93 protein-coding genes, 4 tRNA genes and 1 other RNA gene (2 of these 98 cut by a window edge) are annotated in these 115,343 nt (G+C 33.7%); 36 read left to right on the top strand and 62 right to left on the bottom strand.

Features of this window, described 5'->3' with window-relative positions; all coding sequences use genetic code 11:
* From AAC069_RS06030 to AAC069_RS05960, 15 genes are all read right to left on the bottom strand, one after another.
* Positions 1-172 carry the start of a site-specific integrase gene (locus AAC069_RS06030; RefSeq protein WP_339919575.1) on the bottom strand. 1,073 nt of this gene lie to the left of the window's left edge, so 172 of the gene's 1,245 nt are visible here — the first part of the coding sequence; it begins with the start codon at positions 170-172; the stop codon falls past the left edge of the window.
* Between the two features lie 270 nt (positions 173-442).
* Positions 443-530, bottom strand: a tRNA-Ser gene (locus AAC069_RS06025).
* Between the two features lie 166 nt (positions 531-696).
* On the bottom strand, positions 697-1,830 hold the full coding sequence (gene ribB / locus AAC069_RS06020; protein ID WP_176980583.1) for a 3,4-dihydroxy-2-butanone-4-phosphate synthase: 1,134 nt from the start codon (positions 1,828-1,830) through the stop codon (positions 697-699).
* Between the two features lie 9 nt (positions 1,831-1,839).
* Positions 1,840-3,279, bottom strand: coding sequence for an LptF/LptG family permease (locus AAC069_RS06015; RefSeq protein ID WP_339919574.1), 1,440 nt, complete (start codon positions 3,277-3,279; stop codon positions 1,840-1,842).
* Positions 3,280-3,287: 8 nt separating this feature from the next.
* Complete coding sequence (locus tag AAC069_RS06010; protein ID WP_339919573.1) at positions 3,288-3,929, bottom strand: outer membrane lipoprotein carrier protein LolA; 642 nt, start codon at positions 3,927-3,929, stop codon at positions 3,288-3,290.
* A 4-nt stretch (positions 3,930-3,933) separates the two neighbouring features.
* On the bottom strand, positions 3,934-6,372 hold the full coding sequence (locus AAC069_RS06005) for a DNA translocase FtsK (protein WP_339919571.1): 2,439 nt from the start codon (positions 6,370-6,372) through the stop codon (positions 3,934-3,936).
* A gap of 22 nt (positions 6,373-6,394) precedes the next feature.
* Entirely contained in the window at positions 6,395-6,769 is a 375-nt protein-coding gene (locus AAC069_RS06000; protein ID WP_339919570.1) for a diacylglycerol kinase family protein, read from the bottom strand.
* 10 nt (positions 6,770-6,779) lie between these two features.
* Entirely contained in the window at positions 6,780-7,277 is a 498-nt protein-coding gene (gene tpx / locus AAC069_RS05995) for a thiol peroxidase (RefSeq protein ID WP_339919569.1), read from the bottom strand.
* Positions 7,278-7,464: 187 nt separating this feature from the next.
* On the bottom strand, positions 7,465-7,722 hold the full coding sequence (locus AAC069_RS05990) for a hypothetical protein (RefSeq protein WP_339919568.1): 258 nt from the start codon (positions 7,720-7,722) through the stop codon (positions 7,465-7,467).
* A gap of 128 nt (positions 7,723-7,850) precedes the next feature.
* The gene (locus tag AAC069_RS05985; protein WP_339919567.1) at positions 7,851-8,159 is read right to left on the bottom strand and encodes a thioredoxin family protein; all 309 of its coding nucleotides are present in this window, start codon (positions 8,157-8,159) and stop codon (positions 7,851-7,853) included.
* 87 nt (positions 8,160-8,246) lie between these two features.
* A complete protein-coding gene (locus AAC069_RS05980; RefSeq protein ID WP_339919566.1) occupies positions 8,247-8,885 on the bottom strand; it encodes a peroxiredoxin in 639 nt (212 codons plus the stop codon).
* A gap of 186 nt (positions 8,886-9,071) precedes the next feature.
* Entirely contained in the window at positions 9,072-10,529 is a 1,458-nt protein-coding gene (gene nhaC / locus AAC069_RS05975) for a Na+/H+ antiporter NhaC (protein WP_339919565.1), read from the bottom strand.
* 216 nt (positions 10,530-10,745) lie between these two features.
* Positions 10,746-12,344 (bottom strand): glycoside hydrolase family 3 N-terminal domain-containing protein, encoded by a 1,599-nt coding sequence (locus AAC069_RS05970; protein WP_339919564.1) that lies wholly within the window; start codon positions 12,342-12,344, stop codon positions 10,746-10,748.
* Positions 12,345-12,589: 245 nt separating this feature from the next.
* Positions 12,590-13,858: an MFS transporter gene (locus tag AAC069_RS05965; protein ID WP_339919837.1), complete on the bottom strand. Its 1,269-nt coding sequence runs from the start codon at positions 13,856-13,858 to the stop codon at positions 12,590-12,592.
* A complete protein-coding gene (locus AAC069_RS05960) occupies positions 13,845-15,419 on the bottom strand; it encodes a family 10 glycosylhydrolase (RefSeq protein ID WP_339919563.1) in 1,575 nt (524 codons plus the stop codon). Before AAC069_RS05960 ends, AAC069_RS05965 begins: the two co-directional genes overlap by 14 nt.
* Positions 15,420-15,666: 247 nt before the next feature.
* On the opposite strand from AAC069_RS05960, the gene AAC069_RS05955 reads away from it, so the two are divergent.
* On the top strand, positions 15,667-18,576 hold the full coding sequence (locus AAC069_RS05955; RefSeq protein WP_339919562.1) for an FAD-linked oxidase C-terminal domain-containing protein: 2,910 nt from the start codon (positions 15,667-15,669) through the stop codon (positions 18,574-18,576).
* Positions 18,577-18,876: 300 nt separating this feature from the next.
* Complete coding sequence (locus AAC069_RS05950; protein ID WP_339919561.1) at positions 18,877-20,808, top strand: amino acid permease; 1,932 nt, start codon at positions 18,877-18,879, stop codon at positions 20,806-20,808.
* Positions 20,809-21,086: 278 nt separating this feature from the next.
* Here the strand turns inward: AAC069_RS05950 and AAC069_RS05945 are convergent, their stop codons facing one another.
* The 5 genes from AAC069_RS05945 to AAC069_RS05925 all read right to left on the bottom strand — a co-directional run bounded on the left by AAC069_RS05945 (position 21,087) and on the right by AAC069_RS05925 (position 28,272).
* Complete coding sequence (locus tag AAC069_RS05945; protein ID WP_339919560.1) at positions 21,087-21,944, bottom strand: DMT family transporter; 858 nt, start codon at positions 21,942-21,944, stop codon at positions 21,087-21,089.
* A 130-nt stretch (positions 21,945-22,074) separates the two neighbouring features.
* Positions 22,075-22,788 carry a YebC/PmpR family DNA-binding transcriptional regulator gene (locus tag AAC069_RS05940; RefSeq protein ID WP_339919559.1) on the bottom strand — a complete coding sequence of 238 codons (714 nt, stop codon included), beginning with the start codon at positions 22,786-22,788 and terminating at the stop codon, positions 22,075-22,077.
* Positions 22,789-22,890: 102 nt separating this feature from the next.
* Entirely contained in the window at positions 22,891-24,927 is a 2,037-nt protein-coding gene (locus AAC069_RS05935) for a S41 family peptidase (protein WP_339919558.1), read from the bottom strand.
* 233 nt (positions 24,928-25,160) lie between these two features.
* Positions 25,161-26,243 (bottom strand): glycine cleavage system aminomethyltransferase GcvT, encoded by a 1,083-nt coding sequence (gene gcvT / locus AAC069_RS05930; RefSeq protein WP_339919557.1) that lies wholly within the window; start codon positions 26,241-26,243, stop codon positions 25,161-25,163.
* Positions 26,244-26,745: 502 nt separating this feature from the next.
* Positions 26,746-28,272 carry a carboxypeptidase gene (locus AAC069_RS05925; RefSeq protein WP_339919556.1) on the bottom strand — a complete coding sequence of 509 codons (1,527 nt, stop codon included), beginning with the start codon at positions 28,270-28,272 and terminating at the stop codon, positions 26,746-26,748.
* Between the two features lie 172 nt (positions 28,273-28,444).
* Between AAC069_RS05925 and AAC069_RS05920 the strand changes: the two genes are divergently transcribed.
* Complete coding sequence (locus AAC069_RS05920; RefSeq protein WP_339919555.1) at positions 28,445-29,290, top strand: NAD(P)H-hydrate dehydratase; 846 nt, start codon at positions 28,445-28,447, stop codon at positions 29,288-29,290.
* Between the two features lie 29 nt (positions 29,291-29,319).
* On the opposite strand, the gene AAC069_RS05915 is transcribed toward AAC069_RS05920, so the two are convergent.
* On the bottom strand, positions 29,320-30,666 hold the full coding sequence (locus AAC069_RS05915; protein ID WP_339919554.1) for a TlpA disulfide reductase family protein: 1,347 nt from the start codon (positions 30,664-30,666) through the stop codon (positions 29,320-29,322).
* A gap of 168 nt (positions 30,667-30,834) precedes the next feature.
* On the opposite strand from AAC069_RS05915, the gene AAC069_RS05910 reads away from it, so the two are divergent.
* The gene (locus AAC069_RS05910; RefSeq protein ID WP_339919553.1) at positions 30,835-31,629 is read left to right on the top strand and encodes a HipA family kinase; all 795 of its coding nucleotides are present in this window, start codon (positions 30,835-30,837) and stop codon (positions 31,627-31,629) included.
* A complete protein-coding gene (locus AAC069_RS05905) occupies positions 31,607-31,990 on the top strand; it encodes a DUF3037 domain-containing protein (protein ID WP_339919552.1) in 384 nt (127 codons plus the stop codon). Before AAC069_RS05910 ends, AAC069_RS05905 begins: the two co-directional genes overlap by 23 nt.
* 130 nt (positions 31,991-32,120) lie before the next feature.
* Here AAC069_RS05905 and AAC069_RS05900 read toward each other — a convergent pair whose 3' ends face one another.
* Positions 32,121-32,630 (bottom strand): GNAT family N-acetyltransferase, encoded by a 510-nt coding sequence (locus AAC069_RS05900; RefSeq protein WP_339919551.1) that lies wholly within the window; start codon positions 32,628-32,630, stop codon positions 32,121-32,123.
* A gap of 204 nt (positions 32,631-32,834) precedes the next feature.
* On the opposite strand from AAC069_RS05900, the gene AAC069_RS05895 reads away from it, so the two are divergent.
* The gene (locus AAC069_RS05895; RefSeq protein ID WP_339919550.1) at positions 32,835-34,292 is read left to right on the top strand and encodes a transporter substrate-binding domain-containing protein; all 1,458 of its coding nucleotides are present in this window, start codon (positions 32,835-32,837) and stop codon (positions 34,290-34,292) included.
* 342 nt (positions 34,293-34,634) lie between these two features.
* On the opposite strand, the gene AAC069_RS05890 is transcribed toward AAC069_RS05895, so the two are convergent.
* From AAC069_RS05890 to thrA, 5 genes are all read right to left on the bottom strand, one after another.
* Positions 34,635-35,273, bottom strand: coding sequence for a hypothetical protein (locus AAC069_RS05890; RefSeq protein WP_339919549.1), 639 nt, complete (start codon positions 35,271-35,273; stop codon positions 34,635-34,637).
* A 292-nt stretch (positions 35,274-35,565) separates the two neighbouring features.
* Positions 35,566-36,177 (bottom strand): redoxin domain-containing protein, encoded by a 612-nt coding sequence (locus AAC069_RS05885; protein WP_339919548.1) that lies wholly within the window; start codon positions 36,175-36,177, stop codon positions 35,566-35,568.
* Positions 36,178-36,803: 626 nt separating this feature from the next.
* Positions 36,804-38,093, bottom strand: a complete 1,290-nt coding sequence (gene thrC, locus AAC069_RS05880; RefSeq protein ID WP_339919547.1) for a threonine synthase — start codon at positions 38,091-38,093, stop codon at positions 36,804-36,806.
* 140 nt (positions 38,094-38,233) lie between these two features.
* Complete coding sequence (locus AAC069_RS05875) at positions 38,234-39,154, bottom strand: homoserine kinase (protein WP_339919546.1); 921 nt, start codon at positions 39,152-39,154, stop codon at positions 38,234-38,236.
* 88 nt (positions 39,155-39,242) lie between these two features.
* On the bottom strand, positions 39,243-41,690 hold the full coding sequence (thrA, locus tag AAC069_RS05870) for a bifunctional aspartate kinase/homoserine dehydrogenase I (RefSeq protein WP_339919545.1): 2,448 nt from the start codon (positions 41,688-41,690) through the stop codon (positions 39,243-39,245).
* Positions 41,691-42,373: 683 nt separating this feature from the next.
* Between thrA and hutH the strand changes: the two genes are divergently transcribed.
* From hutH to AAC069_RS05855, 3 genes are read left to right on the top strand one after another with little or no spacing between them, the layout of a single operon-like run.
* Entirely contained in the window at positions 42,374-43,882 is a 1,509-nt protein-coding gene (gene hutH, locus AAC069_RS05865; protein ID WP_339919544.1) for a histidine ammonia-lyase, read from the top strand.
* Between the two features lie 53 nt (positions 43,883-43,935).
* Positions 43,936-44,580, top strand: coding sequence for a DUF47 family protein (locus AAC069_RS05860; protein ID WP_091086532.1), 645 nt, complete (start codon positions 43,936-43,938; stop codon positions 44,578-44,580).
* Between the two features lie 30 nt (positions 44,581-44,610).
* Complete coding sequence (locus AAC069_RS05855) at positions 44,611-45,948, top strand: inorganic phosphate transporter (protein ID WP_339919543.1); 1,338 nt, start codon at positions 44,611-44,613, stop codon at positions 45,946-45,948.
* A gap of 104 nt (positions 45,949-46,052) precedes the next feature.
* On the opposite strand, the gene AAC069_RS05850 is transcribed toward AAC069_RS05855, so the two are convergent.
* The 3 genes from AAC069_RS05850 to AAC069_RS05840 all read right to left on the bottom strand — a co-directional run bounded on the left by AAC069_RS05850 (position 46,053) and on the right by AAC069_RS05840 (position 50,638).
* A complete protein-coding gene (locus tag AAC069_RS05850) occupies positions 46,053-46,562 on the bottom strand; it encodes a YetF domain-containing protein (protein ID WP_339919542.1) in 510 nt (169 codons plus the stop codon).
* 10 nt (positions 46,563-46,572) lie between these two features.
* Entirely contained in the window at positions 46,573-47,946 is a 1,374-nt protein-coding gene (gene rimK, locus AAC069_RS05845; RefSeq protein WP_339919541.1) for a 30S ribosomal protein S6--L-glutamate ligase, read from the bottom strand.
* 142 nt (positions 47,947-48,088) lie between these two features.
* Positions 48,089-50,638: an ATP-dependent Clp protease ATP-binding subunit gene (locus AAC069_RS05840; protein ID WP_091086518.1), complete on the bottom strand. Its 2,550-nt coding sequence runs from the start codon at positions 50,636-50,638 to the stop codon at positions 48,089-48,091.
* Positions 50,639-50,893: 255 nt separating this feature from the next.
* Here AAC069_RS05840 and gyrA point away from each other — a divergent pair, with 255 nt between their 5' ends.
* On the top strand, positions 50,894-53,542 hold the full coding sequence (gene gyrA / locus AAC069_RS05835; RefSeq protein ID WP_339919540.1) for a DNA gyrase subunit A: 2,649 nt from the start codon (positions 50,894-50,896) through the stop codon (positions 53,540-53,542).
* Between the two features lie 54 nt (positions 53,543-53,596).
* The gene (locus AAC069_RS05830) at positions 53,597-54,868 is read left to right on the top strand and encodes a tetratricopeptide repeat protein (RefSeq protein ID WP_339919539.1); all 1,272 of its coding nucleotides are present in this window, start codon (positions 53,597-53,599) and stop codon (positions 54,866-54,868) included.
* A 50-nt stretch (positions 54,869-54,918) separates the two neighbouring features.
* Here the strand turns inward: AAC069_RS05830 and AAC069_RS05825 are convergent, their stop codons facing one another.
* Together AAC069_RS05825 and AAC069_RS05820 are read right to left on the bottom strand one after the other, a co-directional pair.
* Positions 54,919-55,680, bottom strand: coding sequence for a C40 family peptidase (locus AAC069_RS05825; RefSeq protein ID WP_339919538.1), 762 nt, complete (start codon positions 55,678-55,680; stop codon positions 54,919-54,921).
* A 64-nt stretch (positions 55,681-55,744) separates the two neighbouring features.
* Positions 55,745-56,923: an acetyl-CoA C-acyltransferase gene (locus tag AAC069_RS05820; RefSeq protein ID WP_339919537.1), complete on the bottom strand. Its 1,179-nt coding sequence runs from the start codon at positions 56,921-56,923 to the stop codon at positions 55,745-55,747.
* Positions 56,924-57,163: 240 nt separating this feature from the next.
* Here AAC069_RS05820 and AAC069_RS05815 point away from each other — a divergent pair.
* The 3 genes from AAC069_RS05815 to AAC069_RS05805 all read left to right on the top strand — a co-directional run bounded on the left by AAC069_RS05815 (position 57,164) and on the right by AAC069_RS05805 (position 57,523).
* Positions 57,164-57,247 (top strand) — tRNA-Ser (locus AAC069_RS05815).
* 88 nt (positions 57,248-57,335) lie between these two features.
* A tRNA-Pro gene (locus AAC069_RS05810) sits at positions 57,336-57,410 on the top strand.
* 39 nt (positions 57,411-57,449) lie between these two features.
* A tRNA-Arg gene (locus AAC069_RS05805) sits at positions 57,450-57,523 on the top strand.
* A 93-nt stretch (positions 57,524-57,616) separates the two neighbouring features.
* On the opposite strand, the gene AAC069_RS05800 is transcribed toward AAC069_RS05805, so the two are convergent.
* From AAC069_RS05800 to AAC069_RS05780, 5 genes are all read right to left on the bottom strand, one after another.
* Positions 57,617-57,886: a hypothetical protein gene (locus AAC069_RS05800; protein ID WP_339919536.1), complete on the bottom strand. Its 270-nt coding sequence runs from the start codon at positions 57,884-57,886 to the stop codon at positions 57,617-57,619.
* A gap of 189 nt (positions 57,887-58,075) precedes the next feature.
* Complete coding sequence (locus AAC069_RS05795) at positions 58,076-58,300, bottom strand: Bro-N domain-containing protein (RefSeq protein WP_339919535.1); 225 nt, start codon at positions 58,298-58,300, stop codon at positions 58,076-58,078.
* A 7-nt stretch (positions 58,301-58,307) separates the two neighbouring features.
* Positions 58,308-58,535 (bottom strand): hypothetical protein, encoded by a 228-nt coding sequence (locus tag AAC069_RS05790; RefSeq protein WP_339919534.1) that lies wholly within the window; start codon positions 58,533-58,535, stop codon positions 58,308-58,310.
* A gap of 90 nt (positions 58,536-58,625) precedes the next feature.
* Positions 58,626-59,189: a terminase small subunit gene (locus AAC069_RS05785; protein ID WP_339919533.1), complete on the bottom strand. Its 564-nt coding sequence runs from the start codon at positions 59,187-59,189 to the stop codon at positions 58,626-58,628.
* A gap of 24 nt (positions 59,190-59,213) precedes the next feature.
* The gene (locus AAC069_RS05780) at positions 59,214-59,765 is read right to left on the bottom strand and encodes a hypothetical protein (protein WP_339919532.1); all 552 of its coding nucleotides are present in this window, start codon (positions 59,763-59,765) and stop codon (positions 59,214-59,216) included.
* Between the two features lie 175 nt (positions 59,766-59,940).
* Between AAC069_RS05780 and AAC069_RS05775 the strand changes: the two genes are divergently transcribed.
* Positions 59,941-60,210, top strand: coding sequence for a helix-turn-helix transcriptional regulator (locus AAC069_RS05775; protein ID WP_339919531.1), 270 nt, complete (start codon positions 59,941-59,943; stop codon positions 60,208-60,210).
* Positions 60,211-60,261: 51 nt separating this feature from the next.
* On the opposite strand, the gene AAC069_RS05770 is transcribed toward AAC069_RS05775, so the two are convergent.
* The 8 genes from AAC069_RS05770 to AAC069_RS05735 all read right to left on the bottom strand — a co-directional run bounded on the left by AAC069_RS05770 (position 60,262) and on the right by AAC069_RS05735 (position 68,712).
* Complete coding sequence (locus AAC069_RS05770) at positions 60,262-63,603, bottom strand: tape measure protein (RefSeq protein ID WP_339919530.1); 3,342 nt, start codon at positions 63,601-63,603, stop codon at positions 60,262-60,264.
* 15 nt (positions 63,604-63,618) lie between these two features.
* Entirely contained in the window at positions 63,619-63,888 is a 270-nt protein-coding gene (locus tag AAC069_RS05765) for a hypothetical protein (protein ID WP_339919529.1), read from the bottom strand.
* 92 nt (positions 63,889-63,980) lie between these two features.
* Entirely contained in the window at positions 63,981-64,652 is a 672-nt protein-coding gene (locus AAC069_RS05760; RefSeq protein WP_339919528.1) for a hypothetical protein, read from the bottom strand.
* 30 nt (positions 64,653-64,682) lie between these two features.
* Positions 64,683-65,615 (bottom strand): hypothetical protein, encoded by a 933-nt coding sequence (locus AAC069_RS05755; protein WP_339919527.1) that lies wholly within the window; start codon positions 65,613-65,615, stop codon positions 64,683-64,685.
* A gap of 10 nt (positions 65,616-65,625) precedes the next feature.
* The gene (locus AAC069_RS05750; protein ID WP_339919526.1) at positions 65,626-66,186 is read right to left on the bottom strand and encodes a hypothetical protein; all 561 of its coding nucleotides are present in this window, start codon (positions 66,184-66,186) and stop codon (positions 65,626-65,628) included.
* Between the two features lie 9 nt (positions 66,187-66,195).
* A complete protein-coding gene (locus tag AAC069_RS05745) occupies positions 66,196-66,465 on the bottom strand; it encodes a helix-turn-helix domain-containing protein (protein WP_339919525.1) in 270 nt (89 codons plus the stop codon).
* Positions 66,466-66,547: 82 nt separating this feature from the next.
* Positions 66,548-67,312 (bottom strand): hypothetical protein, encoded by a 765-nt coding sequence (locus AAC069_RS05740; protein WP_339919524.1) that lies wholly within the window; start codon positions 67,310-67,312, stop codon positions 66,548-66,550.
* Between the two features lie 116 nt (positions 67,313-67,428).
* On the bottom strand, positions 67,429-68,712 hold the full coding sequence (locus tag AAC069_RS05735) for a tyrosine-type recombinase/integrase (RefSeq protein ID WP_339919523.1): 1,284 nt from the start codon (positions 68,710-68,712) through the stop codon (positions 67,429-67,431).
* Between the two features lie 236 nt (positions 68,713-68,948).
* Between AAC069_RS05735 and AAC069_RS05730 the strand changes: the two genes are divergently transcribed.
* Positions 68,949-69,608 carry a M15 family metallopeptidase gene (locus tag AAC069_RS05730; protein WP_339919522.1) on the top strand — a complete coding sequence of 220 codons (660 nt, stop codon included), beginning with the start codon at positions 68,949-68,951 and terminating at the stop codon, positions 69,606-69,608.
* Between the two features lies 1 nt (position 69,609).
* Here the strand turns inward: AAC069_RS05730 and AAC069_RS05725 are convergent, their stop codons facing one another.
* The 8 genes from AAC069_RS05725 to tsaD all read right to left on the bottom strand — a co-directional run bounded on the left by AAC069_RS05725 (position 69,610) and on the right by tsaD (position 78,072).
* Positions 69,610-70,176, bottom strand: coding sequence for a hypothetical protein (locus tag AAC069_RS05725; RefSeq protein ID WP_339919521.1), 567 nt, complete (start codon positions 70,174-70,176; stop codon positions 69,610-69,612).
* Positions 70,177-70,178: 2 nt separating this feature from the next.
* Entirely contained in the window at positions 70,179-71,360 is a 1,182-nt protein-coding gene (locus AAC069_RS05720) for a class I SAM-dependent methyltransferase (protein ID WP_339919520.1), read from the bottom strand.
* A gap of 2 nt (positions 71,361-71,362) precedes the next feature.
* The gene (locus tag AAC069_RS05715) at positions 71,363-72,454 is read right to left on the bottom strand and encodes an AI-2E family transporter (protein WP_339919519.1); all 1,092 of its coding nucleotides are present in this window, start codon (positions 72,452-72,454) and stop codon (positions 71,363-71,365) included.
* 78 nt (positions 72,455-72,532) lie between these two features.
* Positions 72,533-73,483 carry a zinc metalloprotease gene (locus AAC069_RS05710; RefSeq protein ID WP_339919518.1) on the bottom strand — a complete coding sequence of 317 codons (951 nt, stop codon included), beginning with the start codon at positions 73,481-73,483 and terminating at the stop codon, positions 72,533-72,535.
* 723 nt (positions 73,484-74,206) lie between these two features.
* Positions 74,207-75,151 carry a zinc metalloprotease gene (locus AAC069_RS05705; protein WP_339919517.1) on the bottom strand — a complete coding sequence of 315 codons (945 nt, stop codon included), beginning with the start codon at positions 75,149-75,151 and terminating at the stop codon, positions 74,207-74,209.
* A gap of 439 nt (positions 75,152-75,590) precedes the next feature.
* Positions 75,591-76,229: a DUF4159 domain-containing protein gene (locus AAC069_RS05700; RefSeq protein ID WP_339919516.1), complete on the bottom strand. Its 639-nt coding sequence runs from the start codon at positions 76,227-76,229 to the stop codon at positions 75,591-75,593.
* Between the two features lie 109 nt (positions 76,230-76,338).
* Positions 76,339-77,046 carry a 16S rRNA (uracil(1498)-N(3))-methyltransferase gene (locus AAC069_RS05695; RefSeq protein ID WP_339919515.1) on the bottom strand — a complete coding sequence of 236 codons (708 nt, stop codon included), beginning with the start codon at positions 77,044-77,046 and terminating at the stop codon, positions 76,339-76,341.
* Positions 77,047-77,049: 3 nt separating this feature from the next.
* Positions 77,050-78,072 (bottom strand): tRNA (adenosine(37)-N6)-threonylcarbamoyltransferase complex transferase subunit TsaD, encoded by a 1,023-nt coding sequence (gene tsaD / locus AAC069_RS05690; RefSeq protein ID WP_339919514.1) that lies wholly within the window; start codon positions 78,070-78,072, stop codon positions 77,050-77,052.
* 204 nt (positions 78,073-78,276) lie between these two features.
* Between tsaD and AAC069_RS05685 the strand changes: the two genes are divergently transcribed.
* From AAC069_RS05685 to AAC069_RS05665, 5 genes are all read left to right on the top strand, one after another.
* Positions 78,277-82,710 (top strand): translocation/assembly module TamB domain-containing protein, encoded by a 4,434-nt coding sequence (locus tag AAC069_RS05685; protein ID WP_339919836.1) that lies wholly within the window; start codon positions 78,277-78,279, stop codon positions 82,708-82,710.
* A 467-nt stretch (positions 82,711-83,177) separates the two neighbouring features.
* On the top strand, positions 83,178-84,164 hold the full coding sequence (pfkA, locus tag AAC069_RS05680) for a 6-phosphofructokinase (RefSeq protein ID WP_091086467.1): 987 nt from the start codon (positions 83,178-83,180) through the stop codon (positions 84,162-84,164).
* 78 nt (positions 84,165-84,242) lie between these two features.
* Complete coding sequence (gap, locus tag AAC069_RS05675) at positions 84,243-85,247, top strand: type I glyceraldehyde-3-phosphate dehydrogenase (protein ID WP_339919513.1); 1,005 nt, start codon at positions 84,243-84,245, stop codon at positions 85,245-85,247.
* Between the two features lie 129 nt (positions 85,248-85,376).
* A complete protein-coding gene (locus AAC069_RS05670; RefSeq protein ID WP_339919512.1) occupies positions 85,377-86,228 on the top strand; it encodes an N-acetylglucosamine kinase in 852 nt (283 codons plus the stop codon).
* Positions 86,229-86,233: 5 nt separating this feature from the next.
* Positions 86,234-86,608, top strand: coding sequence for a methylglyoxal synthase (locus AAC069_RS05665; RefSeq protein WP_091086457.1), 375 nt, complete (start codon positions 86,234-86,236; stop codon positions 86,606-86,608).
* Here the strand turns inward: AAC069_RS05665 and AAC069_RS05660 are convergent.
* Both AAC069_RS05660 and AAC069_RS05655 read right to left on the bottom strand, forming a co-directional pair.
* A complete protein-coding gene (locus AAC069_RS05660; RefSeq protein WP_091086453.1) occupies positions 86,589-86,969 on the bottom strand; it encodes a RidA family protein in 381 nt (126 codons plus the stop codon). The two genes, AAC069_RS05665 and AAC069_RS05660, sit on opposite strands and share 20 nt — an antisense overlap.
* Before the next feature lie 65 nt (positions 86,970-87,034).
* Positions 87,035-89,782, bottom strand: coding sequence for a putative LPS assembly protein LptD (locus AAC069_RS05655; RefSeq protein ID WP_339919511.1), 2,748 nt, complete (start codon positions 89,780-89,782; stop codon positions 87,035-87,037).
* 79 nt (positions 89,783-89,861) lie between these two features.
* Here AAC069_RS05655 and AAC069_RS05650 point away from each other — a divergent pair, with 79 nt between their 5' ends.
* The 9 genes from AAC069_RS05650 (at position 89,862) to AAC069_RS05610 (ending at position 100,678) form a co-directional block, all read left to right on the top strand.
* A complete protein-coding gene (locus AAC069_RS05650; protein WP_339919510.1) occupies positions 89,862-90,920 on the top strand; it encodes an N-acetylmuramoyl-L-alanine amidase in 1,059 nt (352 codons plus the stop codon).
* Between the two features lie 74 nt (positions 90,921-90,994).
* On the top strand, positions 90,995-92,170 hold the full coding sequence (locus AAC069_RS05645) for an N-acetylmuramoyl-L-alanine amidase (protein ID WP_339919509.1): 1,176 nt from the start codon (positions 90,995-90,997) through the stop codon (positions 92,168-92,170).
* Between the two features lie 48 nt (positions 92,171-92,218).
* Positions 92,219-93,184, top strand: coding sequence for an MlaD family protein (locus tag AAC069_RS05640; protein ID WP_339919508.1), 966 nt, complete (start codon positions 92,219-92,221; stop codon positions 93,182-93,184).
* A gap of 5 nt (positions 93,185-93,189) precedes the next feature.
* Entirely contained in the window at positions 93,190-94,527 is a 1,338-nt protein-coding gene (locus AAC069_RS05635) for a (Fe-S)-binding protein (protein WP_339919507.1), read from the top strand.
* An 80-nt stretch (positions 94,528-94,607) separates the two neighbouring features.
* Positions 94,608-95,399 carry a (Fe-S)-binding protein gene (locus AAC069_RS05630; protein ID WP_091086438.1) on the top strand — a complete coding sequence of 264 codons (792 nt, stop codon included), beginning with the start codon at positions 94,608-94,610 and terminating at the stop codon, positions 95,397-95,399.
* Between the two features lie 50 nt (positions 95,400-95,449).
* Positions 95,450-95,932, top strand: a complete 483-nt coding sequence (locus tag AAC069_RS05625; RefSeq protein WP_091086435.1) for an ABC transporter ATPase — start codon at positions 95,450-95,452, stop codon at positions 95,930-95,932.
* Positions 95,933-95,950: 18 nt separating this feature from the next.
* On the top strand, positions 95,951-98,953 hold the full coding sequence (locus tag AAC069_RS05620) for a glycoside hydrolase family 3 N-terminal domain-containing protein (RefSeq protein ID WP_339919506.1): 3,003 nt from the start codon (positions 95,951-95,953) through the stop codon (positions 98,951-98,953).
* Positions 98,954-99,052: 99 nt separating this feature from the next.
* Positions 99,053-100,222 carry an N-acetyl-alpha-D-glucosaminyl L-malate synthase BshA gene (gene bshA, locus AAC069_RS05615; protein WP_339919505.1) on the top strand — a complete coding sequence of 390 codons (1,170 nt, stop codon included), beginning with the start codon at positions 99,053-99,055 and terminating at the stop codon, positions 100,220-100,222.
* 27 nt (positions 100,223-100,249) lie between these two features.
* Positions 100,250-100,678 carry a protease complex subunit PrcB family protein gene (locus tag AAC069_RS05610; protein WP_339919504.1) on the top strand — a complete coding sequence of 143 codons (429 nt, stop codon included), beginning with the start codon at positions 100,250-100,252 and terminating at the stop codon, positions 100,676-100,678.
* A gap of 48 nt (positions 100,679-100,726) precedes the next feature.
* Here the strand turns inward: AAC069_RS05610 and AAC069_RS05605 are convergent, their stop codons facing one another.
* The gene (locus tag AAC069_RS05605) at positions 100,727-101,230 is read right to left on the bottom strand and encodes a hypothetical protein (RefSeq protein ID WP_339919503.1); all 504 of its coding nucleotides are present in this window, start codon (positions 101,228-101,230) and stop codon (positions 100,727-100,729) included.
* Positions 101,231-101,425: 195 nt separating this feature from the next.
* Complete coding sequence (locus AAC069_RS05600) at positions 101,426-102,250, bottom strand: UDP-2,3-diacylglucosamine diphosphatase (RefSeq protein ID WP_339919502.1); 825 nt, start codon at positions 102,248-102,250, stop codon at positions 101,426-101,428.
* A 189-nt stretch (positions 102,251-102,439) separates the two neighbouring features.
* Between AAC069_RS05600 and aroC the strand changes: the two genes are divergently transcribed.
* The 4 genes from aroC to AAC069_RS05580 all read left to right on the top strand — a co-directional run bounded on the left by aroC (position 102,440) and on the right by AAC069_RS05580 (position 108,718).
* The gene (gene aroC, locus AAC069_RS05595) at positions 102,440-103,498 is read left to right on the top strand and encodes a chorismate synthase (protein ID WP_339919501.1); all 1,059 of its coding nucleotides are present in this window, start codon (positions 102,440-102,442) and stop codon (positions 103,496-103,498) included.
* 80 nt (positions 103,499-103,578) lie between these two features.
* Positions 103,579-104,865, top strand: a complete 1,287-nt coding sequence (locus AAC069_RS05590; protein ID WP_339919500.1) for a dicarboxylate/amino acid:cation symporter — start codon at positions 103,579-103,581, stop codon at positions 104,863-104,865.
* 81 nt (positions 104,866-104,946) lie between these two features.
* Positions 104,947-106,227, top strand: coding sequence for a dicarboxylate/amino acid:cation symporter (locus AAC069_RS05585; protein ID WP_339919499.1), 1,281 nt, complete (start codon positions 104,947-104,949; stop codon positions 106,225-106,227).
* Positions 106,228-106,549: 322 nt separating this feature from the next.
* The gene (locus tag AAC069_RS05580) at positions 106,550-108,718 is read left to right on the top strand and encodes a response regulator (protein WP_339919498.1); all 2,169 of its coding nucleotides are present in this window, start codon (positions 106,550-106,552) and stop codon (positions 108,716-108,718) included.
* A 101-nt stretch (positions 108,719-108,819) separates the two neighbouring features.
* Here AAC069_RS05580 and AAC069_RS05575 read toward each other — a convergent pair whose 3' ends face one another.
* From AAC069_RS05575 to AAC069_RS05565, 3 genes are all read right to left on the bottom strand, one after another.
* A complete protein-coding gene (locus AAC069_RS05575) occupies positions 108,820-109,296 on the bottom strand; it encodes an Hsp20/alpha crystallin family protein (protein WP_339919497.1) in 477 nt (158 codons plus the stop codon).
* A 180-nt stretch (positions 109,297-109,476) separates the two neighbouring features.
* A complete protein-coding gene (locus AAC069_RS05570) occupies positions 109,477-110,736 on the bottom strand; it encodes a DEAD/DEAH box helicase (protein WP_091086400.1) in 1,260 nt (419 codons plus the stop codon).
* Positions 110,737-110,868: 132 nt separating this feature from the next.
* Positions 110,869-111,906 carry a formimidoylglutamase gene (locus AAC069_RS05565; RefSeq protein WP_339919496.1) on the bottom strand — a complete coding sequence of 346 codons (1,038 nt, stop codon included), beginning with the start codon at positions 111,904-111,906 and terminating at the stop codon, positions 110,869-110,871.
* Positions 111,907-112,006: 100 nt separating this feature from the next.
* Between AAC069_RS05565 and AAC069_RS05560 the strand changes: the two genes are divergently transcribed.
* The gene (locus tag AAC069_RS05560) at positions 112,007-112,891 is read left to right on the top strand and encodes a hypothetical protein (RefSeq protein ID WP_339919495.1); all 885 of its coding nucleotides are present in this window, start codon (positions 112,007-112,009) and stop codon (positions 112,889-112,891) included.
* A 48-nt stretch (positions 112,892-112,939) separates the two neighbouring features.
* On the opposite strand, the gene hutI is transcribed toward AAC069_RS05560, so the two are convergent.
* Entirely contained in the window at positions 112,940-114,178 is a 1,239-nt protein-coding gene (gene hutI / locus AAC069_RS05555) for an imidazolonepropionase (protein WP_339919494.1), read from the bottom strand.
* Between the two features lie 14 nt (positions 114,179-114,192).
* Positions 114,193-115,242: a glutaminyl-peptide cyclotransferase gene (locus tag AAC069_RS05550; RefSeq protein WP_339919493.1), complete on the bottom strand. Its 1,050-nt coding sequence runs from the start codon at positions 115,240-115,242 to the stop codon at positions 114,193-114,195.
* A gap of 87 nt (positions 115,243-115,329) precedes the next feature.
* Here AAC069_RS05550 and ffs point away from each other — a divergent pair.
* An RNA gene (gene ffs, locus AAC069_RS05545) (signal recognition particle sRNA small type) lies at positions 115,330-115,343 on the top strand; it runs 84 nt beyond the window's last position.

The following is a 115,343-nucleotide window of genomic DNA, read 5'->3' as shown; positions in this document are numbered from 1 at the left end:
TGCCTTTCATTTTTGACATCTCAGGGGACCATTTAGCGGAATCTATAAATTTTTTAGTACTGAACTCCATTCGATTTCCATCGACAGTTAATCTTACATAGATAGGAAGTAGACCTGCAGCATTAGTTTTTGTGCTCTTGGCATAGAAGTGTAATGTGATTTTAGTTTTCATAGTGGTAACCTTTTAATTAGTATTCAATTTAGATTTCTAAAGGATATCAAACAAGATGTCCAAATGATGAACCCGTGAAGGAACATAGAATGAACCGGTTGTTTGAAAGGTTTAAGTTGATTTAGCGAGACCCTAATTTTTGAATTATAGTAGGGTCTCGATTTTATCTCGTTAAGGATGAGATTAGATGAATAATTTGAATATGTCATAAAAGCAAAAACCCCGTAAATCATAAGATTTACGGGGTTTTGATACCATTTGTTTTTGTACTGGCGGAGAAAGAGGGATTCGAACCCCCGGACCTGTTACAGTCAACAGTTTTCAAGACTGCCGCATTCGACCGCTCTGCCATTTCTCCAGTGAGCGACAATCATTTGCTGATTGCGAGTGCAAATATAAGCACCTTTTTCGGTTTACAAAAACAATTTGGATAAAAATTTAAGCTATTTTTTTGGCTATTTTTTAATTGTTTCATTTCCTTTACTTTAGGAAAAATATATTTTTATAAAACAAATGAAAAAAGGCTAATATTTTACATATTCGGTGATTTCTAAGCCGTATCCAATCATTCCAACTCTCTTTCCTTGCTCTGTATTTGAGACTAATCTAATTTTAGAGATATCAATGTCGTGTAATATTTGAGCACCAATCCCATAATCTTTACTATCAATGATGATTTTAGGAGCTTTCATTTTTCCTTCTGATTGTAATGCTTTCAATTCGGAGATACGGTTCAGTAAATTTACGGACTGCATATCTTGATTGACAAAGATAACAGCTCCTTTACCTTGCTCGTTTATGATTTTAAACATATCATCAAGCTGCTGGTCTGCATTATTAGTTAGAGTACCTAGTAAATCATTATTTACTTGAGATGAATTGATTCTTGTTAAAACAGGCTCACCTAGATTCCAAGTTCCCTTCGTAAGTGCGATATGAATTTGTTTATTGGTCGTTTGCTCGTACGCTCTCAAACGAAAAGTACCAAAACGAGTTTCTATATCAAAATCATCTTTTTTGACAATCAGACTGTCGTGCTGCATTCTGTATGCTACTAGAGCTTCGATAGAAACTAATTTTAAATCGAACTTTTTAGCCACTTTTGCCAATTCAGGTAAGCGTGCCATAGAGCCATCTTCGTTCATAATCTCTACAATAACTCCCGCCGACTTAAAACCGGCCAATCTTGCGAAATCAATAGCAGCTTCCGTATGACCTGTTCTTCTAAGGACACCTCCTTGTTTAGCTATCAGAGGGAATATATGTCCCGGTCTGGCTAAATCATGTGGTTTGGTATCAGAATTAGCAAAAGATAAAACAGTTTTAGCTCTATCTGCAGCAGATATTCCTGTGGTTACACCACCACCTCTCAAATCTACAGAAACCGTAAAAGCAGTTTCCATAGGGTCAGTATTGTTAGTAACCATCACGTGTAATCCTAATTCTTTACAACGGCTTTCAGTTAATGGAGCACAAATCAACCCGCGGCCGTGAGTAGCCATGAAATTAATCATTTCCGGTGTTACTTTTTCGGCTGCAGCCAAAAAATCACCTTCGTTTTCACGATCTTCATCGTCAACAACTATGATTATTTTCCCTTGACGGATGTCTTCGATTGCTTCTTCTATTGTGTTAAGTTGTATTTTATTTTTGACCATGATAGGTATTTATTTTTTAGATGGAAATAATTTTTGAAATAGTTTTTGGAACGGACTTAAAATAACGTCCATGTTTATTAACCCTATATCATTTGTTGCGCGATAGGTTAATAGTATAGCTAATGGGGTCAGAATAAAGGATGACATCCAGGCTCCCATAAAAGGAGATAGGCCATTTTCTTGTGCTATTTTTTTTCCGAATGTGTTTATAAAGTGAAAGGAAATAAAAATTAAAACAGCAAATATAATAGGCAATCCAAGACCACCTTTTCTAATAATGGCGCCCAAAGGAGCTCCAATAAAAAACATCATAAAACAGGCGTATGCGATTACAAATTTATCGTAAAACGCAAGTTGATGGTTGTTGATGTTTTTCTGTTTGTTTTCTAAGTTAACTCTAGTAGCATCAATGGAGTATCCCGTACTTACCGTGTTGCTGTTTGCCATTTTTAATATCTCCAATTTTTGTTTATCAGTATACACTGATAAAATATCGGCGGGAAGTTGTTTTCTTTTCTCGACGGCTGTTTTAGGGACAATGTTGTTGTTTGTTATTCCAGTTCTCAAATTAATATTTTCCGAATATGATACGATTTCGGTTTTCAAATTTTTATGCAAGGAATCCAATGTATAGCTTAGCTCATTAATCGTTAACATCGTATTGGTGTTGGCGATATTATTTTCATCGACGTCCACTTTGTTCAATTGCGATAAATCGATGTTGAGGGTGTATTTTTTGAAGGCGCTTTTCGCGAAAGGCAATTTTGCTCTGTCTTCATATTTTTTAGGAACGAGATCCTCATAATAGTTACCGTTATTAAGTACTAATTGCAAGATGCTAGATTTCTCGCTACTGACTAATTTTCCGTCTTTTGCTTTAATTACGGTCTTGCTACCGTCTCCTATACTGGATTTCTTGTGGATAGTAATACCAGTCAAAATATTCCCATTATCGCCAGACTTTTTATTGACTTTGATATTGTAATCTCCCACATCGCTAAACTGTCCTTCGGCTATGGCCATGGCTGGTTTTACTTGCGCGATGTTTTTTCTGAAATTGATAAATTTATATTCTGCGTATGGAATTACATTGTTGGCAAAAAAGAAAGCAACAATACTTAATAAAAGAATAAATGCGGTGAGGCTTCTCATGGCCCTTTGCAATGATATACCCGCTGATTTCATAGCTGCAAACTCATAGTTCTCTGCTAGATTTCCAAACGTCATTATCGAAGCTAGTAATATGGAAAGGGGTAATACCAGCGGAATTATTCGAGGCATCGAGAACATCAAAAACTTAATGATTAAAGCTATATCCAAATCTTTACCAGCTAGTTCAGCTATAAAGAGCCAAACTGTCTGCAGTATGAATATAAAAAACAAGATTACAAATACCGTAGTAAATGTAATCAGGAATGTTTTTAATAAGTATTTGTCGAGAATTTTCACCTAGAGTATTAATCTAATTTATTGATGTAGTAATTTGGATATTTACTTTCTGCAAAGATAAATTGATTTTTTGACAAAGGTTGATTGGTTTTAAAAGAATTAACGGTTAAAGTAGTTTTTGTTCCTTTTTTACCCATTTCTATCAAGTTATAGATGTGTTTTGTTTGTACATCAATACCCAATAGTATTTCTTTTCTCTGATCTCTAGGATTAGTAGGGATTAATTTGATGTATTGTATTTTACGTCCTCTTACATCTTGTAGGATATCCATAGAGTATCTATAACCACTATTGAAAAAAGTTAACATTTTTGAAGGTGTAATGGCACTGTCATCTTTTTCGTTAAAGCTCGAAATCGTGATTTCTTCATCTTCTGGAACAATGGTATAGGTTTTTTTACCGTCGAATATTTTAGTAATTCCCATGAAATTCAAAACGTATTGATTGTTTTTCATCGTTACATTTCCCTTACTGTCCTGATTGATATTTTCTTTTGAATTGTTCAAAGAATATTTAAAATCAATTACAATGTTGTCATAACTTCTAACTTTTGCAGTCACTTGATCTAAAAGCGCTTTGGCTCTTTTGTCTTGTGCTTGTGTCGAAAAGCTAAAAAGTAGGATAAATGTAATTAGAATAAATTTTTTCATAGTATTAATTATTTTGTTCATTGTTAAAAAATTGATCAAGAGAACTCATGTCTAGGATGTTTACACCACGTGCTTTACTTCCTTCAAACGGCCCTACGATTCCAGCAGCTTCTAATTGGTCGATTAGTCGGCCAGCTCTGTTGTATCCTAGTTTTAGTTTTCTTTGTAACAATGATGCTGAGCCTTGTTGTGCGTTAACAATAATTTCGGCAGCTTCTCTAAACAAAGTATCTCTCTCGGAGATATCTACATCAAGATTGATGCCACTATCTTCTCCCACGAACTCTGGAAGTAAATAAGCTGTTGCGTATGCTTTTTGGGAACCAATGAAATCGGTTATTTTTTCTACTTCAGGTGTGTCGATAAAAGCACATTGGATTCGCACGACATCATTACCATTAGTATAAAGCATATCTCCACGTCCAATCAATTGATCAGCTCCAGAAGTATCCAAAATAGTTCTTGAATCAATTTTTGATGTTACTCTAAAGGCAATTCTAGCAGGGAAGTTGGCTTTGATTAAACCTGTAATTACATTTACCGAAGGTCTTTGTGTTGCTATAATCAAATGGATTCCTATCGCTCTGGCTAATTGTGCTAAACGGGCAATGGGAACTTCCACTTCTTTTCCTGCAGTCATTATCAAATCGGCAAACTCATCTACTACTAATATAATGTAGGGTAAAAAGCGATGTCCATTTTCAGGATTTAGTTTTCTAGCCTTAAATTTATCGTTGTATTCTTTAATGTTTCGCACCATCGCATCTTTCAATAGCGAATAACGGTTGTCCATTTCCACACAAAGAGAGTTCAAGGTATTGACCACTTTAGCGTTGTCAGTAAGAATGGCGTCTTCGCTATCCGGAAGCTTCGCTAAATAGTGTCTTTCTATTTTGTTAAAAAGAGTCAACTCCACTTTTTTAGGATCGACCAAAACAAATTTAACTTCAGCAGGGTGTTTCTTGTATAACAATGAGGTAAGAACAGCATTTAAACCCACAGATTTTCCTTGTCCGGTAGCACCTGCCATCAATAGGTGAGGCATTTTGGCTAAATCGACTACGAAGGTTTCGTTAGAAATTGTTTTACCCAATGCAATAGGCAACTCCATTTCAGCTTCCTGAAACTTAGCAGAACCAATTACACTTTTCATGGAAACCATGGTTGGATTTTTGTTAGGAACTTCGATTCCTATTGTTCCTTTTCCAGGAATAGGAGCAATGATACGAATTCCTAATGCTGAAAGTGATAAAGCGATATCATCTTCCAAGTTTTTAATTTTTGAAATACGAATTCCCGCTTCAGGAACTATTTCATATAAGGTTACAGATGGGCCAACCGTCGCCTTAATTTGTGCGATTTCTATTTTATAGTTGCGAAGCGTATCTACAATTCTGTTTTTGTTTTCTTCTAATTCTTCCTGGTTAATCGTGATTCCACCAGTTGAATATTCTTTTAAAAGGTCAATTGTGGGGTATTTATAGTTGGATAAATCCAAAGTAGGATCGAATAAACCAAAATCAGAAACTAGCCTTGAAGCTAAATTCTCTTCAATAAGATCTTCTTCAGGAGCTGTTTCAATAACAAATGAATCATCAACGGCATTTTTATCGGTCAATACTTCTTCAACAACTGTTGGTTTAGCAACAGGATCGAGATTGATTTCTGAAGAATGGCTAATCGTTGGTTTTAAAGCTTCTTTGTTAACTTCAAACTGTGAAGGTCTTGGAAGCGGCGGAGGACTCTCTAATTCTTTTTCTTCCGTTATGGCGAACTCTTCCAAATTATAAGAGCTACCGTTATCAGGAGATGTATTTGAGCCTAAATCCGACTTGATTTCTTTTTTTGTGTTTTCGAAAAAGGATTGGATTCTTTCCGGAGAGAGTTTAAGTTTAAAAATAACATAAAGAATCAGACCGAAAATTAAAGTTAATAGTGTTCCTGTTTTTCCAATATAATCCTGCAGGAATAAATTTAATTCATAACCAACAGTTCCTCCTAATTCAGGTACTGAAGTAGCAAAAAATCCAAATAATACTGACAAAATAATAATAGCAAATAAGTCCCAGAACCAGATTCCTTTCAGCTTCTTAGATGAAATGCCAAGTATGAAAAAGATTCCAGTCAAGAAAAATAAGCGAACAAATAGAAAAGAGGCAAGCCCAAAACCTTTGTAAACAATCAAATCTGCTAAAAAAGCCCCGAATTTACCAAGCCAATTTTGAACCGTTTCTGATCGATCTGTTAGTTCAGAAACGGCACTTTGATCTTCTTGTCCGTGAATGTAAAAGGAGATAAAAGCAACCAGTAAAGCAACAGAAAATAAGATTAAAAGACTGCCCAGCACGATCTTGTGCTGTTTCGTTAATACCCACGGTGTACTTTCTTTAGCTTTTGAATTGTTTTTCTTGTCTAAAGGTTCTTTTTTTGTTGTTTTCGCCATCCTTGATTGTATGTACTAATGCCTAAAAAATTAGTGGCACGTATATGATTAAACCGATAATTATTGCTGTTAAAGCTGCAAAAAACACAGCTCCCGCGGCAATGTCTTTTATGAAACCAATTCTTTCATGATAATTGGGATGAATAAAATCAGCGATTTTTTCCACAGCCGTATTTAGGCCTTCAATACTCATCACAAAGCCGATTGCCAAAGTTTGGAAAAGCCATTCCGTTGCAGTAATGTGAAAATAAAATCCAGCAATGGTAACTAAAATTCCCAATGAAAATTGGACCATTATACTGTGTTCCGTCGTGATTAACTTGATAGCGCCTTTAACGGCATAACCGACACTTTTCAGCCTTCCTGTAACGAAGCTATTGTCTTTTTGAAATTCCATTAAAGTAATGTTATAGTGCGGCTAAAGCAGCCTCGTAATTTGGTTCGCTAGCAATTTCAGGAACTTGCTCTGTATGGATAATGGTACCATTTGTGTCAACCACAATAAGTGCTCTTGAGTGTAAGCCAGCCAATGGACCATCAAGGATTTCAAGACCATTTTTTTTACCAAAATCTCCTGAATTAAAGTCAGATAAGTTAATTACATTTTCGAGTCCTTCAGCGCCACAAAAACGTTTTTGAGCAAATGGTAAATCTCTAGAAACACATAATACTGCAGTATTATCTAATTTACCAGCACTCGCGTTGAATTTTCTTACTGATGTAGCGCAAGTTCCAGTGTCGATACTTGGAAATATATTTAGTACCAATCTTTTTCCTGCGAAATCACTTAGTGAAGCTATAGAAAGATCGTTTTGTATTAATTTAAAATCAGCTAGTTGAGTTCCCACTTTTGGTAATTCTCCTGAAGTATGTATTGGATTTCCTCCCAATGTAATTGATGCCATGTTTTTTGTTTTTCGTTGTGGTTCAAAAGTATGAAAATTATTTAAGAATTAGGTTTTAAGATTAAGATTTTAGAACATTGAACAAACGGTTGTAATTGAGTGTCTTTTTGAGAAATAGGCGGTAAAAGAAAAAAACGCATCCATTTCTGAGTGCGTTTTTCGTATGATTGAACCTGTTGAAGGACTTCTATTTATCGATGGAACCTAAAACTCGTTTCATAAAAGTGTTTAAAGCCTCTTTTTTATCAGTTCCGTTTTTCACCATTTTATGAACTTCTAGTGCGCCATACATGTTAGAAATTAATTCACCGATGACATCTAATTCTTCATCTTTTAAAGATCGGATTTCTGTCATTGCTTCCAGAACGTCGATAGTTTCAATGATATAGTCTTGATCATTTTCTTCTATAAACTGAGTCAAATGCTTTATTACGGGTAATTTCATGTTTTTTCTTTTAGTTTAAGGTTTAAAGTTTTAAAAGTTTAAAGTTGTGTGTTGCTTATGAAATGATTTTTTAGGATAACATTAAACTTATTTATAAATCATGGCAACATTAAACTTTGAACAAAATATTAAACTATCTCATTCACTAATTCAATTAGCACTTCTTGTTTGTTAGTTTGTGTTTCGTTTACCAATACCCCGTTTACGAAAGTCGCAAAAGTTGGTAGGTTACTTACGTTGGCCAATTTTCTTGATTCAGGAGAGTTTTCAGCATCAACAAGAACAAAAGTAATTGCATCGTTTTCTGTAGCCAATTTTTTGAATTTTGGTTTCATTATTCGACAATTTCCACACCACGATGCCGAAAATTGAACGACTACTTTCTCGTTTTTTGATATTAAATCCTGTAATGTATCTTCGTTTAAATCTATTAACATATCGTTTAAATTTCAAAATGCAATTGCAATAGCAATATTCAATATTTTTAATTGAAAATTGTTATTGCAATTGACATTGTTATTGATTTAGTTTAAGCTTAAGTATTCAGCAGTACTTTTTCTGTCAGCGCTCATAGCTTCTTTTCCAGCTTCCCAGTTTGCAGGACAAACTTCTCCTTTTTCTTGGATATGAGTATAAGCATCGACCATACGTAAATATTCGTTTACGTTACGACCAAGAGGCATATCGTTTACACTTTCGTGGAAGATTTTCCCTGTTTCATCAATTAAGTAAGTCGCTCTAAAAGTTACGTTTGATCCTTCAATCATTACTGAGTCAGTTTCTTCACTGTATTCAGTTGAGTCGATATCAAGAATACCTAATATGTTAGATAAGTTTCTGTTAGTATCTGCAAGAATTGGGTAAGTAACACCTTCAATTCCACCGTTGTTTTTTGCAGTGTTTAACCAAGCAAAATGAACTTCATTTGTATCGCAAGAAGCACCAATTACTATTGTATTTCTTTTTTCAAATTCCGGTAAAGCTGATTGAAAAGCGTGAAGTTCAGTTGGGCATACAAATGTAAAATCTTTTGGGTACCAAAATAAAATTACTTTTTTGTTGTTTTTTGTAGCTTCTTCAAAAATGTTGATTTTCAAGTTGTCTCCCATTTCTGAGATAGCGTCAACTGCAATACTTGGGAATTTTTTACCTACTAATGACATAATTATATGTTTTATTATTAATTTTTATTTCGGCAAAAGTAGGTAATAAGGTTATGTTCAAACAATCAGTTATAATTATATATTTTGATAGAGCTATAGCTTTAGATTATTATATTAAAAAGCAATGCCACAACTGTTAGATAGTCATGGCATTATGAATGTGTACGGGATTAGTAGTCTTCTTAATTAATTTTTTGCATCAGTTACTAATTGTCTGATTTTGATATTGAATGCCGCGAAGATTAAAGTCATAAACGGACTCAATATGTTAAAGAAGGCATACGGCAAGTAATCTAAAGTGGAAACACCTAAGGTACCGGATTGATATGCTCCGCAGGTATTCCAAGGGATTAAAACTGAAGTCACTGTTCCGGCATCTTCAAGTGTTCTACTTAAATTTTCTGGAGCAAGACCTTTTTCTTTATATGCTCTTGCAAACATTTTACCAGGAACTACAATTGCTAAATACTGATCAGAAGCAGTAATGTTTAATGCTAAACAGCTTCCAACAGTAGAAGCGAATAGTCCGAAAGTTGTATGTGCTAATTTTAATAATGTATGACTTATTCTTGCCAAAGCACCTATAGCATCCATAATTCCTCCAAAAACCATAGCACAGAGAATCAACCAAATTGTTCCTAACATTTTTTGCATCCCTCCCGAAGTAAAAAGATCAGCCAGCGTTTTATTCTCGGTAGGTATCTGTATTTTTCCAGTTATGGCGTCCATAACTCCTTTGTAAGCAGATTGCAAAGTCATATGCTCAACACCTGCAATTTGGTTTATAATATGGGGTTGAAATACTATAGCGAAGATTCCCGCTAATAATGTTCCGATTAATAATGCAATTAAAGGCTCTGTTTTTTTGATGATTAAGCCAATTACGATCACGGGTACCACAAACAACCAAGGTGAAATAGTAAAAGAAGCTTCAATATCTGTTAGCAGGGCGGCAATATTTACATCCCCTTTTATGTCAACAGATAATCCCAAGACAATAAATAAGATTAGTGTAATAACATACGTTGGAATGGTAGTTAATGTCATGTATCTAATGTGGGTAAACAAATCCGTTCCAGCCATTGCGGGAGCAAGGTTAGTTGTGTCTGACATAGGAGATAATTTATCTCCAAAATAAGCGCCAGAAATTACTGCCCCAGCAACCATACCTAAATCAAAACCCAAAGCACCACCAACACCAATTAAAGCAATACCAACGGTAGCACTCGTAGTCCAGGAACTTCCTGTCGCAATCGAAATTATTGAACATATAATTACCGTAGCGGGTAAAAATATGGCAGGGCTCAGAATTTGTAAGCCGTAATAGATCATTGAAGGAATGATTCCGCTAATTAACCAGGTACCAGCTAGAGCACCAACCATTAGCAATATTAGAATGGCACCAACGGTAGATTTTATGTTTTCAGCTACCTCCTCCATCATTTTCTGATAAGTGACTTTGTTAAAAAAGCCTACAATCGCAGCAACAGCAGCGCCTAACAATAAAACAAATTGATTACTGCCGCTCAAAGCTTCATCTCCATAGACATATACGTTAAAACCGAGCATTGCGACAAGTGCCGCAACTGGAATTAAGGCTTCTCCAATTGATAATTCTTTGTTTCTGTGAATTTTTGTATCCATTCTATATCGTTTGAGTTTGCAATATAGATAAAAAAGTTCCTATCAGCCTAAACAGATTTTGTGAAAACTTCCGTTCAGCTATTTGTTTAAATGAAATATGTTGGCGAAAAACGGATATAATTCTATTTTTTTATTAGAATTTGATTTCGATTGTAGGGAAAATGACTTAAATACAGTTCTCGTTTTAAAAACGAGGCTTTATACTTTTCAGTCTATTTACAAGTTGTCAATGTGCACGGGTAGAGTTCCTTGAGAGGGTAGGTCCTCAAGCAGTTGATTCGCGGCAGCTTCCTGAAATTCCTCGAAATCTTGATATACTTGAACAAGACCACTAATGGATTGTATGTCCGGCAAACTTTGTAAAGCATAAGGGTTACCAAATACATATAAAACACATTTTTTTGCTAAAAATAATTTTTCGAGAATTATCAAAACAGCGTCTTCGATGTCAAAATTATTCATTGGTTTTGCTTTTGGAACAAAAAGAGCAATAATTAAAGTATCGTAATCTGTCAGACTGTTTTCAATTTCTGATACGCTATAGGTAGTGCCCATTTCTACAGAAAATTCTTTTGCAGATAGGTAAGGCGCAAGTGTTTTGAAAAAAGTATTTTCGGTGTTTTTATAAATACTCAACTTTGCTAATGTGCCTCTTTTTGCTGCATCGGCGGCAATTGCTGTGTTTTTATTGTCTTTAATCTTAGTAATACAGTGTTGGGCTATTTTACGATTCAAAATAGAAGCTGTTGCAAAATCTAATTCTGTAGTTGATTCTTCTTTTTGATTGAATAAACCTGCTTTTTGCTTGCATTTTATTAAGCGATTGTAACTTGCTTCTATGCGCTGCGCTGTTGCGTTTTTAAGTATTTCTTGAATGCCTTCAGGTACATTTTCGGCAAAGCACAACACGTCATTTCCGGCATTAAAGGCTTCCCATTCCAGTTGGCCTTTTATTTCGTAAAGCTTGGAAACACTATGCATATTCAATGCATCCGAAATCACTAGTCCATCGTAATTTAATTGCTTTCGCAAAAGCGTTTCAATCACTGATTTTGATAATGTTGCTGAAGTGTTTGCTCCTTCATTCAAAGCAGGAACAGCTAAATGTCCTATCATAATTGAGTCGACATCACTTTCTATTCCCTTTATGAAAGGATATAGTTCGTTTTCAAGTAACTCATCTAATGTTTCCTTTAAAACAGGTAAACCTAAATGGGAATCAACGTTGGTATTGCCATGTCCAGGAAAATGCTTTAGACAGCCTAAAATGCCTGCGTCATTCATTCCTCGCAAGTATTCTAAAGCAAAATGGGCTACCTTTTCTTTGTCTTCGCCAAAGGAACGGTATCCGATCACCGGATTATTCGGGTTGTTATTTATATCAGCTAAGGGTGCCAAATTATAATGAAGTCCAGCTGATTTTAAATCTAATCCTATTTGTTTTCCAACTTCATAAACCAAATGAGATTGACTCAGTGGTAAAGCGCCTAATGTGATGGCGTAAGGATATTGTGGTGTTTTTTCGACCCGCATTGCCAATCCCCATTCAGCATCGATGCTCATCAATAAGGGAGTAGTAGCACATTTTTGATACCGTATAATTAAAGCTGTAAGTCGCTGGTAACTGTCGTCATTAAATTCAATTTTTTTCTTAGTTTCATAATTAGTGGCAGCACTAGCTCTGCTGTGAAAAAAAGTAAGTCCACCGATGTTGTGTTTCTTAATTAATTCTTCAGTTGCTTGAATGTTTTCTTGGGTATCGTTTATAAAAACCGCTGGAAAAAAGAATTGCCCTATTTTTTGTTCTAATGTCATTTGATTCATTTTTAAAAAGAATGGAACGCGGATGAAACAGATTCGCTATCGCGAAAACGCTGAAAAATACGGTTTTCTATTTTTCTGTCGAAACATTTTTATTTAGTCATTATAATTTAAGTCTGCGTGCTGATTGTAAGAAAGATAGAACGTAGATGAAAAGGATTTCGGATTTACAGATTTAAAAAACCCGTTTTTTTTCGCGTCTTTACGAAGTAAATCCGCGTCATCAGCGTTCCATTAACTTATGCCGCTTTCTTACCGAAGTCTTTTGGAAAAATTAAAAAACGAGAAAGTATTAATCCGGGAATAGTGGCTAGAAATACCCAAATAAAGAAGTTTCCGTAGCCCAAATATTCTTGGATAAATCCGCTTGCCATACCGGGAAGCATCATTCCTAAAGCCATAAATCCAGTAGCAATAGAGTAATGCGAGGTTTTCGATTCGCCATCAGCTACATAAATCAAATACATCATAAAGGCTGCAAATCCAAAACCGTAACCAAATTGCTCTGCAATAACAGTAGCATAAATATAATAAACCGAGGAGGGGTGAAAATGAGCTAATAAAATAAATCCAATTATAGGCAAGTGCATCGCCAGAATCATAGGTAGCATCCATTTCCCAAGACCATCTTTTGAGATTACAATTCCGCCAATGATTCCACCGACAGTCAGCGCAATCACTCCGAAAGTTCCATAGATAATCCCTACGTCTTGCGTAGTCAGTCCCATTCCGCCAACACCTTTGTCATCAATTAGAAAAGGAGTTAGCATTTTAAGTAATTGGGATTCGCCCAAGCGGAATAATAATATAAATGCCAGCACAAATCCAATTTGTTTTTTTTGAAAAAAACTAGCGAAGACGGCTCCAAAACTTACTTTTGGCTCCAGTGACTTCTCGTCCTTAGTTGTCGCTACTTCAGTTCTTGGCGTAGAAAAATAATTGTAAATAGTTAATGCAGCCATAATCAAACCAACAATAACCATAGTGTAAGACCACGCTTTTTGTTTGTCGCCATATTCTTGTTCCAGATAACCACCGATTATTACAATCAATCCATTTCCGGTAAGCATGGAAAGACGATAGAATGTACTGCGAATTCCAAGGAAGAAAGATTGTTGTTCTTTTTCTAAAGCCAACATATAGAAACCGTCACTTGCAACATCATTTGAAGCTGATGCGAATGCAGCTACCCAAAAAATGGCGAGACTGATTACAAAGAAATTATTCATAGGGATGGTTAACCCCACAAGTAAAAAGGCAATAGAAATAATAAATTGCATGGCTAAAAACCACTTTCTTTTGGTCGCGTACATATCAATAAATGGACTCCATAAAGGTTTTATTACCCAAGGGAGGTACAATAGACTCGTGTATATTCCTATGTCTTCATTGTCAATTCCCAGGTTTTTGTACATAATAACCGAAACCGAGATAATGATAGCGTAAGGCAAGCCCGAGGCAAAGTTCAAAAAAGGTATCCAATACCAGGGTCTATTATCTGTTTTCATCATTTAAAGAACTTTGAATCGTTTTGGTTTCTGTTGTTTTATTTAAAAGAACTGCCTGACTTTCATTCCCGTAATAATCAATGAAAGAGATGGCGCGAATATTGTTTTTTTCTAAAAGACTTTTCTGGATTTTGATGCTTATACTATCCTTTTTTTCCTTAAAAGCTATTTTGTCAATAATTTGACTTGGATTATTAACATCTAGTTTAGAACTGTCTTTGGCGCCATAAACCAGCACATAGCGTATTTTGCTCAGCAAGGGGTAATTTAGTGTGACAGTCGAAGTCAAATTGTTAGTTGTAATATTAGTAACTGCTGGCATCTCAATGTCTGTTCTTCTTGAATTAGGAACAACATATGGGAGTGCTGGATATTTGTATTGATTTTGCAAAAGCAGATCGGTTACCGCTTTGTTTCTATTCACAAATGATTTAGCACTAAAAAAAGCATTTCCTCCAATATTTTTATAGGTTCTAGTCAAATCAATCTGATCAGGAATTTCACTTGGAATATTCCATTTTTTATCTGAATCGGTGTTGATTTTATAGCTTCCGTTCCCCATGTAAATTGCGGTATTTGTTGAGTTCTCAGCCCACCATTTGATTAGTTTTGCATAAGAAGCTGTTTTATGGTCGATACTCCAATACAATTGCGGAAGTAGGTAGTCAATCCAACAGTTTTCCATCCACGCAACTGGATCTGCAAACAAGTCATCATAATTTGTTTGTCCAGAATTCGTGTCGGAACCTCTTGGATCAACAGATTTATTGCGCCAAACACCAAATGGGCTAATCCCAAATTGAACCCAAGGCTTTATTGTTTTGATAGAAAAGGAACAGTATTTTACAAAATTATTCACGTTCAAACGTCTCCAGTCGGCTAAACTCATTCCCCCACCATACTTTTTGAATGAAGCAGTATCATTAAAGTTTTCTCCCGCTATTTTATAAGGATAGAAATAATCGTCAAAGTGGATTGCATCAATGTCGTAGTTTCTAACCACTTCGTCCACTACCGCAATTAAATGAGTTTGGACTTCAGGTAAGGCAGGATTGTAATAATACTTTCCGCCATATTTAATCATCCATTCAGGATGTTTGAAATAGTCGTGGGTAGGACTTAGAATATCAGTTCTTAAATCCATCGTGGCACGATAAGGGTTTAACCAAGCGTGAAATTCAAAACCACGGTTATGAGCTTCAGTAATCATCCATTCTAATGGGTCATAGTAAGGGTTAGGTGCTAGGCCTTCTTTTCCTGTCAAATATTTAGACCACGGAGCTAGTTTAGAAGGGTAAAAAGCATCACCTACGCTTCTGATTTGGACAATAACAGCATTGTAATTTAATTTTTTATAGGTATCTAAAATTTCAAGATAATCAGCTTTTTGTTTCTCAATAGGATCCGAACCGCTTTTTGGCCAGTCGATATTTACCACTGTGGCAATCCAAACTGCCCTAAATTCGTTTTTAGGGTAGTTCACTTTTTCTTGTGCATTTCCATCAGAAAAAGACAACAAAATAAAGGAAATAAATAAATATAGGTACTTGTTAGGGTTCATTATTGAGATGTTTTTATAGAGTTCAAAAATAGTTTTTTTAGTGAAGTTTCTGAGAAATATAAGTATTAAAATTTGACTTTTTTGACTACTTCAATTACTTTGCCAATTAATCCTAGGTAATCGGTCTACTGTGGAATTAATTTGAAAAAAAGAAGAGGATTTAATTTTACTTTTTCTTATTTCATTTATTACAATATAGATTGGGATATCTTTATATTTGTGAAAACAAAAGCAATACATTTTATCAATGCCCAACTTGCCTCAATTAAAAGAATTAGCCGCATCCTTAGAAGGAACACTTTTATACGATGAACTTCATAAAACACTCTATGCAACGGATGCTTCTGCGTATAGAATAATGCCTTTGGCGGCAGCCTTACCTAAAAATGAGGCAGATATCATAAAACTGGTTCGTTTTGCTACGGAAAATAAGATTTCGCTAACGCCTAGGACTGCGGGAACTTCCTTAGCTGGACAAACAGTTGGTAGCGGAATTATTGTAGATGTTTCTAAATTTTTCACTAAGATTGTCTCTTTCGATGCAGTAAATAAAACGATTACAGTACAGCCTGGTGTGATCAGGGATGAACTGAATTTATATTTAAAACCCCACGGATTATTTTTTGGACCTAATACTTCTACTTCTAATCGGTGTATGATAGGAGGAATGGTAGGTAATAATTCATCAGGAACGACATCAATCCGTTACGGAGTTACCAGAGATAAAATTGTCGAGATAAAAGCTATTTTAAGTGATGGCTCGCAAGTTGTTTTTGGCGAATTAACTTCTGCTGAATTTATTGAAAAAACAAAAGGTGATTCTCTAGAAACTAACATCTACAAAAGCCTTTATGCCGAATTATCGAATGAGGCGACTCAAAAAGAAATTGTAAAAGAATTCCCGAAACCAGAAATCCATAGGCGAAATACAGGATATGCAGTAGATATTTTATTGCATTCTGATCTTTTTGGCGGAAGCCAACCCACGATAAATGTTGGTAAATTGCTTTGTGGTTCTGAGGGAACACTTGCTTTTACTACAGAAGTCACTTTAAAAGTAGATCTATTGCCTCCCACAAATAATGTGATGGTAGTAACGCATTTTACCAGTGTTCAAGAGAGTTTAGAGGCGGTTTTGGTGGCTATGAAACATCATTTGTACACCTGTGAAATGATAGATGATACGATTCTTAATTGTACTAAAACAAACAAAGAACAGAGTAAAAACAGGTTTTTTATTCAGGGTGAACCCAAAGCAATAATGATGTTTGAAGTAGCTTCACATACGAGTATGGAAGATGCCGAAATGCAGGCAGATGCTTTGATTAAAGACTTAGAAGAAAATAATTTTGGTTATGCTTCGCCAAAATTATACGGTGCTGATATTGAAAAAGTAAACGAGCTTAGGAAAGCAGGTCTCGGACTTTTAGGGAGCATTGTAGGTGATGAAAAAGCGGCTGATTCTATTGAAGATACCGCTGTTGAATTGAGTGATTTACCTAATTATATCGCTGACTTTTCGGCAATGATGAAACGCCACGGCCAAGAGGCGATTTATTATGCTCATGCCGGTGCTGGTGAACTGCATTTGCGTCCTGTTTTGAATTTGAAAACAAAAGAAGGCGTTTATCAGTTTAGAAATATTGCTACCGAAGTGGCGCATTTAGTAAAAAAATACCGCGGTTCATTAAGTGGGGAACATGGTGACGGAATCGTACGTGGCGAATTTTTACCTTTTATGATTGGCGAGAAAAACTACGAATTATTAAAACGTATTAAATTGGCTTTCGACCCGAATTCCGTTTTGAATATGGGAAAAATTGTCAATGCGTTAAAAATGGATGAGAATCTCCGTTTCGAAACTGGGAGAGAGGAGCCTAATATCAAAACCATTCAAGATTTTTCAGATAGTATGGGCGTTTTACGTGCTGCCGAAAAATGTAATGGCTCTGGGGATTGCCGTAAACTACCCTCGGCAGGAGGAACTATGTGCCCAAGTTATCGAGCCACGCGAAACGAGAAAGATACTACTCGTGCTCGAGCCAATGCTTTGAGGGAATATTTGACACATTCAGAAAAAGATAATAAATTCAATCATAAAGAATTATATGAGGTTTTTGAATTATGCATTAGTTGTAAAGCTTGCGCTAGCGAATGTCCGTCTAACGTAGATGTGGGTGCGCTTAAAGCAGAATTTTTATACCAATACCAAAAGGCAAATGGTTTTTCTCTTCGAAATAAGATTTTCGCTAATAACGCCAAACTGAATAAACTCGGAAGTATTTTTCCATCGTTGACTAATTTTATGGTCAATCAACCCTTGGTGAAAAAAGGAATGGGGGTGGCTTCAAAAAGAGAAGTGCCATTATTAGCTCCTAAAACATTCAGGAAATGGATCGAAAGTAATAAATCAAAAACTGCTTCCTATGCCAATGGGAAACTCTATCTTTTTTGTGATGAATTCACCAATTATTATGATGTTTCAGTAGGGATAGATGCTTTTGAATTACTATCTAAATTGGGATATGAAGTTATTGTTGTAGATCATGAAGAAAGTGGAAGAGCCTATATCTCCAAAGGTTTTCTGGAAGAAGCCAAAGCGATTGCTAATAAAAACGTGAATATTTTTAAAGGAATTGTATCGGCTGAAATTCCGTTGATTGGTATAGAACCATCTGCAATATTGACTTTTAGAGATGAATACATTCGTCTGGCCGACGATACCGCTTCCGCGGAAAAATTAGCGAAAAACTGCTTGACAGTTGAAGAGTTTTTCAAAAAGGAAATCGCAGTAGGTAAAATTAATTCAGAGCAATTTTCTGATGAGGTGCGAGAGATAAAAATTCACGGTCATTGCCATCAAAAATCCTTAAGTTCAATAGAGGCGACTTTTGCTATGTTGAATGTCCCGAAAAATAGCACAGTTACGATTTATAATTCAGGTTGCTGTGGGATGGCAGGTTCTTTTGGTTATGAAGAAGAGCATTATGAGATTAGTATGCAGATGGGAGAGGACACTTTATTTCCAAAAATAAGGTCTACCGCTACAACAACTTCTATTGCCGCAGCAGGTACAAGTTGCCGCCATCAAATTTTTGATGGAACAAACAGAAAAGCACAACATCCGGTAAGTATTTTGAATGCTTTTCTGAAATAATTAGTGCTTTTTGACTTTTAGAAGGGAGGAATTGCTCGTTTTTCAAAGCTCATTTTTACAGCGGAATTGCCATTGCAATCTTTTTAATTTTTAACGGCATTCTTAATTAATGGATTGACTTTTAAAATAGGTTATAATTGAATATTTGACTTTTTATTGTATTTTAATAAATAATAAGGGTCATATCATTGGAATTTCAAATTGTTTTATACATTTGGTTTTTAAATAAAACTTACGTTATTGCTAAAATAATGGGATGTTATTTACAGGATAATAATTTTTAATGTAAAAATTTAGCGCATGGCATTTTCTAGTTTATTTCGTAAGAAGACCGTTCAGGATATCTTAAAACAGATTGAAAAAAATGAAGCCGACGGCCACGAAGCGCTGGGTCGACATTTAACGGCAAGAGATTTAACGGCTTTTGGTATCGCTGCCATCGTCGGTGCCGGTATTTTTAGTACAATTGGTAAGGCCAGCTCCGATGGAGGTCCTGCTGTAATTTTCCTTTTTTTATTTACGGCTCTTGCCTGTAGTTTTGCTGCCTTTGCTTATGCAGAGTTTGCGTCTATGGTTCCCGTTTCTGGAAGTGCTTATACGTATTCTTATGTTGCCTTTGGGGAACTGATTGCGTGGATTATTGGTTGGGCATTAATTATGGAATATGCGATTGGTAATATTACGGTCGCCATTTCCTGGAGTGATTATTTTACAGGACTACTAGAGAGTGGTGGAATTCATTTACCCCAATGGGTTCAAATGGATTACCTGACTGCCTCAAACGGATATAGAGATGCCACTGCTTTAATGCAGGGCGGAAAGTTATATGAAAATTTAGGAGAAGGTTTAAAAGCATCTTATACTGCTTGGACGACTTCTCCAACAATAGGTTCGTTTCATTTTGTGGCCGATTTGCCTGCCTTGTTTATTATCATATTGATTACGGCCTTAGTATATCGTGGAATGAAAGAATCGCGAAATGCGAGTAACATGATGGTTGTGGTAAAATTGTGCATTATCCTTCTGGTAATCTCAGTTGGGGTATTTTATGTTGATACTGATAACTGGACTCCTTTTGCTCCTAACGGTGTGAGCGGAGTTTTAAAAGGGGTATCAGCGGTTTTCTTCGCCTACATTGGTTTTGATGCTATCTCAACCACTGCAGAGGAATGTAAGGATCCACAGCGTGATTTACCACGTGGAATGATGTGGGCGATTATAATATGTACTATTTTGTATATTGTTGTTGCTTTAGTTTTAACTGGAATGGTAAATTACAGCGAGTTAAATGTGGGTGATCCTTTAGCATTTGTATTTCATAAATTAGATTTAAAATGGATGTCTGGTATTGTTGCGGTAAGTGCCGTTATAGCGATGGCGAGTGTTTTATTAGTTTTCCAAATGGGACAACCTCGTATTTGGATGAGTATGAGTCGTGATGGCTTATTGCCAAAACGTTTCTCACGAGTGCATCCTATATATAAAACACCATCTTATGCAACTATAGTAACTGGTTTTGTAGTGTCTGTGCCTGCCTTGTTTTTAAACCTTACTATGGTAACTGATTTGTGTAGTATTGGAACATTATTTGCCTTTGTATTGGTTTGTGCCGGAGTTTTGGTATTACAGAATAGAACTGATATTCCAAGAGGGAAATTTAAAACACCATATGTAAATTCAAAATACGTTATTCCTTTTATGTTGGCTGCAGGACTATATTATGCTTTCAATTATAATAATAAAGCGACAATGGATTTCCTGACTAATGAAACCCAAGTAAACGATGCAACTACTATTATCACTTCTCTAAACAAAGAAGAATCTATAAAAGTATATGATTATCTAGTAAGTGTTGGAGCGCAAAAAACGACTGATGAGTCTTTGGATTTAGAAAATCTTTTAAGTCAGTATCAAAAAGAGGATGCTAAGTATGCAGCTGTCGTGGCAGGATTACCAATAGACAATGCACTAAAATATGAAAGTGGTCTTAGCTTGTTCAAACATAAAATTCCAATGTGGATTTTTCTCATTGTTTTAGTTGGGCTTACGTTCTGGTCTTTCGCTGAAAACTTATCTTTAATTCCACTATTAGGTTTAGTGAGCTGTTTGTACATGATGGCAGAGCTAAGTGTTTGGAACTGGATTTATTTCACGGCTTGGTTGCTGATTGGCTTGATGATTTACTTTGGCTTCAGCCGAAAAAATAGTAAACTGAACTTGAAAGAAGCCTAAGAAATAGAGTAATTATAGTAAAGCCGTCTTGATTAAGTTCTAGACGGTTTTTTTATGTTTGTTTTGAAAATTACTCAATCATTCTAGGCGTTGGAGTAATTTTAACCGTAATCTATATAATTATTGGAATTTTCGAAGTAAATAATTCTACCCAAATAAAAAGTTCAGATAAAGTATTGTGGACAATTGGATTTGTACTATTCAGTTTATTAGGTTGGATTACCTTACTTGACAAAAAGAGAAAATATTATTTAAAAAGAACTCCAAAAAAAAGCAGTCTAAACGTAGATTTGCGACAGCGCAATCAATACAATAGAAACTAATGCCAACGCAAGACCCACATAGTTTCGTTTACTCATTTTTTCTTTAAAAACGAGAATACCTAAAAGGCTCCCTAGAATAATTACCCCCATATTCATTGCCGCGAAAACAGTTGAGGGATTTTCAGCAAAAGCTTGATGGGCTTTTAGATAGAAAAGGATATTACCAAAGTTAAAAGCACCTACCAATGCACCAAAAAGAATATTGATGGTGGTCAATCTTGTTTTTCGTACCGTAACATCATATAGAATAGTTACGATCATTAGCGTTAGGGCTATTGCGAAAATCACAAATAACGAACTCGTAAATGGAAGGCTAGTGTATAAGGCTATTTGTTTAAAAAGGATGTCTATAACTCCAAAACCAATTAGCACTGCAGCAGGATACATCCATTTATTGTTGGTATTGGCTGCCGGTTTAGAAAGGATTAGCAATAGGGCAGGCAGACCTATCAAAAAGGCCGTTATCTTTAATAGATTGAAATCTTCTTTAAAAATAAGCCAGGCTGCAAGTAGCGGTATGAAAAGCGAAAGCCTTTGGGCTGCATCTGTTTTGACGATTCCCATATGTTTTATGGAGGCTGCCAAAAAGATAAATATCGAAGGCATCAAAATTCCTAGTGTGATATAGATGGACCATGGTGCTGTGTGATCTATGGCATTCAAATCTGGGCTAAAAGTAAAGAAACACAATACTAAAGCAAAAAGGTAATTCCAGCTTACAATTTGGATAACACTGATGTTATAGTTGCGCGATACTTTAAAAATCACACCTACAGTCACACTGCATAAAATACTTAATATAAGAAATAACATAGAATAGCAATTAAGGTATGAAAAATAGATAGTGGCTTGCTATCAGCGTTTTTTTTATTTTTATAAATTCATTATAGAACTAAAAAAACTCCAGCAGTACTGGAGTTTGATAGGTATAAGAAGAAACTAATTAAGCTTCTTCCATGGTATGATAAACGTTCATTACGTCATCATCTTCTTCCATTTTTTCGATCAATTTTTCTACATCAGCCATTTCAGCTTCTGTTAGTTTTTTAGTGACTTGCGGAATTCTTTCAAAACCAGAAGAAAGGATTTCTAGATTGCGATTTTCAAGCTCTTTTTGGATAGTTCCAAAACTGTTGAAAGGCGCATAAATTAATATTCCGTCCTCATCTTCAAAAACTTCTTCAGCACCGAAATCAATTAATTCCAATTCTAATTCTTCAGGATCAAGTCCGTCTGCTGGAATTCTAAAGTTACAAGTATGGTCAAACATAAATTCAACAGAACCCTGTGTTCCCATGGTACCATTGCATTTGTTGAAATAACTTCTCACATTAGCAACAGTTCTATTATTATTGTCAGTAGCCGTTTCAATTAAAAGCGCAATCCCATGAGGAGCATAACCTTCAAACAAAACTTCTTTATAATTTGCAGTATCTTTATCAGTTGCTTTTTTAATGGCACGTTCTACATTTTCTTTAGGCATATTTGCTGCCTTAGAGTTCTGAATGACAGCCCTTAATCTTGAATTAGCTTCAGGATTTGGTCCGCCTTCCTTAACGGCCATTACAATGTCTTTTCCAATTCTAGTAAATGCTTTAGCCATTGCTGACCAACGTTTCATTTTTCTCCCTTTTCTGAATTCAAACGCTCTTCCCATTTCTTATTTATTATATTGAGCTACAAAAATACAGTTATTCCTTATTTATACCAAAACCCTCTTCCGTTCTTTTTATGAAATTTGGGTATTATTGTGTTTTCGTTATTTTTTCACGGAATTCAAATCATTAATTATCGCAATAGCCTCACTTAAATAGTGGTTTCTTTTCAATGTTTCCATTTGGAATTCATTATTTGCTTTTTCCGAAGGGTTAATGGTTAGGAGATAATTATTGAGATTTGAATTATGAATAATCAAATTGTTACTTTTTGTATCGAAAGCATTAATTTCCTCCCACATCGCATTGATTTCAGATTGGTCTTTAATAACTGTATCAATGGTTACCGGCCGTGGTAATTTTGGCGTGTTTACTAAATATTCAATTTTTTTATTCAGTTTTTTTGTTTCATTGAAATAGGAATTCGTAGCGATTCTAGCCGTACTTTTCTTTGCGATTTTTACCATTGCGGTATTTTTAATAAATTGGTTATAAACAAGAGAAATTGCAATACTGTCGTTTTTAAAAGCAGTAGGATTGTTGCACTCCTTAGTGTATAGGACTTCATAGATTTCAGGAACTAACACATTGGGAATAATTCCTGTAGCCTGATTGCTTTTCCCGTCGACCCTATAAAATTTGTTAATACTGAGTTTTACAAAGTTTTCGGTGTCATTAGGTTCTAATGGTATTATCGACTGCATGGTTGCTTTGCCCACAGTTGCGCTTCCCATCAACAGCGCCCTATTGTAATCTTGTAATGCGGAAGCAAAAAACTCACTTGCCGAAGCTGAATTCCCGTTAACTAATATCACTATAGGGTCTTTGTATATCATCCCAGGATAAGGGTCGCTTATAATGGTTTGCACTTTTTTATTATCTAGTATAATAGAGATAGGTCCAGTATCGATAAACATTCCCGCGAGTTTTATAGCTTCGTCCATGGAGCCTCCTCCGTTGTCTATCAAATCAATAATAACACCCTGAATACTGTCTTTCTGCAGTTTTAGTACTTCTAGCGCTGCGTCTTCGGCACATCCTTTGCCGCTATTGCCTTCAAAGTCAGTGTAAAAACTTGGGATTTTCACATAGCCATATCTGCGTTTTTTATTTGCAATAATAAAACTATAGACAGCATTACCTTCGTCTTTTATCAGCTTTTTTTCCACTAGTACATCAAAGTTTTTACCAGAGCTTCTCCTCAATGTCAACATTATTTTTTTATTTGCATCGGAAAGAATCATGTTTGAAATTGATTCTAGAGTGGCACAGGAAACCTGTAATGTTTCTTTTAGGTTGGAAACTGCAATTATTTGATCTCTTTTTTTTATTCCTCCGGTTTGAAAGGCGGGGCCGTTGGGATCCATTTTTATGACTATAATTTCATTGCGATCATTCAAACTTACGTTCATCCCCATTGACAGATGCTCTTTTGATAAGGAAGCCACAAAACAGGATTTTGTTTCGACGTTGAAGTAGGCAGAGTGTGGGTCGAAGTAACTGCAAAAATTATCGAATAATTTTTCTTTAAAACCCGATTCTTTTTCCAAAATCGCATTTGTTTTACAGATTTCATTTGCTATAATTAATCTTTTAGATATTGGTTCTATGGCTGTGAACGTAGTTGCTATGGAGTCTAGATTATTGTTTTGAGAAGCAATATCATCAAGGATTTTATATTTTATGTTTTTTCTCCAAGCTGTTTCTAGTTGATTTTGTTCCAGATAGAATGGAAATATCTTTTTATAAAACCGAATCGTATCTTTTACTTTATAACCGATGGTATCAGTCTTCATTTTTTCTAAAATTGCTTTATTTCTCGATAGACCATTTTTATAAACCGCAACAATTTCAGGTAGGAATGAGCAATCGTTTGCAAGGATTAAATCATCGAGGTTCAAACGGAATTTAAAGGAAAGTGCTTCGTATTCTGACTTTAGCAGAATATTTCTAGAGGGATCGAGTCCATCAATAAAGTTATCAAATACAAAAACAGATAAACTATCGTCAATCGGTTTTGGTTGAAAATGCTCGCTTTGAATAAGCTTATTTATTTTAGAAAGTAAAATGCATGTTTTAGTATCACTCTGGGCGAAAAGCGAAAAGGAAGTAAGCAAGAAGACCACTGAAATTATTTTCATCTCCACTTTATTAATTTCGAAAAAAGCTAAACAGTAAGCGATTTTGCGGAAATATAAAGTTACGTAAAGCGCTGGATTTCAGCTAATTTTTTACGACTATTTAAATCTAATATTTCACTACTAAAATTGGAGATTACTTAAAAAAAAGCCGCTAATTCGCTGATTCTTAAAACATACTAAGTGATGTTATGAAAAATTAGCGAATAAGCGGCGGTTATAGAATAAATTCTAACTTATTTTTTATAAAATGGCAATTTTACCACTTTAGCAGGAACATCGTTTTTACGAATTCTGATATAGATATCGTTATCCACGGCGCTGTTCGCTACAGTTACATAACCCAGTCCAATACCTTTGTTCATAGAAGGTGACATTGTTCCAGAAGTTACAATTCCAATAACAGCTCCAGTTCCGTCTACAATTTCGTAGTCATGTCTTGGTACTGCACGTTCTTGCATTTCAAAAGCAACCAGTTTTCTAGTAACACCTTCTTCTTTTTGTTTTTTTAAATTCTCTGAGTTGGTGAACTCTTTTGTGAATTTTGTGATCCAACCCAATCCAGCCTCAAGTGGAGAAGTGGTGTCGCTAATATCATTTCCGTACAAACAGAAACCCATTTCAAGACGCAAAGTATCACGTGCCGCTAAACCAATTGGTTTGATTCCGAAAGCTGATCCAGCTTCAAAAACCTTATTCCAAATTTGTTCTACTTCGGTGTTTTTACAATAAATTTCAAAACCTCCAGAACCGGTGTAACCCGTTGCAGAGATAATCACATTATCAACGCCAGCAAAATCAGCCACTTCAAAATGGTAATATTTAATGGCTGCCAAATCAATAGATGACAAGGCCTGCATCGCTTCAACTGCTTTTGGTCCTTGAATCGCTAATAATGAATAGTCTTCAGATATGTTTTTCATATCTACTCCTAAATCGTTATGAGATGAAATCCAGTTCCAGTCTTTTTCAATATTCGAAGCGTTTACAACCAATAAATATTGTTCCTCTTTCATTTTATAGATAATCAAATCATCTACAACTCCACCGTCATTGTTCGGTAAACAAGAATATTGCGCTCTTCCAACAGTCAATACTGATGCATCATTTGAAGTTACTTTTTGAATCAAAGCCAAAGCATTTGGTCCCGAAAGCAAGAATTCCCCCATGTGAGAAACATCAAAAACTCCTACGTCATTACGTACCGTTTCATGTTCAGCATTCACCCCTTCATATAAAATAGGCATATTGTATCCAGCAAACGGAAGCATTTTAGCTCCCAAACTTTCGTGTATGTGCGTAAGCGCAGTATTTTTCATTGTGTATGTATATAAAATTTGAAGTGGCTAATTTATTGAAAAATTATCATATTTAAGGCATCAAATATGTAAATTCAATAGTATTTAGGAGCTATTTTCCAGCTTTCCATTGTAATCTTTTTATTTTTAAAGAAAAAATAAAAAGGATTTCCATTTCAATCTGGGCTAGGGCATTTGTATTGTTAAGTTGCCCCATATTAAATTAGCACTTAAAATTGGTTGTGATTACTATAAAATCAAATAATTTATTAAACACAAAATTTAGCTATATCGAAACATAGTTGGATAGCCCAATTCATGGGTTCACAAAGCTATTGTTTTCTATAATAAAGTGAAACGACTTTTAAAATCTATGTTTCTATGTGGTGAAAACAACAACAAAATTGGAGTTACTCACAACGGCGTAAAACAAGTTAGATTTATCCAAAAAAAAAGACAAACCAAAATACGATTCCGATTTGTCTTTTTAAAGTTGGTTAACTTAAAGTAAACTAAACTTGTTTTAATATTTGGCTGGTTCGCCAGCTTTAGGCAAAGAGTTTTTTATAAAAGTTCTAATGTCTTCATTTGCAGTTTCTAAATCTTGTTTTCTCAAGTACATCATATGTCCACTACGGTATCCTTTCCAAGACATGCGGTCTTTTAGTTTTCCGCTAGGATCCATTTGCCATAAATTATATTTGGCATTAAAATAATCGCAAGCCCCATCATAATAACCTGATTGTACCATCAAGTTTAAATACGGGTTCTGTGCCATGGCTTGGCGTAAATTTTCGGCTGTTGCATCATTAGAGTTATCCCAAGGACGTACGGGACCAAACATATTGTATTTAAAATCGGTTTTATAATTTAATTCATTGCGAATGTACATATTGATCGACGGTGTAAAGGAGTGCAACCATGAAGTCAACTCCGCATTAAAGTTAGGACCATCTCCAGCATCTTTGCGGTCAATTCCTTTGTAGCGAGAATCGAGTCTTCCTATGGTAAATCCTTCATCACGCAATAATTCTTTCCAGAAATAATTAAAAGGTACGTCAAGGTTATTTTGTAAAACCACTTTTTCTGATATACCTGAGTAGCGTGCTATTTTACTCGCTATTTCTTTCTTTTTTTGCTCGTCTAGTGAACTTCCTTTGCTTATGGCTGGTAGTAGTTCGTTTAGGGTGAAATCCTCGACTTCGGGTAACATTGCAGTCAGATCTTTGGCCTGTAAATCGGCAGGAAGTTTTTTATGAAACCAAGCCGTAGCTGCAAAATAAGGTAGTTTCAAAGCCGCGTCTGCAACTACGCCACGATCAATACCTAGAGTAGTTGGTGATACTAATATTACACCGTTTAAATACATCCACTGACTGTTTTGTAATTCTAGTGCAAGTCCAGAAACACGTGTCGTTCCATAACTTTCTCCAATAAGGTATTTTGGCGAAGCCCAACGATCAGATCGAGTGACAAATCCGCCAATCCAATTTGCTAGGTATTTGATGTCCGCATTGACACCAAAGAATTTTTCTTTAGGAATGTCTTTGCTTGTAGCTCGAGAATAAGCTGTGTTTACTGGATTTACAAAGACAATATCGGCCACATCTAGAATAGAATAAGGGTTTTCTTTAATTCCGTACGGTTGTACAGGATAGCCTTCATCATCAATATTTAATAATTTAGGTCCAGTATAGGCAATATGCATCCATACGGAGGCGGAGCCTGGACCACCATTAAACGAAATCACAAGTGGACGAGAAGCACGATCTTTTACATCGGTGCGTTCGTAATAAGTATAAAATAATCCGGCAATTGCTTTTCCATCCTCGTCCCAAACAGGCATTGTTCCCGTAGTGGCTTTATAAGGAACTTTTTGTCCTTTGATGGTTGTAATATGAGTAGTAACTGTATTTTGATCAGGATTAAAAACGAGATTGGAAGCTGATATACTTTCCTTAGTAGCTTCTTTTGCTTTTGAACCTGATTCCTGTGCTTGGAGCTGCGGGATAAAGACAGTTAGTAGTAATAAAAATAATGTTTTTTTCATGGGTTTATTTTTAATTATGATTACAAGTTACTAAAGTATTCTTTTTAAGAGAAATGACAAAAGGAACATGGTTATTTTCGTAATACTACATTTACAAAACAACTAGATTTACCTTTGTTTTAAATCTAAATTTCCGTTTATAATTTGTAATTTTAAAGAAATATATTTTACGATGAATACTATTTTTATCACTAAAAGTGAAATTTTAAAACGCTATAAGCCTATTGATTCCAAAGCGCACAAAGGAACACAAGGTCATGCTTTAATTATAGCTGGAAGCTATGGAAAAATGGGAGCCGCAGTATTAGCTTCTAAGGCTTGCTTGAAATCAGGTTGTGGACTCGTAACTGCATTTGTGCCAAAATGTGGTTACGAAATCCTTCAAATCTCAAATCCAGAAGTCATGACGCTTACTGATGTACAGGAAAAGTTTATTTCGATTATTACATTCGATATCAAACCACAATCAATTGCTATTGGTCCGGGTTTAGGGCAAGAAACTGAAACTCAGAAAGCAGTTCTCGATTTTCTAAAAAGCAATTCAGTTCCGTTAGTTATAGATGCTGATGCGTTGAATATTTTGTCGATAAATAAAGAATGGTTGGCACTGTTGCAACCTAAAACAATATTAACACCACATCCCAAAGAACTGGAACGTTTAATAGGAAAATGGAATTCAGAGGAAGAGAAATTTAGTAAAACGATTGCTTTTTCAAAACATTACAATGTTGTTATTGTAATGAAAGGCGCTCCAACATCTATTATAGACGGGGATACGGTTTACCAAAACACAACTGGAAATGCTGCTTTGGCTACTGCAGGAAGTGGTGATGTTTTAACTGGAATTATTACAGGTTTATTGGCTCAATCTTATACACCGTTGGATGCTGCAATGCTGGGTGTTTATCTTCATGGACTTACGGCTGATATCGCTTTGTCTGAAACCGGTACGCAGACCTTCATCGCTTCGGATATAATTAAATATTTAGGGAAATCATTTTTGAGTATTACAAAATAAAAGCCCTTATAAAAGGGCTTTAGTAAATCTTATATTTTCAATTCGTTAAACAATTCAATCAGTTTATTTTCAGATGGTTTTGGCGCATCGAAATTTACGATATTGCCATTTCGATCAATAAGAATAAATCGTGGAATAGCTAAAATACCACATTTTAAAATAAAATCAGAACGTAAGTCCTTATCTGCCAATAATTGAATTCCTCCTAGGTGTTTTGTGTCTACAAGGTTACTCCATTTTTCACGGTCTTTAATATTGTCAACTGAAATGCTGACAAACTCAATATTTTTACCATGGTATTGTTCTTCCACTTTTTGCAGGGCTGGTACTTCCTGAAGGCAAGGGCCACACCATGTCGCCCAAACATCAATATAAACATATTTTCCCTTAAGACTTTCTAAAGACGTTTTTCCGCCTTTTTGATTTTCATAATCGAACTTAGGAGACGGTTTACCCGGTTCTACCGCTTTTATATTATTATAAATAGTAGAAAGACTTTCTTTTAATTTAGGATCATTTGTATTGGAAATGTATCCATTGTAGATTTGGTTGTAGTTTGAATATTCAGTGTTAATATTAGGAGCATTAATTTTAATTATTCGATTTTTTATACTTTGACTTTTAAGAGATTTGATTTTCTGAATTTGAGCTACAAAAAAAGAATTTGTATCATCATATTTTATGTTATCATGAAATTGTTGTATCACCAATTCCTTATACTCATTGGAAAACAAGAAAGTAGAATTATCGTCTAAATCAATTGTATTATCGATATTTGGGAACTTTTCAGAAACTTTAAATCCAGCTGCTCGACCGTATAAAAAATATAAATTTTTATAAACCCATAAGTGTTTCTGCTCTAGATAATGAATATTTTTAGCTTCCATTTCTTGGAAATAGCTATCAGAAAACTTTGTCTTTTTGTATAAAATACTAATTGATTTTTTAATTTCATTGACTTTTTTCAAGAACTCTGGTTCATCTAGTTTATACAATTCTTCATCTGAAACTTGAGAAGTTATAATTGATTTTTGGACAACATATTGATTCTCTACACTTCCTGTTCCGGTATATTTTAGGGTTGTATTAAAAGCCTTATCGTTAGCGGTAAGATTTAATTTCGTTCCTTTTGATAAATAAAGTGGTATAGTGTTTTTACCAGTTTCAAGATTATAAATCCCGTCGTAGGCAATTGTTATGTTTTCTGAAAAAGTCCCGTCAGTATTTAACTTGATTTCTTTGTCGAAAGATTCTCCTTTTATACTGATTATTCCGTTCTCTGTATTTATAACTTTTCCTGAAATGGTTATTAACTCATTCGATGTTGTAAAGGATGCAAAAGCTAAAATTAGTAAGAGGAAGATACTTTTTTTCATTAGTTGTGTTTTTAAGGTCATTCAAATATAGCTTATTTCTTATAATAAAATTAGTTTAATTTGGTTGTCATTACTAATAAGCTTCTTTTTATGTTTATCATTAAATTAGCTATTCCAGTACAATCGAGGGAACTAATTTGTAAGTTTGTATCTCAGTAAATTCCGAATATGAAAAGAGACTTTAATCTTAGAACTGTAAATGTTACCCGATACATTACGCCTTTGCGAGAAGGTGGTTCCTTGCCTGCTTTGGCGGAAGCCGACGATGATTTTAAATATGTTTTAAAATTCAAGGGAGCTGGTCATGGGGTGAAAGCCTTAATCGCCGAATTGATAGGAGGGGAGATTGCGCGTGTTTTAAAGTTACAGATTCCGGAGTTAGTATATGCAAATCTCGACGAAGCCTTTGGTCGTACGGAAGCCGATGAGGAAATCCAGGATTTATTGCAAGGTAGTCAAGGACTCAATTTAGCCTTACATTTTCTTTCGGGAGCTATCAATTTTGATCCTGTGGTCACAGTAGTAGATGCTAAACTGGCGTCGCAAATTGTTTGGCTAGATGCTTTTATCACTAATGTCGATCGAACCTTCAGGAATACCAATATGCTGATCTGGCACAAAGAGTTATGGCTTATTGATCATGGCGCAAGTTTTTACTTTCATCACTCTTGGACTAATTGGGAGAAACATGCGCAAAGCCCTTTTACGCTTATTAAAGACCATGTATTGTTGCCGCAAGCTTCAATGTTACAAGAAGCGGATGCTTTATTTAAAACCATTTTAACACCAGAAACCTTGCAATCGATAGTAGATCTTATTCCTTTGGAATGGCTGGACTGGCAAGATACGGACGAAAGCCCCGAAGCAGTACGTGACGTTTATTTTCAGTTTTTATCAATGCGCCTGAACCATTCTCAAATTTTCATTAAAGAAGCCCAAAATGCAAGAGAAACACTTATATGAGTACTCGGTAATCCGCGTTGTACCTAGGGTAGAGCGTGAAGAGTTCCTCAATGTGGGGATTATTGTTTTTTGCAAAAAAGCGAAGTTCATAAAGATGCTTTATACTGTTAATGTGGCAAAGATGGAACTGTTTTCTGGTGATTTAGATTTGGAACAACTGGAGTTAAACCTAGAGTCCTTCCAGAAAATAGCGCACGGAACCATGCAGGGCGGACCCATTGCGCAATTTGATATTCCATCGCGTTTTCGTTGGTTAACGGCTTTGCGTAGCTCGGCAATTCAAACATCGCGACCCCATCCGGGACTTTGTGATGATTTAGAAAAAACAATTCAAAGGTTGTTTGAAGATATGGTATTGTAAATTATATTGATAGACTTATAATATAAGCATAGAAAGGGAGTAGTTACTAAAAACCCAACTTCGCTTAATTCTATAGTGAAAGAGAATTTGATGCTACTTCGTTTAGATTCACTACTTCTTCATGTAATGATTACCCTATCTTTTTTTCTAGCACAATAAACTCCAGAGGCTGCTCTACGATTGAAATATGAATGTCGCTTACTGGAAAAGGTTCGCGATTACCGGTATCAATATAACCGTGGCGTTTATACCAGTCAATTAGCTCCGTTCTCATCGAGATAACTGTCATTACAATTTTAGGTAAACCTAATGCCTGAGCATGAACTTCGGCCTGTTGTAATAATTTTTTTCCAATGCCACTATTTTGCAACATAGGTGATACCGTTAACATGCCTAAATACAATTGTTGTTCTTTTTCGACTAACAAAACACAACCAATAATCTGGTTGTCTTCTGTGAATTTTAGCAACTTATTTTCATTGGTACCAATGATTTCTTTCAGTTCGGCTTCGTTCGTTCGGCTGCCTTCTAGTATGTTGGCTTCTGTAGTCCATCCTTTTTTAGAAAATTCCCCGCGATACCCAGAGTTGATTAATTTATTTAATTCCGAAACGTCTTCTAGTGTTGCTATTGTAATCATGGCGAGATATGGTAAATTGTGGTTGCAAATATAAATAAAAAGGGAATAAAATGAGATTTTATAGGAGTTCTTATACAGTGTTAATTAGGTTGAAATCCATAGCATGAGATGACTTAATTCTTTTCTGTAACTGGAAATTTGCGAATGTATTTATTCAGATAAAATTTATATATTCGTGTTTGTCAAATTATTGAATAGATAGAGATGAAAAATTACACCTATAGTTATTATACTTTTCTCTTGATTCTAATTTGTTCTGGAGTTTCTGGAACTATTTTTTCACAAGATAATAGCGGTAAAGTTATCAAAGTAGGAGTGTATGATAATCCTCCAAAAATATTTCTGAATAAAAACGGACAACCCGATGGTTTTTTTATTGATATTATTAAAGAAATTGGGGAAAGGGAAAACTTGAAATTTGAATACGAGTTTAACACTTGGGACAATCTTTATAAAAAGTTGCAAACAGGTAAAATTGACGTATTACCAGATGTAGTGTTTTCAGCAGAGCGAGATTCTATTTTTACCTTAAGTAAATTGCCAGTGCTCACTTCTTGGTTAGAACTGTTTTCAAGGAAAGAATTGAATTTGCATTCAATATTGGATTTACAAAACTTGAGAGTAGGTGTGTTAAATGGATCCATTCAAGAGAAATACATGACAGACTTTGTATCTAAAGAGTTTGATCTTACATATAAACTGTATACTTACGATAGTTATACAAGCTCTGTCACAGCACTTAAAAGTAATGAAATTGATGTAATTATAGCGGATCGGTTTTTCACTTTTTCAGACTTATTCGATAGTAAAATAAAACCAACAGGAATCGTAATTAGACCATCGGGATTGCATTTTGCATTTGCAAAAAATAAAAATGCTGCAATGGTTGAATTATTCGATAGAAATATATCAGAATTAAAAAATGATGCTAGTTCTAAATATTATAAATCATTATTTCGCTGGTTAGACAAGGATGCTAAATTGTTAATCCCTAGTTCTATAAAGTGGTTTGTTCTTGTCGTTTTTATAGTTTTAATTCTTTCATTAGTTTTTGTATTATTACTAAGACAAAGGGTAAAAGTAAGAACTGAAGAGCTCTTTAAAGCAAAAGAAAAAGCCGGAGAAAGCGAAAACCAATTAAAATTAATTGCGGATAATCTAGTAAACGGTATGATTTACCAGATAGTTACACTCGATGATAACAGAAGAAAATTTAATTATGTGAGTGATGGCGTTGTTAAACTTTATGGATGCACGGCAGCTGAAGTAATTGAGGATGCTAGCTTAATATACAGAAGGATTCATCCTGATGACATAGAAATCATGAGAGTCGCAGAATTAAAGGCAATACACAATATGTCTAATTATGTCGTAGAAGTCCGAGTAATAAATCCAGACGGAAGTATTAGATGGGCTTATTCTATAGCAAAGCCTAGAATCATTGGTGGATTGGTTTGCTGGGATGGAATAGAATTTGATATTAGCGAAAGGAAACAATTAGAGATAGACCTTAATATTGCCAAAGAAAAGGCAGAAGAGTCAGATCGTTTAAAATCAGCTTTTCTTGCTAATATGAGTCACGAAATACGGACACCTATGAACGGTATTTATAATTGCACAAACCGCATACGCCCTAGTTGGAGATATGGAAAAAGCAATTGATGCAAATTGCAATGATTATATTTCAAAGCCGCTAAAAGTGGAAGAATTGAAACTTTTAATTTTTAAATACTTCAAGGACTAAGTGTAGTTATTCTATTGTCTGTTTTTTTCTAGAAGAAGTTTATAAGACTATGTTTGTCCTGTTATTCGATTGATGATAAATAGCGATTTAACGTGCGGAATACTAATGTAAACAAGAAGGAAATCGATAATTACTTTCATAAAAAAAAAAGCTACTGACTCATAAAGTCAGTAGCTTTTATCTACGCATGATAGTTTTAGAAAAAAAAGATATTTGCTATCAGTACGAAAGGATTCAGTTTAGCTGAACCAATATGTTTTTTAGTTTTTGTTCAATAAAACATCAGCATGAACTGCGACTTCGCTCCATGTTTTACTTACTCCATCAGCTCCTGTATGCAATGCTTCACAAGCTTTGTTGATAGATGCTACTGCGGCTAGTCCATCCCAGTTCTCTAAATTCATGACTCCGTCAAAAGAAAGGCTAGTATCGCTATCTTTAGTAACTTCTAAAGGAATGTTTGCTGTTTTTCCGTTTAAGAGCACGTCTATAGAGCACGTATTATCTGCAGCAACTTTAAACTCACCAGAAATAAGTTCCGTATTTTTCATTACTCCAAAAAAGAATTTTAAAATCTTAGGATCTCTAGTTCCCGTAGCGTCGTTAGTAAATAAACTACTTACTGGAATACTAAATTTAGTACCGTTCAAAGCTTCTAATGCTGTTTCTCCTTGTCCTGAATTCGTTAATGTTATTTCTTTAAATGCACCACTAACAGCTGCTTTGTCTGTTGTTTTATAAGCCGTAAAACTCACTTTGGTAGAATCATTTACTACACTGTACGTTGCTTCTGTAGTCTGAGTTTCTGTAGTGCTTTCTTGAGTACTTTTTTTAGAGTCTTTACAGCTAACGGCAGTAATCAGAATCATTGCCAGAGCAATCAGTTTTAAGTTTTTCATTGTATTATCCTTTTTTTAAAGTTTGTTGTAAAATTAGGCATAATAAGATAGACGACATCCCTTATAGTGGAAAGAGTACAAGTTATTTAATGTTAAATCTTACAAAATAGAATGTTAAAACCTGTTAAAACCAAGAATTTTGGAGACTATAAAAACGTTATAGTTGGTTTACAATAATAGGGCTTACTTGTTAAATCTATTTTTAGACAAATAAATGTTGTATGAACAATATGAGCACTTACTAGATTAAGTGTAAATCAGAAAATTTATTTCAAGACACGAGACTGAAGGACTATTTTTTAATATGTTCTTTTAAAGTAATATCTTCTGAATAAAAATATTTCTCAATGAGTTTTCCATCTTGGTCAATTAGTACTGTTGATGGGAAACGTGATATGCCATATTTTTCAATATAATTTAGTCCATTGGCGACTAATTCAAAATTCGAATTCTCGAGGTCAAAACCTTTTCTCACATCACTTTCAGGGCATTGAAAGATGACAATAGCTTTAATGACATTTTTATTTTCAAGTGCATTGATTTTTTCGTCAAGTTCCTGAATTTCTTGTTTTTTAAAATGGAAATCGGTAGCAAAAAGTTCAAATCTCAGGATAACAATTTTTCCATTTAGTTTAGAAAGTTCTATTTGCGTTCCGTCAATTGTTGTTAGCTTGAAATTTGGAAAGTTACCTTTAGCAGATGTTGGAGCGTTGAGTGCTGGTTTTTCATAACTATTTAGATTATTAGGATCATACAAGTACTTAATAACATTTCCGGCTTCATCGACCTCCTTCTCCAAAGACAAATTCGGATTTTCTTGAACGAGCATTCCAAACTCTTCCTTTGAGATTTCGATTCCTGTTTTTTTATTATAGAGCTTGGTATTATTAAAATCCTTTTCCACAAAAGTCTTTGACCAGTTTACGCCGATAGCTTCTTCCTGACTCTGAATCGTATTTGCACAAAATAATGTGATAATTAAAATGATTCATTGAATGTTTTTCATAGGTGTTGTTTTGTTGTATAGATAAAGGTTAGTAAAAGAATAGTGGCAATGACCTTTGATTTAGTAATAAATATCGATTATGTTAACCTTGTGTTGCCTTCTTCTTTTGATTGTTCTGTTTTTAAAAATTAGATAAGTTATAAAATTCTTTCACTTTAGTTTTTTGATGCGTTTGGAATCTAAAGAATGATGTTCGTATAATTCTGCTCCCAAAACTTTTATAACACTAAAAGCCCTCTGTTCTTCTCGTTTTGACGAACAAGATAGCATTCCAAATAACAGCCTTACTAGTAATAATATCTTTTTTAAAAGTAGAAGCAATTAGTTCATGCTAGCACTACAAAATCGAATAGAGATGCAAAATTAAAGGGCTATTTATCTTATCCCTATTTTTCTGATGGTTAAATCAAAACTAGTGATTTTACTTACAGAAAACTAATTAATAAGGAATGGAGAATTAGTTCCATAGAAAAAACCGACTGAAAATCACTTCTCAGTCGGTTGTTATATTTGATTTTGAAAGTTTATCCTAAAAACGTTTTCAACTCTTCGTATGTTTTAATTTTAGTGCTTACTTTTTCTTTACCCATCACACTTTCTATTTGTGCAGGAATCGGTAATTTTACGTTTAAAGCTGGTTCCACAACGTCCAGAAATTTAATAGGATGTGCAGTTTCTAGGAAAATACCAATAGCATTTGGATAGTTATGCAATTCTTTTTTCAATCCTAAATAGCCCACGGCACCATGCGGTTCAGCGATATAGCCGTTAGTGTTATAAATAGTTTTCATCGCTTCAGTTGTTTCTTCATCTGTAAAAGTATAAGAAGAGAAGTCTTTCTTGAATTGCGCTAAATCGTTGTGGTACATTTCCTGAATTCGAATGAAATTACTTGGATTCCCCACATCCATAGCATTCGAAATCGTTGCTTTGGATGGTTTTGGATCGTAAAATCCACTTGCTAAAAATCTTGGAACTGTATCATTTACATTCGTGGAAGCCACAAAATGAAGTAGGGGTAGCCCCAGTTTTTTAGCCATGATTCCGGCGCAGATATTCCCAAAATTCCCACTCGGGCAAGAAAATACCAGTTCCTTGTTTTGCTTCTTCAATTCTTTGTACGCAAAGAAAAAGTAAAACATTTGTGGCAACCAACGTGCAATATTAATCGAATTTGCCGAAGTCAGATTGTGATGCTTTAAACTATCATCTAAGAAAGCTTTTTTGACCATGTCCTGACAATCATCAAAAACACCATCTACTTCGAGCGCTTTAATATTTTGACCTAAAGTTGTCAATTGTTTTTCCTGAATGTCGCTCACTTTTCCAGAAGGATAGAGAATGATCACTTCGACGCCGGCAACGCCTAGGAATCCGCTCGCAACTGCACCGCCGGTATCTCCGGAGGTTGCCACAAGCACGGTGTTCTTACTGTCTTTTTTGTCTTTATTGAAGTAGGCCAAACAACGCGACATAAAACGCGCTCCTACGTCCTTAAACGCCATTGTAGGGCCATGGAATAATTCAAGGGAGTAAATCCCTTTTTGCACTTCGACAACGGGAAAGTTAAAGCACAGAGTGTCAGCGATGATTTCTTTCAGTACATCAGCGGGAATTTCATCTCCTACGAATTGATTGATGGCTTGAAAAGCGATTTCTTCGTTGCTCAAATTTTCGATAGTATCGAAAAAGGCCTGAGGCAGTGGCGTTATATTTTCTGGAAAATACAATCCTTTATCAGAGGCTAATCCTTGTATTACTGCTTCCTGAAAAGAGACTTTTGGGGCGTTATGGTTTAAACTGTAGTATTTCATTGTAACTTTTATTTTTGTATCCCCACCCCAGCCCTCCCCGAAAGGAAGGGAGACAATGTGGATGTAGCTTGTGTTTTTTTGTAGATTTTTGAAATCTCTAACTTTATTCTTTTATTCCCCCTTCGGGGGTTAGGGGGCTATTATAATATTCGAACGCCATCAGGATTCACTTTTGAAACGTGAATCTCATATGGCAACTTCATTTCGTCATAGACTGCGCTCATAGCTTTGGCAATTTTATCGGCGGTTTCTCTTCCTTTGCTTAAAGCAAAAATAGAAGGTCCAGAACCCGATATTCCAGAACCTAAAGCACCGTTTTCTAATGCGGTTTGTTTGATTAAGTCAAAACCAGGAATTAGTACAGAACGCAACGGCTCCACGATTTCGTCATGTAGCGAGCGACCTATTAAGTCATAATCCTTTGTATATAAACCTGCAATTAGTCCGCCCACATTTCCCCATTGCATGATCGCGCTTTTTAGGGAAACCGTTTGCTTTAATACGGAACGAGCATCGGATGTTTTTAGTTCAATCTGAGGATGAACCACCGTCGCATATAATTCTGAAGGACTTTCTATTTTTATAATATCTAAAGGGCTGTAGCTTCTCACCAACGTAAATCCACCCAAAAGGGCAGGAGCGACATTATCGGCATGAGCGTTTCCGCAAGCTAACTTTTCACCTTGCATCGCAAACTGCACTAAATCTTTTATGGCAAATGGATTTCCTAACAAAACATTGATTCCATAAACGGCTCCGGCGGCACTGGCGGCACTACTCCCGATTCCGCTTCCGGCTTTGATGTTTTTATAGATTTCGATATCAAAACCAGCATCTGAATTTAACGCTTCTAACATCGCCAAAGCCGCAACTCCAGCTACGTTTTTTTCCGTTTCCAAAGGTAAATCGGCACCCACAATTTTAGTGATGCGAATTCCTTTTTGATCTGATTTTCTAATAATCATTTCGTCCCCTACATTGTCCAAGCAAAGACCGAGCACATCAAATCCACAGGATAGATTAGCAATTGTCGCTGGGCAAAATATTTTTATTTCATTCATATATTTTTTGTTTGAGGTTTAAAGTTTAAAGTTTCAGGTTTGCGAGCAACTTGAAACTTTAAACTAAAAAAACTTTAAACTACTTTTTTTACACATTCCCTATTCTAATCACATCGGCAAAAATTCCTGAAGCAGTAACTGCAGCTCCGGCACCGGCTCCTTTTATCAATAAAGGTTGGTCAACATAACGATCTGTATAGAATAATACAATGTTGTCTTTTCCTTCTAAGTTGTAAAAAGGATGGTCTTTTGGAATGAATTGTAAACCTACGCTTGCCTTACCATTTTCAAATTGAGCGACAAATTTTAAGCGGCTTTCTTTTTCATTGGCTTCCGCCAAAATCCCTTCAAAATGACTAGCATGTTCTACAAGGGATTTAAAGAAATCTTCATTATTTGTAGTTTCCATACAAGCAGCAGGCAGGAAAGATTCATTTTCAATTTCTTCAATTTCCATTTCGTAACCACTCTCGCGAATCAAAATTAGGATCTTTCTGGCGACATCAATTCCGCTCAAATCTATCTTTGGGTCAGGCTCTGTAAATCCTTGAACACCAGCTTCTTTTACCACTTCATTGAAAGCGTTTTTTTTATCAAAATTATTAAAGATAAAGTTTAAACTACCAGATAAAACAGCTTGAATTTTGTTGACCTTGTCTCCTGATGCGACTAGATTTTTAACGGTGTCAATGATAGGTAATCCTGCTCCAACATTTGTTTCAAACAAGAAAGGCGCATTGTACCTTCGTGATAAACTTTTAAGATTTTTATAGTTTTCAAAAGCAGAAGAACAGGCAATTTTATTACAAGTTACAACGGCCACACTTTGTCTTAGGAAGTGTTCGTATGTTTTAGAAACACCTTCGTTTGCCGTGATATCCACAAAAATACTATTACGTAAATTCAGTTCTTTTACTTTATTAATAAACAATTGTTGGTCCGCAGCATCTCCTTTTTCGATAAGAGGCTGCCATGCTTTTAAGTCAATTCCATCTTCGTCAAAAATCATTTTTCGGGAATTAGACAAAGCGATAACGCGAAGATTTATTTTTAAGTTTTCTTTTAGGAACTTCTTTTGTTGGTTAATCTGATCGATGAATTTCTCACCTACATTACCAACACCCATAACAAATAAGTTTAACTGTTTTGTATTGTCTTCAAAGAAACGCTCATGAAGTGTATTCAATGCTTTTTTTACATCTCTTTGATTGATTACCGCTGATATGTTTCTTTCAGAAGCACCTTGTGCAATCGCACGAATATTGACATTATTTTTTCCTAAAGTACTAAACATTTTACCACTTAATCCTTGATGGTTTTTCATATTTTCACCAACTAATGCAATGATGCATAGATTTTTTTCTACAATGCAAGGATCTACTTTGTGCTGTAAAATTTCAATTTCAAAGGCCTTGTTGATTGCAAGTTCAGCAGCTTCAGCATCTTCATTGAGGATTCCGATACAGATGGAGTGTTCGGAAGAAGCTTGAGTAATAAAGATAACATTGATTTCTTCTAGTGACAATACTTCAAAAAGACTTTTTGAAGAACCAGATACTCCAATCATTCCTGGACCTTCAAGCGTAATCAATGTGATATTTTCGATATGGCTGATTCCTTTTACAGGCTGACCATTAGAAATAGATTGGTTTGAGATATAAGTTCCTTCCGCTTTTGGTTCGAAAGTATTCTTGATATGAATAGGAATGTTTTTTCTTAGAACAGGTTGAATAGTGGGTGGAAACAAAACTTTAGCTCCAAAATGAGACAATTCCATTGCTTCCTGATATGATATAGAAGCAATAGGTTGGGCTTGTTTTACGATTCTTGGGTTAGCAGTATACATTCCGTTTACGTCAGTCCAGATTTCTAAATCTGAGGCGTCTAATGCTCCAGCCATTATTGCAGCAGTATAGTCTGACCCACCGCGTCCTAAAGTAGTGTTGATTCCATCAATGGATGACGAGATAAAACCGGGGATTACAACCACCTGACTTTCATTCGAGGCAAAAAAATCAGTAATTAATTCATTTGTTACTTTGAAATTTACGGCAGCTTTTCCGAAATTATTGTTGGTTTTAATTAACTCACGGCTATCTTTATAACTACTGCTTTTAAGACCTTGTTTAAGTGCTTCAGCAATGATGTACGAAGAAAGTAATTCTCCAAAACTTAAAACAGTGTCAGCAGTTCTATTCGATAATTCTCCTAGAAGGAAACAACCGTCTAATAAAGTTTCCAGATGATTGATGATGCGTTTGATATGACTTAGTAAGCTACTTTGCTCGCTTACAGGAATCAATTCTTTTACTGCATCTAAATGTTTTTTCTCAATATCAGCTACAATTTCCTTGTAGCTTTCATCATTAGAAGCGGCTCTTAATGAAGCTAACTGAAGTAGATCAGTTACTTTACTAAGGGCAGATACGACTACGATTAATTGGTCTTGTTTTGCTTGGTTTTGAACTATCTCAAGGACTAGTTTTATATTTTGTGCATTGGCTACCGAAGTTCCGCCAAATTTTAATACTTTCATTGTGTTTGTTTTATTTTAGAAAAATGGCAATGCTATTTACCCACCTAAAATCTTTCCTTCTTAAAAAAAAGAAAAATATAAAATAGGATTATATGTAAAATGTATACCCCTAAGGGGTAGTAGTTGTTGTAGCTGTAAATGTAGAAGTAACAGAAGTTGCAACCCAAATTTGAGTTGTTATCGAAGATTGATATGTTGTTCTGTTATTTGTCATTATTATTTTCCAAAAATACAGCTTTTTATAAAAAGCAACCTCCTTTATATAGTTTTTTGCGAATATTTTAATAAAAAGGAGAGAAATCAGCTTCTGTTGAATATTTCTTATTTTATGAGCGGATTGTGGAGGCTATTGTTATTTAATTTGGACGCGAGATGATATAATTAGGTGTATTTGAGCTCCTTTTTTTAATTTCAATAGCTAATTTCTTGTCTTTTATGGGGTGTGAGTACTACTTTGGATTTTTCAGGAGGTGAGTCGGCTTTTAAAAACAGTGGTAGTAATCTTATTATTAACTACGCCGCAGTAATAGAAACAGTCTCTTTGTAAAGCAGGATTATTCTGTGGTAAATTGCGTCAAGTTTAGTAAAGTGATACTTTTTTATCTAAGTTTTAAATTATTGCTAATATATGTTGCTTTTTAATATTGATTTCTCCAATTTTGGCTTTTAAAATTTAAGATTAAATGGACAATACACATTATATAAGTACCGCACTACTTTCCTTAGAGACCGTAAACGAAATTATTGCAAATCAGATGTTATTAGAACTGTCTGATGAGGCTAAAATCAACATTCAGAAATGCAGGGATTTTTTAGATAAAAAAATGGCCACTCATTCTGAACCTATCTACGGAATAAATACAGGTTTTGGATCGCTTTGTAATGTAAAGATTTCCAATGAAAATTTGTCAAAGCTTCAGGAAAACCTTGTAAAATCACATGCTTGTGGAACTGGAGAAGAAGTTCCAAATGAAATAGTAAAACTAATGTTGTTGCTGAAAATTCAGTCTTTGAGCTACGGACATTCAGGAATACAATTACAAACAGTGGATCGCTTGATTGCTTTTTACAACAATGATATCTTACCTATTATTTATACACAAGGTTCTCTTGGTGCATCTGGTGATTTAGCTCCTTTAGCACATTTGTCTTTACCATTATTGGGCGAAGGAGAAGTGTATTTTGAAGGTAAAAAAGTCCATTCAAGTGTTATAATGGAGCACTTTAATTGGGAACCTATCGTATTGCAGTCCAAAGAAGGATTGGCTTTACTAAATGGAACGCAATTTATGAGTGCTTATGGTGCTCATATTTTAATGAAAGCCAATAAATTTTCCTATTTAGCAGATTTGATTGGTACAATATCTTTAGAAGGATTTGATGGAAGAATCGAGCCATTTAATGAGTTGATCCATTTTATACGTCCGCACAAAGGACAAATTACAACTGCTAGCCGAGTAAAAGAGTTTCTAGAAGGAAGTCAAATTATCGAACAGGAGAAAGTACATGTACAAGATCCATATTCATTCCGTTGCATCCCGCAAGTTCATGGAGCTTCAAAAGATGCTATTGACTACGTTAAGAAAGTCTTTAAAACGGAAATTAATTCGGTTACAGATAATCCAAATATATTTATCGAAAGTGACCAAATCATCTCAGGAGGTAATTTTCACGGACAACCATTGGCATTGGCATTAGACTTTATAGCCATCGCTTTAGCGGAACTAGGTAGTATTTCTGAAAGAAGAACTTATCAATTGATTTCGGGATTGCGTAACCTTCCTGCTTTTTTAGTGGATAATCCAGGTTTGAATTCTGGTTTTATGATTCCGCAATATACAGCTGCGAGTATTGCTAGCCAGAATAAGCAATTAGCGACACCTTCTAGCGTGGATAGTATTGTTTCCAGTAATGGGCAAGAAGATCATGTGAGTATGGGGGCTAATGGTGCTACAAAAGCGTTGCGTGTTATGGATAATCTAGAACGTATCTTGGCAATCGAATTGATGAATGCTTCTCAGGCAATTGAATTTAGAAGACCGCTTCAGTCAAGTGAGTTTATCGAAATGTTTTTGAGCTCGTATAGAGAAGAAGTTCCGTTTGTAAAAGAAGATCGTATTTTACATTATGACATAGAGAAAACCGTTTCTTTTTTGAATAGTTTTCAAATTGAAGATGAATTGTTAGACTAATTAGTCAATCCAATATATAATTATAGTAAATTTGCGCCCTAAAAAATAATAAGATGTCAATAAATAGTATTTTCCAGTTTTTAGTACCAAAGGATAAAAAGTTTTTCCCCTTATTCGAAGAAGCATCAAGCAACTTAATTGAATTAGCTTCAAACTTGCATGAAGCAGTAAATCTTCCTTTAAAAGAAAGAGAAGCACTTTTTCAAAAAATTGATAAATTAGAGCAAAAAGGAGAACATATTACCCGTCAAACAAATCTTGAATTGAGTAGAAATTTTATTACTCCATTTGATAGAGAAGATATACATTCCTTAATAACATCTATTGACAATGTTGCTGATAATCTTCAGGGTGCAGCAAGTAGAATGAGGTTGTATCAAGTTGATAAAATTACAAAGTCAATTAGAAAATTGACTGAAATTAATCTTGAAGCTTGTCAGAGTATTGATGTCGCAGTTAAAGAATTGAAAAACTTTAAGAACATCAAGAATATTACTGAGGCTTGTGCGAGAATTAATAAATTAGAGAATAAGTCAGATACCGTTTATAACAAAGCGATTTTTGAAATATTCGAAAATGAAACGGATGCAATCACTATAATAAAATACAAAGAAGTTTTATCTGTATTAGAAACTGCAACGGACAAGTGTAAAAGTGTAGCCGGAGTTTTAGAATCAATTGCTGTAAAGCATTCTTAATTTAATCGGTTACTTTTTGAAATTACATTTATGGAATTTACTTTACTTATAGTTATAATTGTATTGGCTTTAATCTTTGACTACATCAATGGTTTTCATGATGCTGCCAATGCTATTGCTACCGTTGTTGCGACAAAAGTTTTGTCTCCTTTTCAGGCGGTTCTTTGGGCTGCTTTCTTTAATTTCCTGGCCTATTGGGTTTTTGGATTTGGAGTGGCTGATACTGTTGCTAAAACAGCGCATACGATGGAGATTAATCTGGTGGTTATACTCGCCGGTGTTATTGCTGCGATTTGTTGGAATTTGTTAACCTGGTGGTTGGGAATACCTTCAAGTTCATCGCATACCTTAATTGGAGGTTTCGCGGGAGCTGCAGTTGCTCATGCGATTGCTGTTCATGGTTTTTCAGGTTATTTACTGGAGGATGGGACTACTGCTTACTGGTACGACATCGTTAGTTGGTATAAAGCAGGGAAAGACGGCGGAGTGCCTTCAGGCGTTTCTATTATTATTCTTTTTATAGTATTAGCACCTTTAGTGGGGGCTCTGATGTCATATTTAATTTCAATTTGGCTTTTAAATGCGTCTAAAAAAACGATTACCCCAAAACTGGTTACCCTTGCTATAATGGGAATTACGATCTGGTTTGTGGAGAGTCAAATGAAATATTATGATGCAATAGAAAAACCAAGATTTGATTCTCATTTTTGGAGTGTGGCTTTTGAGTCGCATAATCTTAAATGGTTTTTGGTAGCGTTTATCATTTTAGCCATTAGCTCATTTTGTTTGATTTTTAGTAGTTTAAACTTGAATCAAGCTACTGCATGGTTGAAAAAAATGCAGCTATTGTCTTCTGCTGCGTTTAGTTTAGGTCATGGTGGAAACGATTCGCAAAAAGTAATGGGTATTATTGCAGCGGCAGTTGCGGTGTATATTCATACTACAGGATCAGCTCAAGATAGTATGCCTGATTGGTTAAATGTTGTTTTGCCAAAAGATGATGTAGCAGGTGTGATGCCAGCCTGGATTCCATTGGCTTGTTATACAGCAATTGCATTAGGGACATTAAGTGGTGGTTGGAAAATTGTAAAAACAATGGGTTCTAAAATTACAAAAGTAACTTCGTTTGAAGGTGTTGCTGCTGAAACAGCTGGAGCTTTAACCTTATATTTCACTGAACATTTAAAAATACCGGTGAGTACCACACATACTATAACTGGTTCTATCATTGGAGTTGGTCTGACTAAACGTGTATCTGCAGTGCGATGGGGAGTTACAGTGAGCCTTTTATGGGCTTGGGTGTTAACGATTCCTATTTCGGCTTTATTGGCAGGATTAGTTTACTATTTCCTTAGCTTGTTTTTATAAGAGTATTATAGTTTTCGAAATAAATAAAAAACCATCCTAATTATAAAGTTAGGATGGTTTTTGTAGTTTAATGAATGTCTATTCCTGAAATGGCTGTTTTGAATTTATACTATTGCTTTTTTTATTTTTTTCAATCTTTTATAATGTGTTTGTTTTAGATTACCATTTCCTGAAATCATACTTATATTTCCATCTACTTCAAGCATTGATAGTTTTACGTCAGAGAAATGATCAATTCCATGCTCTCTCATAGCTTCTCTTAATTCATCAGAAGTGATATTCAATTTGCTTAAAATTTTAAAATCAATTTTGCGATCATGGATCAGTATTTCTGGTTTTTCTTGAATTAAATCCTTTAAAAATTTAAATTTGAACATTGCTTTTTTCAAAATATAATTAATCAAAAAAAGCACTGTCGCTGCTACTAAACCTCCGGTTAAACTATTGTTGCTACCAACCATTGCATTTTGAACCGAATTACTTATTAATAAAATTAAAATGATATCACTAGTATTGAGTTGAGATAATTCTTTTTTACCAAAAACTCGCAAAGCGATAATCATAAAAAAATAAACGGCTGTGGTTCTAAAAATGATATCGAGGTAGAGATTCATTATCGTTTATTTACATTCTATGTTTAAAGTTTTTCTCGATAGCTTTGATCATTTCACCAGCGATATCTTTATTAGTAGCACCTTCAATTCCCTCTAATCCTGGAGAAGAGTTTACTTCTAATAATAAAGGGCCTTTAGAAGAACGAATGATATCTACTCCAGCTACTTTTAAGTCCATGGCTTTAGCTGCTTTTATGGCGATTCTTTTCTCTTCTGCAGTTGGCTTTATGATAGAAGCAGTTCCGCCAAGGTGAATATTAGCTCTAAATTCGCCTGGCATCGCTTCACGCTGAATCGTTGCGACTACTTTTCCGTCAATTACAAATAATCGTAAATCTTTACCATCTGCTTCTTTGATGAATTCTTGAACTAGTATATTAGCATTTACACTTTTGAAAGCATTAATGACACTTTCTGCCGCTTTTTTAGTTTCAGCAAGAACAACACCCTTTCCTTGAGTTCCTTCTAATAATTTTACAATTAATGGTGAACCACCAACCATTTTAATCAAGTCATTAGTGTCCAATGGAGAATTGGCAAAACCAGTAGTAGGAATACCAATTCCGCTATTTAATAACAATTGTAAAGAGAATAATTTATCTCTTGATTGTGTGATGGCGTTCGCTGAGTTTAAACTATAAACTTTTAAAGCTTCAAATTGACGAGTTAAGGCACAACCGTAAAAAGTAATACTTGGTCTTATTCTAGGAATAATAGCATCAAATTGATTCAAGATTATTCCTCCTCTATAATGAATTTCCGGAGTTTGTGCATCCAGCTTCATATAGCATTCTTTAATGTTTAAAAAGTGCATTTCGTGACCACGCATTTCCCCAGCTTCCATAATACGTTTGTTACTGTATAATTCTGGATTACTGGCTAAAACTCCGATGCGCAAACCGGTAGTTGCTTTTTCTGAATTTTTATATAATTCTTTTAGATTGTCAGTGGTAGGTTGACCCAATAGGTATTGTTGTTCTGGATCAACAAGAACTCTTCCGCTCATGGCTTCTCTTCCTAGAAGCATTCTGAATCCCATGGAATCCCTATTAGTCAAAGTCATTTCAATAGGCCAAATAGAGTCTCCAATTTTCAAATTAGTTTGAATCACATAGCGTTGCTCTCTAAAACCGCTGGAGCTTTTTACGATACGCTTGTCAATTAGTGGAGCCTCACAATGGATGACCGTTTTTAAATTATTCTGAATAGGGTTGATGTCAAATCGTACCCAGTTTGTTTCATTTTTAATAAAAGGAGCTATGTTAATAGCATGTAAAGCAGATGTTTTTGCACCAGAGTCTACACGGGCTTTTATTGTAGGAATTCCCAGTTCAGGAAAGGAGCACCATTCTTCACTACCTAGAATAACTTTTTCTTGAGGCATAATATTTGTTTTTTTTAATGTCTAATTATAAAAGTCAAATGTAAATATTTGTTTTTAATAACAGGATAAATTTACATAAAGAATAAACCCGCTATGTTATACAAACGTAACGGGTTTATTTTGGTATCTAAAATACGATTTTCTATTGTTTTGTAGGCTCTTCGGCTTTATTAACTTTTACGCTTAATTCCTGAGCTCCCTCTTCAATATCCATGAATATCTCATCTCCTGAAGAAATTTTAGAAGTAATAATCTCTTCGGCAAGTGAGTCTTCAACATATTTTTGAATGGCTCTTTTTAAAGGTCTTGCGCCAAATTGCTTGTCGAAACCTTTGTCTGCAATAAAAGCTTTTGCTTTGTCAGAAAGAGTCAGTTTATATCCTAGTTCAGTAAGACGAGCATATAATTTTTTCAATTCGATTTCGATAATTAAATCGATATCATGTTTCTCCAATGTGTTGAATACAATTACATCATCAATTCTGTTTAAGAATTCAGGAGCAAAGGTTTTTTTCAACGCATTTTCGATGATACTCTTAGAATTGTCATCTACACTTGCGGCTCTTGCAGCTGTTCCAAAACCTACACCTTGACCAAAATCTTTTAATTGTCTTGCTCCAACATTTGAAGTCATGATAATTATGGTATTTTTAAAATCAATTTTTCGGCCTAAACTATCAGTTAAATAACCATCGTCTAAGACTTGTAGTAACATATTGAAAACATCTGGATGTGCTTTTTCAATCTCATCCAATAATACAACACAATATGGTTTTCTACGTACTTTCTCTGTTAATTGACCACCTTCTTCATAACCTACGTATCCCGGAGGAGCACCAACTAAACGAGAGATTGCAAATTTCTCCATGTATTCACTCATGTCAATACGAACCAATGCATCTTCAGAATCAAATAATTCTTTAGCAAGAACTTTGGCTAATTGTGTTTTTCCAACTCCTGTTTGTCCTAGAAAAATAAAGGAGCCAATTGGTCGGTTTGGATCTTTCAGTCCAGCACGATTTCTTTGAATAGATCTTGCAATTTTTAAAACAGCTTCTTTTTGTCCAATAACTTTACTTTCGATAAGTTGTGGTAGTATAGCTAGTTTGTTGCTTTCTGTTTGTGCAATACGGTTCACGGGAATTCCAGTCATCATTGAAACCACATCGGCAACGTTGTCCTCTGTAACCTCAATTCGATTGTTTTTTGCGTCCTCTTCCCATTGTTCTTGAGCTATTGCTAATTCTTTTTCGATGCGTTTCTCGTCATCTCGAAGTTTTGCAGCCTCTTCATATTTTTGTTTTTTGACAACAGCGGTTTTTAGTTCGCGAATCTCTTCCAGTTGACGTTCTAAATCAAGAATTTTTTTCGGAACTTCAATGTTGGTAATGTGCACGCGAGAACCAGCTTCGTCTAAAGCGTCAATAGCCTTGTCCGGTAAAAAGCGTTCTGACATGTATCTATCTGTTAGTTTGACACAGGCTTCAATTGCTTCTTGTGAGTAAATAACATTATGATGGTCTTCGTATTTGTTCTTGATGTTGTTTAGAATTGTAATTGTTTCTTCAACAGAAGTTGGTTCTACGATTATCTTTTGAAAACGTCTCTCTAATGCGCCGTCTTTTTCAATATACTGTCTGTATTCATCTAGTGTTGTTGCTCCGATACATTGGATTTCTCCTCTTGCTAGAGCGGGTTTAAACATATTGGATGCATCCAAAGAACCAGTAGCTCCACCAGCACCTACAATAGTGTGAATTTCATCAATAAAAAGAATAATATCGTCATTTTTCTCTAATTCATTCATTACGGCTTTCATACGCTCTTCAAACTGCCCTCTGTATTTAGTTCCTGCAACAAGACTAGCTAAATCTAAGGTAACAACACGTTTGTTGAAAAGGATACGAGATACTTTCTTTTGTATAATACGTAAAGCTAAACCTTCAGCAATAGCTGATTTTCCAACTCCAGGCTCACCAATAAGGAGCGGGTTGTTCTTTTTACGTCGACTTAAAATTTGACAAACACGTTCAATTTCTTTCTCACGTCCTACAACGGGATCTAATTTGCCTTCTTCGGCCATTTCTGTTAAATCCCTTCCAAAATTGTCTAATACAGGTGTTTTAGATTTCTTATTGGATTTATTGGCTGGATTATTAAAATTACCTTCTTTAAGACTGTCATCTTGTCCTGCGTCGTCATTATAAGAGTCTGTAGCTCTTGGTAAATTTTCCAAGAATTCTTCTTCGTTTGGTGTCATATTGATATATTGTTCTTTAGCTACATCGTAATCAATTTTAAGTTTATTCAGTAGCTTGGTTGTGGGATCGTTTTCGTTTCTTAAAATACAAAGCAATAAATGCGCTGTACTTACAGAGGAACTTTGAAACACTTTTGCTTCTAAAAAAGTGGTTTTTAAAGCGCGTTCTGCTTGCCGAGTTAAATGAAGATTTTTCTTTTCTAAATTAGTCTCTACGCCAGGGGTTGCGGGGCTTAGTATTTCTACTTTCCTACGCAGATGGTCCAGGTCGATAGAAAGGTTATTTAAAATTTGAATTGCTTTACCATTTCCATCTCGAAGGATACCTAGCATCAAGTGTTCAGTTCCTATGAAATCATGACCTAGTCGCAATGCTTCTTCCTTGCTGTAGGTAATAACATCTTTTACTCTTGGTGAAAAATTATCATCCATAATGTATATTTTGTATATGTAAATTTAGTGAATTAGTATTTTAAAAACAAGAATCATACCTGAAGATGTCGTGTCAGCTAATTGACAAAAAAAATGGGGAAATATCGTAAAATGGCATTTAATTTATTAAACAAAAGGGGAAGATAATTTGTTAATAAATCTTTCAAATAAGAATGTTAAAATGCTTTAAAAAATTTCAAAAAGCTGTATATTGGCACGTTTTGAAACTAATATAATATTTTAATATAACAACTTATGTCTGAAGGAGAAAACATAATTCCTATTAACATAGAAGATGAAATGAAATCAGCTTACATCGATTATTCGATGTCAGTAATTGTATCAAGAGCACTTCCAGATGTTAGAGATGGTTTGAAACCAGTTCATCGAAGAGTTCTTTATGGAATGTATGATTTAGGAGTTTTTTCAAATAAAGCCCATAAAAAATCCGCCAGAATTGTCGGAGAAGTTTTAGGTAAGTATCACCCTCATGGAGATACATCTGTTTATGATGCTATGGTTCGTATGGCTCAGGAATGGAGCATGCGTTATTTGCTAGTTGACGGTCAAGGTAACTTTGGTTCTGTTGATGGTGATAGCCCTGCAGCAATGCGTTACACTGAGGCTAGAATGCGTAAAATTTCGGAAGAAATTATGGCAGATATCGAAAAAGAGACAGTTGATTTTCAATTGAACTTTGATGATACTCTATATGAGCCAAAAGTAATGCCAACACGTGTTCCTACGTTATTGATCAATGGAGCAACTGGTATTGCGGTAGGTATGGCAACTAATATGCCGCCTCACAATCTTACCGAAGTAATCAATGGTACTTTGGCGTACATGGATAATAACGATATCGAGATCGATGAACTGATTAACTATATTAAAGCACCAGATTTTCCAACTGGTGGTATTATTTACGGTTATGAAGGTGTTCGGGAAGCATTCAAAACCGGAAGAGGTAGAGTGGTGATGCGAGCTAAAGTTGGTTTTGAAGAAGTAGACGGAAGAGAGTCTATTATCGTTACCGAAATTCCATACCAAGTCAATAAGGCTGATATGATTAAGCGTACTGCTGATCTGGTAAATGATAAGAAAATTGAAGGAATTGCAAATATTCGTGATGAATCAGATAGAAACGGTATGCGTATTGTTTATATTTTGAAGCGTGATGCTACTCCTAACGTAGTTTTAAACACGCTATATAAATATACTCAATTACAGTCTTCTTTCAGTGTTAATAATATTGCATTGGTAAAAGGTCGTCCACAGATGTTGAATCTGAAAGATATGATTCACTATTTTGTGGAGCACCGTCATGATGTGGTGACTCGTAGAACGCAATTTGAATTGCGTAAAGCAGAGGAAAGAGCACATATTTTAGAAGGATTAATTATTGCGTCAGATAATATTGACGAAGTTATTGCACTTATCAAGGCTTCGAAAAATACGGAAGAAGCAAGAGGAAAATTGATTGAAAGATTTAAATTATCCGATATTCAGGCGAGAGCAATTGTTGAAATGCGTTTGCGTCAATTAACAGGTCTTGAACAAGATAAGTTAAGAGCTGAGTATGATGAAATCATGAAGTTAATTGATTACTTAAAAGGTTTATTAGCAGATGTGAATTTAAGAATTGCTTTGATTAAAGAAGAGCTTGTTGAAATTCGTGAGAAATACGGAGATGAACGTCGTTCTTTAATTGAATATTCAGGTGGTGATGTAAGTATTGAAGATTTAATTGCTGATGAGAATGTGGTTATTACAATTTCTCATGCAGGATATATTAAACGTACAAATCTAACGGAATACAAAACACAGAATAGAGGAGGAGTTGGTCAAAAAAGTGCAGGAACGAGAGATCAAGATTTCTTAGAGCACATGTTTGTAGCAACGAATCATCAGTATATGATGTTCTTTACTCAAAAAGGGAAATGTTTCTGGATGCGTGTTTATGAAATACCAGAAGGAAGTAAAACAGCTAAAGGTAGAGCGATTCAAAATCTTGTGAATATAGAGAGCGATGATAAAGTAAAAGCATTTATCTGTACTCAGGATCTAAAAGATCAAGCCTATATTAAGAGTCATAATTTGATTATGGTAACTAAAAAAGGTCAGGTTAAGAAAACATCTTTAGAGAAATATTCTAAACCTAGAGTTAATGGTGTTGCTGCAATTACAATTAAAGAAGGAGATGAATTATTAGAAGCAAAATTAACGAATGGTGAAAGCCAAATTATCCTTGCTGTGAAGTCTGGGAAGTTAGTTCGTTTTGAAGAATCTAAGACTCGTCCAATGGGAAGAACAGCCTCTGGAGTTCGTGGAATTTCGCTTAAAGATGATTCTGATGAGGTAATTGGCATGGTTACTGTAGATAAGGATGCTGTAAACGATTCACAAGTTTTAGTAGTAACTGAAAATGGATACGGAAAGCGTACTAAATTAGTTGATGACGACGGAGAAGATGTTTATCGTATTACCAATCGTGGTGGTAAGGGAGTTAAAACTTTAAATATTACTGAAAAAACAGGTAATCTTATATCGATAAATGCAGTTACTGATGCAGATGATTTAATGATTATAAACAAATCAGGATTGACCATTAGAATGGCTGTTGAAGACTTAAGAGTTATGGGACGTGCTACTCAAGGTGTGAAACTGATTAACTTAAAAGGTAAAGATTCGATTGCTGCTGTTACTAAGGTAATGAAAGATGATCCTGAAGAAGTTGTTGTTGATGAAGACGGTAATGTTGTTGAAGTCGAAGCAATCGAAAGAGTTAAACCTGTCTTAGAAGTTTTAGAAGATGATGGGGTTGTTGAAGAAGATGATGACGAAGACGAAGATTCAGACGATGAAGAAGAGGTTGAAGATGAGTCGGACGATGATGATGAAGCATAACTAAGAATAATACACAAAAACAAGAAAAATTAATTAAATATAAAATAGAATTTTATGAAAAGTAAATATGTAGTACTAGCATCAGCTTTATTGATATCGGTAGCATCTTTTGCTCAAAAAGACGAAATGAAAGCTGCCGAAAAAGCGTTTAAAAAAGGAAACTCACAAGAAGCAGCGACTATATTACAAGGAGCTGAATCGTTAATTTCTAACGCAAGTGATGATGAGAAAGCGCAGTTTTTCTTTTTAAAGGGAAATACATACTTAGATTTAGCAAATAAAAAAGTAGATACAGATAAAAATTTATCTTTGGCCGCAGATGCTTATTTAAGTTTAGTAGATGTGGAGAAAGCATCTGGGAAATCAAAATATTCGTCTCAGGCTACTAAATCAATTATTGAGATAAAGTACAAATTGATAAATAGCGCTATTGCTGACTCTAAAGTTGACAAACATGGAGAAAGTGCAAAGAAACTTTATGATGCCTATTTGTTAGATAAAAAAGATACTTTGAATTTATATTATGCTGCTTCTACTTATGTGAATGCAAAGGAGTATGAAAAAGCAATGAAATTATATGAAGAGTTGAAAGCAAATAATTATTCTGGAAAAGCAACTAATTATTTAGCAATAAATAAAATATCAGACGAAGAAGATCTTTTTACTACTGCTGCAGAAAGAGATAAAGTGGTTAAATTAGGTACTCATGAAAAGCCAAGAAATGAAGTTATTCCTTCAAAAAGAGGAGAGATATACAAAAACATGGCTTTGATCTTAGTTGATGCTGGTAAAACAGAAGAAGCTAAAAAAGCGATTTCAGAAGCTAGAGCTGCAAACCCTGAAGATACTTCATTGATTTTGACTCAGGCAAATTTATATTTGCAAACTAAGGATTTTGAGACTTACAAAAAATTAATTAATGAAGTATTAGAAAAAAGCCCTAACGATGCTGATTTAGTTTTTAACTTAGGAGTGTTAAGTGCTAATGCTAAAGATATTGTTAATGCTGAAAAATATTATGCTAGAGCCATTGCGATCAACCCTAAATATGTTAATGCTTATATCAATATGGCGGCATTAAAGTTAGATGCTGAGAGTACTATTATTGAGGAGATGAATAAATTAGGGACTTCAGATAAAGATATGAAGCGTTACTCAGTTTTGAAAACTCAAAGGCAAAATATATTTAAGAGTGTTATTCCTTATCTTGAAAAAGCATTAGAAGTAGATTCAAAAAACGATGATGTTGCTAAAACACTTTTGAATGTGTATAGTGCATTGGAAATGACTGCTGAGAAAAAAGCTTTAGAAGCAAAAATGAAGTAATATATTCTTTAAGACTAAAAAAAAGCCTATCTGATTCAGATAGGCTTTTTTTATATAATCTTTTTTATAACTCTGAGTTTATGGGTATGCTTATTTATTTCGGCATTGTAGATTCCTAAATGATCTAATCTGTCAATTCGTACTTTTCCGCTAGCGTGAATAATATAATTGTTTTCCATGATAATCCCTACATGTATGATGTTTCCTTCGTCGTTGTCAAAAAAAGCCAAATCACCTGGTTCGCTTTCCTCAATAAAGCTTAAAGCTTCTCCTTGCATAGCTTGTTGCGATGCGTCTCTTAATAATTTGTACCCATTAAGTTTGTAGACCATTTGGGTAAAACCAGAACAATCAATACCAAAAGGCGTTTTTCCTCCCCAGAGGTAAGGCGCGTTCAAATATAAAAAGGCTGTACTAATAAGGTGTTTTTTGTCTTTGACGCCATTGACTTTAGTTCCTTCAAAATCAAAATGACTTGTGTTTATGTTGTCATTGCTGATAAACGTAATAGAAGCTCCTAGAGGTATTGGCATTAGCAAGTTAGAAGGCCCTGTAACGTATTCGATTAAATCAGAATTTAAAATGATAGGATCCTCTGATAGTTGATTGAAGTTTGATTCATCAATAACTTGGTATTGTTTAGAGTCGACCCAGCCTTCATATCCGTCGAAATGCATTTTGATACGAGACCATTGTTTTTGTTGTTCTAAAACTTCAAAATGCTCGCCAAATAAAACTTGAGAAACGATTTCGCTTCTGTCACTAGGTTCAAACCGAAGCGGGATTATAGCCAGATTACAAATTCCGAACATTTATGTAAAATTATGAGTTAATAGTTATGAGTTATGAGTATGAAAACTCATAACTCATAATTATTTAAATTCTTTCTATAACAACTGCTGAAGCACCACCTCCGCCATTACATATGGCTGCGGCTCCAATTTTAGCATTATTTTGTTCTAAAACATTCAATAATGTAATGATAATTCGGGCTCCTGAACAACCTAGTGGGTGTCCTAGTGAAACTGCTCCTCCATTTACATTTACTTTATCGTTGTCTAGACCTAAAATTTTAGCGTTTGCTAGTCCTACAACTGCAAATGCCTCGTTAAATTCAAAATAATCAACATCGCTGATGCTTATACCTGCTTTGTCTAAAGCTTTAGGAATTGCTTTCGACGGACTTGTTGTGAACCACTTTGGTTCTTGTGCCGCATCAGCATAGCTTTTGATAAAGGCTAGAGGTTTTAAACCTAAAGAGATTGCTTTTTCTTCGCTCATTAAGATCATAGCTGCTGCTCCATCATTTATAGTTGATGCATTTGCAGCGGTTACAGTTCCGTCTTTTGAAAAAACAGCATTTAAAGTTGGAATTCTATCTATTTTAACATTTGTAAATTCTTCGTCTTTGGATACTATAATCGGATCTCCTTTTCGTTGTGGAACTGAAACAGGAACAACTTCGTTATCAAATTTACCATCTTGCCAAGCTTTTGCTGAACGCTCATACGATTGAATTGCGTAGTTGTCTTGGTCTTCTCTGGTGAATTTGTATTCAGAAGCACATAAGTCCGCACAAACGCCCATAGCGTTATTGTCGTAGGCGTCAACAAGACCGTCCTTTTGCATTCCGTCAACCATAGTAGAAGGACCAAATTTTGTCCCATTTCTCAAATTCATGTAGTGAGGAATTAAACTCATGTTTTCCATACCACCTGCAACTACGATTTCGGCATCACCACATTGGATAGCTTGGGCTGCAAGCATAACAGATTTCATACCAGATGCACATACTTTATTTATTGTTGTACAAGCAACAGTATTAGGTAAACCTGCAAAAATTGCTGCTTGACGTGCGGGAGCTTGTCCTACGCCAGCCTGAACAACATTACCCATATAAACTTCATCAACTAGATTTGGATCTAATTTTATTTTATCTAATGCTCCTTTAATGGCTATTGCACCTAATCTTGGAGCGGGTACTGTAGATAATCCACCCATAAAACTTCCGATAGGTGTCCTAACGGCAGAAACGATAACAACTCTTTTGTTCATGATTTTTATAATGTTGGTTTATGTAGCAAATTTAATCATTTTAAAACAAAATCTGATTTTGATTTGATTATTATATTTTTGCAAAAGAAATATTGTTTTTATTTAAAGCTATATGTTTGATAGTGAACTCGTTTTATAAAAATGTAAAAAAACATTAAAAAAAAGCCCCGAAATAGTTGTGAGTAATGCAATGAAGTGTTACATTTGCAACCGCAAAAAGGACATGTTTTCTTTGAGCTTGGAGGGGTGCCAGAGTGGTAATGGAGCAGTTTGCTAAACTGTCACCGAGCAATCGGTGCCAGGGTTCGAGTCCCTGTCCCTCCGCTTAATTTTTTTATGATTCAAAATTAGTATTTTGAGTTCTCATGAAAATGGGGAGATTATAAAAATTTTAAAATGAATATTGAATTTTCGGGGTGTAGCGTAGCTCGGTTATCGCGCCTGCTTTGGGAGCAGGAGGCCGCAGGTTCGAATCCTGCCACCCCGACAATAAAAACTTTTTCCATTTAAGTTTTAAAAGAAAAATGGAGGCATAGCTCAGCTGGATAGAGCACCTGCCTTCTAAGCAGGCGGTCGAAGGTTCGAATCCTTCTGCCTTCACAAAAACCCTTATAAACGTCTGATTTATAAGGGTTTTTTAATTTAGTTGCCATTTTCGTTGCCTTTTTTAGTTGTTAACAACTATTTTTTTCATTACTCCATTAATCGATACAACGCATTTAAACAATCTTGAACCGAATTAAGGGTATTTTGATTTGGGTAGCTATTGTTTTCCCAATAGCCCCATGGTTCACTTAACCCTTCCAGTTCCGTTTTAATTTTCTGCACTTTTAATTTGATATTTTTTGAAAAATGCTTCTCTCTTAAAATAGCTTCACAAAGATTAAAGGCACCGGTATGGATATACCTGTTTTGATAAAATGAAATTGAATCAATTTTGCTAATTACATCTGTTTTTGTCATAATATTAAATTTGAAATTTATAATGACAGCAAGATCAGAATGTTTTAAAAAAATAAAAAGGACACAAAAAATCCCTCCAATAAGAGGGATGTAATAATGTTTTAAACTGACATATCTAATGCCTTAAAGCCTACAAAAATCATTATTAATCAATAGTTTAATAGTATTGTCTATCACCTTTTGAAGGTATTACCATTTTGGTAACCCCTTCATATTTGCAATGGCTTCTGGTTTCTTTGATTTTAAGATCAAACGGTATAAGTTACCTTCGTTGATAATTGCTGAACTCTGTTGTCTTCCTAAACCATCTATGACATCGTGTTTCACGACCCCATCTGACTTACAATGCCTTATAACCGCATCATTGGTATTCTGATACCCTAAGATATCAGCAACATCTTTTGCAACGAACATTGGTTCGTTATTTTGTTAAACTAGCTCGTAGTTTAAATTTCATATCTTCAGAAAGTGCATTGTCATATTTCCTACCCCGAGGGGCGGAACTAGAGACTCCCAATTCTACTAGTTCCAATTCTAAGTATCTCTTACGACTAGTAATTGAACTTAAACATTGTTCAAAGAGTTGCTTTTCATCTTCTAGTGCAGCGAGCTCTTTTTTTATATATGCTAATTGTTGCTTTTTATTCATTGCTACTAATTTAAATTTAATCACCAGGTTAAAAATCAAATAGCAATAAAGATCTAATTAGTCAAAATAATTGTTTTACTACTAAAAATATTAAACCTCATTTTCTAACTCATCTGATATCTGTTTGATTTCATCTCTAGACAAAGTTACATTAATCATTGATCCCATTTGCCTATTATCTTTTTCATAACCGCCCAAATGCTTCATTAGTTTTTCAACAGCTTGTAACTTATCAAATACTTTTATCTTTTTAGTATGACCAATTACGACTTGCTTTTTTCCATCATATCCTTTTAATTCTTCTACAATTATATCTGATATCATCATTCGTGCCTTTTTCGGTATTTGATTGATATCTTTAAGAGCTCCGTTTTTATCAAACAGATCAGCTATATCAAAGAGTAAAATATCCCCCAGTGCATTAACAATATCATCAATTGTAACTATATTTCTCTCTTGCAATTCGCTTTGTAAAACTTCTAACCTTGTACTAACCTTGTACTCATTTGATAGCCTGGAAGAACGTTGATGTATCGTTTCTGGCTTCATATTATTACATGAATAAACCTCACGATAAGCCGCTGACTTATCTCCAAGCTTAATATAGGCTTGGCAAAAGGCTTCTTGTTTTATTGTTAAGTTGTTTGTTTTCATAACTATTTTCAAATTTAATAAATTTTAGTGTGCTATATCTGCAATTAGTTTTTTTGCTTTCATTATAAAATCGCTAATCTCAATATTCTTAAAAATCACTTCACAGTGAAGATCACCATAACTTTCGCCTAAAACATCTTTTTCAGCTTCATCTAACTTATCATAAAGCTTCATATCCACTCCTAAGAGTATATAATCAATCTCAAACGGTAAGTAAAAATCATTGTCAAAATCTGCTAAACTTCTAGAAAATGTTAGAAACTCCTCTTTTATTTGTTCAGCTTTGATATAACTTTCAAGTTCTGTATCTGTAAAAGGCTTATTAGACATAACGTTATCTATTACTTTGTAAAAAATTTCAGTTGGAATTCTAAATTCGGATTTAAAACCTTTTGACAATTCGTTAGCTTTATTGATTACTCTAAGTAAATTTAATATCTCAATGCTAAAACCAAAAAGTTGTATTTGATCTTCATGTAAAATACTTTCCGTATTTAATACCATAAATGAATCTAATCCTCTGTTTGCCATAAATCCTTTTGGAGTGACTTCTACTTGTTTGTTTGTAAGTACCATAATTGTAATTTTGATTGTTTTTAATTTTTTGTCTAATATTTAGTAATACTATAATTATTATTTTCCAAATGTATGTAATACTATAATTAAATACAAATATCACTATAATTATTTTTAATATAATTTAGTATTACTATAATTATCTATCTTTGTATAAATATTAAATGATAAAATCATGAGCATTTTAAGACTAAAAGAAATATTGATTGAAAAAGGTATATCCGGAAAAGATTTAGCTGCAAAGGTTGAAGTAACACCGGCTAGTATCTCAAACATTGTCCAGGGAAATAGTTTTCCAAAATCTGACTTATTAATTAAAATTGCGGAAGTTTTAGACGTTGATGTTAGAGAACTGTTTGTCCCTACTAAAGAAACTGAAACCGAAACTATTTTTTCATTTCGTGAAGGATCCTATATTCCTATTGGAGAGTTGAAAAAAATTTAGAATAGTTTAAAAATTATAACCTTCCGTAATGGAAGGTTATAATTGTTCCTGTTACCTTCTCCAGTTTATGTTAGACCTTCGGTAATTTTCGTAATCAAAATCAATCTTGTTGATTACTTGTACATTTGTTTTTAGTTTTTTGATAGCTTCTGTAGTTCTTCTTAGTTCATCTAATAATTCAGGATTACTATTTTGATTATTATCAATCAAATGAAAATTACTAGCCAATTCTTTTTCTTTATAAAATCCTTTTAGAATTACATTTCGTTTGTATTGATGAAAATCAGCCATCGATTTGTGGACCACATCATCTTGTTGTAAGAAGGTAAGCGTTGGTTGGTTTGGCGTAATTCTGGCACCTGAACCATCGGGACGAGAAACTACCTCGGGAATTCCACCATCACCTACAATAGCAACCTCAGCAGGACCACCTTTACGACCCATTTTATATTTAGGAATCGGAGTGGCTATTGCAGCCGCTAATTGAATTGCTCCTACAACACCAGCTATAATTGATCTTGCTACTTTGGTATATGGATCCCCTTCTGTGTATGCTTTGATTACAGCAAGAGCTGTAGCCATAGAAATCATTGCAATATTTATAGCTTTATCAAATACAGCTTGTTTATGCTGTGCTGCTCTTTTCTTTTTTTCTAACGCTTCATTTTTCTTATCACGTTCTTTTTGTAAAGCATCCTTTTGTCGCTCATCATTACCGGCTAGTTCTATTTGCTTATCGTAATACTCATTATTTTTGGAGATTTCATCATCGATTTTTTGAATTTTAGCTTCTGAAAAAGCACTGGCAAGATTAGATAGTTCGCCTGTCACTTCCATCGCTATTTCCAAAGTAAGTTCCGCTTTTTCTTTAGCTGTCATTACTTTTTTATCTTCCCCGTCTTTGAATTTTTCAAGTCCTAACTCGGAAAGCCTAGCCTTTGCTTCATACAGTTTCTTCTCCAATGAAAGGATAAAAGCATTTGATTTTTCAGAGCCATCGCTTTGTTGTTTATATGCCTCTAATTCTAACTTTGTATTATCAATAAGCATTTTTGCCAATTCTTTTGAAGCATCTAATTTTATGTTGAATAACTTTTCTTCATGTTTTTTGGCGGCATCTTCAAGTTCCTTATCATTCAATAATTTATTGTCTAATATTTTTTTATATTCCTCATTTTCAATAGCAACAGCTTTATTGGATGCTATTTCAATATCAGTCGTTTTTTTTAATAATCCTGCCTCATAAGACTTAGTATCAAACTCGTTTATCTTGTTAATTTCATCTGATGTTTTTTTCTCAATGTCGACAATTTTATTAGCAGTATCTTCTTTGATCCTTATTTTTTCATTAGAAGATAATTTGTCTTTATCGTCTACAACAAACTTATCAGCATCTAAAGAATGCTTTTTAGTTAACTCTGTCAATTCAATTTGTTTTCTATTGCTTTGAACAGCTGAAGCAATGCGTATCTCGTCCGTTTGTGTGTCGTCTTTAGTTATCTCATCGTTAATGATAACCATTCGTTCTAAACGTTGTTTTTCTAGGTTATATAGATCATCATTCAGTTTCTTTTCAGCTGATAATTTATCCCGAATAGCTTTGTCTCTTGCTGCTTTTTCTTTTTCGTTATCTCCTTCTGGACCCGCATTTTTGTTTTTAGTAGTTACTCCTGCAGCACCTTCTTTTATTTGTTTTATTTTCTCAGCTGATTTCCCTATTTGAACTAAAGCATCTTCTTCTAGTTTGGTTTGAAGATGACCTAAAGCCCTATCCCCTCCTAAAATAGATTCTCTTTTCTCTTTTTCGGCTTTAATAATTGCTTTATTTACCCTAATGTTTTCACGCTCTCTTGTTAATATTTCACGCTTAGTTAATTCTATGTTTTCCTTAGATGTATTTGCAATATTTTTCATAATTGCCTGATATTCTTCAAAACCTTTCTGCTTTCCTATATTTTGAAAGTAAGCTGTCAATTGATTTTCATCTTTAAATAGCAAAGCTGTAAAATCAATGATATTAGTAAGTCCTGATGTTATTTTCTTAACAAAAACCCCAAAACCGCTTGTATTAGTATCATTAATTGAACGGATCATATTTGTCCATGAATTAGAAAACCGATTGGTTAATTTTGTCAATGTTTCTATCCCTTCGGCTTTATCGGCTCCAGTAAGTAGTAATAATTGACGGGATGTTTCTGGCAATACTTCGCTAGCTAAAATTTTACCTTGTTTAATCATCTCAAAAAGTCCTTTTTCAGTAAGGTTTTTTAATTCTGGATGTAGTTTTTGAACTGCTTTTGTCATAGCCTGAACTGCCCCAGGCATTGCTTCAGCTAATTGTCCTCGTAACTCCTCGCTTGCGACTGTTCCTTTTGATAACATTTGATTTACTGCCTGAAATGAGCGCTCTAGAGTTTCATTACTCAATCCTAATGCACTCCCTGACTTTGATATGTTCTCAAAAATTTCTTGAATTTCATTTCCTGATATTTTGTCTTTTGCGGCAACATAAAACGATATGAATTGCTTAGTAAGATTCTTAAGTTCTAACCCATATTTTTGAGAAATAGATTGTAAAAATAATTGTTGATTAGCAAATTCTTCTTGAGTTCCGGTAACTGCCTTTAATGCTAAATCAAGCGACTGAAGCTCTTTTGTAGTATCAAATACATCCTTTACAACGGTAGCCAATAGAGATACTCCCCCAACAATTCCAAAAGCTCCTATAAGGTTCGACACTCCCGAGGTAAAAGATCCAAATTTACCACCATAATTCCCTACATTTTTAGTGAAATCTCCAACTGCTCTATCAGCTTTTCTAACTTTTAAATCAAGAATATCATATTCTTTTTGAGCCTTTTTTATTTCAGCAGTTGAAGAACTTTCAGCGCTTAATAATTCGCGAAGTTTATTTTTAGCTTCTGTTCGGGCACGGTTCAATTTTTCATAAGCTCCAACCAATCCTAATCGTTCCCTAGCTTCCTGTTTTAAAGCACGATTATTTATTTCGTTTTGCAAACGCTCATCAACAGTAAGCTTGGTATTTGTCTTTTTTGCTGATTCAATTTTGCTTTGAACCGTCAAAGAATCCCTATCCGTTTTTAACTTAGCTTGTTTTATTTTCTCTAATGACAATTCCGACGCTTCAAGCAACTTATTGGCATTTATTGCTTGAAGGGTTATAATATTCTCCTTTTGTTTTGCTTCCAAATAAGCTTGCTGACTATCCGCTTTTCTAAAAACATTAATCAACGGTGCCATTTCTTTCAATGAAGCCACCAATTGCTTATTGGCTTCAATAGCAGGTTGCATATTTTTAGCATATTCAGTACCAATGGTTAGTGCCTGGTCTTCAATAATATCTTTTCGTGTAATTAATCCATCTTTTCCCATGTGTTTTATTTATTTTTAAGTGATTATTTGAACTGTGTCATTGTTTCTAAAATATCGCAATTGAATGATTTTAAAAGCATTATAATCTATTGCGATTGTCTGATAAATTATGTGGAAATGTTCTTTAAAAGAATACTCTAATAATTCTTTTATTTCTAAATCATTAGTTAAGATCACATTGAATTTTTCATCAATTCTAATAGGAGAGAAAACATGATTTTCCCATTTTTCTACAAGTAATGTTTCGAATTCTAGTAATTCTTCTATGGTCAAATTGTCTTTCATCTTTTTTAAACTATTTATTATTTAGAATGATTATAAAGTTAGTTTTACGAACAAAAAATAGGGTTCACGTTAAGCAAACCCTATTTGAGTTACTAATTATATTTATTATGCGCTTGATTACAGGTAGTTAAATATTTTAATTTGTCATAATCAACACTAATTTTTTCGTGCTCACAGTCAAAAAGTAAATCCAAACAATCGAACTTATTAATATTAAGAACATTTTGATCTTCGAGATACTTTAAATATTTGTTATACGCTGATTCAAGTTCTTTGGCCATATCTAATGCTGTAAAATCAGATTCATCAATGTAAACTCGACAATAAGTCTCTAAAATAGCTTCTCTATTTTCTGGAGAAATAATAAACGATCCATTAAACGAAATGAATTTCACAGATAACAAACCTGTCCATGAACCATAAATATTAGGACTAAAACCCTTTGCCTTTTCTACTGATACCTTCAAAGCATCAATAATATCGGTATGGCTGGCCATCATATTATGTCTAATAATTTTTGAAGTAATTTTCAGCGAATCTAGTTGTGCATTCAAATTATCCTCGTAGAGCTTAATATATTCTGATGGCCCTATTAATTTCAATTTTTGAAATATGGTGTTATCAAAAAGGCCTAATTCTAAGGCTTCATAACTTCGCTTTATCTCCTGAAGTACTGGAGTAAACTTTACTAAATCATTTGTGATTTTATCACAAAAAGCAAGATCTTCTTTTAAAAGCTTTCTTTTTTCTTTTTTGTTGCTCATGGTTTCTTTGTTTTTATTTAATTACTGTTTTTAATACTTTCCAGGGATATTTCCATTTTCAAAATAATCGGTATAATCCGGAACAATCTTTTCTGAATCGACACTGGCCATTTTATATTGTTTAGCATGGGTTTCGATAATTCGATCTGCATCAAACTTATATGCTGTTTTGGTTGTGTTTGTAAATCCGTTATTTGGTTTTACTCTGTTTATAAAATTGTCTTCTAAAATTTTTATGAAATTTTCAGGTTTACAAATCCAATCAAAACTTGCAATCCAATTGTCCTTATTTTCACCTTGTAGAAAATTCGAATCACGTACTTTTTCAATAACTGTCTGAATTGATTTTTTGCCGTGTTTTTTTTCTAAAACTAAAAGTCTTTTTTTCCTGGGATCTGATAGGTTTTTAACTTTTGGTAGATTGCCATTATTAGAATTAAAAAAAGAAATAATTTTATCAAAATCTATCTTAGTATCTATACTTTGATTTTTTAAATCAACAACTCCGTTAGGAATACTTTCTTTTATCTTATTTTCTTTTATTTCCTCTTCTTTTATCTTATCTTCTCTTATTGGCTTTTTTTCGCTTTTGCTTTCAGAAACCAAATTAAAACCGTTCGGTTTATTTTCGCTTTCTATTTCTTTTTTAGGTCTTCCTCCTAGAGATCCATTCATTGAATTAACTCTAGATTTCTCTGAAGCTTTATAAAACTGTTCGTCAAGAAAATTGATGCTAATTTTTCCTGAGTCGATTTTGATTATTTTTTCATCTATCAACTCTTTAAACATTTCATCACTTTTTAATCTTTTAATGGCTTGATCTAGGTTCAATTCACAGTCTTTTTGCCAATACAAAGCCATCAGGTTAACGAAGAGTCCTTGCGCTTCAAATGAGCAAAACATTATATCACCGGCGAGCCATTCCGCTACTTCGAATTGAAAATATGGCAGTCTTTTACCCATGGCTATAACTTTAAGAGTTTTTAGATTGTTCTAGATAAAAATCATTTAGCCAATTATAGAAATCAGTAAAATTGCTTACAGTCAAATAATAGCTTTCAGCTACTTTAATTTTACTTTGATAGGTAGTTTGTCCTTTTGGATGGTTATTGTCTCCTGTAGCTTCAATTTTAACCTCAATCCTAACAAATTTTCTATTTATAACACTGTGGATATAAACAGCTTCTCTTTTACGGATTCTATAGATCCATTCATTGCTACAAATAGCTATAGCACCCAGTGTATAAGTCGGTGTTTTTCTATTATTCTTAATAAATGATCTGTAGTTTACCCTTTCAGCTTGGCTATCGTTGAAAAGTATATAATCAATTATGCATTTTGCAGCTTCGTTTGAAGTTTTATCTGAGTATCTAAGTTCTGGAGAGTAATGATTGTCCGGATTGTATTCTTTGAGTTTTTGAAGAGCAAGCTTCTCCAGAACTTTAATACTATCGGCTTCACTATAACTTATTTTCGTAATTTTGCCTTGTTCTAAATCATCAAAATCAAGGCTTTGGGTATCTGTAGTACTCATAGCTTTGATTTATCGTTTATACTTTAAGGATTTTACTTCTTCAAGGCCTTTCTCAAATTGGGATTGCTCTATAAAGATTCTTCGACCTATTTTTTTTGCTTTTATTTTACCTTCTATAATGTAGTTTCGAATAGATAATTCAGAAACTCCAGCATAAGCTGCCAATTCTTTTACAGAATAAAGTTTATTTTCGGTTTGTTTGGGTGGGTGTTTAATATCGAGTAGTAAATTTTCGATATTTGATAAGCGTTGTTCTAGTACTTCAAATGGATTGCTCATAACCTTTGTTGTTTTAAGTTTTAACAAAGGTTAGACCGACTTAAAGGTATGAACTGGTTAAAACCAGTTACTAATTTTATTTTTATTCAAAATCTATTAAAAAGCCTTGAAGTATTTTAAGTTCATCGATAGCTTTACTTTTTGATTCATTGGAAAGTAAAGCTATAACTTTTTCAAATTTTTTAATTTTATTATTTAGAGTTAAACGTGTATATGATGGATGAGGTTTGGCTTTTCGGTTGTTTCTATCGTAATAAAAAGTATAATACTGTAATAATTTTTTACCTGAATTGTGCCTGTATTTATTAGCAATTTCATTGTGATTAGAAATATTAATACATTTATTCTCATAAACATATTTTAGTGCTATTATTTCTAAAGACATTTTAGGTTGTACCGTTTCGGTACCTCCTTCGGCTTGTAGAGGTATTAAATTGTTTTCAATTTCTTGTGTTTTATTTTGAATAAATTCAAGTATCATATTAAAACTACGATTGTATTTATCACACAAATCAATATCTTTAACTCTTAGACGAAATGTATCATGATATAATGGCATCTCATCCATATATGGGTGCCAATAGTAAAAAACAGACTCGCTAATTTTACTTTGGATGCATTTAAATGAGTTACTTAACGGTTCTACGTTAAAAAACTCTAACTGTTCTATACTTAAATCTTCGCGATGTTTGATTGAAGTATTATTAATGCATTCTTTATACAGTTGTTTCTGATTAGTTAAAAAATCCTTTTCTGAATTATCTTCCCACTCATTTAGAAATGTTTCTAACAAAGTATAGTATTTATTTTTGAACTCATTAAATGTGTAACATATAATTTCTTCCATTTTACCAGTATTTAGTTCCTATATAATAAAAATTTATTTTAAAAATAGTTGGCTATTTCCATTGCTAAATTATTGTTGCTTTTCTTTTCGGTATCTGTAAGTAGTTTTTTAGAAGCTTAATTTTCTCCTACAATCTTTAAAGGAATATCAATTTTAAAAACTTCATCCATTGCTTCTTTCTTCTCCGGCTCACTAATTTGATAGTAAGCGTTTAAGGTTTTCATGTCAGTATGGCCAGTTATGGAAGCAATCAGTTTATCACTTTTTCCTTGTCTTTTCATCATCGTTATAAAGGTTCTTCTTGCTGTGTGACTAGAAATACGATCTTTAAAAATCATTTCTTCTTTGATGTTTTCCTTGCCTTTGGTAGTAACTTTTTCAACTTTGTGGGTATATTCCATTTCTTCAAAACAATCCTTAATATATTTGTTTTGCTTTTGGTTTGTAATTAACGGAAGGTCATAATCATACTTCAATAAAATATACCTGGAAAGGCTTGTTAGTGGAATTTCTCTGGCTTCTTTTGTTTCATCTTTTTCTTCCTTAAGAATGATATAATCATCGGTTATATTACTTCTATTTATTGAAGTCATTTCACCATATCTAAATCCAGTAACACAAGCGAAAACAAAAATATCTCTGGCTTTTTCAAGTCTTTTGCTTTTAAATTCGTGCTGCATTAATTTATTTAGATCGTCAATAGTTAAAGCAATTTGTTTTGTAAGTGTTGGTTTTATTATTGATTTTCCATTGTCATCATTATTGAAGATCTCAAATGCATTGTTGTAGGTATATTTGCTTTTTAGTGCCCAGAACATGAAAGTTTTAAAAAAACCTAAATTTTTCAAATAAGTATTGTTTATATGTTTCAGATCATCCATGCAATAAGAAGAAAACTTACTATAAAAATTTGTATCAATTTTAGTGAATGTCAAAGGGTAATTTTTTGCTTCTTCAAACTTTTTAAGGATGTTCTTAATGTTTTGATATCTTTTTTCGGTTCCTTTTGACCATTGCATTGTATCTTTTTTATTTGCTGTAAATTCATCATAAGCATCAAAAAAGATATTCTTTCCAGAAGGTGTTTTTTTAAATTCGTCATCAAATACTTTTTTCAAAGTTTTCGTTGTAAACGCTTCTTTTATTTTTTTATACTGGCTTTCGGTTTCCAACATCAAATCGGAATATCTGTTTAATTGCATTTTGATACCTTCTGCAAACTTTGACTTGTTAGTTCCATTAGTAAAAGGAAACTTATTTTTGAAATCAAAGTTTTTAGGATTGATCTTCTCACCGGTGGAATAGATAAATTTTTTGTTTTCATCTTTGAAGAAACACGAAAATAGAATCAGAGTGTCTTTTTCCGAATTTGGTTCTTTGAGTTTAAAGGTGTATTTCATATCGTTGCCATTTACGTTGCCATTTATGTTAGTATTCGTTATAAAAACATAATGATAACAAATATAAGAAATACTTTATTTACAACGCTTTATTATTGAATTAGAGTTGTCAACGTATTAATAAGTTATAAGAAGTTCAGAAACTTCTGCCTTCACAAAAACCGATACTTTAATTAGTATCGGTTTTTTTGTTTATAATAGTTTCAAATGTTTTATTTTTATAAAAAAAAAGCATCATGACCTTTAAAAATAAATTACTATTACTATTCGTTTTATTTTTTGCCATAATTTCTTGTAAATCGCAGGAGCGAGATTCTATAAAGAAGCAACAGAATTCTGTTGTTGTAAATGACACTACCTTTGTCAATCTAAAGGATTATAGTGATGATTTTGTTTACGATATGAAATACGCTACCGAGGATAATTTCTTGAAAGCAAAAGTCTATGATTGCGCAGAATGTTTTCTGCGTCTGAAAACAGTCGTTGCTTTAGTTGAGGCTAATAAAGAATTTATTAAAAAGGGATATAGAATTAAACTTTTTGATTGTTATCGTCCATTAGATATTCAAAAAAGAATGTGGAAAATTGTTTCTAACCCACAATATGTAGCTGACCCAGATAAGGGTTCCATTCATAATAGAGGAGGAGCAGTAGACATCACTTTAGTTGACGCTTACGGCAAGGAACTGGATATGGGGACACCCTTTGATTTTTTTGGAGAAGAAGCTAGTCATGGTTATGATAAGCTATCAGAAGAAGTGAAAAACAACCGCATACTATTAAAAAGTATAATGACTGCTGTTAATTTCAATTCCTTCGATTCAGAATGGTGGCATTATAATTTAAAATCGGGCTTAAAAGATAAAGTTTCTAATGTGAAATGGGATTGCGAATAAGTTATTCGATACATCTCAAATTAGTAATGAAATAGTTTTCGGGCTGATATACTTCGTTATTTAATTCCGATTGAAATTCTTTTTTGATTACATAATCTTCAGTTTCTGTTAAATACTTGATTCTCATCAAGGAAATAGGAGAACTTTTTAAATCTTCAAGACTACCTTTCATAAACATAAATGACCCTACCATAACCCTATTGTCGAAATCTTTGTCATCCCGCAGCATGGTGCCGCAATTTTCTTGATCGATATGTAATAGAGTCACTATTTTTCCATTATGTAGTTGTAAAAACAGTTTCGAATTTTTATCAAAACAATTTGCTTTTAAAAACCCTTTACTTTTTTGAATAATTTGGACACTTAATATTGGTGTTCCGTCAGCTAGGGCTAACGAATAAAAAATATAGCTCGAATTTCCTGCAAAGTTTTTTTCAGAGATCATGTATTCTCTGGTTGATTTATAAGTTCCTATAGAATCATTTACGTTTGTACTATAGTCACATGGTGTTTGGGCAAATAGATTTCCTGTTATGAATAAGAATACTATTATAACTAGCTGTTTCATTGTTATTGTATTTTGTTGCAAATTAAGACAATTTTATTATTATTCTCGTCAGTAGTGAAAAAACAATACGAGTTTCCTCCGTCTTTTATTTTCCATTTTTTACGAATGTTTTCAACGGTTTCGGGAAAATTTCTAGTGGTGATATTTGCTTTTTTATCTTGTAGAAAAGTTTTCATTTCTATCTTGTTGTATGGAATGCAGTTTTTAATTTCAAAAATTCTTCCGGGGAATGAAATTAAATTTGCCGAAGTATATAAATGAGAATGTTTTTGAAGCTTGTTTAAAGCATAATAATGGCTTACTTCATCAAACCCGCCTGATTTCATTATAGCGCTATTCGGTTCGTATAGGTGGTTGAGAGGTACACTGTAGTTTGATGCCTGCGATTGATCATTCCAAATAAAATCAAAAGTTTCTGTTTTGTCTTTTTGTATGTTGATTGTTTTAATCTGTATTTTTCCCAGGTAGTCTTTATGCAGTTCCCACAGTAGTTCTTTTACATCATTTTCTAAAGCCACAATATGAATGGTCTTTACATTTTGCAGCTCTAATACGCCTGCCGAAATATCAAGTAAAGGGGCTGTTTTTATTAAAATAGCTTCCGATTTTTTAAAATAATTATCGAGATTATCAGGAACGTTTGGCAAGCAGTCTTTTAGCATAAAAACTTTGCCTTTGGCATCATTACGTCTGGAAGGATCAATATAGATCCAATCCCACTTTTGGTTTAATGACTCTAAAGTATTTAAGCTGTCTCCAGCATGGCAAGTGATATTCTCAATACCTAGCTGTATATAATTGTGCGCTACAATTTCAGATAATTCCGGATTAATTTCGCAATGGTCAACAGTAGTAACACTTTTCGAAAAATAATAATCATCTACACCAAAACCTCCTGTTAGATCTATTAGCGAACCACCAGAAACAATAGAAGATTTGTATAGTGCTGTTTTCTCTGAGGAAGTTTGTTCTATAGAAATTTTACTGGGGTAAATAATATTCTTGGTGTTGAACCAATTAGGTAGCTTATCTTTTGTTTTTGTTTTTGCTTCAATTTGATTCAAAATAGAAATCCATTCTACTTCTGGAAATGGGTTTTTTAGCAATGCCAATTTTGAAATGCTGACGCCAATATTACGATCTATAAATTCTTGAATTTCAGAATTTAGTATGTTTAAATCCAAAATTAAATGTTTTTAGTTAAAAGATGGATTATTTTATTCTCCGGAAAAAATTCTTTGCCTATCACTTTTAATATGGTGTAAAGAGGAACTGCAGCAATCATTCCTAAAATACCGAAAAGGAAACCTGCGATGAGTATCACAAGAAAGATTTCTAATGGATGTGAACTAACACTTTTTGAAAAAATAATAGGTTGGGATAAATTATTATCAATAACTTGAACAATCCAGAAACCAAGTAAAACATATATTGTTGTAGGTAAAATTTCCGATTGAAAATCACTTCCTAGGTTGCTAAGCATCGTTAAAATTGCTGCTAAAACCGACGCAATTAGTGGTCCTATGTATGGGATGATATTTAAAACAGCACATAAGAAACCTATGATAAATGCATTGGGAACACGAAAGATTAGTAAGACGGTAAGGTATAAAACAAAAACAATGAATAGTTGCAGTAACAAACCAATGAAATAACGTGACAACAAGGAGTTTATTTTTTCTAAGGAATTCAGAACTTGGTCTTCATGGTCGTCAGGAATTAGTTTTTTTACTCCTGTAAAAAATGATTTTCGTTCTTTAAGAAAGAAAAATGTTATAAACAAGACAGATGCTAATCCCATTCCGAAACTACTGATAGTGGCCAGAATTGCATTTAAAAAATTGGGAATAATGTTGAAATTTATTTTAGAGCTGATTTCTGATGCGCTTAATGCTTTTGATGAATCAATATGGTGGTTCTCTAAAAACACACTTATTTGGTTTACTAATTGAATTGTTTGTTGCTCAATGGCACTAGTATTTAGTAGTGACAAATTTTGACCTTGCGATAAAATTAACGGAATAAACATCATTATAAAGCCAGCGATAATGACCATGAAAATAAATAAGGTACCAATGGTTGCAAAAACGTGATTAAATTTTAATCTTTTTCTAAAGAAATCTAAAACCGGATTCCCAATTAGAGTAAGTATTAACGCCACTATTAGGTATATTAATACGGATTGGATTTGGTATAGAAAATAAAGAAGAAGTGCACTCAATACAATAACGGTAATTGCTCTTAAAATTCCGTTTGCTATAGTTTTTGACGTAACCATTTAATTTTTTTAGGATATAAAGATAAAAAAAACTCGCTAACAAGTAGCGAGTTTTAGTATTGATATTTTTAATTAAATTTAGATTCCGAAACCAGCTCTAGCTCCACCAGAAAGAAATAAAGCACCCATTCTTGATTTTTGTCCATTTGTAAACATATACATACCTGGATCATCAGTATAGTCCATGTAGTTCATTGTCATTTCTACTGGAGTTCCAGCACAAGTACTGTAATGAGGATAAGCAGGAACACCGTAGTTTGCGGTGTTGTGTGTAGGTGTATCAGAAACTGAATCATCACCACAAGTTGTATCACCCCAAATATGACGTAAATTCATCCAGTGACCAACTTCATGAGTAGCTGTTCTACCTAAGTTATAAGGTGCATTTGCAGAACCAGATAAACCAAAGTATTTAGAATCGATCGCAACACCATCTGTTGAATCATTTCCACCAGGAAATTGTGCGTATCCTAGGATTCCTCCTCCAATTGTACAAACCCACATGTTTAATTTAGTATCTGGAGAAGTTGCGTCAATACCGCCTCTTTTTCCATTTTTCATTGTATCTCTGGTTCCCCATGATTTCTTTTTAGTAGATTTTCTGTTGATAGCTTCTAAAACGAAGGTGATTCCAACATTTGCTTTATCTCCAGAAAATAAGGTAGGTACTGAATTGTAATCAGAATTTCCAGCATTGAAATCTTCGTTTAAAACATCGATTTGAGACTGTATCTGTGCATCAGAAATGTTTTCGGCAGCAGTATTGTATAATACGTTCACTACTACAGGAATTTCAACTTTTCCGTTTACTAAACGACCTGTTAGCTTTGCATTTTGAGTGAAAGCTTCGATTTTGTTCATTCGAATTGCTAATGTTGGGTCAGCGGCTAGTTGGGCAGCTAGTACTTCATGAGATGCACAACCACGCTGGGTGATAGCATTTGCTGTTGAAGTTGCTGATTCTGTTTGGTCATTTTGACACGAAAAAAGCATCATGAATGCGGCGGCGGATAAAATAATTTTCTTCATAATAAAGTTGTTATAAATAATTGGTTTTGGTTAATAATATAACAATTTTATAACAATTTATTTAAATATAAAAATTATTGACAAGGAAATTATAATTTTTTGTTAAAAATAATGGTTTTATCAAGCACTGTTTTAACAGAATGTTTGTAATATTTATTCTTCTTTTTTTAAGGTCAATCTATTTTTAATTTTAACTATTTCATCCTGTTTATAAACATTTAAGTTGGTTTATTTTGTTATGTAATAGTTTGTTATTAAATTGTTTAAGGTTTATTTGTTTGAGAAGTTGAGGTCTTTTTAATAGTTGTCTTTTTACGGTATCTTTTAGACTTACAATTTCATTCTTTTATAGTATGCTAGATTGACTTTATATTAGTTTAATATTTTTTTTAAAAAAATCATTGATTTTACCAAAGTGTTTCCGATTTGTTCTGATATTTCAGGTAATTTAAGATTTATTGGCTTTTTTTAGTATTCGTAGATATTGAAAATGATGTGGATAAAAGCTGTTTTTGGATAGCAATCGAACAGCTATAAAATAGTTGTGGAGCTTTTCTTTTAGCAAGGAAGGAATCAGTAGTAATACATTGTACCGTAGGAGTAATTAAAAATAGAACGAAATACTAAACTTAATCCGTTTAGTCAATTTTATATTTAAGGTGTATTAAACTAAAAAACTCGCTAACAAGTAGCGAGTTTTAGTTTTTATTTATTTGGTTCTAATTAGATACCGAAAGCGGATCTTGCTCCACCAGAGACAAATATTGCAGCCATTCTGCTTTTTTGCCCAGTAGAGAACATGTACATACCTCTGTCATCTGTATAATCCATATAGTTCATTGTCATTTCTACCGGAGTACCAGTACATGTGCTATAATGTGGGTAAGCTGGAACACCATAGTTTGCAGTATTGTGCGAAGGTGTGTCATCTACTAAATCGCTTCCACAAGTAGCATCACCCCAAATGTGACGTAAATTCATCCAGTGTCCTACTTCGTGTGTAGCTGTTCTTCCTAGGTTGTATACTCCAGAAACGGTACCAACTCGTCCAAATGCATTATTATCAATTACAACACCGTCAGTTGAAGATGATCCTCCAGGAAATTGTGCATAACCAAGAATACCACCGCCTAAATTACATGACCACATGTTTAGTACTGTTGTAGGTGATGTAGGTGCGATTCCTTTATTTGAAGTTTTCATAGCATCATTAGTAGAAAAGGAAGTTGTTCTTGTAGATTTTCTTACTATGTTTTGTAGTACAAATGTTATTCCCACATTTGCTTTTACTCCAGAGAATAATGCTGGGACATCATTGTAGTCGGCGTTAGCTCCATTAAAATCTTCGTTTAAAACGTCAATTTGAGATTGAATTTGTTCATCAGAAATGTTTTCAGCTGCAGTTCTGTATAGTACGTTTACTACGACAGGGATTTCAACTTTCCCGTTTACTAAACGGCCAGTTAATTTAGCATTTTGTGTAAAGGCTTCAATTTGATTCATTCGGATTGCTAGAGTGGGGTCAGCGGCTAGTTGCGCAGCAAGTACTTCTTGTGATGCACAACCACGTTGCGCAATCGCGTTTGTTGTTGTAGTTGATTCTGTCTGGTCATTTTGACAAGAGAATAGCATTAAAAATGCTGCTGCAGATAAAATAATCTTTTTCATAAAAACTGTAGGTTATGTTAATTAAATATGGTTTTTGGAAACCATTCCGCAATTTTATAACAAAAACACAAATAAAAAAAATAAATTCAAAAAATAAATTAACAAAAATTTAGGATTGCTTATTTGGCGGGCTTTTTTAAAATTCAGTCATAAAAAATCAAACTAAAAAGAACGATATATCTTACGTTTTGTCAACTTCTATTTGTGGAAAATACTGGCGGTAATTTAAATAAAATAGGTAAATCGAAGTGTTTTTTAGTCATGATGAATGACAAAAGGACCATCTTAGTTTGTCACTAAATGGATCAAGCGGGATGCTTTTTTTATTTTGTAAAAAGAAAAAGCTGTCTTTTGGCTAAAAAAAAATAAAATTAGGAGAAGAAATGGTTTCTTTTAAAATGGAGTTATGGAATTTTTATGGTAGAATTTAACAAAAATATTAATTGTTAAAAATGTAACTTATTATGTTTGCTCCCATTTTTAATGCTTTTTCACGGACCGATACCGGATCATTATGGACTTCTGCATCTTCCCAACCATCGCCTAAATCACATTCAAAAGTATAAAGTAATACAAGTCTGTTTTCTATGAAAATACCGTAGGCTTGCGGACGTTTTCCTTCGTGTTCATGGATTTTGGGTAATCCACTGGAAAAGAGATAGGGTTTCTGGAATATAATATGATTGGCGGGTATTTCAATAAGTGAATTATTTGGAAATATTTTTTTTATTTCTTTTCTAATATATTGATCCATTCCATAATTATCATCAATATGGAGAAATCCTCCTGCTACCATATATTTATTTAGATTACTGACTTCAGCATCACTAAAAGCAACATTTCCATGTCCAGTCATATGAATAAAAGGGTAAGAAAATAAATCAGGACTCCCTGGTTCTACTGTTGCGGGTTTTATATTTAGGGTAGTATTAATATTTGAATTACAGTATTTAATCAGATTGGGTAATGAAGTGGGATTAGCGTACCAATCACCACCACCACTATATTTTACTAAAGCAATTTCTTGAGAAAAGGATGAGATGGAGAGTAGTAGTAAAACAAAATATATTCTTTTCATATGATAATACGTATTATTCTTATAGGTGATATGTAATTTTCAGTTCGCATTGCCCCATAATATTCGAATAAATTTTCCCTCTTTATACAAGCATAATTTTTGTAAAATGCTATTCTTCATTGAAAAAAGCAACACTATGACAAGCGACTACTGCCGCAGTCTCCGTTCTTAATCTGGTGTTTCCTAAAGATACAGGAACATAATGATTGTCAATTGCCATCGTTATTTCTTTTTCGGAGAAGTCACCTTCAGGACCTATAAGTAAAGTGATATTTTCATTTGGTTTCAAAATTGATTTCAACGTTTTTTTATCTGTTTCCTCACAATGAGCTATTAATTGCAGACCATCATTTTTTTGCTTTAAAAAATCTTTCAAAGAAACAGCCTCATTTAATTTAGGAAGATACAATTCATTAGACTGTTTCATGGCAGTCAAAATGATTTTGTCAAATCTCTCTTTATTAATCACTTTTCTTTCAGAGCGGTCACATATAATAGGTGTAATTTCATGAATTCCTATTTCAGTAGCTTTCTCAAGAAACCATTCGTATCGATCGTTCATTTTTGTTGGAGCGACGGCCAGGTGCAAATGGTATTTTGATTTTGGCTTTTTTTCGAAAGAAATAATTTTTACGGTACACTTACTGTCAGAAGCTAGGGTAATTTCAGTTTCGAATAAATCGCCTTCACCATTAGTTACAAATAATATATCGGTATCTTTTTTACGCAATACCTTTATAATGTGTTTGCTTTCTTCTTTGTCAAAAGAAAAGGTTTCGGTCGTTGCGTCTATATTGGGGTTATAAAATAATTGCATAATTTAGAATTGTATTCGTGCTTTAGAAACTACAGCAGCAGTTTCAAATTGTTGTGATAAAAATTTTTGATAACCCACAATTCCAATCATTGCAGCATTATCGGTAGTATATTCAAATTTTGGAACAAATGTTTTCCAACCGTATTTTTGTTCTGCGTCTTTTATGGCTTTTCTGATTCCAGAATTAGCAGATACACCACCGCCGATGGCAATTTGATTAATTCCGGTTTCTTTTACAGCTAATTTTAATTTATCCATTAAGATTTCGACAATTTTATATTGAATAGAAGCACAAATGTCATTTATGTTTTCAGCGATAAAATCTGGATTTTCTAATTTTTTCTTTTGTACAAAATATAATATAGCCGTTTTTAAACCTGAAAAACTAAAGTTCAATCCAGGAACTTTGGGTTTAGTAAATGCAAATGCTTTTGGGTTTCCTAGTTGAGCGTGTTTGTCAACTAAAGGACCACCAGGATAGGGAAGACCTAGTATTTTTGCACTTTTATCGAATGCTTCGCCTACAGCATCGTCTGTTGTTTCTCCGATGATAGTCATGTCAAAAAAGTCATTGACTTGCACAATCTGAGTATGTCCGCCACTAATCGTTAAAGCTAGAAATGGAAAACTAGGTTTTTCAAATCCTTCTTCATTTATAAAATGAGCTAATATATGAGCATGCATGTGATTTACTGAAACAAGAGGAATTTCTAGGGCTAAAGCCATTGATTTAGCAAAAGAACTACCTACAAGAAGCGAACCCATTAATCCGGGACCTTGGGTAAAAGCAATTGCTGACAGTTGTTCCTTGCTGATGTTTGCTTTACGAAGTGCCGCATCAATAACAGGAACAATATTTTGCTGATGCGCGCGTGAAGCTAATTCTGGTACAACGCCGCCATATTGGGCATGAATGAGCTGATTTGCCACAACATTGGACAGTACTTTGTCGTTGTGTAAAACGGCAGCTGCCGTGTCATCACAGGAACTTTCGATAGCAAGAATAAAAACCTCGGAATTTTGCATAAAAAGGCACAAATTTTGAATTATATTTACAAACCGATTTTATTTTTTATAATTTTACGGCGCAGCCAAAATTAAAGAATTTTTATTAAAGGTGCCGCTCTTTCCTTGGGCAAAATAATATTTTAAGATAAAAATAAAACAACAATAGGTATCAAAAAATTCATTAAAATATTTTTCCGTTTCATTCTGGGGATAATTGTGCTCATACTATTACTCGGTATCGCACTTTCGATACCTTTTGTTCAGACAAAAATAGCACAGCATTTTACAAATAGTATTAATAAAGACTTTGGAACAAATATTTCTATTGAAGCAGTTCGTGTGTCTGCCTTTGGAGGCGTAAAATTTAAAAATGTTTTAATATTAGATCATCATAAAGATACTTTAATTTTTTCTAAAATTGTAAATACTAACATACTAGAAGGGAAAAAAATTCTAGATGGGGATTTGATTTTTGGAGATGTCAGACTTGATGGTCTGTTGTTTAAAATTAATTTATATAAGAATGAAAAACAAACTAATTTAGATCAGTTTATAAATGCCTTCGATAGTGACACGCCCTCAACAAGGAAATTTTTGTTAAAAGTTGATAATGCCTACGTTACTGACGCTCATTTTAGTGTCACAGATGAAAATAAAGCAAATCCAGTTGACATTAATTTCACAAAATTAAATACTACTCTTAGTAATTTTTTACTCTATGGCCCAGATTTAAAGACAAACATAGTTAAAATGTCTTTTCTTGATCATCGTGGTTTGTATGTTGTAAATATGAGTTCTAACTTTACTTATACTAAAAAGAAAATTCAATTTGGCAATCTTGATTTGACTACTAAAGAATCAAAATTCAAGGCTAACGTAATTCTAAATTATAAAGCAGGTGATTTTTCAAATTTCACGGACAAGGTGAACTTTGATGTTAAAATTAAGCCCTCGCAAATTGCTACCAATGACATTAGACATTTTTATAATGAATTAGGTAAAAACCAATTTTTCAAAATAAATGCTGATGTTAAAGGGCCATTAAATAAGCTGAACATCAAAAATCTAAATCTAGCTGATTCAAACAATACTCGTATTGATGGTTCAATAGTTTTCAAAAACTTATTTGGTGACGCTAATCAGAAGTTCTATATGGATGGCGAGTTCGCCAGAATATCAAGTAGTTATGATAATTTGGTAACCATACTTCCTAATATTTTAGGAAAGAAATTACCAGTGGAACTAAAAAAATTGGGCAGATTTACTTTAGTAGGTAATTCGCAGTTAAGTGTTACTGCCATTGATGCTGATTTTACATTAGATTCCGACTTAGGGAGCGTAAAATCGTTCTTTAGTATGAAAAGTATTGATTTTATTGACAAAGCTTCTTATATGGGTAATGTTGTTTTGGAAGATTTTGATTTGGGAACTTTGTTAGACCGCAAAGATCTGGGAAAAATTACAATGAACATTGATGTAGATGGTAAAGGATTTACAGAGAAATATCTTAATACAGCACTTAGAGGAGATGTTTCTAAAATTGATTTTAATGATTATACCTACACTAATGTAGTCGTGAACGGTAATTTTAAAGCGCCTAATTACATGGGGCAGATTTCGATAAACGACCCTAATCTTATTATGAACTTTGACGGTTTATTGGATTTAAGTAATAAAGAAAACAAATATGATTTTCATATCAATGTAGAAAATGCCGACTTAAACAAGTTGAAGTTTGTTAAAGATTCCACGTCAGTTTTTAAGGGAGATGTAATTGTTCAGGTTACTGGGAATTCAATTGAAAACTTACAAGGAAACGTCTATATAAAAGAGACTTCTTATCAAAATGGAAAAGACACTTATAATTTTGATGATTTTAATGTTAACTCCAGTTTTGATACGGACAGAGTTCGAACAATCACCGTAAACTCTCCTGATATTATTGAAGGTGAAATTGTAGGGAAATTTCAATTTAGCGAACTCGGGAATTTAGTTAAGAATTCTTTGGGGAGTTTATATACTAATTTCAAGCCCAACAAAGTTAGTAAAGGACAGTTCTTAAAGTTTGATTTTACGATTTACAGTAAAATTATCGAATTATTGTATCCTGAAATTGCTATTGGGTCAAATACCGTTGTAAAAGGGAACATAAAATCAGATACGCAAGAATTTAAACTAAAATTTAATTCACCGCAAATTGTAGCAGCTAAAAATACGTTCGATAATATCAGAGTCTCGATCGATAATAAAAACCCACTTTACAATGCTTATGTTGAACTAGACAGTATTAAAACCAAATATTATAAAATCCGTGATTTTAGTCTTATAAATATAACGATGAAGGATACTTTATTCTTTAGGTCAGAATTTAAAGGTGGGCCAAAAGGAGAAGATTATTTTAATCTGAATTTATACCATACTATTAATAAGGACAACGATAATGTTGTAGGATTAAGTAAATCCGAAATGAAATTTAAGGATTATCTGTGGTTTTTAAATGAAGAGGAAACACCTAATAATCAAATTGTTTTTGACAAGTCATTTAAAAATTTCAAGATAGATGATATCGTTTTATCTCATGAAGATCAAGCTATATCTTTAAAAGGAACTATAAAAGACAATACAAACAAGGATTTAAAACTAAGTTTTAAAGATGTTGATCTCTATAAGATAACACCGGAAGACGATAAATTTGTTTTTCAAGGAAATATAAACGGAGATATAAGTTTTAAACAGAATAAAGCAATTTACAAACCTACAGCTTCACTTGTTATAGACCATTTGAATATAAATAAAACGGATCTTGGTGATTTGAAATTTGATATTGAAGGGGACCAGAATTTGGAAAAATTCACAATAAATTCCTTTTTAGAAAATGAAAATTTTGAATTGTTTAATGCTTTTGGGAATTTCCAAATTATTGATAAAGAAACGGTTCTTGATATGAAATTGAAATTTGCTAAATTTGATTTAGGAATTTTAAGCTCATTAGGAGGAGATGTAATTTCAAATATAAGAGGACTAGTTAGTGGAAACGCTACGATTCAGGGTAATTTAAAAAAGCCCGCAATTAATGGACGTTTATATGTTGAAAAGACTGGTCTGACAATTCCTTATTTGAATGTAGATTATGAATTAAATGACAGATCGGTAATCGATCTTGTTGGTCAAAAGTTCTTGTTCAGAAACAATACCTTAACTGATTCAAAATTTGGAACAAAGGGAGTTTTAAACGGGAGTATCGAGCATAATAATTTTGGAGATTGGAAACTGGATTTGGCGGTAAGTACTAAAAGGCTACTGGTGTTAAATACTGTGGATAAGGAAGATGCAGCATATTATGGAACAGCATTTATAGATGGTAATGCTACCATAAAAGGGCCAACGAATGGTTTATTCATTAAAGTAGAGGCAAAATCAGAGAAGGGTACTGAAGTCAAAATTCCGATAAATTATGCTGAAAGTGTTAGTGATAATTCTTTTGTTCATTTTTTGACTGCCAAGGAGAAGTATAATATCCAGATGGGAATTGTTGAAGATAGTAGGAAGTATAAAGGATTAGAATTAGAGTTTGATCTTGATATCACAGATGATGCCGAAGTGGAAGTAATTTTAGATCGTAATTCAGGACATGGAATTAAAGGGAGAGGTTTTGGATCCTTATTGTTTAAGATTAATACTTTAGGGAAATTTAATATGTGGGGTGATTTCCAGGCATATGAGGGATCTTATAATTTTAAATATGGTGGATTAATTGATAAGAAATTTGATGTTAAGAAAGGTGGTTCAATTTCTTGGGAAGGAAACCCAATGAAAGCACAACTGAATTTGGAAGCCGTGTATAAAACGATTGCCAACCCTGCAGTATTATTAGAAAATTCATCATTTAATAGAAAAGTACCGGTAGAGGTAGTTATTGGAATTCGTGGGGATTTAGCCAGTCCTGAACCTGATTTTAATATTGAATTCCCAACAGTGAGCAGTGTCTTAAAATCAGAGATTCAATACAAATTGAATGACAAAGACATCAGACAAACGCAAGCACTTTATTTATTATCAACAGGTGGGTTTTTAAGTCCTGAAGGAGTAAGTCAGTCTGATTTCTCAGGAAGTTTGTTTGAAACCGCCTCCAGTTTATTGGGTGGGATTATAAAATCAGATAATGAAAAATTCAAAGTTGGTCTTAATTATATTTCAGCAGATCGAAGAATAGGTAAAGAAACTGACGGACGATTTGTCGCTACGATTTCATCAAAAGTGAATGAGAGAATCACAATTAACGGAAAAGTAGGTGTACCATTCGGTGGGATTAATGAGTCGGCAATTGTCGGGGATTTAGAAATCCAATACAGGGTAAATGAAGATGGAACTCTTAATTTACGTTTGTTTAACCGCGAAAATGATATTAATTACATTGGACAAGGAATTGGATATACTCAAGGAGTAGGGGTGACTTACGAAGTAGATTTTGATACATTTAAAGAATTGGTTAATAAAATATTTAAAAATCAAAAATTAGGAGTAGAAAGTACTTTTACTCAGCAATATCAGGATTCGAACTTAGCGCCAGAATATATAAATTTCTCTAAGCCTAAGAGTCCTAAAACTGAAACTCCCAAGAAAAACAATGAAGCAATAATCCCGGAGGAGGATTAAGGTTATTCTATTCTGTGTGAATCTTTAAGCAACATTGTTTTTTTAGTTTGTTGCGTGTTTAATTAATACTCTCCCTGAAGTTATTATGGAAATATATTGGCATGGATAGATAGCATGTGGCTTGACGTAAGGATGCGTGGTTATATCACATTCTTATTTTTTTGGAAATAGATACTAATTATTACTTCATTTCCGATACGTACTTTTATTACGAAAAAGAATGGTTTAGGATTGCATTAGAGTTCTTTTGCTTTAAGCTCCTTTAGCTCCTGTTTTTGCTAAATAGTAGTTAATTAGCAAATAATATTTAAATAAATTAACTTTTATTAAAAAAAACAGTGTTTTTTATGATTTTTCGAAAACTTATTAACGAAAACGTTTGAATTTAGTGTAGTTGATTAATTTAATAAAAACATAACGTAAAAAGTGCATTATGTTTTCTAAATTTACGCTTTAATACTTAAATAATGCCAAAAACAATAAAAAAAGTAGGTGTTCTTACTTCGGGTGGAGATTCACCTGGAATGAATGCTGCTATTAGATCAGTTGTTCGAACTTGTGCTTACCATAATATAGAATGTATAGGAATTTACAGAGGGTATCAGGGAATGATTGAAGGAGACTTCAAAGAAATGGGACCTCGAAGTGTGAATAACATCGTAAATAAAGGAGGAACAGTTTTAAAATCTGCTCGTTCTCTTGAATTTAGAACTCCAGAAGGAAGAAAAAAAGCACATGACCATCTTGTAAAAGCCGGAATAGATGCTTTAGTAGTAATCGGAGGAGATGGAACCTTTACAGGAGGTATGATCTTTAATGCCGAGTTTGACTTTCCAGTGATGGGTATTCCGGGAACTATCGATAACGACATATTTGGAACAAGTCATACATTAGGATATGATACAGCTTTAAATACTGTGGTTGAAGTAATTGACAAAATTAGAGATACTGCAAGTTCACATAACAGACTGTTTTTTGTCGAAGTTATGGGAAGAGATGCAGGACATATCGCTTTGAATGCAGGTATCGGAGCTGGAGCAGAAGAAATACTTATTCCAGAAGAAAATTTAGGATTGGATAGATTATTAGAATCTTTACAAAAAAGTAAAGCTTCAGGAAAATCATCAAGTATCGTTGTAATTGCAGAAGGAGATAAAATTGGTAAAAATGTATTCGAATTAAAAGATTACGTTGAAGCAAATTTACCTGAATATGATGTTAGGGTTTCTGTTTTAGGTCATATGCAACGTGGTGGTTCACCATCTTGTTTTGACCGAGTTCTAGCAAGTAGATTAGGTGTGAAAGCAGTTGAATCATTATTAGAAGGAAAATCAAATTATATGGTTGGATTACAAAATGATACTGTTGTACTAACACCATTGGAACAAGCCATAAAAGGAAAGACTGAAATAGACAGAGAATTACTTAGAGTCTCTGATATTATGTCAACATAAATAAAAAAATGAAGTTTATTGTGAGGAAATTAGACTTTAAATGAAAGTTACAGTAAAATAAACAAAAAATTAATTAAGATGTCAAAAGTAAAATTAGGAATAAACGGGTTTGGAAGAATTGGAAGAATTGTTTTTAGAGAATCTTTTAATAGAGATAATGTAGAGGTAGTAGCAATCAACGATTTATTAGATGTAGATCACTTAGCTTACTTGTTAAAATATGATTCAGTTCACGGTCGTTTTAATGGAACTGTTGAGGTTAAAGAAGGGCAACTTTTTGTAAACGGAAAAAACATCCGTATTACTGCAGAAAGAAATCCTGCAGACTTGAAATGGAATGAAGTTGATGTAGATGTAGTTGCTGAGTGTACTGGTTTCTTTACCACAGTTGAAACTGCAAATGAGCACATCAAAGGTGGTGCTAAAAAAGTTATTATTTCTGCACCTTCTTCTGATGCTCCAATGTTTGTAATGGGAGTAAATCATACTGAAGCTAAAGCGTCTGACTTGATCGTTTCTAACGCTTCTTGTACTACAAACTGTTTAGCTCCATTGGCTAAAGTTATCAATGATAATTTTGGAATCGTTGAGGCGTTAATGACAACTGTTCACGCTACAACTTCTACTCAAATGACAACTGATGGTCCTTCTAGAAAAGACTGGAGAGGTGGACGTGCTGCATCTTGTAACATTATCCCATCTTCGACAGGTGCTGCAAAAGCTGTTGGAAAAGTAATTCCTGAATTAAATGGAAAATTGACTGGTATGGCTTTCCGTGTTCCTACAACAGATGTTTCTGCAGTAGATTTAACGGTAAAAGTAGCAAAAGAAACTTCTTACGAAGAAATCATGGCGGTATTGAAAAAAGCTTCTGAAACTACAATGAAAGGTGTGTTAGGATTTACTGAAGATTTAGTTGTTTCTCAAGATTTTGTTGGTGATTCTAGAACTTCAATCGTTGATGCTAATGCAGGAATTGGATTGAACTCTACTTTCTTCAAAATCATCTCTTGGTATGATAATGAATATGGATACTCTAGTAAACTAATTGATTTATCTGTACATATTACAGGATTAAAATAATCTTACTATAATAAAATCCCGTTTTTAATTTTTAAAACGGGATTTTTTTTTATTTTGAAAGATAAATTGGACTAAACCAAATCTTTATTACATTTAGAAGAAAGAGAAGATAACCAAAAACCAAAAGAAATGAGATTATTAGTTGATAGTGGTTCTACAAAAGCAGATTGGATTGCAATAGACGATGATGGAAAAGTGTTGTTTACCACACAAACATTGGGATTAAACCCTGAAATTCTTGAAAACGAACAAATTATTGAACGTTTAAATGACCGTTTTGATATTGTTCAAAGTAAAAAATCAGCTACACATTTGTTCTTTTATGGGGCAGGTTGCGGTACGGATAGAATGAAATTAAATCTATCACAAGCTTTTCAAAGTTATTTTACTAATGCAATTGTATCGGTTGAAGAAGATACTTACGCTGCAGTTTATGCGACTACACCTAGAGGTGAAAAAGCAATTGTTTCTATTTTAGGAACAGGTTCTAACTGTAGTTATTTTGACGGAAAAGAATTGCATCAAAAAGTACAATCATTAGGTTATATTGTCATGGATGATTGTAGCGGTAATGTTTTTGGAAAAGAGTTAATACGTAAGTATTATTTCAATAAAATGCCAAAAGAATTGGCTACTATATTTGAAAAAGAATACAATGTAGATCCTGATTATATTAAAAGCAAATTGTATAAAGAAGACAACCCGAATGCTTATTTAGCCACTTTTGCAAAATTTTTAATTCAACATAAAGAAACAGAATTCTGCAAGAAAATTATCTTTAAGGGGATGAAGTCTTTCGTAAAAAACTACATAAAACAATATGATAATTGCAAAGAGGTACCCGTACATTTTGTGGGGTCTATTGCATTCTATTTGAAAGAGGAATTACAACAAACCTTTGATAAATATGATTTGCAATTAGGAAATGTTCTTAGAAGGCCTATTGATGGTTTAATTGCATATCATATCGCAAATAAATAGATTTTATGGAAATTGCTATTATCGCTCATGATGGAAAAAAAGCGGATATGGTTCAGTTTTTGAATAAAAATACAGCTATATTACAACATATTAAAATAAAACTTATTGCGACTGGAACTACTGGAGGTAAGGCTGAAAAAGCTGGATTTAAAGTAAAAAAGATGCTTTCGGGGCCTATGGGAGGTGACGCGCAAATTGCAGCTAGAGTGGCAGAGGGCAAAACCAAAATGGTTTTGTTTTTCAAAGATCCATTGGCCAGCCATGCTCATGAGGTAGATATAAATATGTTGCTTCGCGTATGCGATGTACACAATGTGCCAATAGCTACAAACGAAGCAACTGCTCAATTATTATTGAAAGCTATAGAATTGCAATCATAGAAATCTCAACATTTACATTTTTTGGCAAACAAGCCACTTGAACCGTTTCACGAGCTGGAGCGGTTTTTTCATTGAAATAAGTAGCGTAAACGCTGTTTATTTTTGCGAAGTCGTTCATGTCCATTATGAATATAGTCGTTTTAACGATGTTTTCAAATGTCATTCCAGCCTCATCTAGTACTGCTTTCATATTTTGCATTACTTGCTTAGTTTCTGCTTCGATCGTGTCTAATACTAACTCTCCTGTTGCGGGGTTTATAGCGATTTGACCAGAAGCATAAAGTGTATCTCCTTTAAGTACTGCTTGATTATAAGGTCCTATAGGTGCTGGAGCTTTATCAGTAAAAATTATCTTTTTCATATAAATGTTTTTTAGTTTTTTAATGAGTAAATACGGCTGAAATCAATTGATTAGACTTAATTGTATTAACGCGATGTATTTGTACTTCGTTTGTCCCACTTGATGTCACTCAGTACCCCTGATTTTATTCCAATAAAGAATCCCCAGTTAGCATTTGTTCCAAAAGGTGTCCAGTTGAAGTCCATTCTCCAGCTAAGTAAATCTCTTTCAAATCTAAGTTGAGTATAAGTAACTCCATTTTGTACAAAATCATATCCAGTTGAAACTCCTAGTTTCCATTTAGGTGTCAAATCAGCATTGGCTGAAATCATAATTGAGTTGCCAATGATTTCGTTTTCTCGATTGGTATTACCATACGTCAATGAATAAGCAAAGGTCATGTCCCAAGGTAATTTTGACTTGAAAAATCCCGAAATTTTGTCTGTCCCTTGTTCTTCGCTACCGTCAAATTGACTTTTAGAACCGTTATTTACAATAGTGTTTTTTCCAAAAAGGTCATCTTCTCGACCGCCGTTTCTTTCGCTTTGAGAATTTTTATCTTTTTTATCATTTTTACCACTGGAAATAGAATAATTTAAAGTCATATTAGCACTTGTCATTCTAAATAAACTTCCTCCATTATTAATATTAAAAGTAGCGATTCTGGTCCCTGAATTATCGATGGCATAAGGATCTAAGGTAGCGCCAAAGTTGACGTTCATTTTATTAGCAAATAATTGCGTTCCTCCACTGACCCTAACCGGCGACCAAGCGAGTGCTGTTACTCCGTCCGCATCAAGATTGTAACTTGTCGATAAATTTAAATTGTTTAACAGCATTACTTTTTTTGCTTCTACTTTAGTGCTGTCTTTGTCAGTTATTTTCGCTTCAAATGTGTTGCTTAAATCAAACCCAAGAGTATTAGAATTGGTTAGTCCCGGAGCACCGAAGATTCCGCCCTCAAAACGTGAATATTGCTTTGTGATTGTTCCAGTAGCGTCAGAAGCATATGTGTCATAGTATTTTTCAAAACTTGGTGCATAACCGTAAGAAACAGAAGGTCTCATGACATGTCGGATTGATTTTATTTTTTTGTCTTCGCCAAAATTAAAAGTACCATAAATAGTGGTACCAACGCTTGATGAAAAGGAATACGTTCTAAAGGCGTCAAAACCGCTTACAGTTTTATCGACAACTGCACTTTGGTCGGCATCATAGCTTCTTTCAATTGTTTTTGCATACCACACTTCTTCATAATTTAGAGAGGTAGAAGCACTAAAATATTTAAACAATTTGAAATTAGTGCTTAGAGGAATGCTGTGTTGTACTCCTAACTGTGCATCTTTAAACATTTGTGGTTTAAAAAAAAGTGAATCGGTAGTTGTGATCGTATTTCGACCATTTAAATTATATTGAAGGTTGATGTTTTTGAAAAAACCTTTTTTAAGACCATCTTTTCCCACGAAAGGATAGATTCGATCCACACTAAGTTGAAGTGTAGGCAAGGTCATGTTAATTACTTCAGTTTGCGTATTTTGTGAATGGGTTGCAGATAAAGACATTCTTACCTGTGGTACTGTTTCGAATGTTTTTGAATAGGAAATCGAGGAGCTTAAGGTGTTGTTAAGATTAGATCCAATATTAGCTTGATTTATCGATTGCTGAAAATACTTACTGCTTCCAAGATTTACGGATGCCGAAAAACTGGAATTTGGGTTCGCTTTTGAATCTCTAGCATGCGACCATTGAATATTATAAATTTTTTGTTTGGCATAATCAGGATAGCCTCGTTCGCTGGTGATTAAGTTCTCATATCTAAAATTCAGATTACCTCTAAAAGCATATCGTTTTGCATAAGAGGATTCAAAACGCAATCCATAACTACCATTTGTATAGTAATCTCCTAATATGGTTAAGTCGTAATTATCGCTTAAAGCAAAATAGTATCCTCCATTTTGCAATGAAAAACCTCTAGTATTTGAGTCGTTGTAACTAGGTAATATGATACCGGATATATTAGTCTCTTTACTAAGAGGAAAATAAGCAAAGGGTAGTGCTATCGGTGTGGGAACATCGGCAATAACTAAATTTGTTAAACCTGTAATTACCTTTTTTCCAGGGATAAATTTTACTTTATTAGTTTGGAAATAATATTCAGGATTATCAACGTTGGTTGATGTAGTGAATCGTGCGCCTTTTAAAAAGTAAACAGAATCATTTTCTTTTTTAGTTATAGCAGCTTTGATTCTAAATTCTCCCTGTTCCGATCTTGAATTCCAGATTAATGCTTTCTTTGTTTTAAAATTAAAGCGAATAGAGTCCGGTTGTACCTCATTTGTTCCTTGCTTAAAATTGGGATATTGAGTATATTTTCCTGTCGAGTCTTTTATTCTTCCGGCGTAAACTTCATTTTTTTCGTAATCCATAACGATGATTCCGGCCTTTAATTCAACATCTTGATAATAAAGTTCCGCTTTGTCGTATAAAGTGATTAGTTTTTTCTTTTGATCTATCTTGGCATATTGGTCAGCCTTATATTTTACCTTGCCATCAAGAAAGGCTTTTTTAGGTTTAATAGTATCTTTTTTAGGAAGAGTATCCGTTTCTTTTTTTAGGGCCGAAATAGATGATTTGTCCTTATTAATGGCTAACGAAGAAGTGTCTACCTGCTTTTTAGGAGTTATAGCGGTCGTTTTTTTTGATATATCCTGAGAATATAAATTGGCACATCCCATTGTTAGGAAAAATGATACTAAAACGATATTAAATAAGTTTGTCTGCAAAGGTTTAAATGCTAATTTTGTAAAATTATGGCCTGTTTTTTGAAGTGTCAAACTTACAGATTATTATTTGGCAAAAATAATCAAATAAAAAAATTAAGTACTAGAGTTCTAATAAAATTAACTTTAACATATGAAATTCAATTATTATAGTTTGTTGATAGCTATTTTTATAATGTTTAACAATACGGATGTGTTTTCTCAGAATGATCAAAATTTCACAATAATACTTGATGCTGGTCATGGCGGTAAAGATCCGGGAAATTCGTATCATGGTTATACTGAAAAAGACATTGCGCTTAAAACTACTCTTAAAGTCGGTCGTTTTTTGGAAAGAATAGCTGATTTTAAAGTTATTTATACTAGAACTACTGATGTTTTTATCGAGTTAGCTAATAGGCCTAAAATTGCGAATAAAGCGAATGCTAATTTGTTTATTTCTATTCATTGTAATTCAGTAAAAAGTTTTCAGCCCTATGGGACAGAAACTTTTGTAATGGGTTTGTCTCGAAGTGATTTAAATTTAGAGGTTGCCAAAAAAGAAAATTCTGTGATTTTATTAGAGGATAATTTTAAAGACACCTATCAGGGATTTGATCCTAATAAGCCAGAATCCTTAATTGGATTGACCATGCTACAAGAAGAAAATTTAAACAACAGTATCATATTAGCTACTGAGATTCAGGATAATTTCACAAATAATTTGAAAAGAAACTCTAGAGGGATTAAGCAACAGCCGCTGTGGGTATTAGATGCTGTTTATATGCCTAGTGTATTAATTGAACTAGGTTTTTTATCAAATATAGAAGAAGGTGAGTTTTTAAATTCAGATGATGGACAAGACCAAATGGCATTTCAAATAGCAAATGCAATAGTAGAATATAAAAAGAAATATTTTGGAACGGGACCGATTGTAGATAGAGCAGTTGAAAATGGTAATAATTCTACTTTAAGTACTAATAGGTCCACAAGTAATACTATTACTTATAAAGTGCAGCTTTTGGCAAGCTCTAAAAACATACCTTTATTAGCTAGTAATTTCAAAGGATTAAGTAATATAACAAGTACATTTGATAATGAACTGTATCGATACATGTATGGAGAAACATCTAGTCTTGAGCAGGCCAATAAAATGCAAGTTGAAGCTCAAATGGTTGGGTACCCAGACGCATTTGTGGTTAGCAGTAATTAAGATTAAAGTCTTATCATAATAGTTTTGATGTTGGTAAAAAGAATAATTAAATTTGTAAAAAAAATAAATAAATTTTGAAATTGATAAATAGTAATAATGGTAATGCTTTAAAGGTATTATTATTTCTTTCCTTTTTGATTAGTAGCATTTCTTTTGGTCAAAATGCTAACTTTAAAGTTACCCTTGATGCAGGTCACGGTGGACATGATTTTGGCGCTGTGTATAATGGACATGTCGAAAAAAATATTGCTTTAGCAGTTGTACTTAAAGTAGGTAAATTGCTTGAGGCAAATTCTAAAGTGGATGTTATCTATACAAAAAAGACGGATATTTTTGTTGACTTAGTTGAAAGAGCCAATATTGCGAATAGAGCAGATGCAAATATATTTGTTTCTATTCACTGTAATGCCAATAGAAATACTGCTGCAGATGGTACAGAAACCTACGTAATGGGTATGAATAAAATTGCTTCAAATCTTGAGGCGGCTAAAAAAGAGAACTCGGTAATTACATTAGAGAAAGATTACAAAAGAAAATACGAAGGTTTTGATCCTAATTCTCCAGAAACAATGATCGGAATGACTTTGATGCAGGAAGAATATCTGGATAATAGCATTTCATTAGCCAGTAAAATCGAAAATGAATTTGAACGTTTAGGAAAGAGGATCCGTGGTGGAGGTGTTAAACAAGCCCCTTTTATGGTTCTACATAAGGCATACATGCCAAGAGTTTTAGTTGAGATGGGTTTTATATCTAACTATGCTGAAGGAAATAGATTAGACTCAGAGGACGGACAAAATGAAATTGCCGGCGCTATTGCGAATGCAATAATTAGTTATAAAAACGAATATTACGGAACTGGTGGTGCAGAAACTTCTGAAGCTAGACCTTCACAAAGGAATACTGACAGTGCTACTGTTAGTGCAACTCCAGTTAGAACAAAAACGATTACAGAATCAGTAGACAATCGGAAAGTAACTGCTAAACAAGATAGTTCTCAAGTACTCTTCAAAGTTCAAATTTCTGCAAGTGGAAGAAAGATGGATTTACAACCTAGAAATTTCAAAGGTTTGAAAAATATATCGATGGACTATGAGAACAATGTCTATAAGTATATGTACGGTGAAACTGCTGATTATGATGAATCTAAGAATCTTTTAGAGGAAGCTAAGGCAAGAGGATATAACTCTGCTTTTGTGATTGCTTTTAAAAACGGAAAGAAGATAAGCATCCAAGAAGCGATTAAATAATAAGAAGTTCAGTTATTTTATATTAAATTTGTACAAAATACTTACATTTTGAAATTAACAAGAGAAATTAAAACTGCAGTTTTAGTAATTGCATCGATATTATTATTTATTTGGGGGTACAGCTTCTTAAAAGGGAGAGACTTATTAAATAGCTACAAAATATTATATGTCGAATACGAAACAGTGGAGGGATTGACTTCCTCGGCAGCCGTTACACTAAATGGATTGGAAATAGGTAGAGTAGCTAAAATTACGATCAATGAAAATACAGGTAATTTGTTAGTAGAGCTGCAAATTAAATCTGATTTTCCTATTTCAAGGTCAAGTATCGCTGCAATTTATGAGCCTGGTTTTATTGGCGGAAAGCAAATTGCTATAGAGCCTAACTTTAAAGACAAGTCGATTGCATTAAGTGGTGAAAACCTAAAAGGGGAAATTAGATTGGGTCTTACTGATAAAGTAGGGGATAAACTAGTTCCACTTCAAGAAAAACTGGATAAGATTATGGCTAATGCTGATGTACTAATCACAGGAGTCAATAATGTATTAGATAAGAAAGCGCAAGAAGACTTGAGAAGGAGTTTAGCTGAATTAAGCAAGACAATGGAGCAGTTTCATAAAGCGTCCTTGAGTATGAATACTATACTTGATGAAAATAAAACACAGATAAAAGGAGTTGTAACTAATTTCAATAAGATATCAGGTGACTTTTCTAAAATTTCAGATTCTTTAAATAAAGCTGATTTAGGAAAAACAGTGAGAAATCTAAATAAAACATTGGCGAAAGTAGATGGTATTATGAAAGGATTAGAATCTGGAAATGGGACAATGGGTAAATTGTTGAATGATGATGCATTGTATAACAACTTATCCAAAACTTCAAAAGAATTAGAGCTCTTGCTGCAAGATGTGAGACTTTATCCAACACGATATGTAAATGTTTCTCTTTTTGGTAAGAAAAACAAACCGTATAAAGCACCTGAAACTGACACTATTTCAAAAGAAAAAAACTAGCAATTATGAGCTATTTAGACAATATTTTATTTGCCCTATTATTAATTATCGGGTTTGGTTATTTTTTTGCTAACATAAAAAAAATACGAAGAAACATCAATCTTGGTATAGATATCGATAGAAAAGATAATCCTAGTGCCCGCTGGAAAAACATGGCTATGATTGCATTAGGGCAGTCAAAAATGGTAAAAAGACCCGTAGCTGGAGCACTTCATATTGTGGTGTATTTAGGTTTTGTAATTATCAATATTGAATTATTGGAAATTATTATTGACGGTTTATTTGGTACACACCGAGTTTTTGCTTTTTTAGGTCTTACATACGATGTGTTAATCGCATCATTTGAAATATTGGCAGTTTTAGTATTGATTGCGGTTAGTGTTTTCTGGATTAGAAGAAATGTTATAAAATTAAAACGATTCATCAATAAAGATCTAACAGGCTTCCCGAAAAACGATGCTAATTATATTCTTTATTTTGAAGTAGTGTTGATGACCTTGTTCCTATTAATGAACGCAACTGATTTACATTTGCAAAATGTACCTGGAGGCTTTTCTCATTTTATAGTTGCAGGTTCTTTTCCTATTAGCCAATTTATCGAACCGTTATTTAACGGGATGTCAAATGAGTTAGTGATGCTAATTTTTGAGGCATCTTGGTGGTTGCATATTATAGGGATTTTAATTTTCATGAACTATTTATATTTTTCAAAACACCTACACATCTTATTGGCGTTTCCAAACACGTATTTTGCAGATTTAAATCCACAAGGACAGTTTGATAATTTAGAAGCAGTAACTAAAGAAGTTAAAATGATGATGGATCCTAATGCTGATCCGTTTGCTGCTGCGCCGCCTCCTGCAGAGGGTGAGATTCCTGCTAAGTTTGGTGCTAGTGATATTCAGGATTTAAATTGGGTTCAGTTGTTAAATGCATACACCTGTACTGAGTGTGGTCGATGTACTTCTTCTTGTCCTGCAAATATAACAGGTAAAAAGCTGTCTCCTCGCAAGATTATGATGGATACCAGAGATAGAATGGAAGAGGTAGGGAAAAATATTGATGCCAATAAAGGTATTTTTATTCCAGATAACAAAACATTACTTAATGACTATATTACTCCAGAGGAACTTTGGGCTTGTACTTCATGTAATGCATGTGTTGAAGAATGCCCGGTAAATATTAGTCCGTTATCTATCATTATGGATATGCGACGTTACCTAGTTATGGAACAAAGTGCTGCACCAATGCCGTTAAATGCGATGATGACCAATATTGAAAATAATGGAGCACCATGGCAATACAATCAGCAGGACAGATTGAATTGGAAAAACGAAAATTAATTTTGTAAAATTTAGTGGGTATTTGCTTAGCCACTTGTCAAATAACCGGTTAGCCAACTAACTGAATAAAAAAATAAGAAATGTCAGAGAATTTAATAGTGCCAACAATGGCGGAAATGCTAGCCCAAGGAAAACAACCTGAAGTATTGTTTTGGGTGGGTTGTGCAGGAAGTTTTGATGATAGAGCAAAAAAAATAACAAAGGCATTTGTGCGAATTTTAAATCGTGCAAATGTTCCTTTTGCAGTACTTGGTACTGAAGAGAGTTGTACTGGTGATCCGGCAAAAAGAGCTGGAAATGAGTTCTTGTTTCAAATGCAAGCAATGATGAATATTGAAGTTCTGAATGCGTATGAAGCTAAGAAAATAGTTACCGCCTGTCCACATTGTTTTAATACTTTGAAAAATGAATATCCAGAATTAGGAGGGAAGTACGAAGTAGTACATCACACTGAATTCTTGAAATCATTGTTAGATGACGGAAGATTGACAATCGAAGGAGGACAATTTAAAGGAAAACGAATTACTTTTCACGATCCATGTTATTTAGGAAGAGCTAATAATGTTTATGAAGCGCCTAGAGAGCTGATTCAAAAGCTGGACGCCGAGTTAGTAGAAATGAAACGTTCTCGTGCCAATGGATTGTGTTGTGGAGCTGGAGGTGCTCAAATGTTTAAAGATGCAGAACCAGGAAACAAAGAAATTAATGTTGAAAGAACGGAAGACGCTTTAGATACCGAGCCAGAAATAATCGCTGCTGGATGTCCATTTTGTAATACAATGTTGACTGATGGTATTAAAAACAAAGAAAAAGAAGGTGATGTAAAAGTGATGGACATTGCAGAATTAATTGCAAATGCTCAAGATTTATAGAGCTTTAGATATAAAATCTAAAATTCGAAATTTAAAAATAAAACAAAAAAATGTACGTACCATTTGAAGATTTACCGGAAGAATCCAAAATTTGGATCTATCAATCGAATAGAAAATTTTCTGATGCCGAATTTTCTGAAATTGAAACTGATTTACAGGCATTTCTAGAAAATTGGGCTGCACATGGAACAAGTTTAGTCTCTTCTTATCAGCTAAAATACAATAGATTTATTATACTGGCTGTTGATCAAGATGTTCAGACAGCGACCGGTTGTTCTATAGATTCATCTGTTGAATTTATTCAATCTCTGGAAAAGAAATACAATGTTGATCTATTGGACAAAATGAATGTTACTTTTAAGCTAGGAGAGCATATTGCCCATAAGCCATTAATAGATTTTAAAAAAATGGTAAAAGATAAAGCGGTTACTGAAAACACTATCGTTTTTAATAATCTAATTAACAATATTCAGGAATATAATGAATCATGGGAAGTTCCGGCTATTGATAGCTGGCATAGCCGTTTTTTCTAAATATTAAATTATACTTTAATGAAAAATAAAGACATTAGAAACTTATTTCTTTATGTCTTATTTTTTTTTGTAGCAAGCTGTAGTACTACAAAAAAGAATAAGTCAAAAGTTAAATTTGCACATATTCCTACAGCTGTAGATGAATATATAGTAGACAATTCTTTGGATACGGATACGATTCAAGAACCTATTGCTCTATTTACAGAGCGCAAGAAATGGGTAGATAGCGTCTATACAAGTATGACTTTTAGTGAACGTTTAGGGCAGCTTTTTATGGTTGCTGCTTATTCAAATAAAGATAATGCACATGTTAACTCTATTGAAAAATTAATTTCAGATTCAAAAGTTGGCGGGTTGATTTTCTTTCAAGGAGGTCCCGTTAGACAAGCGAAACTAATCAACAGGTTTCAAGCACAATCAAAAATCCCTCTATTTATAGGGAATGATGCTGAATGGGGATTGAGTATGCGTTTAGATTCAACTTATACCTATCCTTGGAACATGACTCTTGGAGCGGTTCAGGATATGAATTTAATTGAAAAAATGGGACTCCAAATAGGAGAACAAAGTAAACGTCTTGGGATACAGTTTAATTTTGGTCCCGTATTGGATATAAACACCAACCCGAAAAACCCTATAATTGGTTTTCGTTCTTTTGGAGAAGATAAATATAATGTGGCTGCAAGAGCTGTAGCCTTGATGAAAGGACTTCAGCATCAAGGAATTTTTGCTACGGGAAAACATTTTCCTGGGCATGGAGATACCGAAACGGATTCGCATAAAGCTCTGCCTACAGTCAATTTTTCTAAGGAAAGATTAGAAGTAATGGAGTTTTACCCTTACAAGCAAATGTTTAAAGAGGGCCTTTCTTCTGTAATGGTCGCTCATTTAAATGTTCCTAGCTTAGAATCTAGACCTAATTATCCTTCTTCTATTTCCTATAATGTAGTGACTACTATTTTAAAAAAGGAGTTAGGCTTTAAGGGGTTGATTTTTACAGATGCTTTGAATATGAAAGCAGCCAGTAATTATAAAAAACCAGGAGAAATAGACTTAGACGCATTTTTAGCTGGAAATGATATTTTATTGTTTCCAGAGAATGTTCCTTTGGCTATTGAAACCTTAAGCAAAGCTTTTCAAGATTCTTTATTTACTGAAAAAAGATTAGAATATTCTGTAAAGAAAATTTTAAAATACAAATACATTGCTGGGCTTAATAGCTTTAAACCCATTGTTACTGATAATTTAGTTACAGATCTTAATAGTTCTAAAAACGATGCATTGCAGTATGAATTATATGAAGATGCATTGACGGTATTAAAGAATGAAGAGACTATATTACCAATAAAGGACTTGCAAAATGAAAAAATTGCCTATGTAAAAATTGGTGATGCTACAAATAGTCGTTTTCTTGCCACCTTAAAAAAGTATACAGAAGTCACTGAAATTTCAGATGCTAATTTAGATAGTTTACAGCTTAAATTAAATAAATTCACAAAGGTAATTATTGGCTACCATACTTCTGATTCTCCTTGGAAGAACTTTGATTTCAGCAAATCAGAATTACAAAAACTAGCTTTTATATCTAGAAATAATAAGGTGATATTAGATGTTTTTGCATCTCCTTATTCTTTGATTCCAGTAGAAAGTTTTAATGATATCAAAGGTGTAGTTCTTTCGTATCAAAACAGCCCGATTGCACAAGAGGTTTCTGCTGAGTTGATTTTTGGTGCTATTGCTGCTAAAGGGAAAATGCCAGTAAGTGTCACGGCAGATTTTACTGCTAATTTTGGACTTTCGACAGAAAAATTGAATGTTTTAGGATTTACATCACCTGAAAATGTGGGTATGAATCCTTTAATTTTAAATAAAATTGAAGCGATAGCGCAAAAAGCAATCAATGGAAAGATGGCTCCTGGAATGCAAATTTTAGTGGCAAGAAAAGGAAAAATCATTTATCAGAAGTCGTTTGGATACCAGACTTATGACAAGAAATCTAAAGTAGCTAATACTGATGTGTATGACGTTGCTTCTTTAACTAAAATCTTATCTACGTTACCCAATGTAATGTTACAATATGATCAGCAGAAAATAAACATGGAAACGAGATTAGACTCCATGCTTCCTGTATTTAGAAATTCAAATAAGAAAGACATACACTTTAAGGAGCTATTGTCGCACTATGCAAGACTGCAACCTTGGATTCCTTTTTATAAAGCTACCGTAGATAAAAAGGGTAACCCTTTAGATAAATATTATAAAAAGATATCAGAGGCACAGTATTCAACAAAAGTAGCTGATAGTCTTTATTTAAGAAATGATTACCATGATACGATTATGAAGTTGATTGCAGACAGTAATTTGCTTCCGCAAAAAAAATACAGGTACAGCGACTTCACTTTCATTATTCTAAAAGAGTATTTAGAAAAACTTACTGGGAAGAAATTAGATGTTTTAAGCACTGAGAACTTTTATAAACCGCTTGGTGCGAATAATACGATGTACAATCCGTTACAAAGAATTGCTAAAAATAGAATTGCTCCAACAGAAATTGACAGCTATTTCCGTCATCAGATTATACAGGGGTATGTTCATGATATGGGAGCTGCAATGGAAGGCGGAATTGGTGGACATGCGGGAATTTTTTCAAATAGTATGGATGTTGCTAAAATAATGCAATTGTATTTACAAAAAGGAAATTACGGGAACAAGCAATATTTCTCTGAAAAAACATTCGATGACTTTAATACCTGTTATTTTTGTTCAGAAGGCAACAGAAGAGGAGTAGGTTTTGATAAGCCGCAGTTGGGAGACAAAGGCCCCACCTGTGGGTGTGCTTCTATGACTAGTTTTGGGCATACTGGATTTACAGGAACAATGGCTTGGGCAGATCCGGAAACCGAAATCGTATATATCTTCTTATCCAATAGGACATTTCCTGGAGATTCAACAAATAAATTATCAAGAGAAAATATTCGAGAAGATATTCAAGAAATAATATATGATGCAATTGAACGGTAATACATTAGTTTAAAGCATATACCTGATTAAAGATTTCTTTTACCATTTTAAAAAATAGCGTTCCTATTTTCCTTAATTTCGTTACATTAAAATAAATACATGAAAATTGCAATAGTTTGTTACCCTACCTTTGGAGGAAGTGGAGTTGTGGCTACAGAGTTAGGGCTAGAATTAGCTCGCCTTGGCCATGAGGTTCATTTCATTACATACAGTCAACCCGTTCGTTTAGCATTGTTAAATCCCAATGTTCACTATCACGAGGTTAATGTTCCTGAATATCCATTGTTTCACTACCAACCTTATGAATTAGCGCTATCGAGCAAACTGGTTGATATGGTTAAACTTTACAAAATAGAAGTGCTACATGTGCATTATGCTATTCCTCACGCATACGCGGGTTATATGGCTAAGCAAATGCTAAAAGATGAAGGAATTGAAATTCCTATGGTGACTACTCTTCACGGAACAGATATTACTTTGGTTGGGAATCATCCTTTTTATAAACCTGCAGTAAGCTTTAGTATCAATAAATCAGACGTGGTGACATCAGTTTCACAGAGTTTGAAAGACGATACCTATAAGCTGTTCAACATAAAAAAAGATATTCATGTCATTCCTAATTTTATAGAGTTAGACAAGAATATTCAAGATCCCAATATTCCATGTCACCGTTCAGTAATGGCTAAAGGTGACGAACGGATAATTACGCATATAAGTAATTTTAGAAAAGTAAAACGAATCCCAGATGTTATCAAAATATTTCATAAAATTCAACAGGAAATCCCTGCTAAATTAATGATGGTAGGTGACGGTCCTGAAAAAGAAAAAGCAGAATACTTATGTCAAGAATTAGGTATTACTGACAAAGTAATCTTTTTTGGAAACAGTAATGAAATTGATAAAATTTTAAGTTACACTGATTTATTTTTATTGCCATCTGAAACAGAAAGTTTCGGTCTCGCAGCATTAGAAGCGATGGCTTGGGGAGTTCCTGTGATCTCTAGTAATTCTGGAGGCTTGTCTGAAGTAAATTTCGAAGGAATTTCTGGTTACTTGAGCGATGTAGGAAATACAGATGAAATGGCTGATAATGCTTTGAGAATTTTAAAAGACAATACTGTTCTTTTAAAATTTAAAGAAAATGCGTTGTCTGTTGCAAAAAAGTTTGACATTAAAAACATTTTGCCTTTGTATGTTGATTTATATCAAAAGGCAATTAAGAAGTATTCGAAAAAAAATAAGTTTTTGAATCAGTCAAAAAAGGAATAACTCTTTGAATAAAATTAAAATATCCCAATGAAAAAAATCAGTTTTTTGTTTATTGTATTTTTGTTAGTATCCTGTGGAGCAAAAGCTACAAAAGTCACTGTAAAAAGACCTTTGTTTGAAGTGTTGACGCAACAATCTGATGGAGGGGGTAACATTCATTTCTACGAGATTTTGACTGAACCAAATGAAATAAAAATGTTGCAGAACGATAAGCAGTTGAAAAATAAGATTACTGCTATCGATGTTCAAAGATCAAATTTTGTTATTTTGAATATGGGTGAAAAAAGTACTGGAGGTTATTCAATAGCGGTTGAAAGTGTTCAGGAAACGGAAAAAAATATAATCATCAATGTAAAAGAGAGTAGTCCGGAGCTAGATGCGATGGTAACTCAAGGTGTTACTTATCCGTTTTGTGTTCTCAAGATTAATTCTAAAAAAGAAATTATTATTAAATAAAAAAATGCCACTATTTCTAGTGGCATTTTTTATATAAACAGTGTAATACTAGAATTGGTATTTAAGACCCAAAGCGATATCAGAACCGTAATTGTTTTTGTAGTAACCATTTCCACCAAACTCTGGTCTGAAATCTAAAGAGATCAACAATGGAATGTCAAAATTATACTCAATTCCTATGTCCCCTGCAGCAAATGCAAATGTATCATTGTAATGAGTGTTGTCTTTATCATAACCATAGCTACCTAAACCACCACCTACACCAGCATACCAGTTGAAACCACCGTCGATGTTCCATACCCATTGGTACAAAGCAGCTAGTTTGATTGCGTTGTCATCATAACCATTATTATTGTAGTCTTTTCTATTTCTCCAACCTAAATCAAGTTCAAGTCTGTTGTTGCTTCCCAAAGCTCTTTGGTAAGTAATTTCAGTTCCGAAACCACCACTGTCTCCTAAACGTAAACCTAATGCATTTTTAGAGATGTCTTGTGCCTGTGTGCTAAATGCTAATCCAATTAACATAAAAGCTGATAAAATAATTTTTTTCATAAATAAATATTTGTTGTTGCAAAGTTACAACGAAATGTGAACGAATAATTTATATTATAATTGTTAATTGTTTCAAAATTCACACCTTATGTTTTGTTAATATATAACATAAGTATTGATTTTCAGTGGTTTGAATTCTTTCTCTGGTTCATTAAAATGGAGTGAATTTTTAATTAAATATTAAAATGGGTTAATTTATTTTGAAAAGAGCACAGTTGAAATTAATTGAGAGCTCAAATTATCTTCCATTTCAAAAAGATTTTCTTCATCTGAAAAATTGGATTCCTGATAATGGTATAATTTCCATCTTTTCTTGTTGTATTCTAAAGCAGTTAAATTTTCGACCCAGTCCCCGGAATTCAAGTATAAGACTGAGCCGTTTTTATTTTCTTTTTTTATAATTTTTGGTTCATGGATATGCCCGCAGATTACATAGTCGTAGTTTTTTTCAATTGCAAGTTCGGTAGCCGTTTCTTCAAAATCTGAAATGTGTTTGACAGCTTTTTTTACACCTGCTTTTATTTTTTTCGAAAAAGAATAAGGTTCTTTACCAATTTTTTTTAAGCTCCAATTAACGAATCGGTTAGAAAGAATGAGATAGTCGTATCCCAATCCACCTAATTTAGCAATCCATTTTGCATGATTTACAGAAGCATCAAAAACATCACCATGGAAAATCCATGCTTTTTTATCATCGATTTCCAATAGTAATTTGTCCACCAATTCAATATTGCCTAGATTTAGATCGCTAAATTTTCGAAGCATTTCATCGTGATTTCCTGTTATGTAGTAGATTTTAGTCCCCTTGGAAGCAAGGCTCATTATTTTTTGAATGATTTTCAAATGAGTTTGAGGAAAATATGATTTTCTGAATTGCCATATATCTATGATGTCACCATTTAGAACTAATATTTTGGGTTTTATTGATGATAGGTACTTATTGAGCTCTACGGCATGACTACCAAAAGTTCCAAGATGTACATCAGAAATTACAACGATTTCCACTTTTCTTTTTTTCAATTGATTCTAATTTGAAGTTTCACAAATTTAGGCATTGGGTGATGGATTCCATTTTATCACATTGTTATGAATTAGTATTAACTATTAACTAAACTTTATCTTTTTATGTTGGGAACTTTGTTATGTAATCCTAATTTTAAATTTTTTACTTTAAGTCATAAAACATATATTTGTTCCAAACTTATTATAATGGCAGGAAATAGCTACGGGACCCTATTTAGAATAACAACTTTTGGAGAATCCCACGGAGAAGCATTAGGTGGAATAATTGATGGATGTCCGTCAGGTATAACACTAGATTTAGAGGCAATTCAACTTGAAATGTCCAGAAGAAAACCAGGTCAATCTGCCATAGTTACGCAACGGAAAGAACCAGATGATGTCCAGTTTTTATCTGGTATTTTTGAGGGGAAAACAACGGGTACACCTATAGGTTTCATTATACCTAATACAAATCAGAAATCAGACGATTACTCTCATATAAAAGATAATTATAGACCCAGTCACGCAGACTATGTTTATGAAAAGAAATATGGTGTTAGAGACTATCGTGGAGGTGGAAGAAGTTCGGCACGTGAAACAGCCAGTAGAGTAGTGGGAGGTGCTATTGCTAAGCAAATGTTGCCAGATATTAAAATTAATGCCTACGTATCTTCAGTAGGACCTATTTTTCTGGAAAAACCCTACCAAGATTTAGACTTTTCGAAAACTGAAAATAATCCTGTTCGTTGTCCTGATGAAGAATCGGCAGTGATAATGGAAGAGTACATACGAGAAATTCGCAAGCAAGGCGATACCGTAGGAGGAACTGTTACCTGTGTGATTCAGAATGTACCAGTTGGTTTAGGAGAGCCAGTTTTTGACAAGCTACATGCTGAGCTTGGTAAAGCAATGCTTTCTATCAATGCCGTTAAAGGATTTGAATATGGAAGTGGATTTTGTGGAGCTAAAATGAAAGGGAGTGAACACAACGATTTATACAATTCAGACGGAACTACAAAAACAAATCTTTCCGGTGGTATTCAAGGTGGAATTAGCAACGGAATGGACATTTATTTCCGAGTGGCTTTTAAACCAGTAGCTACTATCATGCAAAAACAAGAGTCCTTAGATAATCAAGGGAATATTACAGAAATGACAGGAAAAGGACGCCACGATCCATGTGTTGTTCCTCGTGCAGTCCCTATTGTGGAAGCGATGGCAGCAATTGTATTAGCTGACTTTTATTTGATTAACAAAATATATTAAAAACTAATTGAATGGTAACTCCCGTTTAAGGAGGTACTTTTAATGATAAACCAACCCATAAAACCAACCCACAAAACCAAATGAGTTCTACAGAAACACAAAAGAAGTCAATATCATCGAACTTGACTACTCAAATACTAATTGCAATGGTTCTAGGAGCCATTTTAGGAGTTGTAATACACAATTCTATTTCGGCAGAATCAGCCTTATCTTTTAGTAATAAAATAAAAATTCTAGCTACGGTTTTTATTAGATTGGTGCAAATGATTATTGCGCCCTTAGTATTTACCACTTTAGTTGTGGGTATTGCAAAATTAGGAAATGTTAGTGCAGTAGGTAGAATTGGAGGAAAAGCCTTAGGGTGGTTTTTTACAGCTTCTTTAATGTCTCTATTGTTAGGAATGTTTTTCGTAAATGTCCTTGAACCTGGAGTTGGATTGAACTTATCTAATGTTGATTTATCTTCAGCATCAGAAGTTGCGGCTAAAACTCAAAGTATTTCGTTTGAAAATTTCATTGAGCATATTGTTCCTAAAAGTATTTTTGAAGCATTAGCTACGAATGAAATTTTACAAATTGTTGTGTTTTCTATTTTCTTTGGTTTAGCTGCTGCATCAATTGGTGACTACGTTAAACCCGTTGTTACTGCATTGGATAAAATGTCGCATATCATTTTAAAAATGGTAAATTATGTGATGAATTTTGCTCCAATCGGAGTTTTTGGAGCCATTGCTGGAGTTTTTGCAGTTAGGGATTTTCAAGAATTAGCAATCACTTATTTTAAATTTTTCGGTTCGTTTTTAATTGGTATTTCATCACTTTGGATAGTATTAATCCTTGTGGGTTATATTTTTCTAAAAAGTAGAATGACAGTACTGTTAAAAAGAATAGTTAGCCCATTAATTATTGCTTTTGGAACGACAAGTAGCGAAGCAGTTTTTCCAAAATTAACGGAAGAACTAGAGCGTTTTGGAGTAAAAGACAAAATCGTTTCATTTATGTTGCCTTTAGGCTATTCTTTCAATCTTGATGGAAGTATGATGTACATGACTTTTGCCAGTATTTTTATTGCGCAAGCCTATGGAATTCATTTAGATTTGGCAACCCAAATGACCATGTTGCTAGTATTGATGCTTACTAGTAAAGGAATTGCTGGGGTACCAAGAGCGAGTTTAGTTGTTGTGGCCGCTACCTGTGGTATGTTTGATATTCCAATTGAGGGAATCGCTTTGATATTACCGATAGATCATTTTTGCGATATGTTTAGAAGTGCAACAAATGTTTTAGGAAATGCATTAGCTACTTCGGTAGTTGGAAAATGGGAAGAAAATAATGAAATTGATATAGATATAGCACCCTTAGACTAATTGATACTAAAAACTCCTCAAATTTGAGGAGTTTTTTATTTTTGTATATTTGGCTTGACCGCTAAAATTAAAATTTGAATTATGAAAAAACTTGCGATGCATTGGAAAATCTTAATAGGAATGATATTAGGATTACTGTTTGGATTATTAATGAAGAATCTAGAACAAAAAGGAATCGTAGTAGATTGGATTAAACCTTTTGGTACCATTTTTATAAATCTTCTTAAAATGATAGCTGTTCCATTAATAGTGGTTTCATTAATAGTTGGATTAGCGGATTTAAAGGATATTTCAAAATTTTCAAAACTAGGTGGTAGAACGGTATTGTTTTATTTATGTTCGACCGTAATAGCCGTTAGTATTGGATTAGGATTAGCCAATCTAATAAAACCAGGAAGGTATATTAATAAAGAGTCGAGAGAAAGTTTGATTCAAAATTTTTCAGTAGATGCCTCTCAAAAAATACAGATGGCCGAAACTGCTAAAAAGAGTGGTCCGCTTCAACCTTTGATTGATATTGTTCCGGATAATTTTTTCAAGGCGTTGAGTGATAATGGGAGTATGTTGCAAGTTATACTTTTTGTGATCCTTCTTGGTATTGGACTTATTTTAGTCGATGAAAAAAAAGCAAAACCTGTTGTTGATTTTTTTAAAGGATTGAATGAAGTTATTATGAAGATAATTGACATTATAATGCTTTTCTCACCTTATGGTGTTTTTGCTTTAATGGCGTCTTTAATGGTAGAAATCCCTGATTTTAGTACGCTAAGAGCATTAGGAATTTACGGATTGACTGTTGTATTAGGGTTATTTATTATGGCTTTTATTTTTTATCCTACCTTGTTATTGATTTTTGCAAAAGTAAATCCAATAAAATTTTTCAAAGCGATCGCACCTGCCCAATTGTTAGCTTTTTCTACAAGTTCAAGTGCTGCTACATTACCGGTAACCATGGAATGCGTAACAGAACATGTTGGGGTTGATGAAGAAGTGTCCAGTTTTGTATTGCCGCTAGGCGCTACTGTAAATATGGATGGTACGAGTCTCTATCAGGCGGTAGCAGCCATTTTTATTGCTCAGGCAATGCTTCCTAATCCCTTAGACTTAAATACGCAATTAATGATTGTTGTTACGGCAACACTTGCTTCGATAGGATCTGCGGCAGTTCCTAGTGCTGGAATGGTAATGCTTGTTATTGTTTTAGGTCAGGCTGGTATTCCAGAGGCGGGATTAGCACTTATTTTTGCGATTGACAGACCTTTAGATATGTGTCGAACAGTTGTAAACGTGACTAGTGACTCTACTGTCGCTACTATAGTGGCAAAATCAGTAGGGAAATTACACCATCCTAAAGATTTTTAGGTTGAAATTGCCTTATTGATTTTTACCATTAGTCTTATAGGAAAAGCCGTTGTGCGTATTTATATAAAGAGAATCTATCTTTAATAAATATGTCGAACGGCTTTTTATTTTTTTTAAAAATTTATTTGCATGTGTTCATCTATGTTTTTAATTTTAAGTACCAAATTGACTTATAAGATATTTCTTTTTAATAATTTGATGATTTGTTAATATCTATTTAATTTAAATCTTGATACTCAATTATATAAATGTATATTTGGAAACCAAAAAGTAATTTATGCTCCACAGTCGAATACTTTTATTCCTTTTTTTTACGTTAAATATGTTTAGCAATGGTCCTATTGCTAAAACCGACACACTCTCTAGAAAAGCAATTTTAAAATTAACTGCAGAAGCTACGGATAATTTATCTGCATTTAAATTCGAACAATCACTTGCGACCGCAAGAGTGGCATTGCGTTACGCCATAAATAGAAATGATGACTACCTTGTTGCTAAATCATACAATACTATTGCTGCAACTTTTGAAGCACTGTCTGAAGTTGATAAAGCTATTTTTTATTATAAAAAAGGACTGGCTTATGCAGATAAGAGTAGTAATGATACGATCAAGAGTTCGCTAAATAATAACATTGGTAATATATATTGTTTTGAGTTAAATAAACTTGACGAAGGAGTAAATTATTATAAAAAAGCATTAAAATATAGTACTAAAATTGATGATACTAGGGGGATCTATATCACAAAAATGAATATTGCATGGGCTTACTTTTATAGAGGTAATTTTGAAAAAGGGAAACCTTATTTAGATTTTATAAATAAACATCAAAGTGATTATGGTGGTAAAGAGACAATTGTTGCATTAAATATGCTAAATGGTATGTATTATACCAATAAATTAGAATTAGATAAAGCTGATTCCTTTTTTAAAAATGCAATCAGATTAGGAAATGATGGAAATGAGAAATCGGATTTATCTTATGCACATCAAGAGTATGCTAATCTTTTGATGAAAAAAGGAGACTATAAAAAGGCTTATGAAAATTTGGTCGTTTATAATTCGATACGGAAGTTACTTGAAGATTCTGATAAAGTCAAGAGAGCAAATATTGTAGGTGTAAATCTAGAGTTAGATGAATATAAGAGAAAGGTTGATACAATAGAAAATGAAATAAGCTTACAATATATAAGCTTGCAAAAGTCAAGAGTTATTGTGGTACTATTTATTATTGCCTTGACTGTTGTGCTGCTTTTACTTTATAGTGTTTATAAAAATTACAGTTTCAAGAAGAAAATCAATGCGGAGCTCATTATAGCGAATGAAAAATTATTCATTGCAAAAGAGAAAGCGGAAGAAGCTTCTTATTTGAAATCACAGTTCGTGTCGACCATCAGTCATGAACTGCGTACGCCTTTATACGGTGTTGTAGGGATTACAAATATGTTGTTAGACGAGCATAAAGAATTAGCAGATAGCCCTCATTTAAGCTCCCTTAAATTCTCTGCACGTTATTTACTTTCACTTGTAAATGATGTTCTTCAAATTAATAAAATAGAAGAAAATAGAATAGTACTCGAAAGTTTAACGTTCAATATGTCGGATGAAATTAATCTGATTAAGAATTCATTATCATTCATTGCTAAAAGTCATGACAATCATATTAATGTTGTGATTGACCCGTCAATTCCGGAATATTTAATTGGAGATAAATTAAGATTTTCTCAAATTATAATAAATATGGTGAGTAATGCACTAAAGTTTACGAATAACGGGGAAGTGACGATTAAAGCAGATTTAGTTAAAATCGAAAATAAAGCTCATTTTATCGAATTTAACATACAGGATAATGGAGTAGGAATCGCTGAAGAAGATCAAGAAAAAATATTTGATAAATTTGTACAGATAGGAAGAAAAGAAATTGATTATCAAGGTACAGGTTTGGGTTTATCTATTGTTAAACGATTATTAGAATTGTTCAATAGTACCATTTCGCTAAAAAGTAAAATTGGAGAAGGGACAACCTTCACTTTTACCATTGCGTTTGATCATGACCCTGCTAAAAGTATTGATCTCATAAATAAGATTCAGGTTGATTTAACGTCAAGCGAAATATTTAAAATACTTGTGGTGGATGATAACAAGATTAATCAGCTTATCACCAAAAAAATTATTGAAAAAAATAATTACAAATGTATCGTAGTAGATTCAGGAATAGACGCTCTTGAGATACTTGAAAATGAAACCTTTGATATTATATTGATGGATATAAATATGCCATTGATGAATGGATTTGAAACGACTATAAGACTGCGTCAAAAAGGTATAGTTACTCCTGTGATAGCATTAACAGCATTTGATAAAGATGAAATTATTGAAGAGGCGCTTTCAGCTGGAATTAATGACATAATTATCAAGCCTTTTGAGCCAATCCTATTATTTAAAACGATCAATCAGCTCTTGTATGAAGAAAACAAGACTGAGGTGGTGTAGAAGTTTTTTATTTAAATAGGATAAAAGAGAATTGCGAAATCATATTAAACAATCTATAGTTCATATGACTTCGCAATTTCTTTATAAATAAAAACTTTTTCTTATTTGATAGCAATAGTCTTAGCTATATTTTGTTTTTGCCCTTCTTTTTTATCAATTTCAACATGAAGGATGCCGTCTTTATAATTGGCAGTTATTTTATTTTCATCCGCATAGTCTGGGAGACTGAATGATCTGCGGAATGACTGGTAATTAAATTCTTTTCTATAATAATTGTCTTTCTTTCTGGTTTCTTCTTTTTCTTCTTCTTTTTCTGAAGAAATCGAAAGCATATTATTCTCAACTTCAACTTTAAAGTCTTGTTTTTTCAAGCCGGGAGCAGCTAATTCAATTTCAATTTTTTTATCCGTTTCTTTTAAATTTACTGACGGCAAATTGCTACCCATTGAAGCGAGATTTCGATCAGTCCAATCCATCAGATCTAATGGTGCGAAATCATCAAAAAAAGCATCTACTGATGGTAAGAACGGACTTGTAACTACAGGCGAGAAGCCATTTCTTTTCACTAAAGTTTTCATAATTTAAAAGTTTAAAGGTTTGTTAATCATTTAATTAAAATTACAAAAGTAAAATATGTTTCTCAAAAAAATAACACTTAATTAACTCTGTATTAGGGATTTACCTAATAAAAGAAATGCCTTTTACCATAATGGTAAAAGGCATTTCTTACACTTTGATAGCTAGATGTGTAATTTAAATTAGTACCAGCGTTTTTTATTTTGCTTTGAAGCATCTGATTTTCTAGATTTATGGGCACCACCACTTCTATTTGAATTTTTTGGTTTTGTAGATCCTCCCGGAGCTGTTTCAGGATTTCCTGAGTGCCAAGGATAAGGATGATCGCTAACGGTTTTAACGTCAACTTTAATTAATTTTTGAATATCTTTCCAATACCCGTGTTCGTCTTTACTACAAAATGAAATAGCGACTCCACCGTTTCCGGCGCGTCCTGTTCTTCCTATTCGATGAACGTATGTTTCAGGTATGTTTGGCAAATCAAAGTTTATAACATACGGCAATTGATCAATGTCAATTCCACGAGCAGCAATATCAGTTGCTACAAGCACTCCAACTTCTTTATTTTTAAAAGCTTCTAATACACGTTGTCTTGCATTCTGAGATTTGTCACCATGTATGGCTTCAGCTGCAATTCCGTTTTTGCGTAATGCTTTCACAACATTATCTGCACCGTGTTTCGTTCTTGAGAAAACTAACACATCAGATAAGTCTTGATTCTTAATCAAATGATATAGTAAGTTTCTTTTTTCTGTTTTTTCAACAAAATAGACATGTTGTTCTACATTTTCAGCAGTAGATGAAACCGGAGAAACAGTTACTGTTTCTGGGTTTGTTAAAAACATCTCAGCCAGTTCGCGAATTGCGATTGGCATTGTTGCAGAGAAAAATAATGTCTGTCTGTTTTTTGGCGTAAGCTTTACGATTTTTTTTACATCGTTTACAAACCCCATATCAAGCATTTGATCTGCTTCATCAAGTACTAACGCATGCAAATGATCTAAGTCAATAAAACCTTGTTTGTGTAAATCAAGTAACCTTCCGGGAGTTGCGATTAAAATATCAACACCGCTTTTTAAGGCGTCAACCTGCGGATTTTGTGAAACACCTCCAAAAATGGTCAATTGTGTTAAGTTGGTGTATTTTGCATAAGTGTCAAAACTTTGTCCAATTTGGACAGCCAGTTCTCTTGTAGGAGTAACTACTAATGCACGAATTTGCTTGGCTTTCTTTGAAGAACCTACAATACGATGTAATTGGTGTATAATTGGTATGGCAAATGCCGCAGTTTTTCCAGTTCCGGTTTGTGCACAACCTATTAAATCTTTTCCAGCTAATACTAGTGGAATAGATTGTTCTTGAATAGGAGTGGGGTTTGTATAGCCTTGTTCATATACGGCTCTTTGTATACTTTTTGAAAGTGATAAATCTTCGAATAACATATTTTTGAAATTAAATATCCTGTATTAAGTACAAGGATAGTTGTGCAAAGATAGTATTATTATTTTTGATGCTTATTTAATAGCTGAATTCGTCTGGATTCATCCTTGTTTTGACGGGCTTTAAGGTGTGAATTAGTTCGAGTTATTATTAGCTTTTATAAAATCAGTCACCAAGTACCCTATTAACTTACCTATCAAATGGTTGTTTTTTTCTTCTCCTAAGTCGGGCGCACCTTCACATATATGTATGTAAGCTGCATTTTTATTTTTACCGAAAAAAGAAATAAACTGTCTGAGCTCCTCTATTGAGAAACCACTCAAAGTCATGGCGCTGCTCGCAATATTTGGGAGAGCATCTAAATCAATTTCAATTCCGAAAAAATCAGTTTTTATAAATTCAAGCGCACTAAGCATTTCTTGATTAAAATCCTTTTCTTTTCGAATTGCGAGGCTGTCATAAGTATTGTAGCGTACACGATCCTCTGTTTTTTTGATAAGATCTAAAACACTTTTGGAGGTATAGTTTTCATGTAATCCGAAAATAAAATATTTTTTAAGAAAACCCTCTTCGTAAGCGTATGAAAAGCCATTTCCACTATGGCGCCCTTCTAGGATTCTAAAGTCAGAGTGAGCATCAAAGTTAATTGCATTTACTGATTTTCCTTTTGCAAGAGCAGTCCCTTTTATATTACCGTAGGAATTATTGTGACCTCCGCCAATTATTATCGGAGTTTTACCTGATTTAATAATATTAAAAATAATATGAGAAACATCTTTGTCAATTTTTTCAACTAACTGACTCAATTTAGAACGGTCATCAATATCATGGAAATCTAAATGTTCGACTTCTTTCATTTCTTCGCAGACATTAACTTGCCCAAGAACTATGATTTGGTTCCCTTTACAAAAACGATTGTGCTGAATATTGGCAATACTTTTAATTGCTGTGTCCCATGCTGAAGCGGCACCAGGTCTTCCGAAATTTGCTCTTACACCTATGTCTTCTGGGATTCCTACTAAGACATACTTTGCTTCAGAGTTTTGTAAAAAGGTTATAACATCTACTCCTTTGGGTACGGTAAGCATTTTTTCTCCAAATTTTATTTCACCACTTCTGTGATTAGTTATTTTGGCAAGGTCGTTCATTGTAAAAGGCAACAGTTTTTCCATAAAAAGAATAATGTTTTTTTTCAAAAATAATATAATTGTGTTAACTTACGTTATAACTTGAATATATATTGTTAAATTTGAAAAAAAAAATATTTTAAAAATGGAAAATCAAAAAAGTAGTTCAAGTCTGAAGGCGGTTATCGCTGTATTAGCAGTTTTATTAGTAGGAAGCTTAATCTATATCTTTAAAGTTACCTCTGATGTAAAAACAGTTCAAACAGAATTGAAAAGTACAATGACTGATAAAGAAGTAGTCATGAAAGATTTACAAGAATTAAAAGCTACTTATGACGCTGCAATTTCTGAAAACACTTCAATGTCTGATGAGTTGATTCAAGAAAGAGACAAAGTTGTAAGTCTTATGGCTGATTTGAATAAATCGAAAGGGGATGTAGCTTCAATGGCTAAATACAAAAAGCAATTTTTTGCACTTCAAAACAACATGAAAGCTTTAATGGCCGAAAATGAAGGTTTGAAAAAGGAAAACAAAATTGTGACTTCACAACGTGATAGTACAGTAATAGTTCTTGGAGAGTCTAAAAAATACAATGAGGCTTTAGTTGGTCAAAATGAAGAATTAGCAAAAACGGTAGAAAAAGCTTCAAAATTAACTGTTTTGAACATGACAGGTTCGGCGTTTAAAGTAAGAAGTTCAGGAAAACAAATTGAAACAGACAAAGCTAGCAGAGCAGATATGCTTAAAGTTAGTTTTACAATTGCTGCAAATCAAGTGGCAAAATCTGGAGATAAAACATATTATGTTCAAGTTATTGATGGTAAGAATAATGTTTTAGGAGACAAAAAAACGGTAAGTTTTGGTGATGATACTTTAACGTATAGCTTCATGACTACTGTAAAATACGAAAATAAAACAGTTCAGGTTACAGAAAATTTGCCTGGTAAAGATTTTGCAAAAGGGACTTATTATGTAAACGTTTTTGATAAAAATGAAATCGTTTCAAAAACTAGTTTTACTTTGAACTAAGTATAAACTTGTATGTAAAAAAAGAGGAGCTTAATAGCTCCTCTTTTTTTATATAATAATTTTTCCTTCAAGAAATACGCTGTCTATTAAATTACTGCCAAAAGCATATGGCAATTGATAGTAGGAAGGGATTGGTTTCGTGATAATAAAGTTTGCTTTTTTACCAATAGTTATACTTCCGTGGGTGTCTGAAATTCCCATTGCATAAGCTCCATTAATGGTAGCGGCATTTATCGCTTCCTCTGGCGTCATTTTCATTTTAATGCAGGCAGTAGCCACAACAAAATTCATGTTGCCAGATGGAGTGGAACCAGGGTTGTAGTCCGTAGCAAGTGCTAATGGAAGACCGGCCGCAATCATTGCGCGTGCTGGTGTGTAAGGAATACTCAAAAAATAAGAACACGACGGTAAGGCTACAGGCATCGTTTCTGTATTTTTTAATACTTCGATATCTTCTATTGTCATTACTTCAAGATGATCTACAGATAATGCATTGTATTTTATTCCCGCTTGAATCCCACCAATCGAATTGAACTGGTTTACGTGAATTTTTGGCTTTAGGCCAAAGTGTATTCCGGCATTCATAATTTCTTCTGTTTCCTCAACGGTAAAATAACCAGTCTCACAAAATACGTCTATAAACTGGGCCAAATTGTTTTTGGAAATTTCTGGAAGCATATGGTTGATTAAAATATCGATGTAGCCTTTTCGATCTTCTTTGTAAGCTAATGGAATAGCATGAGCACCGAGAAACGTAGCTTTTATAGAGATGGGATAGTTTTGTGCCAGTTGTTTGATTACGCGAAGCATTTTTAACTCTCCATCGATGGTTAGCCCATAGCCAGATTTAATTTCGACCGCTCCGGTTCCTAGACGCATAACTTCTTCCAGACGCTCTTTGGACTGATTGTAGATGTCTTCTTCAGTAGCTTCGTTGAGCTTTTTAGCTGAATTTAAGATTCCGCCGCCACGATTAGCTATTTCTTCATAGCTGAGGCCGTTGATGCGATCCACGAATTCCTGCTCGCGATTGCCTGCGTAAACAATATGGGTATGACTGTCGCACCAGGAGGGCAATATCATTTTTCCTGTGGCATCAATAGTTTTATCTGCTTTTGTTTTTAGTAAATTATCCATAGAACCAAAATCAGCAATCAAATTGTCTTCTATAAGTAAGTACGCATTTTTGATTGTAGGAAGAATAGCCATTGCAGCACCAGATACTTTGGCAACTGAGATTTCGCGAACCTGAAGTAATTCCTTTATATTTATAATTAATGTGGTCATTTTTGTTTATTTTGTTATTCAGAAACGGTGATTTCAAACATTTTATCCCAGTTTTTTCCAGTTACAAAAATAGTTTTGGTTTTTGGGTTGTATGCAATTCCGTTTAAAACTTCGGCTGTGGTATTTTTCACCATTTTTCTTAAACCTGATAGGTCAATGATTCCTTCAACAGCTCCTGTTGCAGGGTTTACCACAGCAATGGCATCTTTTTGCCAAACATTCACATAGAACTTACCATTAATATACTCTAATTCATTGATTGATTTGATTTTAGTTTTGCCAGAATAGACGTTAATGTAATCTAACATTTTTAGGTCTTTTGGATTTGTTGTCCAAATTTTCTCGGTTCCATCTGATTGGTAAATATTTTTCCCATCATTAGTCATTCCCCATCCTTCAATATCTTTAGTAAAAGCAAATGTTTTTTCTAATTTTAAGGTATTGGCATTATAGATAAAACCTGTTTTTTCTTGCCATGTTAATTGGTATAACTTGTCGTTTAGGAATGTAATTCCTTCGCCAAAGTATTTAGCGTCAAGATCTACTTGCTTGTATACTTTACCGGTTTTGTAATCGTATTTTCTAAAGTAAGAAGCGCCTTTTTGCCCAGTGCTTTCATATAAGGTGTCTTTGTAAAACTCTAGACCTTCTGTAAAAGAAAGCGTATCGTGTGGATGGGTATTTACAATTTTATAGTTCAATAATTTAGGTTGTACGCTGGATACCAGTTCTACTCTGGCGGTCGCTTCTGAATTTTCACCTTCATAATATACTAACGCTTTTAGGTTTTGGTAACCCAATTTTTGGTCTTTTAATTCTAAGGTTAATTTCTCTAGTCCTTTTGTAGCTCCAATCTTAGTATCGTTTACATAATATATAGTACTATCCACAGCTTTCGATTGTGGGTTCAGAATTTCTAAAGTTAGTGCTTCTTCAGGCATGTATTTTGCCGCAAATTTTGATGTATCGAAATTAAATATAGTATTTTCTCCTTTTTTTGTATCCCCACAATTAGAAAGTGTCATTGCTAATAAAATGACTGATAGTAAGTTATAATTTTTCATAGTATGAATTTTGAATACACCAATATACAATGTTATTTTTAGCGAGCAAAGCGCTTGCAAAAATATAAAAAGATTGTATATTTGCAGCGGCAAGTCCTACA

The organism is uncultured Flavobacterium sp. (genome assembly GCF_963974175.1).
In the GTDB taxonomy this organism is placed as follows: domain Bacteria; phylum Bacteroidota; class Bacteroidia; order Flavobacteriales; family Flavobacteriaceae; genus Flavobacterium.
This window is presented reverse-complemented; position numbering and strand designations above follow the sequence as displayed.

What these genes read in the sequence shown, in the direction of transcription:
- ribB (WP_176980583.1), bottom strand. Translation starts at nt 1,830, where the DNA reads ATGGTCAAAAATAAAATACAACTTAACACAATAGAAGAAGCAATCGAA.
- AAC069_RS06010 (WP_339919573.1), bottom strand. Translation starts at nt 3,929, where the DNA reads ATGAAAAAATTTATTCTAATTACATTTATCCTACTTTTTAGCTTTTCG.
- AAC069_RS06005 (WP_339919571.1), bottom strand. Translation starts at nt 6,372, where the DNA reads ATGGCGAAAACAACAAAAAAAGAACCTTTAGACAAGAAAAACAATTCA.
- AAC069_RS06000 (WP_339919570.1), bottom strand. Translation starts at nt 6,769, where the DNA reads ATGGAATTTCAAAAAGACAATAGCTTCGTTACAGGAAGGCTGAAAAGT.
- tpx (WP_339919569.1), bottom strand. Translation starts at nt 7,277, where the DNA reads ATGGCATCAATTACATTGGGAGGAAATCCAATACATACTTCAGGAGAA.
- AAC069_RS05990 (WP_339919568.1), bottom strand. Translation starts at nt 7,722, where the DNA reads ATGAAATTACCCGTAATAAAGCATTTGACTCAGTTTATAGAAGAAAAT.
- AAC069_RS05985 (WP_339919567.1), bottom strand. Translation starts at nt 8,159, where the DNA reads ATGTTAATAGATTTAAACGAAGATACATTACAGGATTTAATATCAAAA.
- AAC069_RS05980 (WP_339919566.1), bottom strand. Translation starts at nt 8,885, where the DNA reads ATGTCATTAGTAGGTAAAAAATTCCCAAGTATTGCAGTTGACGCTATC.
- nhaC (WP_339919565.1), bottom strand. Translation starts at nt 10,529, where the DNA reads ATGGATACAAAAATTCACAGAAACAAAGAATTATCAATTGGAGAAGCC.
- AAC069_RS05970 (WP_339919564.1), bottom strand. Translation starts at nt 12,344, where the DNA reads ATGACATTAGAACAAAAAATAGGGCAATTCTTTTTTCCAGCGGTTTTT.
- AAC069_RS05965 (WP_339919837.1), bottom strand. Translation starts at nt 13,858, where the DNA reads ATGAAAACAGATAATAGACCCTGGTATTGGATACCTTTTTTGAACTTT.
- AAC069_RS05960 (WP_339919563.1), bottom strand. Translation starts at nt 15,419, where the DNA reads ATGAACCCTAACAAGTACCTATATTTATTTATTTCCTTTATTTTGTTG.
- AAC069_RS05955 (WP_339919562.1), top strand. Translation starts at nt 15,667, where the DNA reads ATGCCCAACTTGCCTCAATTAAAAGAATTAGCCGCATCCTTAGAAGGA.
- AAC069_RS05950 (WP_339919561.1), top strand. Translation starts at nt 18,877, where the DNA reads ATGGCATTTTCTAGTTTATTTCGTAAGAAGACCGTTCAGGATATCTTA.
- AAC069_RS05945 (WP_339919560.1), bottom strand. Translation starts at nt 21,944, where the DNA reads ATGTTATTTCTTATATTAAGTATTTTATGCAGTGTGACTGTAGGTGTG.
- AAC069_RS05940 (WP_339919559.1), bottom strand. Translation starts at nt 22,788, where the DNA reads ATGGGAAGAGCGTTTGAATTCAGAAAAGGGAGAAAAATGAAACGTTGG.
- AAC069_RS05935 (WP_339919558.1), bottom strand. Translation starts at nt 24,927, where the DNA reads ATGAAAATAATTTCAGTGGTCTTCTTGCTTACTTCCTTTTCGCTTTTC.
- gcvT (WP_339919557.1), bottom strand. Translation starts at nt 26,243, where the DNA reads ATGAAAAATACTGCGCTTACGCACATACACGAAAGTTTGGGAGCTAAA.
- AAC069_RS05925 (WP_339919556.1), bottom strand. Translation starts at nt 28,272, where the DNA reads ATGAAAAAAACATTATTTTTATTACTACTAACTGTCTTTATCCCGCAG.
- AAC069_RS05920 (WP_339919555.1), top strand. Translation starts at nt 28,445, where the DNA reads ATGAATACTATTTTTATCACTAAAAGTGAAATTTTAAAACGCTATAAG.
- AAC069_RS05915 (WP_339919554.1), bottom strand. Translation starts at nt 30,666, where the DNA reads ATGAAAAAAAGTATCTTCCTCTTACTAATTTTAGCTTTTGCATCCTTT.
- AAC069_RS05910 (WP_339919553.1), top strand. Translation starts at nt 30,835, where the DNA reads ATGAAAAGAGACTTTAATCTTAGAACTGTAAATGTTACCCGATACATT.
- AAC069_RS05905 (WP_339919552.1), top strand. Translation starts at nt 31,607, where the DNA reads ATGCAAGAGAAACACTTATATGAGTACTCGGTAATCCGCGTTGTACCT.
- AAC069_RS05900 (WP_339919551.1), bottom strand. Translation starts at nt 32,630, where the DNA reads ATGATTACAATAGCAACACTAGAAGACGTTTCGGAATTAAATAAATTA.
- AAC069_RS05895 (WP_339919550.1), top strand. Translation starts at nt 32,835, where the DNA reads ATGAAAAATTACACCTATAGTTATTATACTTTTCTCTTGATTCTAATT.
- AAC069_RS05890 (WP_339919549.1), bottom strand. Translation starts at nt 35,273, where the DNA reads ATGAAAAACTTAAAACTGATTGCTCTGGCAATGATTCTGATTACTGCC.
- thrC (WP_339919547.1), bottom strand. Translation starts at nt 38,093, where the DNA reads ATGAAATACTACAGTTTAAACCATAACGCCCCAAAAGTCTCTTTTCAG.
- AAC069_RS05875 (WP_339919546.1), bottom strand. Translation starts at nt 39,154, where the DNA reads ATGAATGAAATAAAAATATTTTGCCCAGCGACAATTGCTAATCTATCC.
- thrA (WP_339919545.1), bottom strand. Translation starts at nt 41,690, where the DNA reads ATGAAAGTATTAAAATTTGGCGGAACTTCGGTAGCCAATGCACAAAAT.
- hutH (WP_339919544.1), top strand. Translation starts at nt 42,374, where the DNA reads ATGGACAATACACATTATATAAGTACCGCACTACTTTCCTTAGAGACC.
- AAC069_RS05860 (WP_091086532.1), top strand. Translation starts at nt 43,936, where the DNA reads ATGTCAATAAATAGTATTTTCCAGTTTTTAGTACCAAAGGATAAAAAG.
- AAC069_RS05855 (WP_339919543.1), top strand. Translation starts at nt 44,611, where the DNA reads ATGGAATTTACTTTACTTATAGTTATAATTGTATTGGCTTTAATCTTT.
- AAC069_RS05850 (WP_339919542.1), bottom strand. Translation starts at nt 46,562, where the DNA reads ATGAATCTCTACCTCGATATCATTTTTAGAACCACAGCCGTTTATTTT.
- rimK (WP_339919541.1), bottom strand. Translation starts at nt 47,946, where the DNA reads ATGCCTCAAGAAAAAGTTATTCTAGGTAGTGAAGAATGGTGCTCCTTT.
- AAC069_RS05840 (WP_091086518.1), bottom strand. Translation starts at nt 50,638, where the DNA reads ATGGATGATAATTTTTCACCAAGAGTAAAAGATGTTATTACCTACAGC.
- gyrA (WP_339919540.1), top strand. Translation starts at nt 50,894, where the DNA reads ATGTCTGAAGGAGAAAACATAATTCCTATTAACATAGAAGATGAAATG.
- AAC069_RS05830 (WP_339919539.1), top strand. Translation starts at nt 53,597, where the DNA reads ATGAAAAGTAAATATGTAGTACTAGCATCAGCTTTATTGATATCGGTA.
- AAC069_RS05825 (WP_339919538.1), bottom strand. Translation starts at nt 55,680, where the DNA reads ATGTTCGGAATTTGTAATCTGGCTATAATCCCGCTTCGGTTTGAACCT.
- AAC069_RS05820 (WP_339919537.1), bottom strand. Translation starts at nt 56,923, where the DNA reads ATGAACAAAAGAGTTGTTATCGTTTCTGCCGTTAGGACACCTATCGGA.
- AAC069_RS05800 (WP_339919536.1), bottom strand. Translation starts at nt 57,886, where the DNA reads ATGACAAAAACAGATGTAATTAGCAAAATTGATTCAATTTCATTTTAT.
- AAC069_RS05795 (WP_339919535.1), bottom strand. Translation starts at nt 58,300, where the DNA reads ATGTTCGTTGCAAAAGATGTTGCTGATATCTTAGGGTATCAGAATACC.
- AAC069_RS05790 (WP_339919534.1), bottom strand. Translation starts at nt 58,535, where the DNA reads ATGAATAAAAAGCAACAATTAGCATATATAAAAAAAGAGCTCGCTGCA.
- AAC069_RS05785 (WP_339919533.1), bottom strand. Translation starts at nt 59,189, where the DNA reads ATGAAAACAAACAACTTAACAATAAAACAAGAAGCCTTTTGCCAAGCC.
- AAC069_RS05780 (WP_339919532.1), bottom strand. Translation starts at nt 59,765, where the DNA reads ATGGTACTTACAAACAAACAAGTAGAAGTCACTCCAAAAGGATTTATG.
- AAC069_RS05775 (WP_339919531.1), top strand. Translation starts at nt 59,941, where the DNA reads ATGAGCATTTTAAGACTAAAAGAAATATTGATTGAAAAAGGTATATCC.
- AAC069_RS05770 (WP_339919530.1), bottom strand. Translation starts at nt 63,603, where the DNA reads ATGGGAAAAGATGGATTAATTACACGAAAAGATATTATTGAAGACCAG.
- AAC069_RS05765 (WP_339919529.1), bottom strand. Translation starts at nt 63,888, where the DNA reads ATGAAAGACAATTTGACCATAGAAGAATTACTAGAATTCGAAACATTA.
- AAC069_RS05760 (WP_339919528.1), bottom strand. Translation starts at nt 64,652, where the DNA reads ATGAGCAACAAAAAAGAAAAAAGAAAGCTTTTAAAAGAAGATCTTGCT.
- AAC069_RS05755 (WP_339919527.1), bottom strand. Translation starts at nt 65,615, where the DNA reads ATGGGTAAAAGACTGCCATATTTTCAATTCGAAGTAGCGGAATGGCTC.
- AAC069_RS05750 (WP_339919526.1), bottom strand. Translation starts at nt 66,186, where the DNA reads ATGAGTACTACAGATACCCAAAGCCTTGATTTTGATGATTTAGAACAA.
- AAC069_RS05745 (WP_339919525.1), bottom strand. Translation starts at nt 66,465, where the DNA reads ATGAGCAATCCATTTGAAGTACTAGAACAACGCTTATCAAATATCGAA.
- AAC069_RS05740 (WP_339919524.1), bottom strand. Translation starts at nt 67,312, where the DNA reads ATGGAAGAAATTATATGTTACACATTTAATGAGTTCAAAAATAAATAC.
- AAC069_RS05735 (WP_339919523.1), bottom strand. Translation starts at nt 68,712, where the DNA reads ATGAAATACACCTTTAAACTCAAAGAACCAAATTCGGAAAAAGACACT.
- AAC069_RS05730 (WP_339919522.1), top strand. Translation starts at nt 68,949, where the DNA reads ATGACCTTTAAAAATAAATTACTATTACTATTCGTTTTATTTTTTGCC.
- AAC069_RS05725 (WP_339919521.1), bottom strand. Translation starts at nt 70,176, where the DNA reads ATGAAACAGCTAGTTATAATAGTATTCTTATTCATAACAGGAAATCTA.
- AAC069_RS05715 (WP_339919519.1), bottom strand. Translation starts at nt 72,454, where the DNA reads ATGGTTACGTCAAAAACTATAGCAAACGGAATTTTAAGAGCAATTACC.
- AAC069_RS05710 (WP_339919518.1), bottom strand. Translation starts at nt 73,483, where the DNA reads ATGAAGAAAATTATTTTATCCGCCGCCGCATTCATGATGCTTTTTTCG.
- AAC069_RS05705 (WP_339919517.1), bottom strand. Translation starts at nt 75,151, where the DNA reads ATGAAAAAGATTATTTTATCTGCAGCAGCATTTTTAATGCTATTCTCT.
- AAC069_RS05700 (WP_339919516.1), bottom strand. Translation starts at nt 76,229, where the DNA reads ATGAAAAGAATATATTTTGTTTTACTACTACTCTCCATCTCATCCTTT.
- AAC069_RS05695 (WP_339919515.1), bottom strand. Translation starts at nt 77,046, where the DNA reads ATGCAATTATTTTATAACCCCAATATAGACGCAACGACCGAAACCTTT.
- tsaD (WP_339919514.1), bottom strand. Translation starts at nt 78,072, where the DNA reads ATGCAAAATTCCGAGGTTTTTATTCTTGCTATCGAAAGTTCCTGTGAT.
- pfkA (WP_091086467.1), top strand. Translation starts at nt 83,178, where the DNA reads ATGCCAAAAACAATAAAAAAAGTAGGTGTTCTTACTTCGGGTGGAGAT.
- gap (WP_339919513.1), top strand. Translation starts at nt 84,243, where the DNA reads ATGTCAAAAGTAAAATTAGGAATAAACGGGTTTGGAAGAATTGGAAGA.
- AAC069_RS05670 (WP_339919512.1), top strand. Translation starts at nt 85,377, where the DNA reads ATGAGATTATTAGTTGATAGTGGTTCTACAAAAGCAGATTGGATTGCA.
- AAC069_RS05665 (WP_091086457.1), top strand. Translation starts at nt 86,234, where the DNA reads ATGGAAATTGCTATTATCGCTCATGATGGAAAAAAAGCGGATATGGTT.
- AAC069_RS05660 (WP_091086453.1), bottom strand. Translation starts at nt 86,969, where the DNA reads ATGAAAAAGATAATTTTTACTGATAAAGCTCCAGCACCTATAGGACCT.
- AAC069_RS05650 (WP_339919510.1), top strand. Translation starts at nt 89,862, where the DNA reads ATGAAATTCAATTATTATAGTTTGTTGATAGCTATTTTTATAATGTTT.
- AAC069_RS05635 (WP_339919507.1), top strand. Translation starts at nt 93,190, where the DNA reads ATGAGCTATTTAGACAATATTTTATTTGCCCTATTATTAATTATCGGG.
- AAC069_RS05630 (WP_091086438.1), top strand. Translation starts at nt 94,608, where the DNA reads ATGTCAGAGAATTTAATAGTGCCAACAATGGCGGAAATGCTAGCCCAA.
- AAC069_RS05625 (WP_091086435.1), top strand. Translation starts at nt 95,450, where the DNA reads ATGTACGTACCATTTGAAGATTTACCGGAAGAATCCAAAATTTGGATC.
- AAC069_RS05620 (WP_339919506.1), top strand. Translation starts at nt 95,951, where the DNA reads ATGAAAAATAAAGACATTAGAAACTTATTTCTTTATGTCTTATTTTTT.
- bshA (WP_339919505.1), top strand. Translation starts at nt 99,053, where the DNA reads ATGAAAATTGCAATAGTTTGTTACCCTACCTTTGGAGGAAGTGGAGTT.
- AAC069_RS05610 (WP_339919504.1), top strand. Translation starts at nt 100,250, where the DNA reads ATGAAAAAAATCAGTTTTTTGTTTATTGTATTTTTGTTAGTATCCTGT.
- AAC069_RS05605 (WP_339919503.1), bottom strand. Translation starts at nt 101,230, where the DNA reads ATGAAAAAAATTATTTTATCAGCTTTTATGTTAATTGGATTAGCATTT.
- aroC (WP_339919501.1), top strand. Translation starts at nt 102,440, where the DNA reads ATGGCAGGAAATAGCTACGGGACCCTATTTAGAATAACAACTTTTGGA.
- AAC069_RS05590 (WP_339919500.1), top strand. Translation starts at nt 103,579, where the DNA reads ATGAGTTCTACAGAAACACAAAAGAAGTCAATATCATCGAACTTGACT.
- AAC069_RS05585 (WP_339919499.1), top strand. Translation starts at nt 104,947, where the DNA reads ATGAAAAAACTTGCGATGCATTGGAAAATCTTAATAGGAATGATATTA.
- AAC069_RS05580 (WP_339919498.1), top strand. Translation starts at nt 106,550, where the DNA reads ATGTTTAGCAATGGTCCTATTGCTAAAACCGACACACTCTCTAGAAAA.
- AAC069_RS05575 (WP_339919497.1), bottom strand. Translation starts at nt 109,296, where the DNA reads ATGAAAACTTTAGTGAAAAGAAATGGCTTCTCGCCTGTAGTTACAAGT.
- AAC069_RS05570 (WP_091086400.1), bottom strand. Translation starts at nt 110,736, where the DNA reads ATGTTATTCGAAGATTTATCACTTTCAAAAAGTATACAAAGAGCCGTA.
- AAC069_RS05565 (WP_339919496.1), bottom strand. Translation starts at nt 111,906, where the DNA reads ATGGAAAAACTGTTGCCTTTTACAATGAACGACCTTGCCAAAATAACT.
- AAC069_RS05560 (WP_339919495.1), top strand. Translation starts at nt 112,007, where the DNA reads ATGGAAAATCAAAAAAGTAGTTCAAGTCTGAAGGCGGTTATCGCTGTA.
- hutI (WP_339919494.1), bottom strand. Translation starts at nt 114,178, where the DNA reads ATGACCACATTAATTATAAATATAAAGGAATTACTTCAGGTTCGCGAA.
- AAC069_RS05550 (WP_339919493.1), bottom strand. Translation starts at nt 115,242, where the DNA reads ATGAAAAATTATAACTTACTATCAGTCATTTTATTAGCAATGACACTT.